A 115,343-nucleotide genomic window follows, 5' to 3' on the forward strand; every position below is an offset into this window, starting at 1 on the left:
GCAGTTCGCTAACGGGCTACAGGCCGGTGACGTTGCGCGGCGTGACGGCTGTATCGTCTATGACGCCGCCCGCCGCCTTGGGCCCGGCGCGGCCGGCCGCGCCCGCAACATCGTCGAGCGACGCGGCCGCCAGCTTTGCAAGCGCGGCCACGTCGTCCAGCAATGCTACCAATCCACCCGCCATGCGATCCCCCTTACGAATTGGTCAGGCGCTAGCGCGGACACGGGCGCTGCGCATGTGAAAAGCGGCCTTGTGTCCGCAGACGCTCAGCTTTCCGGCGCGACCTCATCCGCGACCGTCGCTCCGCGGGCGCCGAGCGGCTTGGGGTGGCCGGTGGTCGTATCGGCTTCGACCTGACGCTCCGTCTCCGCATTGATCGATGCGCCGAGCAGGATGGCGTACGCCGACACGTAGAGCCACATCAGCAGCACGACCACGGCGCCGAGCGAACCATAGGTCGCGTTATAATTGCCGATCGTGGCGGCGTAGGCGCCGAAGCCAAGCGTCGCCAGCAACCACAAAAAGGTCGCCAGCACCGATCCGAGCGAGATCCAGCGCCATTGCGCATCGTGCCGATCAGGGGCGTAGCGATAGGCGGCACCGATCGCGACGCAGGCAAGCGCGGCGGCGATCAGCCAGGTGGCGGCGCCGATAGTGATCGTGGTCACATCCCCCAGCCGGTTCGCCCATTTGCCGAGCAAAGCGAGCACCGAGGCGGCGAGCAGCCCGACCACCGCGACCGCGATCGCCGCGAGGATCATGACGAAGGAGATGAAGGTCGTCTTGACCAAGGATCGGCGCTCGCGCTGTTCGTACACGACGTTCAACGCCATCATGATCGCGCCGCTGGCACGGGTCGCGCCGTAGATCGAAATCAGCAGGGCAACGAGCAGGCCCAGCCCCTTCTTGCCGGTGGAGGCGGTGACCAGGCTGACGATCTGGTCGAGGATCAGCTTGGCCGCGTCCTTGGGAACCAGGCGAATGATCGCCCGCATGTGATCGGCGATGGTCGAGGGATCGGCGATCAGCCCGTAGGTCATGATCAAGGCGGCCAGCAGCGGCACGAACGCCAGGAAGGCGTAAAAGGCCACGCCCGCCGCCATCAGGCTGATATTGTCGTCGCCAGTCTTGACCCACACCCGTCCCAGCACCTCGCGCCAGGCGCGGCGCGGGAAGGAGAGCGGGCTTGCCGCCTCCCGCCCATGGGGATCGTCCGCCGGCCCCGCCATCTGCGCGGTGCTCGCCATGTCCATAACTCCCTGTCTTGCCTGTCGAACGCACGAGTGGCCGTGCCGATGCGTGGCCGCTATGATTTGGCGGTGTCGGCCGAGAATGACTTCATCGCCTTGCTCAGACCGCTGGCGCGCGACCCCGCCGCGCGTGGGCTGATGGATGACGCCGCGGTCCTGACAATCGCCGGCACCGCACTGGTGATGACCCACGATATGCTGGTGGAAGGCGTGCATTTCCTTCCCGACGATCCGATCGCCGACGTCGCCTGGAAGCTGGTGGCGGTGAACCTGTCCGACCTCGCTGCCAAGGGTGCACGTCCGATCGGAGTGCTCCTCGGCTACGCTTTGGGCGCCCGTGATGACGATGCGGAATTTGCCGCGGGGCTGCAGGCGGCGCTGACAGCGTTCGACGTTGCCCTGCTCGGCGGCGATACGGTGCGCATGCCACCGGGGGCGCCGCGCGCCTTCGGGCTGACCGCCATTGGGGAGGCAGGCCCGGGCGGCGCCCCCTCGCGCGCCGGAGCGCAAGCCGGCGATCTGCTCTACGTTACCGGTCGGATCGGCGCCGCCGGGCTGGGGCTGGCAATGGCGCAGGGCCATCTTACGGGACCGCCCGAGTGGCTCGCAGCCTACCGCCGGCCGCAGCCGCGCTTGGCAGAGGGCCGCGCCCTCGCCCCGCTGGTCCATGCGATGGCCGACATGTCCGACGGCCTGTTGATCGACGGCATGCGGATGGCGGCGGCGAGTGGCCTGGCGCTGGAGATCGATCTCAACACAGTGCCGGTCGCCGGCGGCACGGATCGCACCGCGCGTCTCGCGGCCGGGACGGCCGGGGACGATTATGAACTGCTGTTCGCGGCGCCGCCGGGCCTCCGCCTGGCGCAAGCAGGCCTCGCTGCCATTACGCCGGTCGGGCGATTCTCAAACGGCGCGGGGCTGACGCTTCGCGATGGCGACGCCCTGGTGCCGCTGCCGGAACGGCTGGGCTATGAACATGGCGCTGGCTGAAAGAAAAGCCCGCCAGATCGGATAAATAGCAGCCCACCCAGCCGTCTTGCCGATGACACCAAGTGGTCCTAACCTCCCCCCAAACCCGGCCACACAATGATGTGGTGATAATATAGGGGAATTAGGACGATGCTGCTGATTGTCGAACTTGCCATCCTCTTTGGCGTTCTCGCCGTACTCTATGGAATCATTACCGCAATGCAGGTGTTGCGCGCGCCGGCGGGCAACCAGCGGATGCAGGATATCGCCGCCGCGATTCAGGAAGGCGCAGGCGCGTATCTGACCAAACAATATAGCACGATCGCCATTGTCGGCGTGGTGGTGGCACTTCTGGTCTATTGGTTCCTTGGGACCGTACCCGCGATCGGCTTTGCGATCGGCGCGATCCTGTCCGGCGTCACCGGCTTCATCGGCATGAACATTTCGGTACGGGCGAACGTCCGCACGGCCGAAGCGGCCCGCCACGGCCTGCAGGGTGGCCTGACCATGGCGTTCCGCTCCGGTGCGGTGACCGGAATGCTCGTTGCAGGTTTGGCGCTGCTGGCCATTGCCGGCTATTTCTTCGCGCTCGTTCATAGCGGGATGAACCCCACCAGCCGGCCGGTGATCAACGCGCTCGTCGCGCTCTCCTTCGGCGCATCGCTCATTTCCATCTTCGCGCGGCTGGGTGGCGGCATCTTTACCAAGGCGGCCGACGTCGGCGCCGACATGGTCGGCAAGAACGAGCTTGGCTTCGACGAGGATGACGACCGCAATCCCGGCGTGATCGCGGACAATGTCGGTGACAATGTCGGCGATTGCGCCGGCATGGCGGCGGACTTGTTCGAAACCTATGTCGTCACAATCGGCGCGACCATGGTTCTGATCGCGTTGCTTGTTGCCGGCACAGATGCCGCCCGGTTGATGGCGTTGCCACTGCTCGCCGGCGGTGTCTGCATCGTGACCTCCATCATCGGAACCTTCTTCGTGCGCCTCGGCAAAGGCTCGATCATGGGTGCGCTCTACAAGGGGTTTGTGGTGACCGCGCTGCTGTCGATCCCGGCCTTGTGGTGGGCGACGCACCTGATCTTTCCGGACATGAATGCGATCATCGGCGGCGCGGCGGAGGCGACCAGCGTCGACGTCGCGCCGGCGGTCGCCGCGCATACCGCCTTCACCGCGATGGACCTGTTCTGGTGCATGCTCGTCGGCCTCGGCGTGACCGGGCTGATCGTGTGGATCACCGAATATTATACCGGCACCAATTACCGCCCGGTTCAATCGATCGCCAAGGCATCGGATTCCGGCCACGGTACCAATGTTATCCAGGGCCTGGCGGTATCGATGGAATCCACCGCGCTGCCGACGCTGGTGATCGTCGTCGGGATCGTCGCAAGCTACCAGCTGGCGGGCTTGATCGGCATTGCTTTCGCGGCCACTGCCATGCTGGCGCTGGCGGGGATGGTGGTCGCGCTCGACGCCTATGGCCCGGTTACCGACAATGCCGGCGGCATCGCCGAGATGGCGGGACTTGAGGGCGAAGTGCGCGAGCGGACCGATGCGCTCGATGCGGTCGGCAACACGACCAAGGCGGTGACCAAAGGCTATGCGATCGGCTCGGCCGGCCTCGCTGCCCTGGTGCTGTTCGCCACCTATACCGAGGATCTGTCGCAATTCTTCGGCACGGTCGCGGTCAACTTCTCGCTCTCCAACCCCTATGTCGTCATCGGCCTGCTGCTGGGGGCGCTCTTACCCTATCTGTTCGGCGGCATGGCGATGACCGCGGTGGGGCGCACGGCGCAAGCCGTAGCGCAGGATATACGTGCGCAGTTCAAGGCCAATCCCGGCATCGCCGATCGCAGTGTGCGCCCCAATTATGCGCGTACGGTCGGCCTCGTCACCGCGGGCGCGATCCGTGAGATGATCGTGCCGTCGCTGCTGCCGGTGCTGGCGCCGGTGATCGTCTATTTCGCGGTCACGGCCGTGGCGGGTCAGGGCAACGGCTTCGCCGCGCTTGGCGCCCTGCTGATGGGCGTGATCATCTCCGGCCTGTTCGTCGCCATCTCCATGACGTCAGGCGGTGGCGCTTGGGACAATGCCAAGAAGGTGATCGAGGTAGGCGCTTATGGCGGCAAGGGCTCGCCCGCGCACCAGGCGGCCGTGACCGGCGACACCGTGGGCGATCCGTATAAGGACACCGCTGGTCCTGCCGTAAACCCGATGATCAAGATCACCAACATCGTCGCCCTGCTGCTGCTGGCGGCACTCGCCGGGCACGGCGGCTGATCGATCCGCAGGCGGGGTTCCATTCATCGCGCGCCCCGCTTGCGATCCGGCCATGTCTGCGGCACTTTCCCTGCGGGGGAATTGATATGCTGAAGGGGACGGCTGCCAAGGGCTATGTCCGATTCCTATGCTCGGCTGCGGCCATCACGATAGCGATCGCCCCGCATATAGCGCGTGCTGCTGACGCGCGGCCGCTTCCGCCGCCTGAGGCTTTCCTAAAGAAGCAGAGCTTTTCAGATCCCCTGATATCACCTGACGGCAAAACCCTGGTTGGCCGCTTCGACGGCGGGACGATGTTGTGCGTAATAGATACTGCCGATCTTCCCGGCGGCTGCCGCAAGTTGATCAAGGGTATCGGCACATCTCCGCTCAGCTGGCTAGGCGAAGATCGTCTGCTGACCAGCTGGCCGAGCATGGCGGTGATCGATTCGTGGATCATACGTGTACCGATTCCCATCACGATCGATCTGAAAACTGCGAAAATAGATACGCTGCTGCCGCCTAAAGCCCCCTATAAAGTCGCCGATGTGATCTGGAGGGCACCGGATGGCCGGGGCATGCTTCTCAGTGCGATCCGCAAATCGCAAAGCTTCCCGGAAGTAATCCGGCTGGACATGCCGTCCCGGACAATCACGCCCGTGCAGCCGAGCCAGCAGCCGGTACGGCGATGGTTTGCCGATGGTAACGGCATTGTCCGCGCAGGCGTAGGATCCGAGCGCGGTCGTGCCGTTGTGCTCTATCGCACCGCGGCGGTGGACCCTCTACGCCGCGCCGCCTCCCCTGCGAAGTCAGGCGAAGACGGCGAGGATATTATTGAGTCGATCCGCTTCAATGGCCCGGGCGGCGCCGGTCTTGCGACGAGCAACCGCCAGACCGGGCGATTTGCGGTTTACGAATATGATCCGGGCACGGGTACGTTGGGAAAGCCCGTGTTCGAGCATCCCAAGGTCGATATCGACCGACTGGTCTTGGAGACCGATAGTCGCACAGTGACGGGTATCGCCTACGAGGATGACCGGCCCCGTATCAAATGGCTTGATGCGGACCAGGCCAAACTCCAGTCGCAGATCGACCGAACATTCCCCAACACGGTCAACACCATGACGAGCCGCAGCCGGGACGGGAACCTGGTCGTAGTCCAAACCCGCGGGCCGGACAGTGCCGGCATGTCGTACCTGTTCGACCGCAAGGCACGAACCATGAAAGGTTTGCTTCCCGCGTTTGAGGATCGCGGCGCCCTGCCGCTCTCGCCCGTACGATCCTTCGTATATAACGCCCGTGACGGCCTTGAGATTCCGGGCTTTCTTACGCTGCCGTCCACGAAGTCCGCGCAAGCACTGCCACTGATCGTAATGCCGCACGGCGGACCCTTCGCGCGCGATCACTGGGATTATGATCCCTATGTCCAGTTCCTCGCCAGCCGCGGCTATGCCGTGCTTCAACCCCAATTCCGTGGCTCGACCGGATATGGCCGTGCTTTCGTCGAAAAAGGCTATGGCCAATGGGGCGCAGCGATGCAGAATGATCTGCTTGACGGCATCGCCGCCCTCGCACGCCAGAACATGATTGATCCCAAGCGCGTCTGCATAATGGGCATATCCTATGGCGGCTATGCGGCGGAGTGGGCGTCGGTCCGGGATAGCGCGCATTATCGGTGCGCCATTAGCCTTGCCGGGGTCAGCGATCTTCGGGCGCAGCTACGGTATGACCGATCGCAATTCTACGCGAAGCGCTATGCCGTCGCCTGGGAGAAAAAGGTGCAGGGGGAGGAAGGCCGCGATCTCGCCGCTTTCTCACCGCTCCAGCAGCAAGCGTCCATCACCATCCCAATCCTGATCGCGCACGGCGAGGCCGACGACAATGTCCCCGCCGTCCAGTCGCATCGACTGGTCAACGCGCTGAAGAAGCGGCAGGCGGTCGTCGAGAGCTATTTCTACAAGGGCGAAGGGCACGGCCTTGCCGACGAAAAGAATAATGCGGACTTCCTGTCCCACGTGGAGGCGTTCCTCGCCAAATATAATCCTGCGTGACCGTCACCGCTGCGCACTGGCCTCGTTGACGCGACCGTGTATCGTCGCGCGTCCATCGAGGGGAAGTAAGCGCGCATGACCGGTCATTTGCTCAGCTTGGTGGGCATCGTCCTTATATTGGCGGTGGCGTTCGCGCTGTCTTCCAACCGTCGCTGGATCCGCCCGCGCGTGGTCGGCGCGGCGTTCGCGCTGCAGGTCGGCATTGCCGTGCTGGTCCTCTACGTCCCCGCGGGCCAGCGCGTGATCGCAGCGATGGCGGAAGGCGTGGGCGCCCTGCTCGGCTATGCTGGGGAGGGCACGGCGTTCCTGTTTGGGCCGTTCGCCGCCTCGCCCCTCGGCCAGAACTTCGCCTTGCAGGCGCTGCCGGTGATCATCTTCTTCGCCAGCCTGGTGTCGATCCTCTACCATCTTGGCATCATGCAGCGGATCGTGCGCTGGCTGGGCGGGGCGATCGAGGCGGTGGTCGGCATCAGCAAGGTCGAGAGCCTGTGCGCCGCGGCCAACATCTTCGTCGGCCAATCGGAATCGCCGTTGGTGATCCGCCCCTATCTGGCGGCGTTGCGCCCGAGCCAATTGTTCCAGGTGATGACGAGCGGAATGGCTGGCGTGGCCGGCACCATCCTGGCCGCCTACGCCTCGATGGGAATCCGTATCGAATATCTGCTCGCCGCCAGCTTCATGTCAGCGCCGGGCGCGATCCTGATGGCCAAGATGATGATGCCGGACGATCCCCGCGAGCTGGCCTTGCCGATCAACGAAATGGTCGACACCAGCCGCGGCGATGAGGACGAGAAGCCCGCCAATGTCATCATGGCCGCCGCCCAGGGCGCACAGCTGGGCGTACGGCTGGCGGTGATGGTCGGCGCCATGGTGTTCGCCTTCGTCGGCCTGGTAGCATTGGCGAACGGGTTGCTGGCGGGGGCGGGCCACTGGTTCGGCATCGCCGATCTGACCTTCCAGCGCATCCTGGGCTATATCTTCGCGCCGGTCATGTATCTGATCAGCGTGCCGTGGGATCAGGCCGGGGCCGCGGGCGGCCTGTTCGGCGAGAAGATCGTGCTGAACGAGTTTGTCGCTTATATCCATCTCGGCAAGATCGGGGCCGGGCTGAGCGCGCACAGCCAGGCGGTCGTCACGTTCGCATTGTGCGGCTTCGCCAATTTCAGTTCGATCGCGATTCAGATGGCCGTTACCGGCGGGCTGGCCCCCAATCAGCGGCCGATGATCGCCAAGCTCGGATTGAAAGCGCTGCTCGCCGGCAGCCTGGCCAACCTGATGTCGGCGGCGCTGGCCGGGATCCTCATCGCCTGAACCAATGGGCGAAGCTGAACCAGGCGGTGATGGCGCCTGCAATAACGACGCAGAAGCCGACCACGCCCCAAAAGGCCCAGGGTTCATGTGCGCCCGGAATGCCCTCCACATTCATGCCCAACAAGCCGGTCAGGAAGGTCAGCGGCAGGAAGATCAGGGCGACGATCGACAATAACAAGGCGCGGTTTTCGATCTGCTCGGAGCGTAGATCGGTCAGCTGCTCGTGGATCAGCGCGGATCGCTCACGCACAGCCTCCAGCTCCTCCGCCATGCGGGCGAACCGATCCGCGGCTTCCCGCAGATGCAAGCGATCATCTTCCTCCAGCCAGGGCGCGTCCAGCTCGGCCAATCGGGACAGCGCTTCGCGCTGCGGCGCCACGAACCGGCGATAGACGATCGCATCCGAGCGGGCTTCGGCAATCTTGCGGCGCGTCTCGTAGGCATGTTCGGGCGCAAGCGCCAATTCGCAATCGTCGACCAGATCGCCCAGATCCGCGATCACCGGATCGACCCGTTTGGTGATAATCATCGCCAGGTGTGAGATCAGGTCGCCGGGATCCTTGATGCTTCCGGCGATCATCTGATCCCGCAGCACATCCAGGCCATCGATCGGGTGGAAGCTGACCGATATAGCGCGACCATGTTCCACCCAGGCCCGTATCGACACCAGTCGATCCTGCTGCTGATCGCCGGGCAACGATGGCCCGCGCAGGTTGATCAGGGCGCCATGCTCGATCGCCTCGCTGCGAGGACGGGTTTCGGTGGCGGTCAGCGCGTAGATCACCGTGGTTGGCATACCGCCATGATCGTTCAGCCAGCGCAGTGTTTCTTGCTCGCGTCCGTCCAGATGGATCCACACGAAGGACGGCGGCGGTGCGCGACGCGCACAGGCTTCGGCCGCATCGACCTCATGCCCCTTGCCGTCCGACTGCAGTTCCAGCGCCCAGCGATTCATTACGGCTCCCAGATCAGCTGAACCGTAACGCCCGGCAGCGGAGATGCAGGCGGATCACCGAGAATCCGTTCGGCATCGGCGCGGGCGCGATCCAGGATCGCGTTTGGCACATCGATGGTGTGAAAGACACGATCCGCCAGGCCCAGCAGCCGCGCATCCCTGAGGGTCAGCGTTTCGGGATCAGCGGACGTGAGACGAACCGAATAGGAACGATCCTCGCCAGGCGAGGCGCGCGTGATGGCAGCCGCGGGATCGGTATGATCGATCAGCGGATCGAGCGGACCACCGGCCGCAAGCAGCGCCCCAATCGCGCGGCGGCGCTGATCGACCGTCGGGAAACGCGCGCGCAGCGATGCGCGTGCGGCCTGCAGCGCCTGTGCCAGCCGTCCCAATCCTGGCGGGAGCAAGGCTTCGAGCCGCTGACGCAGCGCCGCGGCCAGACCGGCCGAGACACCGCCGGTGCCGATCGCGATCAAGACCGGCTCCCGATCGATGATCGCCGGCAGGGTGAAGTCGCACAGATCTGGTCGATCGACCGCGTTGACGAGGATGCCGCGCCCCTTGAGCCGGGCGACGACAGCCTCATCATCTGCCGCGACAATCGCCAGCGCGGCCTGCGCATCCTCTCCGACTGGAATGGCGCCGGCACGCTCCAGCAACCGTGCCTTCGCATCTGCCATCGGGCCGTCACCGATCAGGATGACCGGGCGGCCCTGCAGGCGCACGAAGATTGGAAGGCTGTGCGTGACGGCCTCGTCTTAGATCGTTCGCACGTAGGCGCGGATCGTGTCGGCGATATCGGCCCGTTCCAGGGCAAGCGCGATATTGGCGACGATGAAGCCGGCCTTCTCGCCGCAATCGTGGCGAACGCCATCGAACGTCTGGGCGTGGAACGGCTGCTTGCCGATCAGATCGGCCATGGCATCGGTCAACTGGATCTCACCGCCGGCGCCCTTCTTGCCCTCCGTCAGGATGTCGAGGACATCCGGCTGCAGGATGTAGCGGCCTACGGCCGCGAGCCGCGACGGGGCCGTGCCGGCCTTGGGCTTCTCGACCAGGCTCTTCACTTCGGTCACGGCGCCGTCGGATTCGCCCGGAGAGACGATGCCGTAGCGATCGGTATGCTCTTCCGGCACCTCGACCACGGCGATGACGTTGCCTCCCTTCGCCTCATAGGTTTCGCGCATCTGCGAGAGGCAGGGCCGATCCGGGTTCCACAGCAGTTCGTCGGGCAGCAGCACGGCGAAGGGCTCATCGCCGATCAGCTGGCGCGCGCACCATACGGCATGGCCAAGCCCCGCCATCTGCTGCTGGCGGACGAAGGCGGCCTGACCCGGATCCAGCCGGGTCGGACGCATCGCTTCCAATATGGCATGCTTGGCCTTGGCGTTGAGATCATGCTCGATCTCGAACGCGCTATCGAAATAATCCTCGATCGCATGTTTGCCGCGACCGGTGACGAAGATCATCTGCTCGATCCCCGCCGCGCGGGCCTCGTCGATCGCATATTGAATGAGCGGGCGATCGACGACGGGGAGCAATTCCTTCGGAACGGCCTTCGTTGCGGGAAGGAAACGCGTGCCGAAGCCCGCAACCGGAAACACTGCCTTGCGTACAGGCTTGATCGTCATGCTGTCCTCAGAGCCAGGGTGGAAGACGGTCGGCCGCTATCAGTGCTTCGATCGGCTGACGATCGCGAACGATCGCCCACCGATCTTCAGACACCATCGCTTCGGGCACAAGCCCTCGCGAATTATAGGTGTTGGCCATCGTCGCCCCATAGGCACCCGCGGTCATGAAGGCGACCAGATCGCCGGCAACAACCTGATCCATTTCGCGGGTACGTGCGAACGTGTCGCCCGTCTCGCAAATCGGCCCGACAATGTTGGCGCGGAAACGCTCGCCCTTCGGCGCGACCGGCTGGATGTCGTGCCAGGCATCATAGAGGCTGGGGCGCAGCAGATCGTTCATTCCGGCGTCAACGACCACGAACGGATCATTCTTGCCCTCTTTCACACGAATTACGCGCGTCAGCAGGACGCCGGCATTGCCGACAATCACGCGGCCGGGCTCGAAGATCAGGCGCACGTCCCAGCCGGCCGTCACCTCGCGCACCATCGCGCCATAAGCGGCTGGCGTCGGTGGCGCCGGTACCGCCGGGTTGTAGGGAACGCCCAGGCCGCCGCCGAGATCGGCGGTCCGGATGGTGTGACCCGCCGCCCGCAGGTCCGCGATCAGAGCGCCGACGCGGGTGAAGGCGGCGCGGCTCGGCGCGAGATCCGTCAACTGGCTGCCGATATGGACGGCGACGCCGATCGGATCGAGGCCGGGCAGCGTCGCCACGCGCGCATAAGCATCGAGCGCGCGATCATAAGCGATGCCGAATTTATCGTCGGCGCGGCCGGTCGAGATCTTGCTGTGTGTACCGGCGTCGACATCCGGGTTGACGCGGAAGGCGACCCGCGCCGTCAGCCCGCGGGCGCTGGCGACCTGCGACAATGTTTCCGCTTCCTCGAGCGATTCGAGGTTGAACTGGCCGATGCCTTCCTCCAGCCCCAGCGCCATCTCTTCCGCGGTTTTCCCGACGCCGGAGAAGACGATCTTTTCTGCCGGAACGCCAGCGGCCAGCGCGCGCCGCAACTCGCCGCCCGACACCACGTCCGCGCCCAGGCCGAGCCGCGCCAGCGTCGCGAGCACCGCCGCATTCGGATTGGATTTGACCGCGAAGGCGATCAGCGGATCGTCGACACCTTCCAGAGCCTCACGAAAGACGCGGGCGTGCCGCTCGATCGTGGCCGCGGAATAGACGTAGATCGGCGTACCGGCCTCCGCCGCGATCTGCGACAGCGGCACGTCTTCGGCGTGGAGCTCGCCATTCTTAAGGTCGAAATGGTTCATCTATTTGGGCGGCAGATCGAAAGGGTCCTCGGCGCGCGGCTGCGATTTGGTCAGCAGTTCGTCGCTGCGCATCGGCCGTTCGGAGGGGGGTTGTTTCAACAGGTCCGCGGGCGTTGGCGGCGTCGGCGCCGTTGCCGGCTTCGGCGGCAGGGAGGCTCCTTCGGGGGGATGCAGGGTCTGCTCGTTACCGCAGGCCGCCAGCATCAGGAGGCTGCCCAGCAAAAGGATCCGCTTCATGACGATGCCCTCGCCTCTGCAATACGGGCGCGCACCTGATCCGGCGCGGTGCCGCCATGGCTGGTCCGGCTCGCGACCGACGCATCGACGGTCAGCACGCCAAACACGCGCGCATCGATGCGCGGATCGATCGCCTGCAGCGCTTCCAGCGGCAGCGCCGCCAAGGCGATGCCTTCGCTTTCGGCCAGCTTCACCGCGCGGCCGGTAATATGATGCGCCTCGCGGAACGGGATATTGCCTTCGCGCACCAACCAGTCGGCAAAGTCGGTCGCGGTCGAAAAGCCGGCCTCGGCCGCCGCCCGCATCCGTTCCGGCACGAAACGCGTCGTCTCCACCATACCGGTCATCGCCGCTATCGATAGCGCCAGCAGATCGTGCGCCTCGAATACGGGCGGCTTATCGTCCTGCATGTCCTTGGAATAAGCGAGCGGCAGGCCCTTCATCGTCATCGTCAGCGCGACCATGCAGCCGGCGATCCGTCCGGAATGGCCGCGCACCAGCTCGGCCGCATCCGGATTGCGCTTCTGCGGCATGATCGACGAGCCGGTGGAATAAGCATCCGGAAGGCTGATGAAGCCGAACGGCTGGCTTGCCCAAATCACGAATTCTTCCGCCATGCGGGACAGATGCAGCGAACACTGCGTCGCCGCCATCAGGTAATCGAGCGCGAAATCGCGATCGGATACCGAATCGAGCGAATTGGCCGTGGGCCCATCGAAGCCGAGCGCAGACGCCGTCGCGTGGCGATCGATCGCGAAGCCGGTCCCGGCCAGCGCGGCGCTGCCGAGCGGCGATCGATTGAGCCGTGCCCGGGCATCGGCGAAGCGCGAGCGGTCACGCCCGATCATCGCATGCCACGCCATCAGATGATGACCGAGCGTCACCGGCTGCGCCACCTGCAGGTGGGTGAAACCAGGCATGATCGTGCCAGCATGTTCTTCGGCACGGGCCAGCAAGGCGGCCTGGAAGGCGGCCAGCCCCGCGCCGACCGCGTCGATCGCGTCGCGCACCCACAAGCGGAAGTCAGTCGCCACCTGATCGTTGCGTGAGCGCGCCGTGTGGAGGCGGCCAGCGGCAGGGCCGATCAGCTCCGCCAGCCGGCTTTCGACCGTCATGTGAATATCTTCGAGCGTCAGATCCTCGGGCGGCCCGTTCGTTTCATAATCCGACGCGATCTGCGCCAGCCCCTGGTCGATCGCCGCAACGTCGGCGGCATCGACGATCCCCTGCGCGCCCAGCATCGCGACATGCGCCCGACTGGCGGCGATATCCTGGCGCCACAGGCGCTTGTCGAATGGGATAGAGGCGTTGATTTCGCGCATGATGGCGCTAGGCCCATCGGCGAACCGTCCGCCCCACATAGTATTGGAGTCCGACATGCGGCGTAAAGCCCTCGCTTCCTTCACGCTGCTGGCCGCGCTCGGCGGCTGCCATAAGCAAGCCGCTCCCGCGCCGCAAGCACAGGAGATACCGGCCGCGCCAGCCGCTGCGCCGGCACATAGCGGCCCGGACCTGTCGCAAAAGGGAAAATCGATCCCCGACGTCGAGATCAAGAATGCTGAGGGGGCGCCGGCGAAGCTGTCCGACCTCAAGGGCAAGCCGCTGCTGGTCAATCTGTGGGCAACCTGGTGCGTGCCCTGCATCAAGGAATTGCCGACGCTGGATGCGCTCGCCGCCCGCGACGGCGCGAAGCTTCAGGTGGTGGTGGTCAATGAGGATCTGGAAGGCCCCCGCGTCGTCGGACCGTTCCTGCAGAAGCGCCCGCTGAAGACGCTGAAGCCGTGGATGGACACGAACAATGCGCTCATGATCCCGTTCAAGACGGCATCGCTGCCGACCACCATCCTGTTCGACGCGAACGGGAAGGAAGTGTGGCGCGTGTCGCGCGATATGGATTGGACCAGCAAGGAAGCGGCGGCACTGCTGGCCCAGGCGGGATAAACCCATCTACCGGCCGCTTCTTATCGCCATTGCGAGCGCAGCGAAGCAATCCAGGCCATAGGCTTTGAAGGGCTTGATTCACCCACCAGTGGATCAGGCTCTAGCCAACAATTTCAGCAAAAAGATCGAGCCAAAGCGGATTAACGGCTTCGCTGAGCGCCAGCTTCTTTTTGCGCGAGCCGCCCTTGCTATGCTTCTCGCGCAATACAGCCTGCTCCATGCTGCCATGCAGCTCGAACCAGACGAGTGACTTGCATCCGTGGCGTGCGGCGAAGCCTTCGGTGGTCCCCTCACGATGCTGCCAGACACGTCTCGGCAGGTCGGACGTCACGCCGACGTAGAGCGTGCCGTTGCGCCTGCTGGCCATGATATACACCGCAGGTGGCCGCTCGCGCATCGGCCTGGATTGCTTCGTCGCTGCGCTCCTCGCAATGACAATATTCGCTGCCTCAGGTTACCGGTCCGGCAGCTTGATCTCGAACAAAGTCGGCCAATTCTTGCCGGTGACGAACAGCCTGCCCGCCTTCTTGTCATAGGCAATGCCGTTGGGAACCGCCCCCTCATCGGCAACCTTCACACGGTTCCACAGGGCGGCAAGGTCGATCCAGCCCTTCACCTTGCCGGTCGCCGGGTCGATGCGCGCGATCAACGCCGTCTGCCAGACGTTGGCGAGGATTTCGCCGCGGACATATTCCAGTTCGTTCAGCTGCGAGACCGGCTGCCCGTCTGCCGTCACGGTCAGGCGGCGGACGACCTTCATCGTCCCCGGCTCAAGGAAGCGTAGGACAGGCGTGCCGTCCGACATGATGATCCGGCGATCGTCATGGGTCATGCCCCAACCCTCGCCGGTATAGCGCCATGTTCCGGCGGACTTCAGCTCTGGCAGCGTCCAGATGAACCCTTTGCCGCCATGCCAGACGAAGGAATAGAGCCGATCGTCCCAATCGACGATGCCTTCGCCGAACAGGCTCGTCGGGATGGCGATGCTGCGGATCGTCCGCCCGGTCGCAAGCTCCTTCTGCCGAATGAAACTGCGCCCTTCCCAGCCGGTGCTTTCGTAAAGCCAGCCGTCGCGGATCAGCAGCCCTTCGGTGAAGGCGCTCGTATCATGCGGATAGGTTCGCACCACCTGCGCCGGCGCAACCGGGAGGGCTGCCTGGACCGATGCCGGCAACAGCAGCAGGAGAAGAACCAGAATGCGTTGCATCGTCCGAGACCTACCAGCCGGCGATCAGTCGCGCAGCAGTTCGTTGATGCCGGTCTTCGATCGCGTCTGCGCATCGACGCGCTTCACGATCACCGCGCAATAAAGGCCGGGGCCGCCATCCTTGCCGGGCAGCGTGCCGGGGACCACCACCGCAAAAGGCGGCACGCGCCCGACGAAGATCTCACCCGTGGCGCGATCGATGATCTTGGTCGACGCCCCGAGATAGACGCCCATCGAGAGCACCGCGCCCTCGCCCACATAACCACCCTCCGCCACTTCGGAGCGGGCGCCGATGAAGCAATTGTCCTCGATCACGACCGGACCGGCCTGAATCGGCTCGAGCACGCCGCCAATGCCGACGCCGCCCGAGATATGGACGTTGCGTCCGATCTGCGCGCAGCTGCCGACGGTCGCCCAGGTATCGACCATCGTGCCCTCGCCGACATAGGCACCGATATTGACGAAGCTCGGCATCAGCACCGCGCCCTTGCCGATGAAGGCGCCATGGCGGACGACGCAGCCGGGCACCGCACGGAAGCCGGCGGCGCGGAAATGCTCCTCATCCCAATGGGCGAATTTGGTCGGCACCTTGTCGAAGGCCGGACCACCGGCAGCGCCGCCCACCATGCGCACATTGTCGTTCAGGCGGAACGACAGCAGCACCGCTTTCTTCAGCCATTGGTTGACCCGCCACGCATCGCCCACCTTCTCGGCGACACGATACGTACCGGCATCGAGACCCGCGAGCGCGGCATCGACCGCCTCCCGCTCCGGCCCCACCGTGGCGGTCGACAGCGTGTCGCGCGCCTCCCAGGCGGAGTCGATCGTGGCTTCAAGCGTCATGCGTCCCCCAATATTTCGTGCAACCAAAGGCCCAGATCCGCGGTCCGGTAATCGATCCCATCCGCTTTGTCGTCTCCGACCTGTTCCGATCCGTTGTCGATCCACAAGGTCGTGATCCCCAGCATCTTGGCCGGTGCGAGATTGCGCGCGAGATCGTCGGCGAAGAGCGCGCGCGTCGGATCGACGCCGAACGCCTCGACCATCGATTGATAAGCGCGCGGATGCGGCTTGGGCTGGTACGCCATGGCGTGGATGTCATGGATCGCCTCGAACGTGCGTGACAGACCGACGCGGGCCAGCACGCGTTCGGCATACGGCGTATCGCCATTGGTGAAGATCAGCTTGCGCCCCGGCAGCCGCGCGATCGCATCCACCAGCCGCCGATCCTCGCGCAGCACATCCATCTCGATCGCGTGAACGTCCTCCAGAAATTCATGCGGGTCGACGCCATGTTCCGCCATCAGGCCGGACAAGGTCGTGCCATGCTGACGGAAATAGCTTTTCTGCAGCGCATAGGCGTCGTCATGCGGCAGGCCAGTCAACCGCGCGACATAGGCGGTCATCCGCTTGTCGATCAGCCCGAACAGGTCCGACGCGGCGGGGTAGAGCGTATTGTCCAGATCGAAGATCCAGGCGTCGATATGGGCGAGAGCGGGGAGCATAAGGCGGCTGGTAGGCGGCGGTTCGATCAGGTTCAACCTTGCGCACGGCAGGTTTGGAGCGGCGGGCGCCCCCCGACATATCGGCGCGCGTTACGATGGATGCTGAAACAAGTTCAGCATGACGGTTGGTTTTTGGAGGGGCCGCCGCGCCTGTTCTACTTCGTCACCCCGAACGTGTTTCAGGGTCCAACGCGACGCGAGCGCCGCGTCCAGGGGAGGGCCAGCGCCGAAGCCATCCTTTCGATCCTACAAATAGCTGGCCAGATCGGCAGGCTCGATCAGCACCTCACGCCGGCCGACATGGTCGGGCGTCGAGATGATGCCCTGCTTCTCCATCCGCTCGATCAGGCGGGCCGCGCTGTTATAGCCGACGCGGAGCTGGCGCTGCAGCCACGACGTCGACGCTTTGCGGTTCTCCACCACCAGCTGCACCGCCTTGCGGTAGGTTGCGGTCTCGGGATCGTCGGGACCCGTCGGCGCGCCCTCGATCTCGTAGCTCCCCTCCAGCGGCTCTTCGGTGACGGCGGAGATATATTCCGGCGGACGCTGCGCCTTCCAGTGATCGGCGACGCCGCGCACCTCGTCGTCCGACACGAATGGGCCGTGGACGCGGACGATCTGCTTGCCGCCCGCGACGTAGAGCATGTCGCCCTTGCCCAGCAATTGCTCCGCACCCTGTTCGTTGAGGATGGTACGCGAATCGATCTTGGACGCGACCTGGAAGCTGATCCGCGTCGGCAAATTGGCCTTGATCACGCCCGTGATGACGTCGACCGACGGGCGCTGCGTCGCCATGATCAGGTGGATGCCGGCCGCGCGCGCCTTTTGCGCCAATCGCTGGATCAGGAATTCGACTTCCTTGCCGGCGGTCATCATCAGGTCGGCCAGCTCGTCGACCACCACCACGATCATCGGCAGCGGTTCATATTCCAGCTTCTCTTCTTCGTAGATGGGCTGGCCGCTATCGGCGTCATACCCCGTCTGCACCCGCCGCCCGAGCGGCTGGCCCTTGGCCTTGGCGGCCTTCACCTTCTCGTTGAACGACGCAAGGCTGCGCACCTGGATCGTCGCCATCATGCGATAGCGCTCCTCCATCTGCTCGACCGTCCACTTCAGCGCACGGATCGCCTTGGCGGGTTCCGTCACGACCGGCGACAGCAGGTGCGGGATATCGTCATAGACGCTGAGTTCCAGCATCTTGGGATCGATCATGATCATGCGGCACTGGTCCGGCGTCAGCCGATAGAGCAGCGACAGGATCATCGCATTCAAGCCGACCGACTTACCCGAGCCGGTGGTGCCGGCGACGAGCAGATGCGGCATCGGGGACAAATCGGCGATCACCGGATCGCCCGCGATATTCTTGCCCAGGATCAGCGCCAAATTTCCGGGCCCCTGATTCTCGAACTGATCGCTGGCGACCAGTTCGGACAATACCACGCTCTCGCGCTTCTGGTTCGGCAGCTCGATGCCGATCACGGTGCGGCCTGGAATGGTCGCGACGCGGGCGGAGAGTGCAGACATGTTGCGCGCGATATCGTCGGCCAGGGCGACGACGCGGCTGGCCTTGATGCCGGCGGCCGGCTCCAGCTCATACATCGTCACGACCGGGCCCGGGCGGACCTCGGTAATGTGGCCGCGGACGTGGAAATCCTCCAGCACCGTTTCCAGCAAGCGGGCGTTGCGCTCCAGCGCGGCCTTGTCGAGCTGTCCCGTCACGGGCGGCGGCGGCGGAGACAGCAGGTCCAGTGTCGGCAGCACCCAGGTGTCGCCAAGATCGAGCTTGGCCTGACGCTCGCGCTGGCCACGATCGCTTGCCGGCGCCTGCCGGACGGGAGTGTTGATCGTAGGACGCGGCGGCTCGACCTCCTCCACCTCGGGTTCGGGCGTCGTGGCGCGCACCTTGGCCGGCGTCTGCCGCAGCGGCCGCGTGACTGAAACGCGCTCTTCGCGGGCCGCGCGTTCGCGCCGCTTGAACAAGGCGGCCCGCTCTTCCGCGTCCAGCCCGAGCGACCACAGAGCGATCGTCACGCCGACAATGCCAAGGATGAGCACTGCCGCGATGCGGATGCCCATCGCCCAGCCGGGCTGCACCATCGCGAGGCCACTATCGATCGCGCTGGCGCCGACCAGGCCGATGCCGCCGCCCGGCCCTGCGGGCAGCACGCCCAACAGGCCGATATGCACCAGCGCCAAAGCGATATCGCATAAGAGCATGGCAAGGATGGTCAGCGGCAAGGCCCGCTTCCATTCGCCCGGATGCACCCCGCGCCACAGGCGCAGCGCCACCACCACGAGCGGTGGGATCAGCAGCACGGCGGGAAGACCGAACAAGGTCAGGAGAAGATCGGCGCTCCACGCGCCGGCCGGGCCCAATATATTGCGGACCGGACCGCCCGCGGCCGTCATCATCGCGGGATCGGTCGGCGAATAGCTGGCCAGCGCAAAGGCGAGCAACATGGCGAAGGCGAGCACCGCCAGCGCGCTCAGCATCGCGCCGCCGCGCTGGCCGATCCGCAGCGCCTGGCCGCGCCAATTGCTCCCGTCCGCGATCCGCGTCGCCATTAGACTGCTATCCCCGTCGAATTGCCTGAATTGTGCCTGAAATGTTCCGGGCGTGCAAACCCGGGCGCGCAGCCGCCGACACGGCTGCGGGGCAGATCACCGCGAAGCCGGCTGTCCCGACCGAGATCAGGGCGTCTTTAGTGGCGGAAGTGACGCATGCCGGTGAACACCATCGCCAGGCCGGCTTCATCGGCGGCCGCGATGACTTCACTGTCGCGCATCGATCCGCCTGGCTGGATCACGGCCGTCGCCCCTGCTTCCACCGCCGCCAGCAGCCCGTCGGCGAAGGGGAAGAAGGCATCGGAGGCAACCGCCGATCCGATCGTGCGCGGTTCCGACCAGCCGGCCTTGTCCGCCGCATCCTTGGCTTTCCAGGCTGCGATACGCGCGCTTTCCAGACGGTTCATCTGGCCGGCGCCGACACCGGCGGTGGCGCCATCCTTGGCGTAGACGATGGCGTTGGACTTCACGTGCTTGGCCACCGTCCAGGCAAAGCGGCAATCGGCCAGTTCCTGGTCGGTCGGCGCGCGCTTTGTGACGACCTTCAGGTCTTCCGCACCGATTGCGCCATTGTCGCGCGTCTGGACGAGCAGGCCGCCCGCGATCGACTTCAGCTGCAATCCGGGACGGCGTGGATCGGGCAGCTCGCCGGTAATGAGCAGGCGCAGATTCTTCTTCTTCGCGAAAACCGCACGCGCCGCATCGTCCGCCGCAGGCGCCGCCACGACTTCGGTGAAGATGCCCGAAATCGCCTCGGCTGTCGGACCGTCGAGCGGACGGTTGACGGCGATGATGCCGCCGAAGGCCGAAACGCTGTCGCACGCAAGCGCGGCCTTATAGGCATCGATCAGCGTGTCCGCCGTAGCGACGCCGCACGGATTGGCATGCTTCACGATGACGACGGTGGGTGGACCATCGCGGAACTCGCTCACCAGCTCCAGCGCGGCATCGGCGTCGTTATAATTATTGTAGCTGAGCTCCTTGCCTTGGAGCTGTTCGGCCTGTGCGATGCCGCGTGCGGACGGGCCAAGCGGCAGATAGAGCGCCGCCTGCTGGTGCGGATTCTCGCCGTAACGCAGCGCGTCCGCCTTGCGGACCGGGATCGACATGGCGTCGGGGAAGGCTTGGCCCTGATCGGCCGCCGCAAACCAGGATGAGATCATCGCATCATAGGTGGCCGTCGCGGCGAAAGCCTTCGCCGCGAACAGCTTGCGCTGATCGAGGTTGGTCGTGCCTTCAGCGACTATGCCATAGTCGGCCGGATCGGTGACGATCGCGACATACGCATGGTTCTTGGCTGCGGAGCGAACCATCGACGGGCCACCGATATCGATATTTTCGATAATCTCGTCCCGCGCCGCGCCCTTGGCCACGGTCTGCGCAAATGGGTAGAGATTGACCACGACCAGATCGATCGCGCCGATCTCATGCGCCGCCATCGCGGCTGCATGTTCGGCATCGTCGCGCACCGCGAGCAGCCCGCCATGGACCTTGGGGTGGAGCGTCTTGACCCGCCCGTCCATCATCTCGGGAAAGCCAGTCAGTTCCGACACGTCCATCACGGTAAGGCCCGCATCGCGCAGTGCCTTGGCGGTCCCGCCGGTCGATACCAGCTCCACGCCCTTTGCAGCCAGGGCCTGTCCCAGCTCGACCAGCCCGGTCTTGTCGGAAACTGAAAGGAGCGCACGCTTGATAATGATATCGGTCATGCGCGCGCCTTTAGCGGACAGTCGCCCGAAGGCCAGCCCCAAAGGCCGTTGGAGTCGGTTTTTGCATGCGGTTCCGGTAGAGCTGGCCTACCCGCAGCATCGATGACGACGCCCACACACCCCGCCAAAGCCCTGCAGGCTTTTCTGCGCAGCGAGACGTCCGGAGGCATCCTTCTGATTGCTGCCGCCGCGCTTGCCCTGCTGGTCGCCAATAGCGGGCTCGCCCCGAGCTATCAGCATGCGCTGCATGTCGAGATTGCCGGCATGTCTGTACTCCACTGGATCAATGACGGGCTGATGGCGCTCTTTTTCCTGCTCGTCGGGCTGGAAATCAAACGCGAATTCCTCGTCGGGCATCTGGCAAGCTGGTCGGATCGGATCCTGCCGGGATTGGCCGCCCTCGGTGGGATGATCGTCCCGGCGCTTCTCTACATGCTGATCGCCGGCCGCACCGAGGGCCTCGCTCGCGGCTGGGCGATCCCCTGCGCCACCGATATCGCCTTTGCGCTGGGCGTGATCGCCATGCTCGGCAAGCGTGTGCCGGTGTCGCTCAAAGTGTTTCTGACCACGGTGGCGATCGTCGATGACATGGGCGCGGTAGCGATCATCGCGCTGGTCTACACGGCCGGGATTAAGCTCGTACCGCTACTGGCCGCGCTGGCGGTGATCGCGGTTATGGCGTTGCTCAATCGGAGTGGCGTGATGCGGCTTTGGCCTTACCTTATCTGCGCCGTCTTGCTGTGGGCGGCCGTCCTGAGCTCGGGCGTGCATGCAACCGTTGCAGGCGTCATTGCGGCAATGATGATTCCGGTCTGCGCGGAGGAGGAAAGCTGTCCGCTGCGTCAGCTGGAACATGCGCTGCATCCCTGGAGCGCCTTCCTGATCGTGCCATTGTTCGGCTTTGCCAATGCCGGCGTGTCCTTCACCGGCATGACCTGGGCGGATATCGTCTCGCCGCTGCCGCTGGCGGTCGCAGCGGGCCTCTTCATCGGCAAGCAGATCGGCGTGCTGGGATCGGTCTGGCTGGCGGTCAGATCGCCCTTGGCAACCAAGCCGGAAGGCGCAAGCTGGCCGCAAATCTATGGCGTGGCGCTGCTGTGCGGCGTCGGCTTTACGATGAGCCTGTTCATTGGCGGGCTGGCGTTCGACCAGCCGCTGCTGATCGACGAAGTGAAGATTGGCGTCCTCGCCGGCTCGCTCATTTCCGCTTTGGCCGGCTACGGGCTGCTGAGAATGACCACCAGCCGCCCATAAGCCTATCCATCGGCAATATGCGCCAGCCGACGCTGGGCATCCTCCATCAACCACACCCGGATCGCACTGGCGAGGTTGACCGGATCGGCGCGTCCGATCCGATCCGCGTCAATCCGCGCCACCAAAGCACTGACAGGCAGCTTGTCCCGATCGGCAGCCCGCTTCAACGCGTCCCAGAAAATCGGCTCGAGACTGACCGAGGTCGCATGACCCGCGATCATCACGGAACGTTTGACAGGCCCCGCCATCCGGCAGGCCTTAATACATGTGCTGGCCGCCGTTGATCGACAGGGTCGATCCCGTGACGAAGGCGCCTTCTTCGGAGCAGAGGAAGGTCACGCCGCGGGCAATTTCATGCGCTTGGCCAAGCCGGCCGACAGGAATCTTGGCGACGATCTTCTGCAGCACCTCCGACGGAACCGCAGCGACCATATCGGTATCGATATAGCCCGGCGCGATTGCGTTCACGGTGATCCCGAAACGCGCGCCCTCCTGCGCCAGCGCCTTGGTGAAGCCGTGAATGCCGGATTTCGCAGCGGCATAGTTGACCTGGCCATATTGGCCAGCCTGGCCGTTGATCGAACCGATATTGACGAAGCGACCGAACTTACGCTCCTTCATCCCGGCGAAGGTCGCCTTGGCCATGTTGAAGCATCCGCCCAGATTGGTGTCGATCACCGCTTTCCAATCGTCATAGCTCATCTTCAGCAACGTGCCGTCGCGGGTAATTCCGGCATTGTTGACGACGATATCGATCGGCCCAAGCACGCGTTCCACCTCGGCCACACCCGCAATGCAGGCTTCGTGGCTCGATACGTCCCATTTGAAGACGGCGATGCCGGTGCGGTCGCTGAACGCATTGGCGCGCTCGTCATTGCCTGCATAATTGGCGGCGACGGTCACACCTTCCGCCTGAAGCGCAAGGCTGATCGCCTCACCGATGCCACGGGTTCCGCCAGTCACGATCGCAACGCGCGCCATCAGTCTCTCCTCTATGTTCGGTGATAGCCTAGGAAGGCGTGGTCCAGCCCGCAAGTTCCCGCCGCAGCAAAAGTTGCAGCATGGCGAGGCCGGGCTCACTGTCGTTCAGGCAGGGCAGGTAAGCGAAGTCGGTGCCGCCGGCGGCGAGGAAGGTTTCCCGGCCACGGATCGCCAGCTCTTCCAGCGTCTCCAGGCAATCGGCGGCAAAGCCTGGCGAGACGATCGCGATCTTGCGAACGCCCTTATCCGGCAGCGCCGCGAGGGTGACGTCGGTGGCAGGCTCCAGCCATTTGGCGCGGCCAAACCTGCTTTGAAAGGTGACAGTCAGCTCGCGCCCCAGCGCCTCGCTGAGCAATCGTCCGGTCTTGCGGCAGTGGCAATGATAGGGGTCGCCCAGTTCCAGCGTCCGTTGCGGCATGCCGTGGAAGCTGGCCAGAATAGCGTCCGGCTCGAACGGCAGGGCGGCAAGGGAGGCCTCGACGCTGGTCTTGAGCGCGCCGATGTAAGCGGGATCGTCATAATAAGGCGGCAGCGTGCGCAAGGCCGGCTGCCAGCGCATCGCGGCCAGAGCGGCGAACGCGACATCGTTCGCGGTCGCGGTCGTGGCCGCGCAATATTGCGGATATAGCGGCGCGACGAGGATGCGCTCGCAGCCCGCCGCTTTCATCGCGCGCAGCTTATCGCCGATCGCAGGCCGGCCATAGCGCATGGCATGTTCCACCATCACGTTATCGCCAAAAGCGGTCCGCAAGGCCGCCGCCTGCAAGGCGGTAATGGCCGCGAGCGGCGAGCCGTCTTCCCGCCACACCTGGGCATAAGCATGCGCGGACTTCTTGGGCCGCGTGCGCAGGATGATCCCGCGCAGGATCGGCTGCCACAAGATCTGCGGTATCTCCACCACCCGCCGATCGGACAGGAATTCGGCCAGATAGCGCCGCACGGCCGGCGCGTCGGCGGCATCCGGCGTCCCCAAATTGGTGATCAGCACGCCGATCTTGGGCGTGGGAATCGGGGGATGATCGGGCGGGGGCGTCATGCGATGTGCAGCGGCAGCGCCCGCAACCGCTTGCCCGTCGCCGAGAAAATGGCATTGGCGATGGCGGGGGCGGCGACCGGCACACCAAGCTCCGCAACCCCGCCGGGCGCTTCGTTGGACGCGATGAGTTCAACCTGCACTTCCGGCATATCCTTCAGCCGCGGCAATGCGAGCGCATCGAAGTTGGTCTGTTCCGACAGGCCACGCGCATAGGTTACCCGATCGCCGAGCACCGATGCGAGCCCCCAGACCAGGCCGCTTTCGATCTGCTGGCGCACGATATCGGGATTGATCAGCCGTCCCGCATCCACCGCGGCCACCATCCGGGCGACCTTGATGCGGCTGCCTTCCAGCGACGCCTGCACAAACAGGGCGATATGGCTGCCGAAGGCGGAATGACAGGCCAGCCCCTCGCCCGATTTCGCCTTTCCCGTCCAGCCACCCGCCGCGGCGGCCTGCGCAAGGCAACGGCCCAGCCTTGGCGCGCTGCCCAGTTGTCGGCTGCGAAAGGTCAAAGGATCCTGCCCAGCGCGCGCGGCCAGTTCATCCATGAAGGATTCGGTGAAGAAGGCGCTGTAGGCGTGGGCACCCGAACGCCAGATGCCGGACGGCAGCGCGGTGTCCGCGACCGACTGCTCAATTCGCACGGCAGGAATCACATAAGGCGGGACCGCCCCTTCGACAGCGGCAGCATCGGTTCCCGCAGCACCATGTCCCGTCAGACGCCGCACGGCGTCACCGGCCGCGGCTACGGTCGCAAGATGGGCGCGCCAGCCGAGTATCTGCCCCTGCCCTCCCAGTTTCGCGGTTAGCCGCGCCCGCGCGGGCGCGCCGTGGCGGCCGCGCCGCAATTCTTCGGTCCGGCTCCACATCACTTGCACCGGGCGCTTGGCCTGGACGGCCAGCACCGCCGCTTGAATCGCGGCATCATGTTCCAACTTGCGGCCGAAGCCGCCGCCGACCAGCGCGGGATAGATGACAACATTCTCGATGCCGGTCGCCGCGCTGATGGCGGCGCGGGCAAGGCCGGGGGCCTGCGTCGGCATCCATATCTCCAGCCGCTCGCGATCGGCCCGCGCAGTTGCCACCAGCGGCTCGATCGTCGCATGGGCCTGCACCGGCACATCATAGACGGCTTCGATCAATCCAGAGCCGGCGAGTATTTCGTCCGGATTGCCCGCCTTGGCGACCGTTTTTCCGCCAGCGCCCAGAGCAGCATCGAGCGCGCGTCCAATCGCGCCACTGTCGATCAGCGCCCCCTCGCTTTCGAAGCGAGGATGCATCGCGTCGATCGCGCGATCCGCAGCCCACCAATTGTTGGCCAGGGCCGCGATCCATCCCTCACCCCGTACCACGCCGGTGACGCCCCACACTTTGTCGGCCGCGGCCATGTCTTGCGCGACAAGGCGGCTCCCGTCGATCGGGCCATGGCGAACGCTCGCATAAAGCATGTTGGGCAGTCGCACGTCCCCGGCGAAGCGGGCCGTTCCATCCACCTTCGCCGGCAGATCCACGCGCGGCATCGACTTGCCGGAAATATTGCCCTCGCCAGGCCGCCGCAACGGCGCCTTGACGGGCGGCTTGAATGTCGCGGCCTCCGCCGCCAGCTCGCCAAAGCGAAAACGATCGTCGCCGCGCACGACGAAGCCGGCTTCGGTATCGCACGCCTGCCAATCGACGCCCAGCCGCTTGCCGGCCGCCATCGACAGCAACGCCCGCGCAAGCGCGCCCGCTTCGCGAAATGATGGCTCGAACGCGCGCACAGATGTGGACCCTGCCGTGATCATCAGCGCGTGGCGGGTGGCCCATTCCCGCGCCGCCCAACTTCCGATCCCCCGCAAGAAGTGGGGGACATGGGCGGCACCATAGTCTCCCGCGATCAGACGATTGGCGTAAAGGGGGCTGATCGGCGCTGGCTCGACCGCAATCTGCCGCCAATCCGCTCCCAGTTCGTCCGCAAGGGCCTGCGGTAAGGCCGTCCAGATACCCTGCCCCATCTCCGCCTGCGGCACGATTACCGTCACGCGCCCGGCGGTATCGATCTTGAGGAACGCGCCCAACACGGTCTCACCGGGCAGCGCCGCGACATTGGGCGAATATTCGCGCGGCCATAACTCCCAGCCCAGGAGAAGGCCGACGCCCAGCCCCCCGCCAATCAGCAGGGTGCGCCGATCGAAACCCGCATCTTTCATGTCCGGCGCAACCATCCCGGCCCTGATAGGGTGCGGGCCGGGGCCCGTCACCCTCTTCCTAAGTCGTATCGTCCGACACCCCGCTTGAGGTCCTGCAGGCGCCTCAACGGGCGGAGGGCGGCTCCACCGGATCCATCAGTTTGCGCGTGAAATAGGTCATTTCCAGCGCGATCGCGCGCGCCGCCTGTTTCAGGTTGGCGCCGGCCGCGTGCCCGCCTTCGGTATTCTCCCAATACAGATAAGGCAGGCCATATTCCTTCATGCGGGCGGCGAATTTGCGCGCCTGCACCGGGCCGACGCGATCGTCCTTGGTCGTGGTCCAGATGAAGGGTTCGGGATATTTCCCGTCGCGGCGCAGCGCCTGATAGGGCGACGTCTTTTCCCAGAAAGCGCGTTCGGCCGGTACACTCATGCTGCCATATTCGCCGACCCAGGATGATCCTGCCGACAATTGTTCGTAGCGCAGCATATCGAGCAGCGGGATTTCGATCGCGACCGCATTCCACAGATCGGGCCGCTGCGTCATCTCGACTCCCATCAGCAGGCCGCCGTTGGACCCGCCGTAAATGCCCAGCCGCCGCGGCGAGGTGATACGACGCTTGATCAGATCCTCCGCCACGCTGGCGAAATCGTCATAGATGACCTGACGCTTCGTCTTCAGCCCGGCCTCATGCCAGGCGGGGCCAAACTCGCCGCCGCCGCGGATATTGGCGAGGACATAGGCGCCGCCTTTCTCGAGCCACAGCTTGCCGCGTGTACTCTGGTACACCGGTGTCTCGGAGACCTGGAAGCCGCCATAGGCATTGAGCAGGGTCGGCGTGCTGCCGTCATATTTGATGTCCGCCCGATGGACGATGAAGTATGGGATTTTCGTGCCGTCCTTGGATGTCGCCTCGAACTGCTCCGTCACCAGGCCGGCGGCGTTGAAGCGCCCCGGCATCGCCTTGATCTCGCGCGCGCTCGCCTGCGCGGCATCGGCCAGCCACAAGGTGGTGGGCACGGTGAAGCTCTGCACGTTCAGATAGGCATCCTCGCTCAGGCGATCGGTACTGACGATGCCGATCGACGCATTGTCCGGCAGCGGGATGCGCTTGGCCGTCCAGCCGGAAGCACCAGGCGCGAAGCTCAAGGCCTGACCACGAACATTGTCATAAATCACCGCCAGCACATGGCCGCGCGTTGTCGAGACCTCGTCGATCGACTGGCGCGGCCCCGGCGCGAAGATCAGCTGCTGTTCGGCCACCTTGCCATTCGCGATCCGGTAGCCGACGAGCGAGCCGGCCTTCAGGCCCTTCCAGTCCTGATCGATGCGCAGCAGCAATTGGTTGGCGGCAAAGCCCTGCAGCCGGAACTTGGTCGGCAGATCGAGCTTGGTCGTCTTCGCGCCGTCGACCGCGAACAGTTCAGATTCGAAGAAGGTGACCCCGCGTTCGATCACGGTCAGACGATTGCCCTGACCATCGACGAAGCTGTTGGGATCCGCGCTGACGTCGGTCGACTTGCCGCGGAAGATTTCGACGGCCTGCTCCAGCGGCTGGCCGCGGCGCAGCCGCTTGACCACGAAGGGATAGCTGGATGCGGTCATCGTGCCCGGGCCCCAGTCGCGCGCGACGAGCAGGCTATCCGCACTCTCCCACGTCAGGTTCTGCTTGGAGGTCGGCAGGGTGAACCCATTCGGCACCATCGCCGCAGAACCGAGATCGAATTCCCGCTGCGTGGTCGCGTCCTCGCCGCCGTTGGAAAGGTTGAGCAGGCAGAGCCGCTCGCCGACCGGTTCGCAATTGGCGCCCTTCCATACCCAACCCGTCTTCTCCGCGGTGCTGAGCGCATCCAGATCCAGCAAGGTGCGCCATTGCGGCGTGGCGGAGGCATAGCTGGCCGGCGTCGTCGTCCGCCAAATGCCGTGCACATGATTCGCGTCCTGCCAGAAATTGGTGATCTGGTCGCCGATCTGGTTCGGCATCGGAATACGATCGGTCGCTTCGGCAATCTTGACCGCATCCGCATAGAGGCCGGCATAGCGAGGATCCGTTTCCAGCACGGCGAGCGACCGGCTGTTCTCCTTCTCCACCCACTGCAGCGACTCGGGCGAGGAGATCTGCTCGAGCCAGATGTAAGGATCGTTCTGGGGAGGGGCAGCGACGCTCATCGCGGGGAGCGACGAGAGGAGGAAAGCAAGCAACAATCCGCGACGAGACGAAGCCATCTGAAATCCTTTTGAAACATGGCTCGTTCCTCGCGCGCGCGCAAAGCGCGGTCAATGGCAGTCCAGCCGTTTGCCGCTGCGCTTGGCCTCAGCTAGAGCGCGCCCATGAGCCTTCTTGTTCTGGCCGCCGCACAAGCGGGCCATCTTTCTTTCGCCGACCTGCATCTGTCGCCGGTGGCCGTCGACCTCGGCATCTTCAAGATCCGGTGGTACAGCCTGGCCTATATCGCCGGCATCCTGGTTGGCTGGTGGTACCTGACCCGGCTGGTTCAACAGCCAGGCGCGCCGATGACGCGCGAGCATGCCGACGATTTCGTCTTCTACGCGACGCTGGGCATCATCCTGGGCGGACGGATCATCTACGTCATCTTCTACGATCCATGGATGCTGGCCACGCCGCTGCAGGTCTTCAAATTATGGGACGGCGGCATGTCCTTCCACGGCGGCGCCCTGGGCGTTGTCATCGCCATCTGGTGGCTGGCGCGGCGCAACGGCCTGTCGATGATCCGCGTCCTGGATTATGTCGCCTGCTGCAGCCCGTTCGGGCTCTTCTTCGGGCGTATCGCCAATTTCGTGAATGGGGAATTGTGGGGCCGGGTCACCGACGTGTCCTGGGCCATCATATTCCCGAGCGCGGATGCAGGCCCCTATCCGCGTCATCCCAGCCAGCTGTATGAGGCCGGCCTGGAGGGGATCGTGCTGTTCGCAATCCTGGCCTACCTCTTCTGGCGGACGCAGGCGCGCTACAAGCCCGGCCTGCTGCTGGGCGTCTTCCTGGTCGGCTATGGGGCTGCGCGCTTCTTCGTGGAGTTCTTCCGGGAACCCGACGTGCAACTGGGCATCCTTTCCTGGGGTCTTTCGATGGGCCAGACCCTGTCTGCGCCGATGATCATCGTGGGTGCCTGGTTCATCGTGACCGCGGAAAAGCGGCGCGTGCGCGTGGAGCCCATTGCCGGCGATGCCAGCGTCTCCTGATCTGGCCGGAAGGCTGGCCGCGCTGATCGAGGCAGAGGGCCCGATCTCGATCGAGCGGTTCATGGCGGCCGCCAACGCGCATTACTACGCCACCCGCCCGGCGATCGGCGCCGCCGGGGATTTCATTACCGCGCCCGAGATAAGCCAGATGTTCGGCGAGATGATCGGACTTGCCCTGGCCGACCTGTGGCAGCGTGCCGGCCGCCCCGCGGAGACCGTGCTGGTCGAGCTCGGCCCCGGCCGGGGCACGCTGGCCGCCGACATGCTGCGGGCGATGAAGGTGGCCGGGCTGGTGCCGCAGCTTCACCTGGTTGAGACCAGCCCCCTGCTGCGAGCGATGCAGGCGGAACGGCTGCCCGATGCGGTCTGGCACGACGGGATCGAGACGCTGCCCTGCGGCAAACCGCTGCTGATCGTCGCCAATGAATTTTTCGACGCACTGCCGATCCGCCAGTTCATCAGGGCCGGTAGCGGGTGGCATGAGCGCCTGGTCCAGCTGCGCGGTACCAATTTCGAACCGGTCGTGGGGCCGCTCGCCACGTCGGCCTCGCCGCCGGTCGGTACGTCCGAAGCGACGGACGGCACCATCCTTGAGAGCAATCCCAGCGCGCGTGGGCTGATCGCGGCACTGACCCGTCGGCTCGCCGAGCAAGGCGGTGCGTTGCTGGCGATCGACTATGGCTATCATGACGGCGCCTTCGGCGACACGCTGCAGGCGGTGCAGGACCATCGCTTTGCCGACCCGTTCCAGGAGCCCGGCACGCGGGACCTGACCGCCCATGTCGACTTTTCCGCGCTCGCACGATCGGCGCGGGAGGCAGGGGGAACCGTCTGGGGGCCGGCCGAGCAGGGGCAGTGGCTGATCGCGCTGGGCCTGAGCAATCGCGCGGCGATGCTGGCGCGACGCGCGCCCGATCAGGCCGATGCCATCGGCCAAGCCTATCGCCGCCTCACCCATCCCGATGCGATGGGCGAGCTGTTCAAGGTGATGGCGGTCACTGCCCCGAACTGGCCAGAGCCCGGAGGATTCTGAGATGATACGTCCTTATCAGGCGCACGCGCTGGCCGCCGTGCCGCACGGCTTCCTGGGACGACAAGGCGGCGTGTCGCAGGGCATCTTCGCGGGGTTGAACGTGGGCCTCGGCTCCAGCGACGATCCCGCAGCGGTTCAGGAGAATCGCCGACGCGCCACCGCCGCCGTGCTGCCGGGTGCCACGCTCGCCACCGTCCATCAGGTCCATTCCGCCACGGCGGTCATCGCGACCGGATCAATGGAGGCGGATGCGCGACCGCAGGCGGATGCGCTCGTCACCGACCGGCCTGGCCTGCTGCTGGGGATCCTGACCGCCGATTGCGTGCCGGTGCTGCTGGCGGATACCGAGGCTGGCGTCGTCGGCGCGGCGCATGCCGGCTGGAAAGGCGCGTTGGCTGGCGTGACCGACGCGACGATCGCGGCGATGGAAGGTCTGGGCGCGCGTCGGAACGCCATTGCCGCCGCGATCGGGCCGTGCATCGCCCGCGCTTCCTATGAGGTGGACGATGGCTTCGCCGCACGTTTCGAGCAGGCGGATCCCGCCAACGAACGCTTCTTCACCCCGGGCCGCGCCGGCCATCAGCAGTTCGACATCGAAGCCTATGTGCTGGCACGGCTCGCCGCCGCCGGCATCGGCCGGATCGAGGCGCTGGGCTTGGACACCTATGCCGACGAACAGGCCTTCTTTAGCTATCGCCGCGCGACCCATCATGGCGAAGCGGATTATGGCCGCGAGATTTCGCTCATCGGTTTGCCGGTCTGAGCCATCGCGCCCGCCGTCTATTGACGCAATGTTCCTGTTATGATCCACTTGATGCCAGACGGACGGTGGGCCGGCTGAGTCGACGGAGGCGATGATGAAATTGGCCTTGCTCGTGATGGCGATGATGGCAGCGACATCGCTCCATGCGGGACGGCCGATTGCCCATACGCAATATCGTTGGGAATCGGCCGGTGGAGGGGCGGATCCACGGCTGATCGAAGTGCCAGACAGCCAGATGATCGGCGAATATCAGGATTGGGAGGTTCTGAAGAGCAGCAGCCTTATATCGGCGCTGACCCGCAACGACGCGGGCTCCCTGTTCGGGCGGATGTGCGACGGGGAGAGCTGCACCTATTATCTCAATGCCACCGCCGAGTGCGACGCTGGGCAGGTCTATCCCGGCCTGATCAATGGATCGAACGGTGCCATGGGGCTGACGCTGCGCTGTGCCCACATCAAGGAAGCCGGCGAACCTTATGCAATCCTGCTGATCGATGAGGATCTGTCCGACGAGCTGGCGGACACGGACGAGATCAGCATCACCATCCCGTTGGCGAACGGCGGCGTCGCGACATCGCGCTTCTCCATGGCGGGCGCCGCGGACGCCCAGCAGGATATGCTGGACAATGCGGGCGAGGATCGCCTGCCCGCAGCGGAGACGATCTGACCGCGCGACGCCCTACGGCGCCACCGCCGCCTTAGAAAGGCAGCCAGCTGCCCTTCTCGCGAAACCGCATATAGCCGACATTGGCGCCCAGGCGCACGCCCACACCCAGCCGGATCGGAACCACGACGATGTGGCCGCGGCGCAGATAGGAGGCGGTGAACCCGCCCACGACGTAGACATTGCCCTCGGCCGCGGGGAAGCGGTGGTACAGATCCTGCGTGTCGTCCAGATTATAGACCAGCACGAAGGTCTTGGCGGCGTTGGCGCCCAGATCGAAGCCGATCGACGGGCCTGTCCAGAAAACCGGGCGCTGGCCCTCAATCTTGTGGAACAGGGTGCCGGAGCCGTATCGCAGGCCAACCGCGACCGCGCCGCCGGCTTCGCTGCCGGCGATATAGGCGTTCGGCCGCCCCTGCTCCTTGAAGATCTTTTCGATCAGGCCGGCGAGCCCGGCCGCACCCTTGCCGAACACGCCTTCCGCGGCGCCGAGCACGTCGCCCTGCTCATAGGTGCCCCCGGCGGAGGCATCGCGCGCCGAATGTTCCGCGCGCGAGGGCGGTTGCGCGGGCTGGCCATCGGCGGGAGGCACTTGGCGCTGATCCTCCGGACGCGGCGAATCGGCCGGGGACGCCGGCTCGTCCTCCATCGGCGGCGGCGGCGGTGCGGGCGGATCGGCCACCGGCGCGGCCGGCGCCGGAGCGGCCATGGTACCCGCATTGTTGGGATCGACCGTGCGGACCTGCGCGACCGCTGTCGAGGCCATCAGCGCCGTCGCCAGGATCATGCTTGTGGTTCTACCGATCATATCATCCCCTTCAAATCCACCCCATGATAGCGGCCCCGGCGCTTTCCCTGCAATGAACAGTGATCCGAGCGTTGATTGGCGCGAAACGTCTCGCTATAGCCCGCGGCCTGCCAGCATCCGGAGACGTGGGTGAGCGGCTGAAACCAACGCTTTGCTAAAGCGTCATACGGGAAACCGTATCGAGGGTTCGAATCCCTCCGTCTCCGCCAAAACCTGCTGATTTTCCATGACAATCTAAAAAATCAGCAGATTTTGCCCACTTCTATGCCCAATTTTGACTTGGCTTGCCGCGAACGTTTCTGAACTTCGCGTGCACTTGGCGGGGGACTTGCTCCCACCTTACTATGCCTGCGATAGCGTCATCGATTCCGCGGCCCGAAACGCGCAAACCTGGCTAGCTGACCCTAAGTGAGGCAGATCGGAGCTGTTAAAGTGAAATCGCTGCTCTTGCGTATCGGTAAGTTCTGCGCGGTTGGAGGTTGGGTGTGACGGCGGAAGTTGAAGCAGACGAACCGCTCGACTGGAGTCTGTTGATCTCGGCCATGGAGGCTGTCCTCCTGCTGGAATCCCGGTTCGGTGGCATCACCGGCGCCAAGGCGGAACTCGCTGATAGAATGCGAGATGGAATTCTGCAGGTCTATGCCCGCAAAGCCTGGGACTCCTGCGAGCGCGATGTCGCTGCCGCATGGGAAGAGGATCCAGACGAGGGCATTGCGTCTTACGCAATAGAATTTGAGCTAACGGTCCTCCCTGGCGCGTGGAGGCGAAGCAAGCAGTGGCTTGTTGATATATCGGAATGGCGTTGGCCTAGCGGCCGATTTTCCACAGTTCAGCGTCGCGCTCCCATGCTCCGCTACATGTTCGAAGCCATCCATTTCCAGCGCGCGGAAATCGAGGCTCTCCGCGATGGCACCACGCACTCAGCAAATCATGGACATGAGCGTCTATTAAAAAGCGCAGCGGCTGAGGATGAAACCGCCGGCAAGTCTGCGGGCGGGAAGTCAGCTAAAATTGACCTAGGTGGCCGGCCAAAAGACGAAGATCGTTGGATAAACTTTTGGCACTGCGTGATCAAGTTTGCAAAAGATGGGCTGTTGACTGACACCCACTTCCCCACGAAGGCGGCGCTAAATCGTGGTATACGTGACGAGATGACGACCCCGTTCTCCGAAAATGCGATTAAACGCAAAGTCGCTCAGGTATACAAAATATTTATCGATCCTCGTACGACGCTGGACGACTAGGTTTTTGCCCGGTTAGTGTCCGGTTCGTAGACGGTTCGTGGCCTGACGGCCCGTCCGCTGACGTTCAATTGGTTCGCTCCGCCGAGCACGATGCTCGGAGGCATCGGAGTGAACCCAATGCAATATACTATCTCGGTGAAGGGGGCGTGCGAATCGCTCGACCTCGGTCGGACTACGCTGTTCGCCCTTTTGAAATCGAATCAACTTACCGCCATACGCGTGGGCCGCCGCACGCTCGTTCTTACGTCCAGCATCCGCGACTTTGTCGCTCGCAAAGAAGCGGAGCAGCGGTGATGCTTGATACTAAGAAAATTGAAGGCTTTAAAAAGTGGGCCTTGCGCCTTCGCGCAGAGGTCAAGCAGCGCGAGCAGAGTCCAAAAAATTCTGCCTCTGATACTCCCGCCACCTCGCACCATGGCCACCTCATGATTACAATTTATGAGGCGTTCTGTCAAAAGGTCGCTGACAATGAAACCGATCGCATCAAGGCGGTCGCAAACAGTTTCGGTCAGAGCGCCGCAGGGACAAAGGCGGAAAATCCGGCTGAGTTGCTGTTGCTCGCGTACTTTGCTGCAGTTGGTCCCGTCGACGCTTCGATGCGGTCTAAGTCTAAGCGGTTGGGGCTCATGCTTCTTTATGCGCAGCAGCAAAATATAAAGAAAAAGCGGTTGATCGGACGATTGTACGAGGACGGCGGCTTCAAGCGCATCAACAAGCTAATGAGGGCGTCAAATCCCGACCTTTTCGCGCGACGAAAGCGTCGAAAAAGAGGGCTCACGCAGGCGCAGCTACTACGCGAAAAGCGCGCAAACGAGGGGCAATGGCGTCAAGAAGCGCTGAAAGCGCCGGTGGACGCGGATCTGTAGAACGCCGTGGCGGTTGATTTTTCAATCAACCGTCACCCAGCGCATCAGCTGAATAGCGCCCGCATATTGTAAAATGCTGGGTGGGCTATGCGCTTACTCCACCACCCCCTGAATCCACCAATCCACGGCTCCACGATGATGATCCTGAGGGCTGTGATGGGATTCTTCATTTTAAAATAATTCACCGAGGGTCGAACATGACGATGGATGCTGACGCGCTGTGGCGCAAATATGCGCGTGAATATGCCCCCTACGCAAAGCAAAAGCGGGCAGAGGCGCGAGCTCGACAATCGCCGAACAAGCAGCGCGAGTCCGTGCGTAGACGCCGTGCGCACGCAATAAAGCTTACTGACGCGGAGATGGCAAAAAAAGCTGCGTTCGGCGTGTGCGCGAAGGCCCGGACGCCCAAGAAAGCCTGGCTGCTGTCTCACATTACCGGCGATATTACACGTGAGCGCGAAGCCCGCGCGCTGTCCCAGTTTACCCTTGATAAACGCCTAGCGGATTGGTTCGACGCCAACCTTGGCTTCCGGCGTAATGCTGATGTTATGACCGCTGCGCATAAGGGAATGCGTGCGCAGTCCGCTTTCGTCATGGCAAAAAAGCTGCGGAAATTTTATCGAAAAAATAAACATCGATTCAATTTCTTCTTCGTAACGATGATCCATGACGGATGGCGCACGCTCGACCGAGACACGCATATCGATCTGAAAGACATAAAGACGCGTGTTCGAAACATTTTTAACCAGCGAAAACGTAAAGAGGGCGCCGTCAATTACGTCGGCGTGATCGAGTTCGACTCCGTGTTGAACTACCCGCAGAAGGGCGAGGGCATTTGCATCATGCCGCACGTCCACATGATCGTCTGGTGTAGCCCAGATATAACGCGAGACGGGCTGGAAACGCAGCTGCAGGCGACGACGCGCCTTGTTTCGGGCTGGGGAGCGCCGACTGTCGATGTCGGTTCGCGGCTTACCGACGAAAGTATCGTGCACACCGCTTATTACATGTTCGAGCAGCCCTACCGAGCCAAGATGCTGCGTATTAATCCCGAGACCGCCGAACATAAGCTTCGATCGGTTCAAAAATGTGTCCCGCCGCATCTAACGCTTCGGCTATCAGAAATCCTCGCACGTTGCTCGATCAAGGAGCTGATCCTTGCCAGCGGCCATGGGATGAATTTGAAGGGCGGGGTACTGAAAGCTCTCAAAAAATTTCAACGCGAAGCTGGCTTCAAAATGAAGTCGTTGGATATCACAGCGGCAGAGGCCTTTCGGCAGCTTCGTGCTACCTCCACGAGAGGTCTGGAGCGCAAAGCCATCTCGATCCGGCGATAACGGCCTCCGTTCTGATGATGGTAAACGAATGGTGGATGAGCGTGCCTGTTGATTGCGGGCGCTTTGGCAACGCCTCGATAGCGGTCGATATCGCCTTCTCAAGCAGCTTTCAACGCGCGCCGCCTCGGACAACATTGTAAGAAGGTATCCCGCCGGATCGCCCTTCATCGAATATCGGCTCTGAATACCGATTGGTCACGAGCTATAAGCAGCAGGGAAAGTAATCACGTGTCCTCTATAAGATCACAGAAGCAGGTCACGTCGCCCCCCCCCTGAATGAGCTTCGGCATGCCCACTGGTTAAGTTCTAGCCCTTCTTGCCGGCCGCGACTGCACCTCGGCAATGTTCCTGACACGGCCGCCCCTCGCGAGTTTCACCGCAGTGGCGAGCGGGTCGCTACCTTGTTGCGCTTCTATGCCGGCGACCTTGCTGTCCAAGTGTCGAACGTGGGCTCGGACTTTAACATCGCCGGCATCACCACGGCCAGTCAACGAGTAACGGCACTTCTTCTTCCAGGCACGGGACCGTAGCTCCGCGTTAGTGAACCTTCGACGCGATTAATCCAATGCAGCGAGAATCACTACGCCTCGTTGCGACAATGTAATCAACCGACTGCGCAACATCGCCGCCTTTGATAACGCGATAATAAGGCTGCATCACCCATATCATGCTGATTTTGCACTTCAGATCGTCATTCGACATAAGACCGGAGGAGCCCTCGATAGTCATGTTAAGCGAAGGACAGGATATCGCAGCTGTGCAGCCGGCATCTAAAGAGGAAGAACCTACCGACTCACTGCCGGGGCTGGGCATCGCGATCACGATAGTGCCGAAGCCGTTATAATCTATACGGATCCTCCTCCCATCGCCCGTGTTGCTGGTGGAAAAGCTGGGCGTCACAACCCGATGCACCTCTGGCTGAGGAATGATGCTACCAGCCTCCAAACACAAATTCTGTGAGCAGAAAGTCGGGGCATGCGGCGGCGGGGTTGCACTCGACACATCCAGCATGGAACTTACAATCATAAATAACACAAATCTAGAAAAGAATTTCAAGTTCATTGTGGGCACCCCGCATAATCTGGAACCGCCTGGCAGACATATTTATTAGCGCGATCGTCGGCCTTTATCGCACCCGAACGGATCTCATCGATAGTAGGCTGCGTATAATCTGTGCCGTTCCGGCGGGTCATGATATCGGAAGGTGATTTCGTTTCCTTTGCAACTGTGCGTTCCCCGTTGGGCCCTGGCTCACCATCCTCATAGCCATCCTTGGCATTTCCATTATGGGAAATCTCATGCGCGCCGACGTCCTGCACGTCTGACAAAGAAGTATCTATGTAAGACGTTTTGCCGTTTCTTTGTCCGCACGAAGTATCGCGATCGCAAGGGTTTCCTCTGTAGCCCTCCCTATTTAGATTAGCTGTATTCACGCCCTTCATGCCAATCGAAGCTGCCGGCGCAACGATCACCTCGACTCTTTCTCCGTTGGGAGTGGCAATATTACTCAATCTACCTACGATAGCGCTCCGAGCGCTCGAATTTCCCGAATCGGGACCACTAAACGCCACAATATACTGTATTGTGACACTTCCCTGTTTATCTTGCACCCAAATCGCTCTCTGGCCAGTCGGGTCCCTCGCGTTAATCGGGTCATTTGCGACATAGGAATAAAGATTTACTTGATCGCCATAACCAACGGGATCGGTCTGCAGAAACCTGCCCAGTGTTGGTGAATATGTACGCGCCTTGTAATGGTACATGCCCAGCTCGGAGACCCACTGCTGACCTGTATAGCGAAACCTACCGGCATAGCTCTCGTTCGACGACAGAGGTATGCCATATTCATCATAGGAATTTACTGCGAGTGTTGAGCCGCTATTGTCTGTCACAAGAACAATGGATCCTTGACCATCTGCACTAAGCCAGCGCTTGTCGTTGTTGCCGTCTCCCTCATACCAGAGTAGCGGCTCATCCAGGTCAGCGCCAAACACGTAGCGACGCTGCAGCATGCCGTTTGAAGCATATTCCGCTGCAACCGCGTTTCCGTCGTAGACGAGCCGTATTCCGGTTTGCGTGCTGTTGATGAGACGATGGCGAGGATCATAGTAGAAGCGGTAACCACCATGAGTAGCCAGTTCATTCTCTGCACTATAGGAGTATATCTGCCCGCCAGCCTGCGTGAGATTGCCTTTCTGATCGTATGTAGGATTGGGGATGCCGGTTATAGCGTTATATTGATTAAGGCCGTTTGAGCTATAACTACGGCTAACCGGCGACGCCCCGCTCCACACAAAAACGTCATTGGATATCTTGCGCTGCTTGATCTGGCTTGCGGGAGTATAACTAAATTCATATCGATTCACGATGGCTTCGCCCGCTTTCAACTTGAGCTCGCTTAGTCGTGACATTGGATCATAGTCATATCGGGTGGATGTTCCGTTCGCGCGTATCAGCGTCTGCCGCCTTCCTAGACTATCATAGTCAATATGAATCAAATTCGTTACGCCGCTTTCGTCGATGTCGGTCATCCGGTTGAGCCCGTCGTAATTGTACGTAACGAATGACAAGCCGTCCCAGGTAATTCGCTTCCTGTTGCCGTCTGGGTCATAGAGGCTGGACACAGTGTGATTTACACCGTTCAGCGTCTCTGTCTCCGATAACATATTACCAAAGCCGTCATAGGTGTATGTAATAGCAGTGGAATATATCAACGGATTCTTCGTACCGCTCATAGATAGAAGATGCCCGACCAAGTCATAGGCGTATGTTGTATCGAGGTTATTGTCGCCGGAGGGCAATGTTTTGGCCGTCATCCGGTTGAGCGCATCATACGAGTAAATTATCTGACTTCCGTCCCGGATAGTTCGTGTTTTCATATTGCCATTACCGTCATAGGTATAGGCTTCGTATCCATCGGCGGTATTTACGGACCCCGGCGGCCCGGCTGCAGATGGGAAGTACCATGCGCGCTTTCGATCGAAGCCGTCATACGCCTGTTGCGCCCGATTCCCATTGGCGTCAGTCACAAACTCCTGCTTTCCATCGGCGGTGTAGGTATACGCGACATATACTTGTTCAAGGTTTGTTCCCACGGCTCGCCGAACCTCGGTTAGCCGACTAAGAGCATCATAGGCGTTCTTGACGACGCGGTCGGGGCCGTTAGGCCCGGTTGTCTGCGGCACACATGGATCTGACTGTCCCAACCATTGGCCCGGATCCATCCGCTCCGCGGTGCACCGAAGTCGATCAAAGGCGTCATACGAATATTGTGTCACCGCGCCGATAACGTCATCGGATCCTGCAATGACTTCCCCGATCTTGTTCCCGGCGGAGTCGTAGGCGAAGGTCTTTGTCCCGCCTACCGTAAAGCCGGACCACGCTGACGGAGCTATCGTATCCGGTTGCCAAGCGGCAAGAACGCCTGTTTCCACCTTCCAAAGGCGGCCATTCCCGTCATAGCTGTTGCGCACGGCAATGAAGCCCGCAGTGCCCCCCGGCGACGATTTGATCGTACCCGTAAGCAACCCGCCAACCGTGTACCGGTAAGCGGTTAGGTACGCCGCCGCGGCTGATTGTGCCCTCGCGACAGAGGCCATTCCCAATGCTGTCGTTGCAAAGGCACAACTCAGCGCCAACGAGCGACCAATCTTTCTCATTCGCAGAATCCCCGCTTGGCTCGTCCAACCGTTCAACACGGCTGTGAGATCAAAAGGCCGGACAACTAGATGCGTTTGCATTGGCTGAGACCTCCCAGATCTTGTTGCCCATTCGATCATGACCAAAGCAAACTCGGTGTGCTTGCCCATGGGCGGTCACGACCTGCCCACGCAGCATAAGATTGTTGGGACCGGAATTTGGCCCATAATCATAGGAAGTGACCACCTCATCGTCGGCGAGAGCGCATCCTGCGCCTGCAGCGGCACCAGATCGACAGTAGCTCTCGGTTGCAATCAACCAGATTGGGGATGGGTCTTGGGTCATCGCGCCCGAAGAATTTAGGTATGAAGCGGATCGCTGCACAAAGGTGTAGCGCCGTTGTGGCCGGACCTCACCGCCCGTCGCCGGGCTATACACGGCTGGATCGGTTCTGCTCCGCATACCTCCATGCGCGTCGTCATACACGTAATCTGTCCGATTCCCATTCGCGTCTGTCACATAATCCGGCTTATTACACGAGTAAATGTTACCGCAGCTGGATGTGTAATGCGCATTAACGACTATCGTATCCGATGTTCCACTATTCGTGTTGGGTGTCTCAGTAGATCTTAAAAGATTGTAACGTGGTATACGTCCGTTGATGCTTTCGGTATCGTAATCATACGTTAGACCTCCACCCAGTGGCCTGATAATCGCCTTTGGTGGATTTGGGCGGCTATTCTCAAACGTGATACTACTGCCATCATAGCCGGTAATAAAACTAATGGGGCCAATCACGTTCTCTAGACCGGGCGTACTGCCTCCCGTCGCAAACCTCGATTTGCCCAATGGGTTAGAAACATAGTGCGTCCACGTGGAGACCCTTCGGACGTCCCCGCCAAAACCGACGGCGTGCGCGTAGCTCCAAGTCTGCCCCCCCTTTTGCACCGTCTGCACATCGTCAAAGAAGATGGGGGGAATGGATCGGAGATAATCGTTTGAGCTTGCGGAATTCCATACCGGATATGGACAATACAAGAGGTTATAGCCTCCCTGGGCCGCCGTGGTGTTAGCTATCGTACAGTGCTTGTAAAAGTACTGCGCCGAGGTGGCGCTAGGGGGCCGGTAGGATATTATCCTCGAATATGAATCTGTCTCAAATATATGCCTTTTATCATTTTGATCTTTTATTGTTAAAATGAAATGGTTTCGCGGATTGTAGCTGACGCTATAAGCAAAGTACGGATCACCCGGCGCGGCAATTTGGTAGTCATCCCATGTAATGGTGGCCGTTGGCCAAGCATATGTTAAATTACATGAGACCGACGAAGGATCACAAGTTTCAAAAACGCGATTTATGGCGATCACACTTGACTCGGCGCCGATCGCCGGAGTGGACGTATATATATATTTAAGTAAGTAACCCGTGTTAGATGCGATTGAAATGATTGGCGTATTGCTGGCAGGGGATATCGATCCCAACCCATAATAATGATATGTAAGAGTACGGCCGTCGGGATATACTATGCTTGAAACCGTGTCTCCCAGGCACAAAGACGTTTGCGCATCATGATAACCATTAAATATGACTTTTGTACCGTCTTTCTTTGTCCAGGTACAATGAACCCCATCCGAATTTTCGGAAAACAACGATCCATCAAGAGACGCCGGTATATATAATCCAGAGCTCGCGTTTCGGGAGAATGTAGCACGCTGCTGGCCCAGTATTACCTGCAGGGTCTGTCCTGAACCACTTCCGCTGCACTGTGTGGAGCCAATATAAATTTGGTTTGTATAATCACCGCAGTAAATTATTTTCCCGTAGTTCTCGTCAGATATAGCATTTTTTGCAAAGTGAGGGCCGTTGAAGGAGAATGGCGTGAACGAAACGTCGCCAAGTGCCAACGCCGGGACCCGCATTTCCAATTTCCCCGAGAACAAATTTACGTAATTCTCATCTAATGACTCAATCTTAGGAGGAACAATTACCACTGACGCTTCTACGGTCTGAGGCCAAACGGCGGAACCGTTAATATTTAGCAGAGTTATGACAGTAACAGCAAGAATGACGCAATATCGAAAGCTGTTAGTGGGCACACAACATGTTTCTCGCGAGGCGCAAAATGTTGATACGCTAGATGAACGAGCAACAAATGAGCTCAACGTGCGAAAAAAACTGCGAGCACCCATGAAGCTATGCCATTTATTTGTCACTTCCCGCTCCTTTTTACCCCTGGCTACCGGCATAAACTCGCTAGACTCAGCACTGCGGTACAGCACCACTAATCATTTCCTGTAGGATGTGCTTAGGATCGAGTTCATCTCGGTAGAATCCGATGCGCTACCGGAAACACTAACCGACTCCGCCATCCTATTACTACTTACATTGACGCATCCTTCAAAGCTGCTGATGACCACAGGCAAACCAATTGATCTGGCTATTACGATTTTCGCAACCATGTCTCGGCTATTAGTCGCATCCTTGCGGGCCAGCGCCCAGCGCCGCCCCTCTCCGCAGGCAGGCTGCGTCGGGCTCGGTCGGCTTGCGACGAAATTCCATTCCCCATTAGCGGTCGTAACGTCGTCAATTAGCACCTTGATCGGAGAATCCGCGCTTGGCATGCCACCACCTTCGATGAGGGTCTGCCCCGACGCGGAAGTGATTTGAAGGGCAACAAACGCAGCTATTGATTTCGTGATGGCCCTCATTGGATCCCCCGCGCTATCTATTTCTTAAGAAATTAAATAAATCGCATTAATACAAAACAATTTATTAAAGCAGGCGTTTACCCCCCCCTCCTAAGTGGAGGGGGGGCTTTAACCTTCCAGTTGCCGACCGGTCCCGATAGCCGCCCGATTAGGCACCGCTTTAAATCGCACGAACATCGCCATGCGAATATTGAGGATATTTTGCAACGGAAGAGCCATTGTCAAGCGGGAAACTACAACGGCGGAGACATGACCGAAGCCTCTATGCAAACTGGGAAGCATCCAAAATGAACTAAATCGTGGAGCGATATCCAACACGATAATCACTTATTTTCCGTTCTACTACCCAGCAGCGATTTTTAAGAGTAGTCATTGACTTGCTAACGATGGCATTGGGAATATCCGTTCATTGTTCATCGTGTCCTATGCCGTTAACGGCTATAGATTTCGTCCGCTGGCAAAGTATCGAGCCGGTGTTGGCTAACATTGTTCGTCAGCCGCATCCACCGATACGACAGGTTCAATCCTTGTCGAACGCACCCACGCTAATCGGCGTTCTCCTCAAACGGGCGGTCCTTTCCCTGCTGTCCCAACGTAACACCGGTCCCCGGCAAATTCCCTAGTTCGCGCGATGCGAGCCATTGAGCGAAGCATCGGCAACTGCGATTGACGATACGGGTAAGGTAGTAGACGGAGCCGCGCAGGCGGGAGCGATATGAGGCGAATCTCTTCCGACTAGATGCCGTAGAACACGCGTTAGATCCGGCAAATTCGTCGCTCGTGAGCCCCAGGGCGCGCCCGCGGGCATTCGGGGCCTCGGAGGTAGGCTGGCAGTGTATTCGACGGCAGCAGGCTTCATGAGGGAGCTTCTTTAGCTAGGAGCCGGCAGAGGAGGCTGGAGCAATTCTGTTTCTGGCGGCGCTTTCCGCTAAAGGCCGAGATCGCCCGACGACTACTTCACGCGGGACATGTTACCACGTTTACGACACCGAAACTGTGTCCGGAATGGATTTGAACTGTTATCGATTGGGGGGAAGGACTGTATGATGTTAGAACCAAACTCATCCGCGATTGTCATGGCTATCGCTTGGTTGGAAGGCATTTTGGTTGGATCGGCGGCTACCGCGTTGGCGACAATTGCAATTGCCGGAATCGGTGTTCTGCTTTTGACAGGACGGATCGATCTCCAGCATGGCGTGCGTATCGTCTTGGGCTGTTTTATCGTGTTTGGTTCGACATCGATAGCGCACGGCTTCATGGATGCAGTTCGGGGGAGCGTATCTGTGACATGGGAGGCGGCTGCGGCGCCACCGCTGCCGGCCATGGCCACGGCTCCGCTGCCAACACAGCCGCTCGTGGTGCCGTACGACCCTTATGCGGGAGCGGCCCTACCGTCCAACTAGCGAAAGTGCAAAATATGTGCCGTCTCGCCTGTTGCAACCGATTACAACCTTTGGGGTATAATCTGGCTTGGCAGTTCGATAGGCGATATCTTGGCAGTTCGATAGGCGATATGCAGTCTGAGACTCGGGGCTGAGTCAGTAGGGGGACGTTAAAATGAAACTGGGCCGAGCGGCGTTTGGGCTTATTATTGCCGTGTTCGCCAGCGCACGTGCGGCTGCGCAGGATAGCTATGGTGATCCTGCGGGGTCGGGTGTTTTCATTTCGGCAGTCAATTGGCTGCAAGGCACGCTGTTGGGAACGGTCGCAACGGTTGCCGCCGTAATCGCAGTTGCTGCTGTCGGTTTCATGATGCTGACGGGACGCATTAACTGGCGTTATGGCGCCACCGTTATCCTAGGTTGCTTTATATTGTTCGGCGCGGCCAGCATTGTTGCAGGGATCCGAACAACAGCCTCGCTTGGGCAATAATCGATGGCCATGATCGAGCGTGATACGCTCTTTGTTGCGCTGACACGACCCCAAATGTTTGCCGGTGTGACATATAGTTTTTTTGTCACTAATGTAATTGTGACTACCGAACTGTATCTTATCTTCCGGTCAGTTTGGATCTTAGCGGTCGCGCTGATAGTGCATCTTTGCGGTGTCTTATTGTGCCTGCGGGAGCCTCGCTTTTTCGATCTGTGGCTGGCCCGAATTTCTAATTGTCCCCGCATTCGTAATTATCGGCTATGGCAATGCAACTCCTACCAAGCCTGACCAGCGACCTGAAAGTCGTTGCGCGAGAGCAGTCGGCAGGCAAGCACTTGCCCTATGTGCGCCACGTCGATGATTTCACGCTGGAGACGCGCGACGGCCTGATCTTGCAATCCATTCAATTGCGTGGATTTCTCTTCGAAACCGCCGATACCGAGGAACTCAATTATCGTAAGCGTCTGCGCGAAGGAATGCTTCAGGCAATTGGATCGTCGCGATTCGCCATTTATCATCACATCGTTCGACGTGAAGTGGACGTAGAATTACCAGGTGCTTTTCCTGATACCTTCTCGAGCCGGCTTGATGCCGCATGGCGGAAAAAGCTGAGCGGTCGGCGGCTGTTCATAAACGAACTTTTCCTGACCCTGGTTCGGCGTCCGATTCAGGGAAAAGTTGGCGCTTTGGACAAGGTCCGCCGTATCTTCGGAATTGGCGCGGAGGCTGCGGAAACCACGCGCTACGAGCTACAGCAGCTAAACCAAGCGCGCGATGCTCTCATGGCAGCTCTCACGGCGTACGATCCGCGCGTCCTTAGCGTTTACCCGACGGGCCACGGTCCCTGTTCAGAGCCGCTGGAGTTTCTCTCCTACCTATTCAACGGAGAGATGCGGCCAGTTGGACTGCCCGCGCAGGACCTAGGCAACTATCTCCCCTATCGCCGGATAAGCTTCGGGCAGGATACGATCGAACTCGGCCGTGCGGGGACGACGGCGAAGTCCTTTCTGGGTATCGTCTCGATAAAGGACTATCCCAGTCAAACAGGTCCTGGGATGTTTGATGATCTTCTGCGCCTCCCATATGAAATCACGATAGCCCAGTCTTTCGGCTTCGTAGACCGTCCGGCAGCGCTCTCTAAAATGAACATGGCGCTTCGGCGCATGCGCTCTGCGGAGGATGAGGCAATCAGCCTTCGTGCGGAATTGTCCGATGCAAAGGACGAGGTTGCGGCGGGACGATCGGGATTTGGTGAGCATCATCTCACTGTGGCCGTGCGCGGAAACTCGCCCGAAATCGTGGATGCTGGTGTCGCCGAGGTACAGGCAGCCCTTGCGGACCTCGGCATATTATCAGTGCGGGACGACATCGCACTTGAACCTGCTTTCTGGGCGCAGTTTCCCGGTAACTTTAAATATATCGCACGGCGAGGGCTGATTTCGACGGCAAACTTCGGCAGTCTTGCCAGCTGCCATAATTTCTCGCTCGGGCAAGCTAGCGCCAATCACTGGGGGGAAGCGGTCACGCTCCTGGAGACGACCGCCGCGGGGCCATATTTCTTCAATTTTCATCAAGGCGATCTGGGAAATTTCACAATCATCGGGCCCTCGGGTTCCGGAAAAACCGTTATTCTCAATTTTCTGCTCGCACAGGCTCGCAAGTTCCGTCCGCGGATCGTATTCTTCGATAAAGATCGTGGCTCTGAGCTATTCATACGCGCGATAGGCGGCCGATATGATGTATTGCGGCCGGGTGCTGGGGCGGGCCTGAACCCCTTGCAGCTCGTCGAGACACCGGCAAACCGGCAATTCCTCGTTAATTGGCTCAGCATGCTTGCTGGCGGAACCGATGGCGAGGAGTTGGCCAACATCAAAGATGCCATAGACGCCAACTTTGCTCAGCCCGTTGAGCATCGGCGATTGAGATATATCGTAGAGCTTTTCAGGGGCGGGAGACGGCCGCAGGGGGCGGATTTGTGGTCGCGTCTCAGACCTTGGTGGGGAGACGGCGAGCGTGCGTGGCTATTCGACAATGCGCGCGATTTGATTGATGTTGAGGCGGAAGCTGTCGGCTTCGACATGACCCAGATACTGGACGATCCGCTCAGCCGGACACCAGCCATGATGTACTTGTTCCATCGCGTCGAAGAACGTCTGGATGGGACGCCGTCGATCATCGTCGTGGACGAGGGATGGAAGGCGCTGGACGACGATGCTTTCGTTGCCAAGATCAAGGACTGGGAAAAGACGATCCGCAAGCGCAACGGCATCGTCGGCTTCGCGACCCAAAGTGCGCAGGATGCACTCGAAAGCCGTATCGCCAGCGCCGTCATCGAACAGTCTGCTACGCAAATCTTTCTCGCCAATCCCAAGGCGCGCCGCGACGACTACGTCACAGGATTTGGTCTTTCGCAGCACGAGTATGAGCTGGTGCGCACGCTGCCCGACGGCGCGCACTGCTTCCTCATAAAGCATGGCACGGACAGCGTCGTGGTCAGGCTCGACCTCAGCGGGGAAAAGGAAATCCTAACAATACTGTCTGGCCGCGAGCGCACCGTGAGACTGCTAGATGAGATCCGTGCCGAGACCGGAGATGATCCTGCTGATTGGCTCTCTCGCCTGCTTGAGGCCGCATGACTAGCGCATGTGTAACGCCGCCCGAAAGCACGGGATACATCGGTTCGGTCAGCCGCTTCGTCGACTGTCGGCTGGAGATATTCGACACCAGCGCCTTCTCCGCCCTTACTGCGCCCGGATCAACGCTATCGATACTGCTAACTGGGTTGTTAACTATATTCGTTGCCTTGATAGGCTATAATCTTCTGATCGGGCGGGGCCTTGGCCTTCGAGGCAGTACACTGGCAATCGTTAAGGTCGGAGTGGTGCTGACGCTTGCTATGAATTGGGCCGCTTATCGCACGCTCATCTACGATGTCGTCATTGAAGCCCCTGGCCAGGTTTTTTCGGAGATCGGCCGACCGAGCGGCCTACAGGGGAGCGACGGGACGCTGCTCCAGCGCCTTGATTTTGCTGATCAGGGTTTGCAGCAGTTGGCCATCATCGGTGCGGGGCAGCCGAATTTTGCCCAGGCACAAAATCTACCGCCGCCGCCGATCGTCGGGTTTAACGCGCTTGCCTTGGGCGGCTCTAGAATCTTGTTCCTGATCACGGCGCTCATCGGTATCATAGGTGTTAGGGTCGTCGCAGGACTGATGCTGGCAATCGGACCTTTCTTGATCACGTCGCTGCTGTTCGAAAACACGCGCAGCCTCTTCGAAGGCTGGATCAGGATCCTGGCGGGCGCCTTACTCGCTGCAATCGGTGTTTCAGTGACGCTCGGGCTGGAGTTAACGATGCTCGAACCGTGGCTTAGTGATGTACTGGCGCGGCGCGCAATCGGTGAGAGCCTTCCATCCGCTCCTACCGAATTGTTCGTAACGGCCATCTTCTTTTCGCTTATTGTGATGGGCTCAGCCCATGCATCCATGAAGCTGGCCGCGGCATTCCGTCTTGCTCGCTTCCGTCCCATTAGGGAGCAACGCCGGCTGGAAACCCCACGCGCTGAGGCCTCCCTGGCTGCCAGTCAAGGTCTCCGAGACCAACCCCAAATCGCAAACCTCAGCCGGGCCGTGCTGACCGCAAATGTGATCGCTTCGATGCAGCAGCGTGAAACAGCCGGAAGTCACTCGATCGCAGACAGTCGAATGCCCTCAAGGTCTTATAGCCGCCCGGACACGGAGGCAGCTTCAAAACCGCACGGCGCGGCGTCGACGGGGCGGGCGTTTCCGAGGCGCGCCAAGATGCATCCGACGGCGAGCTCGGGTCGCCGGGATAGGATTGCATGAACGATCATAACCGCGAGATGCTCGATGCCTATTATAAGGACGCGGCAAGCTGGAATACAGATCGATTAAAGGAGCTGCGATCGTCGCGGAGGATCGCCTGGCGGGTCGCCCTCGCGGCCACCTGCGTCGCGATATTGGAGGCGGGCGCGCTGTTTTTGCTCATCCCCCTCAAGACGGTAGAACCTTATACGCTGCTCGTGGATAAGACGACGGGCTACGTTCAGGCCCTACGACCGCTTAGCCCCAGCCGGGTGGCCCCAGACGCCGCTTTGACACAGTCATTCCTCGTCCAATATGTCATCGCGCGCGAAAGCTTCGACCTGACTCAAATGCGAGCGAATTATCGCAAAGTGGCCCTCCTTTCAGCCGAGGGGGCCAGGACGATGTATCTGGCCCAGATGCAGCCAACCAATTCGCTCAGCCCGCTAGCCACCTATCCGAGAGGCACGATCGTCGAAACCCGCGTTAAAAGCATATCGCCTATTGGGGATAATGCCGTGCTCGTACGGTTCGACACGATACGTACGGACGCAAACTCGCGCCCGCGGCCGCCCTTGCCGTGGGTGTCCGTCGTACGCTTCCGCTATTCGGGTCAGCAGATGAAGCTCGAAGATCGCTTCGTAAATCCCCTTGGGTTTCAGGTCGTTCAGTATCGCCGGGATCCGGAGGCTTTGCCGCTCGAGCCAGTTAATGGCGGGCCAGCAGGCACAAGGATAACGGGTGCGGGCGGGATGATGGCGCCCCCGCCTGCGCGCGTAAATATCGGCGCAGCCACATCGGCACCTAGGCTGGCGCCATCGCAATGAGACTTTGGAGCAGTGCACATATAGCTTTGATGCTAGTCGCAGCAGCGTCGGTGCGCGCGCAGGTCCGACCACATCCTGGAGCGGGCGATCCGCGGTTACAGACGGTTGTCTATGACCCCGGCCAGATCGTGCAGCTACATGGTGTTCCGGGTTACCAGCTGACGGTGGAACTCTCCACAGACGAGCAAATCCAAAACGTGGCGTTGGGCGATTCCAATGCGTGGCAGGTCAGCGTCAATAAAGCCGGCGATCATCTCTTCCTCAAGCCGACACAGGGCGGCGTTGCGACAAACATGACCGTAATCACGAACGTACGTGTCTATAATTTTGATCTGGTGCCGGTGGCCGAAGCGGGCCCAGACGTGGCCTACACTGTGCAGTTTAAATATCCTGCGGCACCTTCCGTTTCCCTGAGTGGGAATATTGGGGCCTCGGCAGAGACGCATCCCGTCAGCCGCTACAAATTGGCGGGTGACCGTACGCTACGCCCGAGCGAGATTTCGGACGATGGCACACGAACCTATGTGCGCTGGCCCGCTGACCGCGCGATCCCGGCCACCTTTCAGATCGATGACGATGGAACGGAGAAGCTGGTCAATGGGACCATGCGCGGCGATCGCTTCGTGACCGACGGCATTGCTAAGAAGCTCATTTTCCGCATTGATCAGCGGGTAGCTTCCGCCTCCAGGCTTCGCCCCAGGAAATCGCGCTGATGTGGAAGCGTAAGGTGCCCAAGCAGGAGCAGGAAGTTCCCGAGGGGGTAACTCCTCCTGGCGAGGATATCCGGCCGATCGTACGCCTGCCCCGCCGGGGATTATCGAGCGGAGCGCTCATATTAGGTGGGGCTCTCGCTGCAGTCCTGCTCTTTTCCACGCTCAATGCTCGGCGCCGCGGGACTGAGGAGCCGTCGATCTGGTCCGGCCTCTCCTCTGTTGGTCCGGCCATAGCGGATCCTCCGCCGCTCCAGACATCACCTATCGCTCCAGCGTTCGTTCCGGCGGCCCTTGCCAACGCGCCGCCGCCGAGCAGCACCCCGCCGACCCCGCCGTCCCGAGAGGCCATCCGCGCGTATTATGATCGAGCGCCCCCCGTGTCGCCACCGCCGCAATATTATCCACCGCCAGCCCAGCCTACCCCCGCAGTCAGTCAGGCTCCGCGGAATTCTGCCGGCGCCGCGCTCGTTATCGATAACACCATATCGAACGCTGGCGGTGATACAGCCGCGGTTAGTGGCGGTAGCCAGGCCAGTTTAAGTTCCTCCGCTAGCGGGCCGGCTCGCGTGCGTTCCAGCATGTTGGCAAATAAGGCCGCGACTGTGCCGCAAGGAACGCTCATCCCAGCCGTTCTCGAAACCGCCTTCGATTCGACGCGGCCGGGCTTCGCGCGTGCGATCGTATCGCGAGATGTGCGCGGGTTTGATGGTTCAAAGGTTCTAATTTCGCGGGGCAGCAGCCTAGTTGGCCAATATCAGTCTGATGTGGCTCCCGGGCAGAAGCGGGCCATCATTAGTTGGACGAGGCTGCTGCGCCCGGACGGAGTTACGATAGAATTAGACTCGCCAGCTGTGGATCCCGTGGGGCGAGGTGGCGTGCGAGCAAGCGTGAACAACCACATCCCCCAACGGATCCTGAGTGCGGTATTGCAGTCCAGTTTTGAGATCGGGACGTTGCTCGCGACGCGGGCTGTCTCTGGATCAGTGATCCTCGCCTTGCCGACCTCCCTTCAAGGATCGATGGCGGCCTCACCGCAAGCAACCCAGATAATGCCGACACTGAAGGTGCCCGCTGGGACAAGCATCAGCATTTTCGTCGCCCGCGATCTCGAATTCGGCTCGGAAACACAGGAATGAGCACACAGGCTGACGATGTTGCGGAACAAGGTGTCTACCTTCGAGCTTGCCTGGCGCCTTTCGCGCAATATCTGTCGCGATCGGATGTCACCGACATCTATGTCAATCAGCCCAAAGAGGTCTGGCTGGAACTCATCGGTGGCAAAATAGAGCAACATTTGGTTCCAGGTCTAGACGAGGTGACGCTAGGCAGGCTTGCCAAGCAACTCGCCGCGCTCACGCATCAAGGCATTAGCCGTGAGCACCCCTTATTGTCGGCGACATTGCCAAATGGCTCACGCATTCAGATCGTTGCACCGCCGGCTACGCGACATCATCTTGTCCTAGCTATTCGTAAGCAAGTGGCGCAGCGGCTAAACCTAAAGGATTATGTCCGAATTGGCGCATTTTCTCAGACGCAACGTCGAATGCTTGGGCGAGGCGACGATACTGCAGCCTCACCAGAAAATACAACGGGCGAGCCCGACCTCGCGCTGGATCTTGCGAACGCTGTGGTGGCTCGAAAAAACATTCTTATATCTGGCGGAACGTCGACGGGTAAAACGACTTTCTTAAACGCGCTTCTACGTGAGGTTCCTCACGCAGAGCGTCTAATTCTTATCGAAGATACGCCCGAAGTCTCGGTCGAGCATCCCAATCACATCGGATTGCTCGCCGTTCGGGGGCAGCTTGGCGAAGCTTACGTGACGGCGAACGATCTGGTGACAGCCTCACTGCGCTTGCGGCCAGATCGCTTAATTCTGGGCGAGCTGAGGGGGACGGAAGCATTCGCGTTTTTGCGGGCCATCAATTCGGGTCACCCCGGTTCGATGACAACTATACACGCCGACAGCCCAGAGGCGGCTGTCGAGCAGCTGGTACTACTCGTCCTGCAGGCTGGAACGGGGCTAAGTCGGCAAGATGTCCGTCATTATGTTACCCAGACCATTGATCTGTTCGTGCAGCTGCGGCGGGGGGCACAGGGGCGCTATATCGAGCATGTGGCCTCGCGTGCAGATTGGAGATAATGGCATTATAATATTTCATATAGCCATCGCCCGAACCTATGCAAGTAATATATTAATTCCGCGCCGTTTTTAAAACAAAATCATATTATCCATTCCGGTAATATCAGATATTGACCGTAATATTGCAAATAATAACGTGCCAATCAACGGGGAATCAGTGAACCTCTAGTGTGAAAGCGAGATTCCCGCTGTGGCCCTGCTTTAACTGATTTTCTTGGGGGGCAATAAATGTCATATGACGGACGTGTGTCGCGCTCGCTGTGCGGCAGGGGCTTTCGGGCGGGGCGAATAGTGGCGGCGCAGTTGCTGTCGCGGTCTTCATACCTCGCTATCTTGGCGGCCTTGGGGGCAGTTGGCATCGCGCCAGCGCGCGCAGAAGAAACTATCAACTACACTTACGATGCGCTGGGCCGACTTGTGCAGGTCGGGCATAGCGGATCGGTGGCCGATGGCGTGGTCGCGACCTATGGCTTCGACGCTGCCGGCAATCGAAGCAACGTTACGGTGACCGCTCCGGTGGGCAGTGCGCCGAGCTTTTCGATCAGTGACGCCACGATCGGCGAAGGTGGCGCGCTCACGTTCACCGTGACCAAGACGGGAGGTGCAAGCGGCAGTTTCTCGGTTAACTATGCAACCGCAGACAGCACGGCCGTATCCGGCTCCGACTACACCGCGGCTTCCGGCACGCTAACATTCGCCGCAGGCGAAACAACCAAAACCATCACGATCTCGACCGTCAACGACACGGCCGTCGAAAATGCCGAGACGATGTACGTCAATCTGTCCGCGCCAAGCGGCGGCGCGACGATAAGCCGCGCACAAGGTGTCGGCACTATAACTGATGCCGGTCCTCCAGGTGCAGGTGTCAGCTTTTCCATTGGTGACGCGATCATAAGCGAAGGAGGCGTGCTAACTTTTACGGTCACTAAAACCGGCGCTGCGACTGGTGCGCTGACCTTGAGCTACGCAACGGCTAACAACACCGCCCTGTCCGGATCCGACTACGCACCGGCCTCAGGCAATTTGATATTTTCAGTAGGTGAAACAACAAAAACGATCACGGTCTCGACGATAAATAATAGTACGTTCGAGAGCACTGAGACAATGTACCTCAATATTTCAGCAGCAACCGGCGGGGCAACGATTAGTAGAGCTCAGGGGTTAGGAACTATTATAGATGATGACCCGCAAAATGGTGGCGTAAATTTTGTTATTTACGATCCTACAGTGGGAGAAGGCGGTGTTCTCACTTTTAACGTGGAAAAAACTGGAACCGCAGTTGGAAGTATCTCGCTTAACTATAACACCGTAAATATATCGGCCTTGGCGGGATCAGATTATATTGCGAAGTCCGGTGTGCTTACATTCGGAAAAGACGAGAAGCTTAAAACAATTTTCATTCAAACGGTGGATGATACCATTGTTGAACCGGAAGAACGAATGTATGTTAACTTGTCAAACGCAACCGGCGGCGCCGCGATCAGTAGGCCACAGGCTTGGGGCACGATCACCGACAACGATGCTGCCGGAAACGGAATCAGTTTTGCTATTTCAGATGCGACCGCAACCGAGGGCGGCGATCTGATATTTACGGTTACTAAGACGGGGACGACACTCTCTTCATACACTCTGAAGTATGACATCGTGAACGGCACAGCAAACCCTCCGGCTGTCGCCCCGTTGGATTATTATGGACAGGCCGGAACGTTAACGTTCGGCCCGAATGATACTGCCAAGACCATTACCGTTTTCACGACCGTGGATCAGCTCGCAGAGACGTCGGAAAATCTTTACGTTAATCTATCTGCGCCGAGCGGAGGGTCAGTTATATCAAGATCGCAGGGCGAGGGCACGATACTCGACAACGGACTTGCGCCTATCGAGAAGACCTTGAATTTGAGCGCTGGCGGCCCTGTTAACCTACGAAACCTTGCGGATGGTTCAGGTTACCAGGGCAACTCTAACGTCATCTATCATTTTATCCTACCTGCCGGGGCTGTGATCACCGGAAACCCGGGAGGGGTTGCCCCGCTCGGCGGGGGCGGAGCGGGGATCGATACTGGTGCCTGGCCTAGTGGTGCAACCCTAACTTTAGTGGTGAATGGAACGGTGAGAGGTGGTGGAGGCACAGGCGGCAAAGGCGGTAACGGGTCGAGCCGTGGGGAGAATGCGCAGGTTGGGGGCGAGGCAATTCGTTGCAATGCGCCTGTTGCCATCACGATTAACAGCGGCGGCTCCTTAAAGGGCGGTGGCGGTGGCGGCGGCGGGAGTGTCTCTGGCTTGCCAGGTGGAGGAGGTGGCGGTGGTGCACCCAATGGCGCTGCCGGCGCGGCGGGGGGCACCGGCGCTGCCGCAGGCGGCGCGGGTACCGCTACCCGTGGCGGCACTGCAGGTCAGGGCGCCTCCGCCTCGAACAAGGGAGGGGCAGGCGGCAATTATGGCGTAGCCGGCGCTGCTGGCCAGGGGCAAGGGTCAATGGGGGGCGGCAACGGTGCTCCCGCAGGCAGCGCCGTGCTGTACGGAGATTTAAATGGGTGCACTATCACCAACAATGGATCCGTTTCGGGATCTTAGCGGTTGAACCCGGGACTGAAACGGCCAGAAGCGCGATTTTCTTCTGGCCGCCCGGGCGCCGGCCGCCAATTCGGCTCGCGCTTTTTCTGCCGCGTCTATCAAGCGATCAGCCTAATAATAGAGCAGCAAGCAGGCAAATCCACGCTATGAGGTGCAAACTCAATCAGGACCCGATGAGAGAATACAACCTCTCAGTTGAAGCCCTAGAAGTCGCCAAGCCGCGTACGGCCCAAATTTAGCCGCTCTCGAGCTGGCCGCGCACGCTCTTCTATGTTGCATGGTGTCCACCAAAGCACGCTGTCTTAACTTGTAAGTTTTGAGTCACCCCGCCTGGCTACCCCACGCATGCACCAAAAGATACTTGATCGCTATATGACCCATGGCTCATAAAGTTGCAGTAACTTTTGAGGCGGGCCATCTATGAGCCGCATTGCTTATTACCGAGTATCAACCGAGGGCCAGTCTATCGAAGCGCAGCGCCATTTGCTGGGCGATGGGTTTGATAAAGAATTTTTGGACGAGGGCGTGAGCGGGGCTATATTGGCTGCGCAGCGACCGGGCTTCTCCAAGGCGCTCGCTTACATTCGAGAAGGTGACACCCTCTGCGTAGCGGCTTTGGACCGCCTCGGACGTGACGCATTGGACGTCCAGGCGACGGTACGCCGATTGCTAGAAGCGGGAGTTACGCTGGACGTGCGGGGGCTTGGGCCGATTGGGCGTGGGGTAGGAGAGCTGATCGTCGCGGTTCTTGCGCAGATTGCTGACATGGAGCGCGGCCGCATCAAGGAACGCTGTGACGCCGGCCGCGATGCGGCGAAGGCCGCCCTAGCGGCAACTGGTCGTACGCATCGTGGAAAGCATGGGCTGGGTAGGCCAACTGCTGCAAACGCCTCCGCGGTGGCATCCTGGCGGAAGGAAAATGCCGCTAGCATCAGTCAGACGATGGCACACTTCCGCATCTCGAAGGCAACCGTATCACGGTATTGCAGAGGCTAAGTCCCAACGAGTGCAGGTGACAACGAAAGCGCGCCACCACTCCTTCCACCACGGTCGCGGCCATGGAAGGGCAGACGTTCGATCCCGGTTCCTCTTCATTCCCGTAACGACGATGTCGTGGAATGGGGGTACGGAACGGCCACTTTTTCTCGGTTAGGGAGCGTAAACGGAGGTTCGTTCAGCTAGGTGTGACGGCGTTAGGCGCCTAATTTCCGCCGTTCAGCGTGTTCACGCGGGAATCTGAAAGCGCGAATGCGTTGGTAAACGGCGGTGGTAAAGGGCAGCGTCGAACACCACGTCAACTATGCCTGGATAGTTGGTAGCGGTACTATCTAAGACTCGATTGTGCCATCAATCCAGCGAGGGTCAGGCTTTCCGTCACCTGCGTATCTGCGATCAGAATGTAGTACCAAGGCTTGCCATCGCCCTCAGCCGCGAACTCATTTGCGTTAGCAACCCACGCACGCGCAGCGCGGGTCTTTTCTAGCACCACTGGATCGTCAAGCTCACGCTCGGCCTTCACCTCGACGATCAGCTTGCGGTCGTCGCACTCCACTACAAAATCCGGCTCGTAGCGGCGGCCGCGGTCATATTCGATATCGAATTGGCCGGTCGCGGGCCGAAGCCATTTCAGAACGCGCGGCATCCGGTCGCTGTCGATGATCGCCGCGAAGCGGCGCTCTGGATCGCTATCAAACTTCTGGAACTGATACGGGCATTTCTTCGACCCGTAGAACAGGTAGCTTGACGTCGATGCTAGAGGATTGGCGGCCTCGGTAAGCGGAAGCCGCTTGGTCAGGCTCACGCCAAGCTGCTGAGACTTCAGCGCCTTGAACGAGCGCACGCGCCGCGCCCGATACTCCACCGGCGTTTCTCGGTAATGATCGCGCATCTGATCAAAGATGAAACGGGCAAGCGCCTTGCCCTGTTCGAGCGCGACGGCTTCCACCTCTTCCTCGGTGGGCAGATAGGCGCGCAGCCGCTCCACCATCTGCCCAGCCAGCTTGTAGAGGAGATCGGCCTGACTGTCGTAATCCACTTCGGGGAAGTCGATCAGGTGGCGGATCACATAGTTCTCCACGCGCTTTTCGCGTGGGCCGTCCTGCGATCGGGCAAGCTCGCGCTGCACGTCCGTCCGCAGATTGCGGATCAGGATCGTATCGGAGCTGGCGCGGAAACGGATCGTGTCGAGATTGCAGAGGTCGAAGTCGTCAAACCAGAAGTTCACCTCCCGGCTAGGCAGCACGACAATCTCGGGGATTTCAATACTGTTGTCGGCAATGGACGCCGCGATCTGCGCGACCAATTGCTCCACGTCCGCCTGCGGGAGAACGGTGTCGAAGCTTCCCTGCGCCGCTTGTGTCGCCTGCCGAACGTCACGCGCGATTTGCGCCTGAACCTCAGGATTGCGAAGATCGGCGAGGCCGCCGGTTAGCGTCCGCTCATATTTGTCGCGGATGAACTCCATCGTCGTGTTCGCATAGGCCACCTGTTCTGGCGTTGGCGGCACATAGGCCGCGCGCTCATCGTTCACGCGCGCCGGAGTGTCGCCCAGTAAATCGAGCTGCCAGCCTGTGAAGATCGCCTCAGCAACGGTCGGCACGGAAATGACCTCCCGATGCTCGGTCGTGATGTCGCCACCTTTGCCGATGGTGAGCGTTTTCATGGCGATGACCGAGTTGGGCTTGCGCGCCTCTTGGATCACCTCGTCGAAGCGATCATGCGCGATGACGGTTAGCGTATCGACCATCTCGTTGCCCGTTCGCGCGCCATAGGGCAGGCGAAGGCCGCGCCCGAGGGTCTGCTCGGTCAGGATTTCCGATGCGGACGCGCGTAGCGGAACGATGGTATAGAGGTTGGTGACGTCCCAACCCTCCTTCAGCTTGTTCACATGGATCACGATATCGGTCTGGGCGTCGTGTTCCAGACTGACGAGCCGGGCCATCGCCTCGTTGCTTTCCTCACCGGTCTGGTTCGAGTGAACCTCGATCACGCGACCGCGATAGCTGCCCTGAAAGAAGTCGTCGCTTTCGAGAAAACCGTGGAGGTCTTTGGCGTGGTTGGTGTCGCGTGCGACGACCAACATGAACGGGTGGACCGAAGGGCGCCCCGATTGCCGCGCGTATAGCTCCAGCTCCACCTTCACCTGTTCGTGATAGGTGATGCCGTCCTCCAGCATGATCCGCTCAAGCTGCGCTTCGTCGTAGTCGGCACGCCGGAAATTCTCGCGCGTGGCGACTGCCGGCTCCTTCACATAGCCATCGGCCATCGCTTGCCCGAGGCCATAGTGATAGATCACGTTGCGGAAGTCCTTGGGGCTTGCGCCCACGGTCTTCGGCGTCGCGGTCAGTTCCAGACCCAACTTCGGCTTGAGGTCATAAACGGCGTTTGCGGCGGCCTTGGCGCGATAACGATGCGCCTCGTCCATCAGCATCACCAGATCGTCGAGGCCGGCGAGGTAATCGAAATAGCTCTCGCCCAGCGTCTCGCGGAAGCTGCGGATGCGGCCCTTCTCCTTGTTGATCTTGTCGACGTTGAAGATGTTGATGATCGCATCGCCGATAAGCTGGGTTCCGCGAATGCCGCGTCCCTCGTCCCATGTGTCGCCGGTGACGATGATGGGCGGCGTCTGCGCGAACTCGGCGATGCCCCGGAAGACGTATTTCGGCGAGGACTGGCGCGAGAAATCCTCGACCAGCTTGTCATAGATCGTCGTGTTGGGGGCGAGCAGGAAGAAGTTCTTCGACCGCCCGGTGAGATAGAGATAAGCGATGAACGCACCCATGAGCCGCGTCTTCCCGACGCCCGTCGCCAGCGAGAAGCACAGCGACGGAAAGTTGAGCTTTTCGAAGCTTTCCACCGATGGATAGGCGGCCGCAATTTCAGCGAGCAACGTCTCCGTATCGACCTCACCGCTCCAGTCGATCCGGTCGGCAATGTCCGCGAGGATCGTCAGCGCCTCCTCCTGCGGCTTCCGCAAGGAAAGGCGCTGCGCGACCTGACGGCGAACGCGCTGGTTAGGCGTCAGCGTAATAGGATCGGCCTCAGCCATTGGCTTGGCCCTCCACGGCATCAAAGAGCGGCCCGGCGCTATCCTCCGGTTCCGGTTCTGCCTCTGGCAACGCCGCAACGTTCAGCGAATAATCGTCGCGCCCCCATTCGCATTTGGTGAGGATCGAAGATGGTATTTTGCGGCACGTCAGGTTGGCAAACGCGTCCAGATTGCCGCTGAACGCCTTGGCGCAAATCATCAGCGTCCGACGCGGACCTACCTCTTCCGAGAGCAAGCGCAGGGCCTCGTGCGTCAGGCTCTGCGTGGTGACGTAAAGGAAGTCTGTCTCGCTCGATTGGCCGTGCCGCCAATATTCCGCCTCGTCCTGTGACGGCGCATAGGTGAAGCCGAGATGCTTGCACATGGCCTCCGCCAGCATCGGCCCGTTATATTCGCTGGAGATGACCCAATTTCCCCAGCGGTCCTTTTCCAGCAGCGAGGGTGCGAGCGTGTAGTAACGGAAGCCGCCGCCGCCTTTCCAGGCGACAGCCTTAGTGATGCCACCCTGATCCACGCCATCGACAACCTTCTGCAGACGTGGCGCGACATGAGTGTCAGCATGATCGCCAATTTCAACCATGATCCAGCGTCTGCCCATCTTGTGCGCGACAGCGCCGGTGGTCCCAGACCCGGCAAAGCTGTCGAGCACAAGTTCGCCCTTCGCACTCGCCAAATCGAAGCAGCGTTTTATCAGGGCTTCCGGCTTCTTCCCCTTTGGAAATTCAACCCCGCCTTCTTGATGGAGGTTATTGGAAAGTATGTCGTCCCAAATCGTTGTTAACGGTTCTCCCGCAACATACTGTCCGTCGACCAACTTCAGCTTATCGGAATAAAATAGCAAACGCTGACCTCCTACCAGATAAAGATCGGCATGGTCAGCGCGCTCAAGGCAAAATATCTCTTTAGGAGATGCCATAGACTTGTCGATCATGGCACGCGCAGCGGCACTCACGGAATTATAATCTGGACGAGCCGGCTGAATGACACTCTCGGCATTCTCGACAACAAACGCCTCTAGCTGTGGCTCCAGATCGTCGCCGAGGCGCTTCTTCAACTCCTTCTGCGGTATGCCTACATGACGGCTGAATGCGTCTGAAAGGGTCGTGAACCTCCACCGGCTATAGTGATCGGCCCGATTTACGATGAACCGCCCATACCGCTTGTCGCGTGACGCGCGCGCAGAAAAGACGCGATTTGGTTTCCAAAGGGATTTATCTTTGGCGTAAATCAGTATGAAATTAGATGTTGTCACGACACCCGGATTAATGGACTTATGCCCAGTCGCAGACCCCTGCTTAAACGTAATAACATTGATGCGGTTTGATCGTCCGAATATCTCGTCGCATACCACCATCAGGTAGGCTAATTCATTGTCATCGATGTGGACAAACATTGTCCCATCCGCACTTAGCAGGTTGCGGAGGTGCTTAAGGCGTTCCCGCATTAGCGAGAGCCATAGCGAGTGCTCCATTCCGTCATCGTAGTTTGGGAAGGCCTGCTTCGTATTGAAGGGAGGATCAATGTAAACACACTTCACCTTGCCCGCGTAATCCGCTTCCAGCGCCTTGAGCGCGAGCAAATTGTCGCCCTTAATGAGCAGGTTGTCGAACAGGTCGCCCTCGCGCCGGGTCGCTGCGTGATAGCTCTTGTCGGGGTGCTCGATCAGGATGCGCGGCTCCAGCTTCGGGCGCTCCTCCTTGCCGGGCCAGGTCAGTTCAAGTTTGGTTTTCTTCATCGTCATGGCGCGATCGTTAGCCCGTTCTCCAGAGTGTGTCGCGCGGATAGCTCCGCTTGTGATTGCATCGGCAAACCGAGACGCTTTGCCTTGCCGATGACGGCATTGCGGCTGACGCCGCCAAGCTGTTTCCCGATGTCAGCCGCCGAGGCACCCTGCGTCCAAAGTTTCTGAAGCAGCGCGACGCGCTCCGCAGGCCAAGCTCCCGAGGGAGTTGCCTCAAGATCGGTGTGCGAAAGCTCCACACTCTGCGGAGAGGCTTCCACCAGCGATGCGGTCGAGCCGTCCAGCGAGGCGATGCGGCGAAGCAAGTCGGCCCGTTGCTCCTGATATCGCCGGAACTTGGGCGAGCCGGAAAAGAACCTCTGCCCCTTCGCATCCAGCGCCGCCAGCATATCCATCAGCATGTCGCGCTCTGCCACGATCTTTCCGTTGGTCGGCGGCGACGGTTCGATGATTGGGGGTGGCGCGGACTGTGTGAAAGTCTCGCTCGGTTCTGGCGTGGGGTGCGTCGCTGGCGCAGCGAGCTTTTGCAGAACGGGTGACGCCTTGGGCAGGTCGTTGCGGCTGCTATTCTGAGAGGCAGATTCTTCCGAAGCGAGCGCGAGCTGCTCCCGTTCCTTCTGGGCGGCGGCCTCGGCTTCCGCCTTCTTCCGCGCCTGCTCGACAAGTCGCGCACGCTCGCGCGCCTCTTTCGCCCGGCGCTCTTCATGCAGGCGCAATTCCCTACCTTGGACGCGGCGCAGGCTCGCGCCGCCAGCACCGTGTTCAGGCGCAAGCGGATTACGCGGGCGGATCGCCCCAACGCCATGCCAGCGCACCACGAAGATCGGCTCCACCTCGATTATGACTTCCTCCCGCCGCCACAACGCTTCTTCCGACCTCGTCGCGTTCGACCGGATTTGCGCCACCTCCGCTCGGCTGTCCTCGAAAATGGCATCGCTCTCCGCGTCCAGATCGGCGATAAGCTTGTCGAAAATCGAGCGGGCCTCGATGGTCAGCTCGGGGAAACGCCGACGGCGGCGCAGGTCGTTTATCTGGCGCATCAGCCGATCGGTCGCCATCCGCGCCCGCGCTTCCACGGCGGCAACACGCTCGTCGGTGGCGATCAGGTGGCGTTGCAGGGCCGAGTTCGTCTCGCGCTGCCAGCGCGCATAAACCTGACCTTCTTCCTCGCAGAGAAGTTCATCGAGTAGCTCGGGCGGATGCTCGAAACAGGGGCCGAGATCGGACCATGAACATTTGAGCAAATTCGCCGCCTGAAAGGCGGGAATGGGATTTTCCCATTCGTCACACGCCGCGACGATCACGGTGCGATAGATTTCCGTGGCGCTTTCGAGGGTGGCTTCCGCCCCGAGAAGCCAACCGTTCTCACCGCGAAACCGCACGACATGCGACCAGTGCCCCTCATAGGTATCGAGGTCCAGTTCCATGCAAAGCGGTGCTTGGCGGAACTCCTCCAGCATGGATCACGCTACTGACCAGCGCAGCGTGAACAGCTCCTCGACGCGGGGCTGACGGTCCAGCAAGTCGGAGAACTCGTCGAGCCGCTCGTTGATTTCCTTGCCGATCTTCTTCTTCGCCTCGAACTGGCTCATCTTTAGCTCGTCGCGTGCTGCCTCCTTTTTGCGGATATCGCGCATGACAGCGACCTTCTCCTCCATGCCGAGATGCGGAGAGAGCTTCTGCCGGTTCAAATCCTTCAATTCATCATCGACCGTGGCGATCTGCGCTTCGATTTCGATTTCCATGTCGCGGGCGTAGCGACCGAGGCGCTCTTCCTCCTCGATCAGCCAAGCATAGTTTTCCTGCTTCATCCGTTCGGAGAAGTGGCCGAACTCGAAATCTTGAAGCTGCGTCAGCCGGTCGTGCGGGACGCCTTCTTCCATGCGGCCATCCGACTGCGCCGGCGCCATCATCATCTTGTCGCAGACTGCCGGCGTGACGAGTTCACCGCCGTCCGTTTCGCCGACGACGATGATTTCCTCTCGTTCAGCACCGGGGGTTGGCATGATGGCTCTAAAGGCGCGCATCCAGCCGGATTGGCCCGCCAGTTCAACGACGCCGCCTAGCTGGCCCGCATAGGGATAGTTAGCCGGATCGAAGCGCACAACTTCCGCACCATCGTTCGACGCGCGAGCCTTGGCGCGCTCGATCAGATCGCTGCCGAGCCCCTCGTTGACGCGGAAGAACTGCCAATCATTCTCATCGGCTAGCGGCCACTTCGTCGTCCACTGCTTACCGTCCCAGCCGAAGCTTTCGCTGTCCGGCGCGGGGAAATCGGCGTCAGGCAGCTCGGCCTTCGCAACCATGAGCAGGCGCTGTTTGAACTCGGGCAATATCTGCGCCAGCGCCTCGTTGCGGCGATGGAGCTTGGCGACGACATCGGCGTCCATGTTCTCCAGAACCTTAGCGCGGGCCACGGCGAGGTCCGCGTCGATGCTGTCCTGAATGCGTGCGGTCAGTTCGTCGAACTCGCGGTCGGCCTCGTCGGCGCTGCGGCAGCTCTGAACGATCCGCAGCACTTCCTTTTCGAAATCAATGCCGTCCGTCAGGATGCCGAGCACTTCGTCGCTAGACCCGAAGACGCCCTCGAACAGATGAAGCTTCTGCTCCAGAAGCTCATGGATGCGCGCTTCGGCGCGGTTCTTCATGTTGAGCATGTTGACGACGGTGACGTCGACCAACTGGCCGTAACGATGGCAGCGGCCAATCCGCTGCTCGACGCGCTGCGGGTTCCACGGCAGGTCGTAGTTGATGAGGAGCGAGCAGAACTGGAGGTTGATGCCCTCGGCTCCGCTTTCCGTGGCGATCAGGATTGCCTTGTCGTCGCTCCTGAACGCCTCGACGATTGCCGCCTTCATATCGGCGGTCTTCGATCCCGAGATGCGGTCAGTGCCCGCATGGCGCTCTTTCCACGCCGCGTAAATTTCCTTGCTGTCGTCGTCGTTATTCGAGCCGTTCATCAGCACGATCTGCCCCGCATAGTCATTGGCCGTGAGCAAATCGCGGAGGTAATTTTGCGTGCGGACGCTCTCGGTGAAGATCACCGCCTTGCGCTTGCCGCCCTTGTCGCGGATTTGATCCAGCACGTCGGGCAGGTTCTGGACCAGCTTCTCTCCCTTGGCGTTCGAACCGATCCGAACCGCGAGGTCGCGCATGGCTTCGACGTGAGCGATTTCCGCGGCGAGCTTTGCCGGATCAATCGGCTCCTCGTCGAACTCTTCTTCATCGTCCAACGTCTCGCGATCTTCCTCGAACGCGTCCTCGAGGTCATCGGTCATGTCCGGGGTGGCGCGCTGTTTGCTGCGAAGCCGCTCCAGCAGCGTTTCCAGATAGCGGGCAACGGCACGGGTCGATGACCCGAGCATCTTTCTGGCCTGCAACACAACGAGGGCGTTGTTGCGGCCGCCATAGGCAATGGTGCCGGTATCTTGGAGATATTCCGACAGCATCTCGTAAAGCGTCGTCTCCTCGTCATAGGGCTCGAACTGAAAGGTAACCGCATGGCGCTGCCGGAAGTTGATATGGCCGGCTTCCTGAACCTGACGGCGCAGCGTCCGATTGCAGATCGGCTTTAACCGCTCGCGGAGGATTTCCTGTGAGGCCGGCGTCGCGGCGGCTCCGGCATATTGCGCGCGAAACGCATTTTCCCCGCCGAAGTGGGTATCGTCGATCATCGAGACGATGCCGAACAGCTCCATCAGCGAATTCTGGAGCGGCGTCGCGGTAAGCAGTATCTTGAAGAAGCCTTCCGTGGCCTGCTTCAAAGCCTTCGCGCCCTTCGCCGTATTCTTCCGATGGACGTTGCGGAGGCGATGGGCCTCGTCAAAGATCACCAGATCCCACTTTGGTCTGCGGATATCGTCCGCCTTCCGGGCCGCGAACTCATAGGAGCAAATCACGACACCGCCGCCTACTTCGAAAGGCCGGTGCTGACCGCCCTTCTTCATGTCGTTGTAGGTTTTGGCTTCGAGGATGTGGCTTTTGATCGAGAACTTCTCGAACAGCTCCTGTTGCCACTGTTTGCGGAGCGATGCCGGCACGACGAGCAGGATGCGCTGTTTGTGCTCGGCCCATTTCTGCGAGATCACCAAGCCTGCCTCGATAGTTTTGCCGAGGCCCACTTCGTCCGCCAGCAATACGCCTTTGGCATAGGGCGACTTCAATGCGAAAAGCGCGGCGTCCACCTGATGCGGGTTCATCTCCACGCGAGCTGAGGTCAGCGATCGGGTGAAGGCATCTTCGGCAGTTCCGGCGACGGTCAGCCGATGCGCGTGATAGTGCGCCTGGATTGGCAGGTATTCAGACATTCTCCCCCCGGTTCACTTTTTGACTGCTATCCACCTCCGCCTCGCCTCAGCGGGTCGGTACATTGCAGTCATATTCGCCGAGTATGCCCAAGGATAGAGGAGTTTCGCGTAAGTTGATTGCTAGGAGAAGCGGGTTTATTTGATCCATCATCCGGGGCTCTGATGCAAATTGAACTGCTCGTTGAGCAGCACGAAGGTAGACCGGTCGCCGGCGCCATCAAACGTCGCAATCTCTCGGTCGTCGCTCTTCGCGGATTGAAGAAATAGCCGCTTCCTATCTGGTGCGGTCGCAAACTCCAGGGTGAGTCTTTTCAAACCTCGCCAGCTGCCGCGAGGCGCTTTGACTTCTACTGTCGCGGTCCCGTCCTCGGAGGGGAGGAGGATCGCCAAAGCCCCCTGCTCCTGGAAGCGGTCCATGATATCGCGAAGACTCAGGCAGCAGTAGGTAGCTCCCCCCTGCTGGATCAGTATCCGCTTGCGCAGATTTTGCTGCTGTAGCTCGCCATAATAGTCTTCGTCATCACCGACGATTTCGGCGTCGCCAGCCTCATTGTCATCCACTGAATTGGCGACGGTCTCTCGCGTTGGATGCGGCACTGGAGGCGCATTCGCTGGGCCTATACTCTTCGAAGCATCCCTCGCTCTAATTAAATCCTCCATAATGCCGACGAGAAACTGGTCACTGGCAAATGCGCCCTGCTCTTCGCCATCGACGGTGAAATCGGACGGGATAATGCTGTCCGGGCCGCATCCTTTTTCATCGGGTAGCTTACCGTCGGTTGGGTTCAGGACAAACGTTAAAACGTGGGTCTCGCCGTTTGCGGAGTTCCTTTTGCTGGCATGCAGAATGAACGCATGCTCGGGGCTCCTTGACCACGACACCGCGAAACCATGACTCTTGAATCCCTCCAAGAGCGTCGCAAGTGGCCCGCCGATGGCTCCGCTGGAAGGCAACCGGAAACAGCGATTCACAAAGCTGGCTGACGGCGCGTTTAGGTAATTGCAGCCCCCAAGCATCATGGGGGCGAGCATCATCAGCGCGCGAATTGATTTGCGCATAAATATCCCTGGAACGAGAGGTGGGAGGCGATTGCACCCGATGTCCGGGCGCTACGCATGATCAGAGCCGTTTGAGCAGCGCGGCCTTCTGTTCGCCGAACTCTTGATCAGTAAGCGCTCCGGCTTGATGGAGCTTGGACAGGCGCTCGATCTGCGTGAGGGGGTCGCCTTGACCGAGCTTCGATACGAATGCCGTCGCGCGAGCACCCACATCAGAGGCTGATGCGTCGGTTGTGACGACGCTTGGCGGAGCGCCGAAGCGATTAATACCTGCGTCCCCGCGTAAGCAGACCTGGAAGAGCAAGAAGCCGCTTATGCAAAGCACGCCGGCCAAGCATACAAACCCTAGCGCGGTGTAGACTGTCTCCATAGGCCTGAACGCGGCCTGGGCCTTCAGGTGCACCAACATGGCGTTGATCCCGTTGAAGATCCAAAGAACGCCTAGCCACCAGCCGGAATAACCGCGATCGTGGAGCCGGCGGGCCGTCACGGAATAGGCGGGGATAACAAATACCAGCATCACCAAGATAGTTAGCGTGGGATAGCTGGCGTCCGCCGCGATATCGAACGTAAGCGCGATCGCAACCAGTACAGCCATTAGTGCTATAAACTGCCAATATTCTGCGCGCCCAGAGCGACCGGAAAACTCGAACGCACGGCGAAACGCCCTCGTAATAGGCATGTAACTGTCCCCTGATTGGAAAGCGGCCGCACGCATGAATGCATGCACTGGCAGCCGAAACATTGTTGAACGGGAGAGGGGATCGCCGCAGCCTAAGGCGCGCGGCATGGCATTGGCGTTTGGTGGCAAACGGCCGAGCATGATTCCCCCACGGTCACCGCGCCCCGCCCCGAAAAGCCGGGTCGGTTAGTCGCGCGTGACCGTAGGAAACGCGCCCCGCGTATTCCCCGAAGGTATTATATTTCGCAGGCCGCCCGACCTTACGGTCGAGAGCCTACGGTCACCGCCTCACGCGGATCGCTCCTCACGACTAAGATCGGAGCGACTGGGATGGTGTACGTTGGTCAGCCAGCGTTGTCCACGCGGTCGGTTAGACCTCGAAAACGATCCCCGCCGAACTGCGCCACGTGAGCTTGTGGCGTCCTTTATGGCGCGGGTGACGCAAGCCTATTGAGCGGATGTTTACCCATTGAAGACCGCCACTATCAAACAGCAACAATTTCGACGGGGTGTAGCCGGCCACGACGGTCCAATGGTTATACACCCCCCAGAGGAGCGTTAGCACCGGCGCACCCGCATCAATGGTTTTGAATAGGCCTGCCAGCGCACTGTCCACGCAGTCGGGACGCCCCCTTGGGTAGATCGACACCGCCTTGGACTGCGCGCCGCCAATCGGACCAAGCGTGGTGAGCAAATGATCGCGTAGGTGCATCCATAAACGTTCATTCATTCCGTCCAGGCTCGCCAGTTCCAAACGGCGGCGGCGGCCCAAGAAACGAATGCCTTCATCGAACAGCAGTCGGCGCTGCCGGGGCTGGAGGGGCTGGAGGGGATACGCAGCCAGCGCGACTGCGTTGATGATGCAATAAAGGCCGCATAGTCGATCCAGCGCCCCCTGCTGCAACGGCTTCAGCGCGCCATACCCGGGGACGCTAATTTCCCTCTGCTGTGCCATGCTTAGTACTCACTTGCGAGCATGATGGTGAGCACGCGGGCTGTTACGTCAGGGTCGGCAGCGTCGGGGGAACCGCACGTCAACGTCTTGTCGTAATAGTCAATTTTCCAGAAAATCCTGTGGCGCCCGACGTCCACCGCACCGAAATCCCGTTCGCCGTAGGGGTCATTATCCGCGGCGAAGTTCCGGAAAGCCGCGACCGCCTCAAGGACCCGTTGAAGCAATATGGGGCCTAGCGACCGGACGCCGCTGGTTATCACCATCCGGCCGCCGCGCATTTCCGTCCGGAGCGCATCATTCAGTCGGCGAATGTGCGCCTTGCGCTGATCAAGCTGGGACGCGCGCAATCTGTTTTGAGCATAGCTTTCCTGTTCGCTGCGAGGCATCGCTGCGGCCTTTCTGAACATGATTGTTAGTGGGAGCTGGTCAGCTCAAGCCGAGCGTACCGTGGTCGGGACGGAGCTACGGCCACGTTGACGCAAAGCCGCGCGAGGCAGCCTCGGGCCGGTTGCCCGAATGCGTTTTGCTGGGGTTGAAGCGCTTGCGGCATGCAGCTGCCAGCAAAAGTGGTATAGCAAAAATGCCACGCTAGAGCAATAACGTTTTTATTTGAGATAGTTAGCGCAGTTAAGGCCACCAGTAATCGGGGTAATCGCTATGTGAACAGCTCGCAATTGGGGAAATAGCTGTCGCTGCCAAACGACCACGGCAGCTTACCCAAGGAGCGTTTCATTTCCCAAATACCCCGCCCAATCATTCATCAAGGCCCGTCGTCTTTCTACAGCAGTTCCGCGTCGATAGGCGCGCTCAGCTTTGTTTTGGATAGTGTGCGCCAATGCGGACTCAATTATCTCCCGAGGGTGCGTAGTGACATCACCGGCCCAGTCTCGGAACGTCGATCGGAATCCATGAACGGTTATGTTGCTGTATCCCATGCGCTTGAGCAGCATGCTCATCGCCATGTTGCTTCGGATAGCGCCATTCACAGCGAATATTCGTCCTTTGGGGTGCTGCTGATCCCCACGCAAATCAGTCAAAACCTGAAGTGCCGCATCCGAGAGCGGAACTACGTGCTCAACGCCCGCCTTCATGCGCTCAGCAGGAACCGTCCATCTTTTATCTGAAAAATCGATTTCTTCCCAGGCTGCCGCAAGCGCCTCTCCACTGCGCGCAGCGGTCAGGATCGTGAACTCTAAACACCTGGCTGACAGGGCGGTCCTGCCCCGCAATTCCGATATAAATTGGGGTGCCGCCCGGAATGGAAGCGCTGCGTGGTGACCTCGGCTAAGCTTGGACTGTTTCGGCAGGAGCACATCGAGGTGGCCGCGCAACTGCGCTGGGTTGGTGGCATCTTTAGGACGAAGGCCACGCGCTTTGGCGGCCGCCAGGATCCGCTCAATACGCCCCCTTACACGGTTGGCAGTTTCAGGGAGGCGCAGCCAGATGGGTTGCAGCACCCCAAGCACATCATCTGTGCTGATTTGCGCGACGGGTGTGTCGAGCATCGCCTTTGCGTGGTCGCGCAGGCTGGTACGCCACTGCTTGCGATGCGTCGGATTTTTCCAACCGGCTTCAATTGCGCTGATAAATGTCTCGGCAAAATCGCCGAAAGTGACCACCGTCTCCGGCGCCTTGGCAGCCATAACGATCTTCGGGTCGCTGCCCGTGGCGATGGCTTCACGCATATCAGCAGAAATCTTGCGCGCAGCCGCAAGGCTGACAGATGTCGCCGGCCCAAGTCCAATTTCAACGCGTTTGCCGGCGGCAGTGGCCATAAACACCCAGGATCGCCCTCCCCCCTGGGTGATCCGGAGATACAAGCCGCCCCCGTCGGAGTGCCGCCCAGGCAACTTCAGTGCGCGAACCTCACGAGCCGTCAGTTTGTTGATCGCGCGCGACATGAAAGCTCCGAAGCATGATTAGCGCTTACTCATGCCCACTTTTATGCCCACTTTCAACTTGGCTCTTGGCGACCTTCAGCGCTGCACGGCGGACACCCAGTTTACCCGATATCAAGTAATTCAGTGCTTTAAGGTCTCCGGCGGTCAATGGCGAACGGATGGTTATAATCCCTCCGTCTCCGCCACTGGGTCATTTCCCAAAATCCGAAAAGATCCGTAAAAACGCTGGAAAACAGCGGTTTTTCGGGTGATTCGGCTCCCTCTTTGTCCCACCGCACCCCACCTCGTCCGATTTGAAATGTGGGAAGCAGTGTGGGAGAATTTGAGGATGACCGTGCATGGTTTCCGATCCTCGTTCCGGGACTGGGTCAGCGAGATGACAGAGGTCCAAGGCGAGGTCGCGGAAGCGGCGCTTGGCTGCCTCATCTGCCACAAATGAGCGCCACCGCCCCGCATCAGCGGGACCATAGTTCGCGCGGCCTTGCGGACAGTCTGCGCGCCGCCGAGCCGATCTACATTCTTCCGAAGGACGACGCGGCCGTACGCGCCTCGCGCCCGTCATCCAGCGCGCGCACCTGCTCGTCCTTTGGCGTGAAGCGATCGGCATAGCAGACGGTCGTGCCCTTCTCGCCCTTGCGCACCCCACCGCCTACCGCCTGCGCCTGTCGGAACGTGAGCCAACGCTGCGAACGATAGCCGCCTGCTACCACCGCCGCCCACAGGATCAGAATGTTGATCCCGCTATAGGCCCTGCCCGTCCCCGCATTATGCGGCATGGTGCAGTCACACGCCGTCTCCTCCCACGGCTGCACCCAGGGCAAACGCCCCTGCTCCAGCTGCGCGATCACCCGCGCTGTCACCTCGGCATAGAGGCTGGTCCGTACGTTCTCTTGGCTGATCCCGACCATGGTCCTGGCTCCTTCAAAACCACACCACGGCCCGGCCGGACTGGCGGGGTGGGCGGCAGGAGCGCGCCGGCAGTCCGGCTCAAGCGGCAGGCAACACCTGAAAGGCCGCAACGACAGTGGAGGAGCTGCGCATCGCGCAGCTTGCGCCCGCCGCGGCGTGCCTAACGGAAAGCGACGCCCACCCCGCCACACCGTGCCGGGCACGGCAACGCCACCGCGCGTCCGCGCGGTGACCGCAGCCCCGCAGCGCGATCGCGCTGCCGCAAAGGCTCCGCCCGGAGCCTCATCAGGATCGCACCCTCGCAAGCGGCCCGGCCGGCGTGGCGGCGTGCGCGCGCGCCTGGGGGTCAGCCGCCGCCGTGTCCTCCGGGCCGCGCGCGTGTGCCCACGCGGCTAACCAAGACGCGGCGCACTCTGATGGCGTCGTCAGACGTCCGGAAGTGTGCGCGCCGCAGACCGCGTTCCGTTTGACCGCGCGCGCGCCTGCAGCGTCAGGAAGACTCAAGTCGTGGGCCAGACCTCAGCGCTGCAAAAGAGCCCGGATAGCTATCGCCCGGTCGATCGCTCCTGCGCTCCCCACACTCGGAGAAAAAAACGATCAACGGCGTAAGGGGCAAGATCGCTCGACGTGATCCACTGTGGCGTAAATTGCATCCATTTTGAATGTTCAAAAGCGCAGTTGCTGCATCTAAGCTAAATGCGCGTCGGGGGATTGATGATGCCAGACACAAAGAACGTGTTGATCAAATATGGGATGTGCCTCTCGCTCTGCGAAATGGCCATCAACAGTCAATTCATCGCGGCATGGCGCATATGGCTCAAGGCTAAATCGCTCAATAATAACATCAGAATTGATCACAAAAGTGGAGGCGAGGCCTATGTGCTGACGGCGACGCTCGGGCCGCCCAGCATATCCCTGACCGGCGGGCGCGAAGGTCATGCCGACCTCAAAGTGAAACTGCCCATCGCCTCCGGCGCGATTGTCACCACCCCGGGCGGCCAGAAGCTCAAACTGGACGGCGCGAGTTTAACCTTTCCGGTAGATCTCAAGAAGCAGCGTGCCTCGATCGAGCAACTCGCAAAAGTCGATCCCGACATTGCCGAGCGCGCAGAAGAGATGATCACGGCAGCGCGCCGCAACGACGGCATCACGTACGACAAGATCTCGATCGAGGCTTTGTTGCTCGATCTCTCGAACCCCGCAGCGATCGAACGCGGCATGGACATCCGCAACGCCAAGGACGAGCCCTTCCCTGCCGATCAGGCCCGCATCATCTCCGAATGTTTCGGCCAGCTTCTCCGGGAAGGGGCGAAGCGCGACTGCATCCTCGGTACGCTGGTGCACGTAAAACCGCAGGCGCAGCGGCGATCGACCCTGACGCCAACCCGTTTCACCCACGACATCTTCACCCACCCGACCGACAATCGGGTGAGTTCCCTCAATTATCTCGGCACTTTCGCCGACCCCTCTTTGCCGTCCGAGGAAGAGGGGCGTGCCGGCATCTTTGGTCCCTGGGTCGATGAGGGGAAGATTGTCAGCGGCGGGATGACCGCGGGCATCATGGCCATACGCGGCGAGGACTTCAGCGGAGTGATCATCAATGCGCTGCGCGACGCCTTGAACCCGCAGCAGTTTTTCCGCGGTCAGCATTCGGCCAACTTCTTTACCCACCGGCACGACCTCCGGATCTATGAGGGAGGCGTGCTCGAATATGACAGTGAGGTGCGCCAGGATGTCATCTGGCAGATGGATCTGGAGCGCCAACCCGACAATGCCGGCTATGACATCGATCTGCGGGTCGAGGTCTTCGTCGCCCTGGCCTTGCGCCACAGTCTTCTTTCCGATTTCCGCGGTCTCTGGTCGAGCAAGGCACGCTCGCGTCTGACGCTGACGTTTGAGGAAAAGAATGACGACGAACTGGGCTTCTCGCTCTTGCCGAGGCTCTTTCCGCCCCGGCCGCAGTTCGACCGGGAGAAAGTACGGTTCGAGGAAATCGAGCATAGCTGGACCCGCGATGTCGATCGCGCGATCGGCAAGGTGCTGGGCCAGAATGCGCCCGAGGAGATGTGCGAGCGCGAGACCGAGCAGATGACCGATCACATCAGCAGGGTGCTTGCCGATGCATTCTCCGCGCTCGAGATGCGGCTCGCCCACTTCGAATTCATTCCGCCGGGCGACCAGGACTTCCTCTTTACCACGCCGCGCTTTTCACCAAGAGGCGACCTGTTGCTGGACGTGAAATATCGGTCGCCCGTCATCATTGCTTGATCGCCGTTTCATTGGGTGCGGCCTCTGTGTCGCGAAGCTTTTCGACAGGGGAACCGCACATGAGAAACTCGGCACAGCCGGACTTCGCCCGCTTTTCGACGCAGGATCGTGGCGGCCGTAAGTTCCACTTCACCGCCTCGACCGACATCATCGACTATTTCGAGCCGGCGCGCGCCTTCGGCAGGAGCGATCTTGCCAGCGAAGATGGTGCCGGACGATTCCAGCCGCGCGTGGTGGCGGTGCCGGACCGCCGCGCCGGAGCCACCGCCCCGATGCTGTTCACGCTCGGCAGTGCGCAGTCGCTTCACCTCGTCCGCACAACCGCGGACGCGAGCGCCGGTTGGGAGCGGATCGATCTGCATTCCGCGTTTCGCAACGATCTGCGGCCGGAGCCCAAGGTCGCCGCGTTCCACGTCGACTGGAGCGATGACGACCGCATGACGCTGATCGTCGCCATTCGCGAGACCGCAGATACAAAGGCCTGCCGGATCATGGTCGCGGACGGCCTCAGCAGCTGCGACACGGACTGGAACGCGATCGGCTGGACCGACTGGGGCGTGCGTGACGTTGCCGTTCAGGGCATCAAGCTGTCGCGACGCGCCGAGGGGTCTTGGCTCGCCGTCCTCTGTGGCGCCGAAGGGCCGCGCGGGAAGGCCTATCTGCTGCAAAGCGGCCAGGACACCAAGAGCTTCGCTGCGGGGATCGAATTCGACACCGGCATCACATTGCGCGAGATTTTGGCCTTCGAGGTCGGGCCCATGTCCGACGGGTTGGAAGCGATCCACTGCCTTGGCGTCGACGGTCAGGGTGCCCGTGGCCTGCAGTCGCGCAGCATCCCACAATTCGACAGTCGCGGCCGCGCCCGAACAAGCCCGCCGGTTCAGGTTTGGCGCTGCCCCGCGGCCGCCAATGTGCTGGCCATCGGCCGTCCGGGTCCCGACGGCGCGGATCTCTATATCGCCGGAGACGGCGTGCATTGCATCGCTGCCGAAAGCTTTGATTATGGTGCGAGGGCGACACGCAGAGAGGTGATCTCGCCCTTGCTGGTCAAGGGCACCAGCCGTCTGGTCGTGGCGGAGACGCCGGAAGGCAACGCCGAAATATGGACGATCGACGCGCTGGGCCAGCTCTGGAGCGCGCGACGGGAGGGCACCGACGGCAACTGGAGCGCACCGCTGCTGCTGCGCGAAGACATTGCGGAAGTGGCGCCGGTCCCCGGCGGTGACCATGTCGCAGCCACGCTGCTGCTCGTCTACCGCGGCGGCAGCGCCGCACATCTTTGGCGGGACGCGCAGGCGCAGGGAAGCTGGCACGAGGCCGAGATCAACCTCGCCGATCCGGAAGGGGGGGCCAAGACCACCTGCCTCGGCACCAACTTCCGCGTGCTGTCCCACAACCGCACGCCGCTGGCTGGGCGCCGCGTGACACTAACTGCCTCGGTTCCCTGCAATCTCGTCGTGAACGGGCGCAGTGTCTTCGTCGGACCGGGGCTCGCGACAATTGTAGAGACGCGCGAGGACGGATCGATCGGCATCTTCAATCGTGCCAAGAGCTTCGGCCCGGCGACCTACCGCCTCGCGGTCGATGGGCTCGAACAGGCAATCGATCTTTCCCCAGGAACGGTGATCCTGAAGCGCCTCGGTGCGATCAATGCGGACACGCTGCGCGCGGCGACGGTCAACGACAACGAGGCGCTGCTTCCCGAAGACTTGCGCAGTGGTGCCGACCGGGACAAGGTCGAGGGGCTGGCGCGGGCGCTACGCGAAGCTGCACAGCTCGCGCCTGCCGGTAATAGCGGCGTGCCCGGCATCAGCTTCGTGGATCCCGACGCCGCCTTCAACAACCAGATCGATCCCGATGCCTTGCCGGACAATTACGCTCTTTCGGTAAAGGCTGGCGCCGACGGGCTTGAGGTGACGACGCAGGCGGCGCCGCCACGAGCACAAGGCGGCGGCTGGATCGAGGGCGTCGGCGACACGCTTGCCGACCTGCTGGAAAGCGGCCTGGGCGCCCTCCAGCGTGGGGCCAGCTACATCATCGCCAAGGTCGAGGACGGCTACCACTTCCTGTGCGAGATCGCCGGCAAGGTGAAGGCGTTCGTCCTCAGCACGATCGAGGAAATCGGCAATTTCTTCGAGAAGTTGTGGGAGTCCGCCAAAGTTGCGGCGGAGAAAGCCTGGGACTATCTGAAATTCCTGTTCGAATGGGAGGACATGCTCCTCGTTCGGGACATCATCTCGAACGCGGTGGAGCACCATCTGATCCAGGGCCGGCGGCAGGTGAACCGCGGCAAGCGCGCTGTGTCGGCGGCGATGGAAGGCTTGCGCGACAGCATCCAGACGGCGGCGCATCAGCTCGGCTTGAGCAATTATCAGAAGCTGCCGTCCGCACGCGCGCTCGACGCCGCCAATAAGGTCGCGTCCGACGCGCCACCGGATCACGAGGCCGAGGCGGCACAGAATAACAGCATCACCGCCTGGCTGCGCGATCAGTTCAACGCGATCTTCGATATCATCATCCGGATCGAGCCACCGCAAGTGCCCGCCGATGTCGCCGAGCCCGATCTGCCCGCGGGCACCGTGCTCACGACGATCGAAGCCGGGTGGAACGCAATGAAGGGCGACATCCAGGAGCTGGTCGGCCCGGACTTCGAGCTTGGCGACCTGAGCTTTGACCTGCTTCAGCGGATCGTCGTCACGATCGGGCTTCGCTTCGCCGAGACCGCGGTCGGCACGCTCGAGGTGATCGCCATCAAGCTCCTCGAGCTGATCGACAAAGTGCTCGAGGCGCTCCACACGATCCTGTTCTCAACCGTCCGCTTTCCCTTCATCGAGAAGATGTTCGACTTCTTCGGACTCTCGATCGACACAAGCTTCCGACTGATGGACATGTTCGCCCTGATCGTCGCGGTCCCGACCACTCTGGTCTACAAGGTGGTGACGGGCGAACGTCCGCCCGCGGCGATGCGCCATTGGAAGTTCGACGACACCAACATGGCGGTCGCGCAGGACCAGAGCAAAGATCCTGCAACCTTTGCCGAGGTCTGGCGGGATGTGGCAGGAATCGCCGGCCCGCTCGCGAACATGGCATATTGCGCCTACTGCGTTTATTCCGAGAACAAGTTCGCCAAGATCGACAATATCGATGTCATCCCTGGCGGAAGCTATGGCCGATTGAATATCGGCAAGGATGCAGGATCGACCGGACTGCTGTTCCTGACCAATGTCGTGTTCGAGATCCCCTATTTCTCGAAGCCGGAAACCGACGAGGTCGAGACCCTGCAATATCTGCTGATGCTGAGCGGGCTGCTCCAGGTCGCCGTCAAAGGGGTATCGATGGCGAAACGCCATGCCGAATTCCAATATGCGATGGCAACCGGCGGGCTCCGCCGCTCATCCGAGCAGGTTTACAAGGATCATATCGCTGGGGCGGCGTTCGACCTCTTCTTCGGACTGCTCAATCTGATCCTGAAGATCCTGGTGTTCATCAAATCATCCGTCAGCGGCTGGACCGGATGGACCAAGTTCGGCTCGGGCGTCATGAAATCGTTAGGCCAGATCCTGATCTACTTCGGCACCTGGCGCAAACACCCGTACGTGATCATCGCCGGCGGCGTCGCCGCCGCCATCTCCTGTACGCTCGCGATCGTGAACGCGCGATTGGTCAGCTCCGCTGCCAGCAAGAAGGACGAGGGCAAAGAGCAGAAAACCGGCGACCTGTCGCTGCGACCAACCTGACTCAGGAGGGAAGCCCTGGCCAGGTGCCACCGCCGGGGCCAGGCACCGGCAATGTATCGGCAAGCAAGACCCTGAGGATGGCTTCGGCATCGTCCTCAGGATGGCGTGACATGAGCGCGGCCAGCCGACCTGCGACCGTGGCAGCGGCGCCGCTGGTTCCGCCTGGTGGTCCGGGCTTCGCAAGCAAAGTCGGCAGACTGCCTCCGCCTTCGTCCGAACGAAGCCATTGGCTGTAGCGCGCAGCTTCGCCCGTTCCAGGATCAAGCGCGCCGACACTCACCGCTTCGGGCAGGATGGCCGGCCACGGCAGGCCCGGCCCAGCGCGCGTCTCGGCCCAATTGCCAGCGGGCACCACCGTCAGCACGCCCCTCGCGCGTAGCGCGAGGACGGCCTGCCGCATGTCCGTGGCGCGATACGCCTCGTCGGAATGATTGTGCGTCAGGTCTGCCACCGCAACCACGGCGATCCTGATCCCCAGGCGCTGACGATGCGCCATGATCCACGCGAAGACCCGATCGAGCGCCGCCAGCTGTCGTAACGTCCCGTCGGCGTCGAGCAGGCGAACGGCGACGATAGCGGCGTCGGGATGGTTCGCGATCAACGTCCGGCAGAGCGCATCCGCGTGCGTCGCCCGTCGGTCGCGCCAGTCGGCTACGTCGCCCACACCGGAAAAGTTGACGCCCTCGATCACATGCGCCGCCGGCACGTCGTCCGAGACACCGGTATCAACCACGCAGATCGCAGCTGGAAGCGTGCCGCTCAATGTGGCGATGCCCTCCGGCGCTGCAGCGGTTGGCGGCGGCTCCCGTTCTTCTCACCCTTCACGTTGAGGCCGTCTCCTGAGAAGAGCGCATACCCACACGCGCGCTCAGTTGAAGGCAAGGAAAAGCTTACCAGCCGCAGTGCTCAGCAGAGGGCATCCGACGGTAAAAATCCCGGCCTGCACAAGGTCGGGTCCTTCGGTGGCCCCGTCAAACGTCAACCGCGTCTTTCGCACATTGGCCCGCGAGGTGCGCGCATCTGATCTTGTCGGCACACCGCCCACACGACCTGAAGCGGTGCGGGTGTGGTGCGCAGGACGCGCGTCCACCGCTCGCCGAACACACATGACGGGTGGGCGCAGCATCGCGTCACGCGGAGCGCGTCATCGATTGTCAGGCCTATTCCGGCGCGGCGGTCCAGATCGACTGCACAGCGCTCGGACGGCCGGTCGGAGCGGCTTCGGCCGGTCCTTCGACCGCCCCCATCAGACCGTGCGTCGCGCTTTGCGGCGCCGGACCATTGAGGAAGGCGTAGAGCAAGGTACGTTCGCCAACGGTCATGTCGCGCGTGACCGGCATGAAGCGGAAATTCTCGAAGTTGGCAGGGTCGGTAAGCTTCTTCAGCATTGGGCCGAACGCATAGACCTGCTTCGGATCGTCGAGCATCAGCCAATTGTCCATGCACGGCGCCATCGCGTTCCAGTTGGCCAGCACATAATTGTAGACGTTGTTCCAGCTCGGCTCGAGCGTGTTCATCCAGCTGTTGGCAGGCAGCGAGCGCACATAGCAATAAGGTGTCACTAGCGGCGTGATCGTGACCGGCTGCGGCTGGCTGCCGATGATCGGCAGATAGCCGATCACTTCGCCCTGTCCCGCGGTGAACGAAAGCGTCACAAGACCGCTTGCATCCGCCGTCAGCTCGGTCGGGTCGCCGATGATGTTGCCGTTGAAGTCGAGCGGATAGACCGCGACCGCCGTACCGGCACCACCCGGCACACCCCGATCGTAGATCTGGAACACGACGTCGACCGCGTCTCCCTGATTGGCATAGATGTTCGGGGCAACCGGAATTGGCGTGAGCGCCGTCTCCTGCAGCATGACATTGCCTTGCGCGACCAGCATCAGATCGCGGTTCGCGGCCGCGCTGATCTGTTCGGCGGTCAGCGGGATGGTCAGGATCCCCGAACCCTCTTCGTAGGCCGACTGATCATATTGGCTATAGGCGATCGTCGCGAGATTCTGCGGCTCTCCCGCCTCATCCACATAATTGAGAGCAAGTGACCCCCAATCCTGCTTGGTGAGGTCGAGCCCGGTCTCCGGCGTCGAATTGCTGAGGTCGAGCGCGATCGAGTCCGTACCTAGCCGCGCATAGGCGGTACCCAGCGTCGGAAGGCCAGGATGCGCGGGAAAGGAACAGGTCACCAGCGACCTGTCACCCGGCTCGTTCAGCGGCTCGCCCTCGCGCCACAAACCCATCACACCGACGAACTTGCTGCGCGCCGGATTGGGCTGGAACCCGCCCGCCTCGAGTTTGGCCACCAGTTCGGCCGCCTTCACGCCGTAAAGGCTGGGGTCCGTCGCCAGCTCCGGCGTGTCGTAATAGACGGTCCGGTAGGCGATGAAGCGCATCGTCAGCCCGATCACACCGGGCTCGCCAAGCGCCTGCTGGAGCGCCGCAAGCGCCGGCGAGTCGAAGGCATCGATCGTGAGATCGCTCGTGCGGAAAGAGGTCTGCCAAATGACCGAGGCGCACCCGGCGGTGGTGAAGACAGGGTTGCGGTAGAAATTGATATAGCGCGCGATCATCCGCGTCTGGCGCCGCGCAAGGATGCGGCAGCCGCCCTCGATGCCGAGCGAGAAGGTGTCGAAGAACAATTGCGAGGACTGGGAGCCATAAGGCTCCAGATCGACCAGCATCGCGTTCAATTGCGCCGACGCGCCGACGAAAGGATCCTCGGCCATGCAGCCCTGGCCCAGATCGACGCCGGACACCTCGGACGCCGTGATCAGCGAATTGGGACAGGAGGGGTCAGGCGTATCCAGATCATAGAAGGTGGCGCGATGCGTACCGTGCGGATTCCAGTTGCCGCTCGGTCCGCGCGGCGAGTTGATCTTGGCGAGGACATCGCCGATCGCTTCCTGGCGAAAGGCCTGCACCGTCGACAATATCTGCGTCTGTGCCAGCCCCTCATCATATAATGGCTGGTAATTGTTGGTCACGATCGGGTCCCAGGCGACGTTGCCGCGGAACAGGATGCGCGGGGTTTCGAGAACGCTCATGCGGCCTCCTATCAGCCGATGTAGAGGAAAGCCGGGCCGGCAACCGACCCGCTGTTGAGGGGCGTCTGGAGCGCGATCAGCGCCGCCTTGCGCAGATCGAACATTGCCCTGACGGCGATCCCCATCTGACCGACCCCGCCCTTGAACGTGGCCTGCAGCGCATCGACCAAAGCGGTGAAGGCGAGGTTACAGGCCTTCTGCGCATCCTGCGCCGCCTGCGGCTCGCCCGAAAAGTCATGTTGGCCGGGATTGGGGATCGCGGCGTAGACCTGCGTGTAATCGACGCCGAAGCTGTCGGGACCCCATTGGAAACTGCTCCCCGACCTGGTCAGCACCAGGTTGCGGTTCATCTCCTCGAACCGGTAATAATGGGCAGGCTGGTTCTGGAAATCGAGCGGGGACGCGTCGGTCCCCTCTTCCGTGCCCTCCCCTTCCGACACGATCTGCGTGATGGCACGATGCGCGTCGGCATAATTGGTCACCGCGAACAATTGCCCCGGGAAGAATTGCTCATCGACGATCTGGACGCTTTGGGCCTGCCAGGCATTGTCGGGCAAGGTTGCGAGGAAGGCGTCGAGCTTCGCGTAGAATTGCCCGATCGTCTCGGTCTGGCTGTCCGCCAGCGCGGCCATGACCACCGGGAATATCAAGGGGTTTTCCGGCTGCTCGATTGCCATCCCCTGCGCGGTTGCGTCGGGGGAAAATGGCAGCAGGCTGATCGTCAGCGGCGCGCCGCCCGGGGGACCGATATCCCCCGGCAACGGACCGGGGAAAACCGGCGGAAACGGTGGCGAGGCTTCCGGCTGCACCAGTTGCGGGGTTCCGCCGAGTGCGCTCATGATATTGCAGGCGAGACACATGTGAATCATTTCCTGCATGACGATGTCGCCAAGATATTGGGCGGCGGCGGCGTTCGTGTCGGGCAGGATTGAGAATTTGGCGTAAAGATATGGCGGCAGCGTCGAGAATTCGAGTTCCACTGCCATCTGCAGCCGGTCGATCGCGTCCGCGACAGTGCTGAGCGGCTTTGCCTGCAGTTGAATCATGCGAGTCGGCCCCCTCCCCTTCAATGGCGACAGGATGCACGATTCAACGAAGACACCTCACAGTTTTACATCCAATTCCGTCGTATCTGGTACTTTACTAATATTTGCTCTTGGCCTTCCTCTTGTGCGTTCCAACTGGACGAGGGGGATGTCACCATGGAAAGATCCTTGGCGTTGTTCGCGCCGCTCTTGGTCACGGCTGTGCCGGTTCAATGTCTCGCGCAAGCGGCGCCGCCTGCTGGAAAGCCGGAGCCTGTCTACTCGACCTATGGCGTGCATAATCCGGCTGAGGACAGCCCCTGCACCAACCCGCAATGCACCTACCCCAAGCAACCCGGCCGGCCGACGGATCCCGTCTACCCCGTCTACTGGCATTCCAAGTGGACGATGTACCAAGTGTTTGAATATGGCGCGAAGCTGCCGGCGGCATCGCTGCCGCCCTACAAGGGACCGCCCCCCGGCCTGCGGCCGGGCAAGGATTATCGCATCTCGCAGGGCGCCACTTACTACGATTCGACCTGGCGCGGCGGCAGCGGCGAGGGTGCGATGATGGAATATTATGAGGATCGCTGCCTGCCGATCTTCCCCGGCATCGAGAACAACTTCACCTGCGCCTTCATCTCGCTCGGCGACATTGCCTTCTTCCTGACCTATGACAAGGATCGTCCGAAGGGCATGCCCCCGATCTGCCTGTTCTCGCCGCTCAACCATCCACCGCGCCGGGATTTCATCAAGCATCTGCCCTACAGCGCCCAGGACAGCGCCAGGCTCGGCGGCGGGGCGCAGGCCTATTCCTTCTGGGTCGGACCTGACGGCAAGCCGGTCCAGGTCGGCGTCGCGCCCGATCGCACCAACGCGGACCCCAGCAAAGGTGCCATCTTGTTTGGCTACGCGTTCGCGCCCGTAGACGGGCAGATGCAACCGCAATCCTTCTTCTTCTCCGGTATCCCGACCGACCCGCCTAAGGCGCCGTTCGTAGCCCAGGTCTATTCCGGCTTCGAGGCGACGCAGCCCGATCCCGCCAAGACCTGGGCCTTGGTGGCAGGCCTCAATCCGGACACGCTTCCCAAGTGCACGGTCATGGATGGTCCGCCGCCCCCGCCCACCAAAGGCCTGGCTGCGGCGGCGCCACGCCCGCTGACCTGGTTCGATCTCGGGAGGAAGCGGCCACAGGCGCATTGAAAGGGCGCGTGCCGACCAGCTCAGTCGAAGCCTGCGCGGAACGCGAACCGGACGAGCTGCCGCTTGGCGGGGAATCCAACCGCGTCCTCGTAATGCGTGCCGGTGAGGTTGCGCGCCGTGACGGAGGCGACCACGACCCTGTTGATGCGGTAGCGCACCCCCAGATCGAGCTCTCCATGGCCGGCTACCGTGACCATGCCGGTCGGGACCGAGCTGTCGAACAAGGACGAATTGGCGCGCACGATGGCATCGATCTCGAGGCGGGGGCCGGCTTGCCAGGTGGCATGGACATTCCCCTGCCAGCGTGGCCGCCCCCGCAGCGGCTCGGCGGAGGCCAGTCGAGTGTGAGTCAGGGCGGCCGATACCGCGAGGATGGGCAATGGCATATATTTCGCCTCGACCTCGAAGCCCCGTGCGCGCACCCGATCGCGATTGACCAAGCCGAAGGTGGCCGCATCGAAATCGATCAGGTCGCGATAGCGATTGTTGAAATAAGCGGCCCGCAATGAGCCCTGCCGCAGCGGCTGCTCGATGGCCGCTTCCTTGCTGACACTGCGTTCGGGCCGCAGGATCGGATTGCCGACCAGCGGATGCGACAGGGCGTAGAAGCTCGGCAATTTGTACCCCTGCCCGACCCGCCCCGAAAGCCATGGCCCGTCGGCGACCGGACGAACGGCAGCGCCGCCGAAACCGGTCGTCGAGGAGGTTCCATGCTCGACCATATCGTGGCGGCCGCCCCCGTCGAACCGCAGCCAGGAGGCAGGCTCGAGCCGCGCTTCGCCGAACAGGCTCCACGTGGCGCGCTGCTGCGTGAACGCGACCGGGAGCGGGAAACCGATCATCAGGGTGCCCGCGCTGCGCCCGTGCTCGTCGCGAAGCGCGCCGCCGACATCGGCTTCCAAGGGACCCGCGTGCACATTCATATCGGCCGTGACTTCCAGGCGGCGGAAATGACTGTCGTCCCGAAGCGCTGGCGTGCCGTCGAGCACGCCGGGCGCGATGGCCGGCATATTCGAGGTGTCCCGCTGGTCGCTATATGACACGGCAAGGCCCGGACGGAGCGGCGCGCCGATCGTTCGACGCAGCGTGAAGCCTGCTGCAGCAAGACGCTGCGTGCCATGCTCAAGCGCGCGCGAGACGGCGAGGCGGGGACCGCCGCTATCCTCCGGGAAGCGCTCGAATTGGCTGTGGCCGAACAGTCCGACGCCGCGCAGGGCAAAGCTTCCCAGCTGCTGGGTTACATGGGCGAGCGCCTGGCTGCGCTCGATCCGCGCGCCATCGCTCAGATTATCGTCCGAAAGGTGGCTGGCGTCGACGAACAGCCCGCCGCTGTGCCAGCCCGTGTCCAGAGAGGCGCCGCCCGAGACAGCACCCTGCGTGTCGGCGAAGCCGCGCGGCGCCAGGGCAAAGCCTTGTCGCTGGGAGATCCGCAGTCGCAGGTCGATCACGCCTGCAAGCGCATCCGAACCATGGATGGCCGACGCCGCACTTCGAAAGATCTCGACGTGATCGATCGCCTGCGGGTCAATCGTCAGGAAATCGAACGCGCCGCCGCGGCTGTTCGTCGGGTTGTTGAGGCGAAGCCCCTCGATCAGCACCAGCGTGAAGTTCGGCTCGCCGCCGCGAACCGAAACGAAGCTCCCGCCCGCGTCGCCACCGGTCGTGAAGGCGCGCACACCCGCCACATCGTTCAGCGCAGCCTCGAGCGAAACCGGTTGCCTGAGCTCAATGTCACGCAGTGACAGCGCCGGGGGCTCGATCGGCCCAGTGAGGCGCGACCCGGTGATGACGATCAAATCATCTTGTGGCGCGACAGGCGCCGCTTGCACGGCCAGCGCAAGTATAAGACCGATATGCATCGAATATCCCCCTCCGCCAAAATTGTCAGAAGCATCCGGCGCCGCAAACCGCTTTGCGTCCATTTGGGATCTATCATCAAAATACTTGGATGGCGGGCGGAAGAAGCCTGTATTCATGGCGGAGAGGAAAACAGCGCCGCCCGTTAATCGAGGGAGGGCGACGCTTGAGGGGAGCAGAACGCGATGCAAACGAGGTCAGTGCCGGGCACCGGGCATCCGGCTCCCTTGAACCGGACCGCGCGCGCTCCGTCCGCGCTCAAAGGTCGGCTCACCTTCGCGGCGCTCCTCCTTCTGCTGATATTGGGGCCCTTCTTCCTGTTCGGTCAGGACATCGAGCAATGGGCGCAGGCATGGCTTCGCCACGGCCGATGGATCGCGCCGTTCGTCATCGTCCTGCTGGCCTTGGACCCGCTCCTCCCGATCCCCTCGAGCCTGATATCGATTGGCGGCGCGGCGCACCTTGGTCTTCAAGGTGGCTTTGCATGCATCTGGATCGGGCTGCTGCTTGGAAGCGCGATCAGCTATGGGCTTGGCGCGGCCCTCGCGCGCAATGCCACCGCGCGACCCGCACCGCTGGATCGCCTCCCACGCCGCAGCTCGTGGCGAGACGTGTGGACACTCGCGCTGAGCCGACCGGTTCCCGTCGTGGCGGAGATGAGCAGCATCATGCTGGCGCGCAGCGGCATGCCGGTCGGCGTCTATATGGCGGTCAGCACTGCCGCCAATGCGGTGCTCGCGGCCTGCTATGCGGCGGCCGGCGCCCTGCTCGTCAACCAGACTTCGCTTCCGACGATTCTCATCGTCCTTGTTGGTCTTACGGGTGTGCCCTGGCTGATCTCGCTCCAGCTGCGCAAAAGGAAGCAGACTGCGCTCGAGCCGACGCACTGAGGCCACAGTCTCGGCATCGCCGGCGAACATCCTTGGCGAGGTCCAAAGCTCAGGCCTGGCGCTCGAGATCGCCCAAGAGGCTCCGCAACGCTGTCGAAGCGAGGGGGAGCAGCCGCACGGTGCGACCACGTCCATCGATCGGGTTCGGGCGGACAGCAACATAGCCGACCTGTTCGAGCGCCTTGATCCAGCGCAAGGCCGTCGTGGCAGGCACGGCCGAGGCGATGCAAAGGCTGCTGATCGAGACGGTCTGACCGGCCTCTTCGGCAACCAGCAAATCCAGCAGCATGTCCCACGCCGGATCCGCGAAGAGCCCGGCGCCCAGCAGCGCTTCGCGCTTGCGCCGGAATTTCAGGATGCGCTTGGCGATGGCGACCGCGTTGGGCGGTGCCGTTTGTCTGAGACGCACGTCCGGGCATGGCTGACACGCCGCGCCCAGGCGATTGGCGCCGTCACGGCTCGCAAGACTGCCGGCGATCATAGCCGAACATCCGCCCAATCTGCCCTGCCGCACCCGCGACCCGCTTTTCGGCGACCGAAGCAGTGCCGCTGCGCAAGCGGTGGCGCAGGGTGCCGACCGCGAGCAGGGCGAGCTGGGGGTAGCACCAGAGTTGCACCGTATCCTGATAATAGACCGGGAACGGCACCGGCTTGAAGATCCGCGCCAGATGGCACAGCACCATGACCGCCTGCATCGCCGCGAGCCACAGCGGCCAATATCTGTCCGCCCGCAGCGCCAGCCACACGAAGGCGACCAGCATGAGGCTGTCGACCATCGCAACCCCATATTCCGGACCCGCGAAGCGGTGCGTATTGGGTGCCATGATGATGAGGGTCAGAACGAGCCCGACCGCCATGATTCCGGCGGTCGTCCGCTCCGGCGCACCCCCTCGCCCCAGCGCATATGCTGTGACGAGGAGGAACGCGGTCAGGTAGAGCGTGATGCGCAACAACATGATCATCGTGTCGGCCGACCACATCGGGTGTGCGGCCGTCAAGGATCGGGCCGCCCGACATTATGCCGCCTGCTCCGCCGAGGTGACCGAAGCGAGGCTGGCGGTCGCCTGGCAGATGTCGCCATAGGCGATGACCGGCAGTCCCATGTCAGCACCGAGACTTGCAACCTCCTGATGGGCGGTAACACTGTTGCCACGCAGGGCGATCGCATCGCTCAGAATGCCGCCGACCCGCACCAGCGTGGCATGCCCCTGCGAGGCGGGCAGGCGGCGCGCCTGCCGCGCATCCAGCATCGTCGATATCAGGTCGGCAGACGCCCGGATCGTCGCGTCGCTTGCCGCTTCCAGTGCACGCAGGCGGCGGGCGACGGCGATGTCGGCGGCATTGAATCGTTCGGACATAGTCTCTCCTCTCGCGGCCGAGGCCACGCTGCGGTTGAATAGCTCTTGAGGTCAGGCCCGGCCGTATACCGACAGCAGGACGACCGTCGCCGCCACGAGGATCGCGATCCGGACACACAGCATGCTGATCCGCGTAAGGACATCATGCTGGTTCCGACGCCCCGGCAGGGGCACTGGCTGCTCTGGTACGAGAGTTTGAACGAAGACATCGCCCTCCGGTTGGAGGCCAATATCCCCCCGAGCCGCCAGCCCTTCCCCGTGACTGACCGGCTCAGATGATCGTGAAAACAGGTTGCCCGGAAGGGTATTTTCCAGGGGGGTAGGTTTTATACCCGGAACCCACCCTTTCGCTTCAGCCACGATCAGCGCCGCTGTTCTACGGTCCACGCCGCCAAGAACGCTTCTTGCCTCATAGATACGGTTGGCGACGGTCTGCTCGGCAATCCCCTCGAGCTTCGCGATCTCCCACGTCTTGCGACCCAGGAAGACGTGGTGCAGCAGCTCGATCTGACGCTTCGTCAGGCGCTCGACGCGCGGGTCCATTCCTGTCGTCCCTCCTGCCTCAGCTGGGCGGGGCCACGCTAGCAGCGACCCATGACGAAAGTCCAAGCCCGACAAGGTCGTAGAGCGGCATCGTCTGCAGGGCCGCCTCGTTCGTCAGCGATGCGCAACGACCCGCCGGCCGAAGGCTCCCAACGCGATCTGGCCTCCCGTTGCGACCACGACCTGCCCCACCTCGCCATTCGCCTCGAACGGATAGGTCGCATGCTGCCCATCCTGGCTTACCACGCCCTCGCCGATGGACGCCGCATTCAGCACCGCCTGCGCTCGGCTGACGAATTGACCGAACAGGGCGGACAGCTCCCTCCCCGTCTCCCCCTTATAGCGTCCGTCGGCGACGAACTGCTGCATGACCAGGGATGCGCGGACGAAGCCGAATTGCCGGCCCATCAGCAGCCAGTGCCGGACGGCGCCCTCTACTTCCCACGGCGCGACCAAGCCCTCGACCACCGGCCCATCGAGCGCGCCGAACGTCTCCATCTGAAGCGCCGCGATAGCCTGTTCTATGGCAGCCGCACGGACGTCCGGCTTCGTATCCGCCAGAGTGAGCGCGCTCGTGCAACCAAGGTAAAGCCGCAGATAGTCGACAAATTCCGCGATACCATTTGCCAGCGCCAGCGCGGCATGAGCCGCTTCGACCGTCAGGGGCGCAGCCGCGTCAACCTCGCGCTGCAGTTGCACCAGGGTGATGAGATCGGCCAGCGTGCGCGTCTGGAACACGAGCGCACCCTCTACCCCGAGCTGCGCGAGAAACGCCGGAAGCCGCGTGAGGTCTGCTTCGGTGACGAGATCGTGACGGCGCACCAGCTCCTCGACCGCGGAGGCGGGCTGATCTGGCCGGATCAGGTGGCGCAGGCCCTCCGCACCCAGGCTCATGAGCTTGATGGGGCTGACCAGCAGGCCGATCGTGTCCAGCAGAAGCAGAGACGTGCCATGCAGCGTCGACTGCAGCCCCGACAGCAGCTCTGCCCCGTCACGAAAATGATAATGATGGCCGGGATCCTTCGACGCCCAGTCCAGCCAGGCCGCCCCGCCGTCGATCAAAGCCAGGATGAGCCGTTCAAGCTCGGAAAGATTGTTCGGCCGATACAGCCTGTTCGCGATTGAGATCGTCATGCCCCGCTCCCCTTCTGCTCAATATCCGAGGCCGCTGTTGCGGCTAACCCGCGTCAACGCAAGCCGCCGACCCTTCCCCGTTGCTGGAGCGATGCAGGCGCGCCGGCACGCCCAGCAGAATACCGGTCTGGGGCGGCGATTTCGTGACGACCGCGCCCGCGCCGACCACGATGTCGTCCGGCAGTCTCACACCGGCGAGGATGCTCGCCTTGGCACCGATCCACACATTCACCCCGATCGTGACCGGAGCGCCGACCATGCCCGCCAGATTGTAGGGCTTGGTATGGCGGGCGTGATGGCGATCCCGGATCGTCACTCCTTCCGCGATCAGCGCATCGGGGCCGATCTCGATTCGCTCACCCGCTACGATGGTCGCCTGACGGTTGACGATCGACCTTGGTCCAATCGTCACGACGCCACCGCGCGCCTCGATCAAGCTTCCGGCATGGATATCGCAGCCGGCACCGATGACCACCCGCCCGCCGTCGAACGTCCGGATGTGCGCTCCGGCGCTGACATAGACGCGATCGCCGAACTGGACATCATAGCTGATGCGGATCAGCACCTTCCTGAGCCGGCCGGTTAGGCGGCGGAGCAGATAGTCGAAGTTCATTGAGCCCTTCGCCCCATATCGATCGCGCAGCCCCTGTCTTGCTGCAAGGCCCTGGCGACATGCAAGCGCGACCGCGCTACGCCACGCCTCTGGATGGGGCAGGTCAATCTGAGGTAGGCGGAACCATGGCCCGGCATCCGCTCCTGACGTGACCATTCTGCGTCGCAAGCTCGCGACCGCATGGGCGCTCCCGCGGTTCGTACGCCTGTGGCTCGGACCTGTCTGGCTGCTCATCGGACTGGCAGCCGTCGCGATCCGCTTGCTGCCCTTCCGACGGATTGCAGCCCTGCTCGGCACCGATCTTGGCGCATCCGGTTTCATTCCGCTCGCCGACGCCGTGCAATCGCGCCGCGCGTTGCAGATCCGTGCGACAATCGCGCTTGCGATCAAATATGCTCCGTTCCGTGCCGACTGCCTGCCCCAGGCGATTGCGGGCGCGCTGCTGTGCCGCGTCTACCAGGTGCCCTACGCACTTCACTTCGGTGCCAGAATGCGACCTCCCACCGACCATGCTAGCGCGATGGACGCGCATGCCTGGCTGGTAACGGATCGCATCGCCGTGACCGGCGGATGGGCCAGCTTCGACCATTATGCCCTGCTGCTCTGCTTGGTGTTCCCTGCGCTTCCCGTCGACCGCCAGGTCAGCGCCGACGCGCCCACGCCGTGGCCGCGACATCCCGAACGAGCCGATTGAGCAGCAACGGCAGCCGCGCGACCAGATGCACCGCAAGCGGCGCGCCTACGCCCACCTGACGGGCATCACATTCGCGCGGGAGCCATAGCCGCTTCGCCAGCGGCAGAAGGCCCCGCCACCCGGCATCGTCGGAGCGTGTTTCCCGGATCGTCCAGAGGAAGGACATCGGCCGTCTGACCACATGGTCATGATCGGGATCGATGCGGAGGCGGGTCTCCGCCCATCCGACCAGGCGCGCAACGTTTCGCATCATGGTGCCCGACGGCGCGGGCAACGCCGGGGCGTCGATACCCAGCAGGCGCTCGGCGAGGAGCGACCCGGCACGCACGCTCCGTTCCGCCCCCCAAGCGCGTGAAGTCGAGACGACCGCCTGGCCGTCACAGGTCGCAGTCAGGAGGCCCGCGAGATCGACCAGCCAGTTCAAGCGAAACCAGAAATGCCGCGCGCCATGCCAGGCGACATAGACGAGCAGGTCGGGCCCGGTGAGCACCGGAACGGCGTAGCCCGCAATCGCGACGCGGTGGGGCGCACTGACCGTATCGATGCGCGGCGCGAACATATCGCCATGCCCCAGTCGCGTGTGGATCTCTAGCGGTGGCAGGCCTGGCTTGGCCGGCGCAAGCTCCAAATCATATTTGCCGCTCAGTTGCGCGAGGCGCTGCCAATCATCGGCAATCGTCCATCCAAGCCGCCGTGCAACCTCGACCGCAGGCACGAGATCATGCGGATCGACCAGGATGTCCAGGTCGCGTGCCGTGCGCGGCGTCACGTCATGATATAATTGGTGCGCCAAGGCGGGGCCCTTGAGCGCGAGCCACTTTACGCCTGCCTCGTCGAGGCCACGGGCCAGCCGCGCCAGCGCCGCCGCGGTCGCGAGCGCGCGGCCATGTTCCTGCCGGGCAGCCGCCACAATCAGGTCCGGTACTGGCCCGGCCTCGCCGCGCGCTGCCAGGTCGCGCCACCCGCGCTCCATCAGCAGAATGACCCGGTGGCGTTGCGCCAGACCAAGCAGGGTCGCCGGATCAGGATCAGGGTCCGCAAGCGGCAACGGGCGGCCGAGGCCAGCTCCGCGGGCGACCAAGCGGGCCAGTGCGGCAAAGGCCTGCACCTGCGTCATGACATTTCCAGCTGGCGTAGCAGATCCGACGCGCACGCCTGGACCTCTGCCCAGGAACCCGCCGCTTTGGCCATGCCGTCTTCCATCACGATGACGTGATCGGCCGCGCGCACGGTCGTCCAGCGATGCGCGATGACGACGATCGCCATGCGGCTGCGAAGCGGGAGCAGCGCCTCGAGAATGAGCCGCTCGTTTGCGACATCAAGCGCGCTGGTGGGCTCATCGAGCAGCAACAGGCGTGGCTCGCGCAACAAGGCACGCGCGAGCGACACACGCTGTCGCTGGCCCCCGGACAGGCGGATGCCGCGATCGCCGACGATCGTGTCCAGTCCCGCCGGCAGTCCGGCAATGAAATCGGCCACAGCCGCACTCTCGAGCACCTGCCACAGCCTGGCCTCTCCCACCTCGCGGCCAAGGCTGAGATTGGCGCGGATCGTATCGTGGAAGAGAAATCCGTCTTGCGGCACATAGCCGACCGCTCCGCGCCAAGCCGCGCGCCGCTCCGCATCGATCGGTTCTGAATCGACCGTCATACGCCCCTCATAAGGCGCCACCAACCCGAGAAGGACGCCAGCCAAGGTCGACTTGCCGGCGCCCGATGGGCCGATCACAGCGGTGAGGCGACCAAAGGGAATGGCAAGGTCGACGCCACCGAGGGCGGTGCGAGCGGTCTCCGGATAGCGAACCCGCGCGCCTTCGAGCCGCAGTAGCTGCGTGAAGGCCGGAACCGCGCCAGGACGAGCCTCCTCCTTCGCCGCGCGGCACAGCGTCAGCAGGTCGCTTGCGGCCGTATAACCCGGCACCTGCTGGAGCAGACGCTGCCACGCATCCTGCAGCGCCAAGATGGCGATCAGCAGCCGCGCGTAGACAAGCGCGAGCACCAACGCGCCGGTCACCGTCATGCCCATGATGCGGACAGCCACCACGAGCAAGAGCGCGACACCGATCGCGCCCAGGGCCTGGAACGTGGCGCGCCTGCGCGCCTCGTCCGCAACCGTTGCAACCTGGCGCTCGCCCAGGTCGGCAACGAGCTCGGCAAAGCCGCGTCGCCGCTCGGTTTGCGCGCCGAACGCCTTCAGGATCATCAGACCCGCCAGCCCATCGGTAATCCAGGCGTTCAGCGATCGGCCGCTCCTCCCGACCTCGCGACCGAGCGCCAAGCCGCCCGGACCGATCCGGCCGGCGAGACCCAGCCCGACGATGGCGCTGAGCGCCGCCGCGAGGCCGATCAGCGGCGACATCCACAGCGCCACCGCCAGCATCGCCAGCGTGACGACGGCGCTCGAGACGAGCAGCGCGAGCTGCTCCATGGCGGCGCCCGCGCGCGCGGCCTCGCCGATCTGGACATGCGCCAGATCCGCCGTGCGCAGTCGCAGCACGCTCAGCCAGTCCATCTCCAGGATCGCGGCATGGATCTGCTCCCGGATCCGGTTGACGAACGACAGCCGGATCCGTGCCGCTGCCACCGCGCGGGCGCGGCTCATCCAGGCGGCAGCGACCACGACCAGCACATAGATCAGCAAGGCCGGCTCGAGCTTGCCCAGCCAAGAAGGTCCGGCGGCGACGCCTGCCCCGCCGCCCACATCGAGCAGCTTGAACAGGGGCAGGAGCAGAAGCAGTCCAGCCGCCTGCGCCAGCGCGCCCGCAGTCGAGAGACATGCCAGCCCGAGGAAAGGGCGCGTCTCCGTGCGGACCACGTCACGGACGAAGCGACGGATCTCACGGCGCTCGTCCTGCCGTTGGGGCCGAGCGTCCGTCATGCCAGATATCGCACGCCGGTGCGGCGCGGGATCCACTCGATCACGTCCCCTGCCGGCAGGAGCGGCTTCGCGACGCGATTGCGCGTCGCCAGGATGAGCCTCAGAAAGGCGCGGAGGCTGCGCGGACTGACGCTGGCCCAACTCAACCAGATCAGCGCGTGCAGGGTGGCGCGGTCGGGCCGGAGGCGCGCGCGGCGGATCATCCTGGCGAAGACACCCGGCCGACGCCCGCTCCACAACAAGGTCGACCCATAAGACAGGAAGGCGAGCGGATGGACCTTGCCGGCACTTTTCCGAGCCGGAAGGTGGATCGGGTCACCCCCTGCGGCGAACAGGGCGCTGGCACCAAACATCTGGTCGACGGCAAATTCGAAGCGTTCCGGCGCGCCGCGCAACTTGGTGCTAATGCGCGAGTGACGCACCGTGGTCAGCACCTCGCCGATCACGCCGATCCGCCCCGTCGCGGCGATCCGATAATAGAGGTCGAGGTCTTCCCAATATTCCGCTGCCTCACGATAGCCGCCGACCGCCTCGAACGCCGCGCGGCGGACCATGATCGACGAGTGGGAGAAAGGCGCGAAGCGCGATTGCTGCAGGAGCCGCCAGAAATCGCCCGGGCGAATTCTCCTGCCCGCCTCGTCCATCCCGTCCCATAAGGTCCCCACCAGCGCCAGCGAACGATCGTTCGACAGCGCCGCAACCTGTCGGGCGAAGCGTTGCGGGTAAGCGCGATCGTCCGCATGGATCACCGCGATCAGCGCGGCTCGCGCCTGTCTTGCCAGCCAGTTGGCGCTGCCAGCAAGTCCAAGCGGCTGCTCGGCGCGGAAGAGCCGGATGCGCGCATCCGCCGACGCATAATGCTGCGCCACGTGCCAACTCCCGTCGCGCGACCCGTTGTCGCCGATCAGGAATTCGAAATCGCCCCAGGTCTGGGCGAGCACGCTTTCGATGCTGTCCCGCAAATAGGGCATGCCATCATGAACGGGAAGGATCACGCTTAGCGCCGGCGTCACCGCAAACTTACCCCCTTCATGCGCAGAGGTTTAGGCACGCCATACCGAGCCCGCAACATGGCGCCCGGTTGCCGCCTCTCATCACCGGCCGTAGGGCGCCAGGAGCAGGAGGGCGGAACGCAATGGCAATTCTCGTGACGGGCGTGGCAGGCTTTATCGGCAGCCATGTTGCCCACAGACTGCTGGCCCGGGGCGACACCGTGATCGGCATCGACAATCTCAACGATTATTATGCCGTCAGCCTGAAGCGGGACCGGCTGGCCACCCTCGACCAGGCCCATCCTGGCGCCTTCCGCTTCCTCCACTGCGACTTCACCGACGCTGGCGACCTGGCGGCACAGCTGGCCGGCCAGCCGATCGAGACCATCATCCACCTCGGCGCTCAGGCCGGCGTCCGCTATAGTATCGAGAACCCGGCCGCTTATGTTCATACGAACCTGGTCGGACACGCCAATATGCTCGAACTCGCGCGCGCACGCGCTGTCCGCCACATGGTCTATGCCTCCTCCTCCTCGGTCTACGGCGGCAACACGAAACTCCCCTTCTCGGTCGAGGATCGCGTGGATCATCCGCTTTCGCTCTACGCCGCGACGAAAAAGGCGGATGAGCTGATCAGCGAAGCATATTCGCACCTTTTCCGCTTGCCGCAGACGGGGCTGCGCTTCTTCACCGTCTACGGCCCCTGGGGACGGCCCGACATGGCGATGTGGATCTTCACCAAGGCGATCCTCGCCGGACGCCCCATCCAGCTTTTCAACCAGGGCAAGATGCGGCGCGACTTCACCTATATTGACGATATCGTCACCGGCGTCATCGCGTCGCACGATCATCCCCCCGTCGACGACGGCGAGATCAAAGCCGGCGGCAGCCTCGCCCCCCACCGCGTCTACAATATCGGTAACCATCGGTCCGAGGAGCTGACCAAGGTCGTGGAGCTGATCGAGGCGGCCTGCGGACGCCCGGCGCAGATCGAGTTGGCGCCGATACAGGCCGGAGATGTTGCCGAGACCTTCGCCGATATCTCAGCGATCCAGCAGGAGCTCGGCTTCGCACCGACGACGGCGATCGATGTCGGCGTTCCTAACTTCGTGCGCTGGTACATGGCATACCACGCCAGCTGATCTGCCTCAGAGCGACCATCGGCCGATCTCCGGCCGCAGCGTGACGTCGCGCCAAAGCCCCTTCAGATCGGCCACCATCCCCTGCTCGGCCACCATCGCCTCGATCTGGGCCGCCGCAAGATGCTGATAGTCCTCATGCGCGACCGCGGCGATAATGAGATCATGCCGGGCCGCGTCAAGCGACGGGAGCAGCGCAATCCCGTAATGTTCCTTGGCCTCGACCGGATCGGCGCGCGGATCGTGGCAGCGTACCTCGTGCCCGAGCACCTCGAGGCGGCGGATCAGGCCGATGACGCGGCTGTTGCGCAGATCGGGGACATTCTCCTTGAACGTCAGGCCGAGGACGAGGATCCGGCCGATGCGACCGTCGAGCGCTGCATGGAGCCGATCGGCAACCCATGCGCCCATCCCGTCGTTGATCGCGCGGCCGGCGAGGATGACCTCCGGCTGATGCCCTAATTGCTGGGCGCGGAAGCTCAGATAATAAGGATCGACGCCAATGCAGTGACCGCCGACCAGTCCGGGCTGGAACGGCAGAAAATTCCATTTGGTCCGCGCGGCATCGAGGACATCCCAGATCGAGATATCGAGCTGCGCGAAGATCTGCGTGACCTCATTCATGAAGGCGATGTTGATATCGCGCTGCGCATTCTCGATGACCTTGGCGGCCTCCGCCACCCGGATCGAAGCAGCACGAAACACGCCGCCCTGGGTGACACTGGAATAGAGATCCGCCAATCGGTCGGTCACGTCTGGGGTTTGTCCCGCGACCACCTTGGTAATGCGTTCGATCGTGTGGGTGCGGTCGCCGGGATTGATCCGCTCGGGGCTGTAGCCCAGGAAGAAATCGCGTCCGGCAACCAGCCCGGATTCTTCGGCGAGGATCGGTGCACAGACATCCTCGGTGACGCCCGGATAGACCGTGCTCTCATAAACGATGATCGGGCGACGCGCGGCAACGAGCAGCCGCCCGACGGTGCGCGAGGCGGCGATCAGGGCACTAAGATCGGGCCGATTGTCCGCATCCACAGGCGTCGGGACGGTGACGATATAGACATCGGCACCCGCTGCCTCGGCCGGATCCGACGCATAGGCAAGCGCCGAGGCGGCCAATGCATCCGGCGCCACCTCGCCAGTGCGATCCCGTCCGGATCGCAGCTCGGCGATCCGCCGGTCGTCGATATCGAGGCCGAGCACGCTGAAGCTGCGCGCCAGCGCAACCGCGAGCGGTAGGCCAACATAGCCGAGCCCCACCACGACGATCCGCCCGTCACTGTTCGGTCCGCTGTTCAAGCCGCTCCCCCCTGCCGGCCATGCCCGCAGCGCCCGTGCCGCTGCGAATCCCTGGCGCCCCGGTCTCGTTTCCTTGCACCTCGACCGTCGCGAAGCTAGCCGCCAGCGTTGGACAGGCTAAATCGGTCTGACGTTAAGCGGGAGGCACTCCGACAGCCATGGGCAAGCCTGCGGTCCTCTACATCAGCTATGATGGCATGCTGGAGCCGCTCGGCCAGAGCCAGGTGATCGCCTATCTCGACAAGCTGTCGCCTTGCTTCGCCTTCGATCTCGTCAGCTTCGAAAAGGCACATGACTGGCGCGACCGGGTCCGCCGCAAGGCGATGGCGGAGCGGCTGCGTGCGGCCGGGATACGCTGGCATCCGCTGCGCTACCACAAGGCGCCGACCGTGCCGGCCACCGCCTATGACGTCGCGCGCGGCACCGCGCTTGCAATCGCGATCGCGCTCCGACGACGGACCCGGATCGTCCATGCCCGTAGCTATCTTCCCGCTTTGATCGGGCTGCAGGTCAAGCGGCTGACCGGCGCCAAGCTGCTGTTCGACATGCGCGGCTTCTGGGGCGACGAACGCGTCGATGCCGGCCTGTGGGATGCGAGCGGCAGGATCTACCGGCAGGTGAAAGCCCTGGAGCAGCGTCTGCTGCTCGCGTCGGACGCGATCGTGACGCTGACGCACGCGTCTGTCGCGGTGATACGAAGCTTCCCCTATCTCGCCGGGCGCTCGCTCCGGTTGCGCGTCATACCGACGTGCGCGGATCTGGACCGGTTTGCGCCCCGGCCTGAGGCGCTGCCGGAGCCACTCACGCTCGGCTATGTCGGCTCGGTCGGCACCTGGTATCTGTTCGATGAGGTCCTCGAATGTTTCCGGCTGCTGCAGGCGCGCCGCCCGGACGCACGATTGCTGATCGTCAACCGGGACGAACATGGCTTCATTCGCGAGAGGCTCGCGGCGCATGGTGCCACCTCGTCCAGCATCGAGCTGATTGCCGCAGGTCATGGCGAGATGCCGGGGATCATCGCCCGCATGTCCGCCGGCGCCGCGATCATCGCCCCTTTCTACTCGAAGATCGCCAGCGCACCGACCAAGCTTGCCGAATATCTCGGCTGCGGCATTCCCTGCCTCGGCAATGTCGGCGTCGGTGACATGGCGCAGATCCTGGAAGGCGAAGCGGTCGGCGCGGCCTTGCAGGACTATACCCCCGCCGCCCGGAGCGAAGCGGTCGATCGGCTGCTCGCGCTGCTCGCGGACCCAGCGACGCCCGCCCGATGCCGCGCCACCGCCGAGCGCCTGTTCTCGCTCGAAGGCGGAGCAGCGGAATATCGGGCGGCATATGAGGAGCTGCTGGCGTGACGGATCGACGGCGGATGCTGGTGCTCTGCCCGTTCCCGCAGGGCGTCGCGGCCGGACAGCGGCTCAAATATGAACAATATCTCGACGACTGGCGCTCTGCCGGCTGGGAGGTTGTCGTCTCGCCTTTCCTCGATCTGCAGACCTGGCAAATTCTGTACGAGAAGGGTCATATCCTGGCCAAGGTCACGGGTGTTGCGCGCGGCCATGCCCGTCGCTTGCGGGATCTGGCGCGTATCCGCAGCTTCGACCTCGTCTACGTCTTCATGTGGGTCACGCCCTTTGGAACCACCGCGCTCGAGCGCGCGGTGCGGCGCCTCGCGCCGAAACTCGTCTATGATGCGGAGGATAATATCCTCCTGCCGGTCCACCCTGCTGGCGACGATCCGCCCAATCCGATAACCCGCTTCCTCAAGCGCCCGGCGAAACCCCGCTACCTCATCCGACATGCGGACCATGTCATCGTGGCCTCGCCGCTGCTTGAAGCGCGCTACCGCGCGCTCAATGCGCACCATGCCTGCAGCTGCATACCGCCCTCGATCGACGCGGCCAAGTTCGTTCCTTCCGAACGAGCACGCCGGTCGGTCCCCGTCATCGGCTGGACCGGAACCTTCAGCTCGCGGCCCTATCTCGATCTGCTGCGCGACGTCTTCACCCGATTGGCGCAGCGCCGGCGCTTCCGCCTCCGCGTGATCGGCAATTTCGACTATGCGCTGCCCGGAATCGACCTGGAGGTCGTACGATGGACGGCCGCACGCGAGGTCGAGGATCTGCAGGCGATCGATATCGGCATCTATCCCTTGCCGGATAACGAATGGTCAGCAGGAAAGGCCAATCTGAAGCCGATCCAATATATGGGCGTCGGGCTGCCGACCGTGGCAAGCGCAGCGGGCGCGACCGCGCGGGTCGTGCGCGATGGCATCACCGGGCTGCTGGTCGCGTCCGACGACGAGTGGGTCAGCGCGCTGGAGCGGCTGATCGACGACGTGCCCTTGCGTGCCCGCCTCGGCGCACAGGCGCGTGCCGACGTGGTCGCGCATTATTCCACAGCCGCGATCGCGGCACGATATCGCGCCATCCTGGCATCGGTAGCAGCAGGCTAACGATCCCGGTTCGGCCACCGCGCCGCCTGATCGTGCTGCCACGCCTGCAGCATCAGTACAGGCCATAGTCGCTCGCTGGCGTCAGTGCGGCGAGCAAGATGATCGGCCCAGCTTTTCCGGATCGGGACCGGGTCGATCATGGGTGGCAGCGTGCGCAGCAGCTCCTCGGTCCAGTCGCGCAGATCGGTCCGCAACCAGTCGCCGAGCGGCATCGCGAAACCCGCCTTCGGCCGCTCGAACAAGGCCGGCGCGATCATCGTCGACAGAAGGTCCCGCAGGATGCGCTTGCCGCCGCCCGCGCCGATCTTGGCGGCAAGCGGCAGACGCGTCGCGATCCGTGCGACCTCATGATCGAGAAAGGGCATCCGCCCCTCCAACCCGACCGCCATCGTCGCGCGATCGACCTTCACCAAAATGTCGTCGGGCAGATAGGACAAGGTGTCGGCCGCCATCAGGCGGGTTTCGAGCGGAAGATTTGGAGAAAGCAGCGCCGGCGCCGGGCCGACAGCGTCCGCGATCGGATGTTGGGCGCCCGTCCAGCGATCGAGGAAGCGCTGCACGAACCGCTCGAAATCGTCGCTCTGGCGCGCCGCCTGCAGCAGATGACGGACTTTGTCGCCCAGGAAATCGGGGCGCTTGCGTCCCGAGGAAATTCGTCCCGCGAGGTTCCACACGCTGCCCGGGATGGTCGCAAGGGGCCGCAGCGCCGGTCGGAGCGAAGGCGGCAGAGCGCTCAGGCGGCGCCACGTACGGGGAAGCGCCCGATGCCGGTTATAGCCGCCAAACAGTTCGTCGCCCCCATCGCCCGACAGTGCGACCGTCACTGCCCCGCGCGCAAAGCGGCTGAGGAGACAGGTGGGGATCTGGGAATGATCGCCAAACGGCTCGTCATAATGAAGCGGCAGGCCGGGGATGACCTCCCGCGCGTCGGCCGCCGTCACGTAGAGCTCATGATGATCGGTGCCGAGCGCCGCCGCCACCGCGCGCGCATAGGGCGCCTCATCAAAGCCTTGTTCGGCAAAGCCGATGGAAAAGGTCTGGACCGGCGCCGAAGAGGCGCGCGCGGCAAGTGCGGTGATGAGCGACGAATCGATCCCGCCAGAGAGGAAGGTGCCGATCGGGACGTCCGCCACAAGCTGCCCGGCGACCGCCTCGGACAGGCTTGGCTCCAGCTGCGACAATCCTGCGCGATAGTCCGTAATCGGATCGGCAGCGCCCGCCGCCGCCTCCGCGGCAAAATCATAATAGCAGGTCTCGACCGGCGCGCCTGCGCGGTCGAGCGTGAGGATCGTGCCCGGCCGCAGCTTCGACACGCCCGCATAGATGCTGAGCGGCGCCGGGATATAGCCGAGGCTGAGAAGCTGGCCGACGGCTCTGAGGTCCGCGTCGGCCCGGAAGCCGGGCAGCGTGCGCAGCGCCCCAAGCTGCGACGCAAAGGCAAAGCCGCCGTCGATGAAGCCGTAATAGAGCGGCTTCTCACCGAAGCGGTCGCGGGCGAGTTGCAGTCGCTGCGTGCGCTGATCCCATAAAGCGAGTGCCCACATGCCGCGTGCTCGGCGCAGCGTCGCCTCCAGCCCCCAGGCCGTGATGGCGGCAAGCAGGGTTTCGGTGTCCGAATGTCCGCGCCAGGCAGGCGCCTCTCCTTGCCGGGCAAGTTCGGCGCGCAACGCCGCATGGTTATAAATCTCGCCATTGAAGGCGAGAACGAAACGCGCATCCGCGCTCGTCATCGGCTGGTGTCCAGCCGCGGTGAGATCGAGGATGGCGAGCCTGGTGTGGCCGATCAACGTCATCCGATCGCCGGACAGCCAGTGCCCCTGATCGTCCGGTCCCCGGTGCCGGAGGGCCGCGATCGCCCCTGCGAGCATGCCTTCCGCGAGCGGCGCAGTCGACAGGAGGCCGACGAGTCCGCACATCAGCGGTCTCCCCCAGCCTGGCGGAGGAGCTGGTCCCAGCGGGCTGCACTTGCCGCGATGTCGTAACAGGCGGCGACATGGGCCGCGCCGCGCCGCGCTACGGTACGGCTGGCCTGAGGGTCGGCATGGATGGCCGCGAGGGCGTCGGCGATCGCGCGCGGCTCAGCGGGTGGCACGAGAAACGCACCATCGCTGTCGCCCACGAGCTCGAGAAATCCGTCGACCGCCGTCAACACGGTCGGCACGCGCATCGCCAATGCCTCGGCCGCAGCCAGGCCAAAGCCTTCGCGCAACGAGAGAAGCGCAACCGCGTCGGCCGCGGCCATCAGCGGGAAGAGGCGCTGCTGGGCGAGGTTGCCGGTGAATGTCACCGACTGCTCCAGTCCGAGCATCCGCGTTCGGGCCTCCAGATCCGCTCGATCGGGACCGTCGCCGCAGCAGATCACACGGACCGGGCAGGGCAGTTCGCGTGCCAGGATGGCCGTCGCCGCGAGCAGGTCCACATGGCGTTTGAGCGGCACCAGTCGCGCCGGGTTCACGATCAGGAAGGCGTGCTCCTCGACGTCCCAGGCACGGCGCAGCGCAGGAGCTGCGGTGTGCGCGGAGAGTGTCTCGATATGCGCCAGGTCGATGCCATTATGCGCGACCTCGATAGTCTTCCAGCCATGGCGCCCTGCCCATTGGTGCGCGGCACCATGCGACACTGCGACCTTCATGCTCGCTCCGGCGAGCAGGTGGCGTTCCAGCGCGACGGAGACTTTATCCTTGAGCCTGCTCGGCGCGTCGCCGCGCCCCTGATTGTGCAGGGTGATGACACTCGCTGCGCCGCGGATGGCAAGCTGCACCAGCCGCGCATGGAGATTGCCCATCCATAGATGGCCCCAGAAGAGGTTGAACCGGCCGCTGCGGGCGAGCGCGTAGACACGACGAACACTGTCCACGCTGATGCTCTGACCCGGCGCATGGAGGAGATGAAGCGGCACGCCCGCCTCGCGAAACGGAGATTGCAGGTCATCCGGCCAGTCGAACAAGGCCGCGATCTCGACGTCCACGCCGCGCCGTCGCATCATGGGGAGGAGAGACGCCAGAAACTGTTCGGCGCCACCGCCCGACCCCACCGTGTCGATGAGGCAAAGCGTGCGGGCAGTGGTCATAAAGAGGAGTTAGTCTATATCGGACGGCATGGGGAAGGGATCGAATCGTGCCGGTGGGGACATGCTGCACAGCGACCCCGACACAGGGTCTCGATCAACCGACAATCAACAAACCTATTCGCGCGACGATGTCGTCGATCATTATGTCCGCGCCAGTGAACTCATGCCGGCCGAGCGCTATCTTTTCCCGAAATATGTACAGGCCGGTCTTGCGGTCCTCGATGTGGGGGTCGGAGGCGGGCGGACCACCCCCTATCTGGCGCCGCAAGCAAGCCGCTATCTCGGGATCGACTATGCCGCGGCCATGGTAGAGGCCTGCCGCCGCAGATTTCCCGATCTGGAATTTGCGGTCGGAGACGCGACGCACCTGGAGGGTCTGGCCGACGCGCAGTTCGATATCGCCATCTTCTCGTTCAACGGGATCGATTCCATCGCAACCGACGAGGCGCGGATAGCCGCGCTCGCCGAGCTCAAACGTGTCGTGCGCCCAAGCGGACACATCATCATCTCGTCCCACAATGCGCGTCTGCTCGCGCCCTTTCCGAACTTCGAAGGCGCAACCCCGGCGCGCAAGATCTGGCGCATCGCACGCGCTTTTGCGCGTACCATGGTGATAGCCCCCCGCGCGCTCATGAGCGGCACCTTCCGGAAAGGGCATGGCTATATCAGCGATCGCCGTCACGGCGGCCTGCGCAACCATGTCTCGAGCCCCGCGTCGGTGGCTCGCGACGCGCAGGCGGCCGGCCTGCGCATCGTGGAGCGCGTCGGCGGCCTGCATCCGCGTCGCCTGCCCGCGATCATGAACCCCTGGGACACCTATGTCCTCGCGCGACGCTGACGACGCTGTCCCGCCGGACAGGTATCAATCGATCTTCTTCTCGCCCAAGTGGCAGCATGTCCGATATCTCGGCTGGCGGCCTGCACGTACGGAAACCAAGCGTGTCGCCATTCTCGAACGGCACAATGGGCCGCTCGTCCGTCGGCTGCTCCTGTCCGAGGCAAACGACCCGGCGGAGCTCGCAGCCGTTCTCGTGGGAGATGGCGGGCTGCTGCGCGAGACGATTGTTCACGACTTCACCGGCGCGGACAGCGTCGGCGCGCTCCTGCTGCAGCGCGGGTATCATGAACTCGGGTCCGACGAGCGTCTCCTAAACATCGCCACGTTCGTGATCGATTTGCGGCAGGACGAAGATGCACTGCATCGCGCGCTCTCCACCGAGGCCAGGCGAATGATCCGGCGCGCGCAGCAGGCCGGCCTGCTCTTCGAAGACGCGGGCGAGGCAGCGCTCGGCGGCTTTCACCAGGCGCATGAGGCGCTGGCGACAGAGCGGAACCTACGCCGTCTCGACCAGGGACTGGTGCGAACCATGGTGCGTGATGGCGCGGCGCGGCTCTTTACCGTACGCACAGGCAGTTCGTGTGTCGCTTTCGCGCTGATCTATCTGGCGGATCGCAGCGCCTTCTACCTGCACGGCGCAGCAACCAGCCGGCGTGACGGCATCGGCTATTTCCTGCAGTGGCACAGCATGCTCGCGCTCCGACGCGATGGCATCGCCTGGTATGACCTGGGGGGCGTGCCGACGCTCGATCGCGGCAATGGCATCCACCATTTCAAGCGTGAGTTTGGCGGCCAGCTGGTGCTGCTCGGCCGGGAATATGGCAAGAGCAGCGGGCTTTTCCGCATCGCGCGCCGTGTCAAAGGCACGGCGCGATGACCGCGAAGCGCCTCCTCTTCCGCCTGCTTGAAGCAAGCGGCATCAACCGTTTGATGCGCGCCCGGCATGCGGGCCAGATCCGTGTCTTGCTCTATCACAATGTGACGCCTGGCCGGCGGCATTTCTCTAACGCGCTAGCGCCTGAGGAATTCGAGCAACATGTCGCCTGGCTCCGCCGGCATTGCAATATCGCGTGGATCGACCAGACCGGCAACTGGCACAATCTGGCCACGGACCGGCTGAACGTGCTGCTCACCTTCGACGACGGGTTCGTCAACAATGTCACGCACGTTCTGCCGATCCTCACGCGCGCCGGCACCCGCGCGACCTTTTTTCTCATCGGCTCGCTGCTGGCGGAGGGCGGACGCCCGTGGTTTGCAGACCGGCCGGACCTGGATCCAGCCGAGGACGAACCGCTCCGCTCCGTCACGGCAGAGGCCGCGCGATCGCTGATCGACGCCGGTATGACGATCGGCAATCACAGCTTGGCGCATGACGACTACCGCACCTTCTCGGTCGACGAGGCCTGGGCCGACGCAACGCGCGCAGGCACGCTGATCGAGCAGCAGATTGGCGTCAGAACGCAGCTCTTCGCCTTTCCGTGGGGCTTCCATCGGCCCGGTCAGGCCCGCGCAATCGGGCGTAGCCATCGGCGCATATTCTTCACAGACTGCGGCTTCGCCACTCCGGACGATCGCTTCATAGCGCGCAATGCCGTTGCTGACCTTGACCATCTGAAGGTCATCGTCTCGGGAACGCTCGATGCCATGCTCGCGCGGCGCGATCGAACCGCGGCGGCGCCTTTACGAAAACGGGCGCGATGAGCGCGCAACCTTCGCTTCTGCGGCAGCTTTGCCAGGCCTTCCTGTCGCTCGGTGCTCTCAATCTGCTGGGCGCGGCGCTGACCTTCGCCGTCGGCATCTTGCTCGCCCGCAATCTCGGACCCACCGGCTATGGCAGCTACGCGTTGGCGCTTTCCCTCGCGACCCTGGCGGGGCTTGGCGCCGAACTGGGGCTGAACGTCCTCACGCTGCGCGAGTTCGCCGCCGCGCGGGGTACCGGCTCCTTCGCCGCGGCGCGTGGTCTCCGGGCTTGGTCGACCGCCGTGATCCTGATCCTATCCGCCTTGATCTATGGGCTGTTCCTCGCACTTGTGCCACTGCTCGAGAGGCTGTGCAGCCCGGCCTTGATCGAGACTTTGCGCTGGGGGCTGCTCCTCATCCCGTTCCTCGGGATCGGCAAAGTGCATGCGGCGGCCTTGCTGTCGCTCGGACGCGCGATCGCCGGCCAGGGCCCGATCCTGATCCTTCGGCCGGCCGTGTTCGCGGCCCTCCTGTTGACGGCGTCGTTGGTGCAGCCACAGCTGACCGCGACACAGGCAATGGGGTTGCAACTGGCCGCGACCGCAGCCGCAACGCTCACCAGCCTTGGCTTCTATCGCAGCCTGAGCGCGGTGGTGCGGTCCGAGCCGCCGATGTTCCGCACAGCGGCGTGGTTGCGGGCATGCCTGCCGATGGCGCTGTCGGAAGGTCTGCGGCTGGTGCAGTCGCAACTTGGCATGCTGGCCGTGGGCGCTTTCTCCACGATTACCGCGGCTGGCTTGTACCGCGTCGCGGACGCGTCGGCGGCGGTTTGCCTGCTGCCACTCTCGATCGTCGCGCTCGCCATCTCGCCGGCTATTTCGCGCGCGCACGCCCAGGGCGACCGGACGCAATTGCAAGCTGTGCTCAATATCGTCGCCGCCGGTCAATTGATCGTGGTGGGAGTGGCCGCATTGCCTTTGCTTGTGTTCGGCGAGCCGCTCCTGGCCTGGGCGTTCGGACCGCAGTTCGGCCAGGCGCATCGCGCCCTCTCGCTGCTCCTGCTGGGCGCCATCATGGCCGCGCTGCTTGGCCCGGCGCCGTCAATCGGCAATATGATGGGTCATGAGCGCGCGGTAACAGCCGGCACGGCGATCGCCGTGATCGTGCAGCTGATGCTCAGTGGCCTCCTGGTACCGTCATTGGGGGCGGCGGGCGCCGCTGTCGCGCTGGGGGTGGGGCAATGCGTCTGGAGCGGGTATATCGCGATCATCATCCGGCTGAGGACCGGGCTCGATACGACCATTTTCGCGGTCCGGCCCGCCGGGCTGCGGCAGGCTGTCGCGCTGCTTGCGGCCCCGGCATCGCCCCGGCAGCAGCAGGCCTGAGCCGATGTTGATCTACTGGTTGCTGCTCGCTTTTCCCGCCGCCGCCGCGGTGATCGCGTTACGCTCGGAAGACACCGACACACGCCCTTATCTCCTGGCGCTTGCCGGCTTCTGGCTGGTCTACAATCTCCTCTCCGGCCTGCGGTTCGAGATTGGCGGCGATTGGTCGAACTATAGCGACATGATCGAGGCGATCCGTCACGAGCCGCTCGAATTCGCGCTCGGTTACGGTGACTTCGCCTTCAACCTCATGGCCTGGGTGTCGACACGGATCGGTCTTGATCTCTACGGCATAAACGCGCTCTGCTCGATGATCCTGTCGGCAGGGGTCATCACGATCGCCAGGCGCACGCCCGCGCCGTGGCTCGCGCTGACGGCAGCGGTCCCCTACCTGCTGATCGTGGTCGGCATGGGCTATATCCGCCAGGCCGCCGCAATTGGTTTCATGCTGATGGCGATCGCCGCCTTCTGTGATCGGCGGACGCTGATCGGGATGGCGTGTCTGGTGCTTGGCACGCTGTTCCATGTCGCCACATTGCTGATCCTGCCGCTGATCGGGCTCGCTTTGATCCGACGCAACACCGCCGCGACCGTGCTCGTCGCGCTCGTGGGCGCGGTGATTACCAATTATGCGCTGGCGGAAGGCCGGGTCGAGGCGTTCCAGGCCGGATATCTCGATACCGGCTATAGCTCGTCCGGAACGCTGGTACGCATCCTCATCAACCTTGTGCCTGCCTTGATCTATCTGCTCAGACGGAAGGCGCTCAATCTCGACCCGATCGAGGACATGATCTGGTCGCTCGTCGCCGTCGCCTGCATCCTGTGCGTCCCGGCTTTCCTGCTCAGCCCGTCCTCCACCGCCGTGGACCGGGTCGGCCTATTCTTCTCGCCCATCCAGGTGTTCGTGTTTGGCTATCTGCTGCGTGCGTTGCAGGACCGCGGCCCTGTTGCGGTACTCGTGGCGCTGGGCGTGATCGCCTATTGCGCCGCCATCCAGTTCGTATGGCTCGGCTGGGCCGACAATTCGGAATATTGGGTTCCCTATCGCAGCATTCTTGATCGCACAGCGATCCGATGAACCTACGCCCGGTCGTCTTGCTGTCCGCGAACGAGCCCTGGAACCTGATCAACTTCCGCAAGCCCGTCATCCGCGCCTTGCAGCAACGCGGCGTCGCCATCGCAGCGGCGGCAGCGCTGCAGAGCGCGCGCGACCATCAGGCGGTCGCCCAGCTCGAGCAGTTAGGCTGTAGCTTTCACCCCATCCCGATCGCGCCGATGGGCACCCGCCTGCGCGACGACGTCGCTACCCTTATTGCCTATGTCCGGCTCATGCGCCGGATCCGGCCGTCGGCCTATCTCGGCTGGACGATCAAGCCCAACATCTATGGCGCGCTTGCCGCGCGCTTCTGCGACGTGCCCGCGATCCTCAACATCTCCGGGCTCGGCACAGCATTTCTTGAAACATCGACGGTCGCACGCGTCGCGCAGGGCCTGTACCGGGTCAGCCTACGCAAGGCCCATGCCGTGCTGTTCCAGAACGAGGCGGATCGCGCCGAATTCGTCACCCGCAAGCTGGTGCGGTCGGCGCAGGCCTGCCTCGTCAATGGCTCGGGCATCGACCTCGAGCATTTTCGGCCTCGGCCGCCGGAGCGCGGGGCAGGCACAAGCTTCCTTATGATCGCCCGCCTGATCGGCGACAAGGGCGTGCGCGAATATGTCGCGGCGGCACGGGCTCTGAAGGCGGAAGACCCATCCCTGTGCTTCCGGCTGCTCGGCTTCCTCGACGTGGAGAACCGCTCCGCAATCTCGCGCAGGGAGCTCACCAGTTGGATCGACGAGGGCGTCATCGACTTCCATCCGGCGGTTGAGGACGTCCGCCCCCATATCGCCGCTGCCGCCTATGTCGTCCTGCCAAGCTATCGGGAAGGCACATCCCGCGTGTTGCTGGAAGCGGCCGCGATGGCGCGGCCGATTGTCACCTGCGACGTGCCGGGCTGCCGGGACGTGGTCGAGGACGGAGTAAACGGCTTCCTGTGCCAGCCACGCGACCCGCTCAGCCTCACCGCGGCGATGCGCCGGGCCTGCCACGCGAGCGAGGACGATCGCGTCCACATGGGCGAGGCGGGCCGTGCCATCGCCGTTGCCCGTTATTCCGAGGAGGCCGTCGCGCAGGCCTATGCGGAACTGTTGGCGTCCGCGACGACGCCAGGCGCAGCGACGCGATAGACGAGCAGGCCCAAGCATAAGGCCGCGACCGAGCCGATCGCAGCCGTCCGCAGCGGATAGTCCGCCAGTTCATGCGCGGCGATCAGCGTGAGCGCCACCGCCGCCGCGAGAGTCTCGGCGGGAAGGTGGGCGCGATCGCGTAGCATCGATTTCACGCGCAGCGCGATCCAGGCCGCAAAGGCCGCCAGCACAAGGGGTGCCGCGATGCCGGCCTCCAGGAGGAATTCCGCATAATCATTGTGCGCATGGTTGATGAAGAAGCGCGTGACCGCGCCGGGATCCTCGTGGCCCGCATAGAGCGCGCGGAAGGTGCCGAACCCGCTGCCCGCCGGAAACGTCTCGCCGACGAGCCGCCACGTCCGTTCCAGGTAGAGCAGCCGGTCGGCGGGATCGGTCAATCCGCCGAGGATCCGAAACCCGCCCGTACGCCAGGCGATGCCGACCGCAGCGACGCCGACCAACGCAGCACCGGCCGCGATCACGACCCGCACCGCAGGCGGCACGCGCCTCAGCCAGGACCGGACATAGGGCTGTCGCGCTGCCCAGAATGCGAGCGCAGGCGCCGCCAGCAACAATCCGGCGAGCGAGCGGTTGAGCAAGAGGCCGAGCCCGAAGAGCAGGACACCGCCCGCCCGAAGCGCCAATATCTCTCGGCCGACACGCCGCCGCGCGGGCAGGTAGGGCGCGTCTGCGCTCAGCACGAGGGCGACGAGGAGCAGCGTCGCGAGATGGTTGCCGTTGGCGAAGAAGCCGACCGACGTATTGAAGTTCGTGATCTGGTAGAAATAAAGCCCGCTGCCGGCGCCTTGGATGAGTTGCACGACGCCGATCAGAACCGAGATGAGCGCCACGGCCAAGATCACGTGCATCGCCGCGCGGCGCCCGTCGCGGCCCGCGACCAGGGTCAGCAGCAAGGTCGCCAGCGGCGGCAGGAGGCCGGCCGCGACGCCCAGCGTCCGTCCCGGCTGGAGCGAGAGCGGACGCGAGCCGTCGAGACCGAACAGCAGATCGAGCCGCGCCACGCTCGCCCGTCCTGGCAGGCGCTCCCACAGAGCATGCGGCAGCGGCAGAAGCTGCACCAGGGGAAGCAGGCAGAAAGCGACCGCGAGTAAGAGGGCTCCTCGCACTCCGGCTGGCGGGGCGTGCCACAATGCGGGAGTGAGGACCAAGCCTATGATGATGGCCGCTGCCGCGAGCTGAAGCGCCAGATTGGCGGCAGCGCCTGCCGCAGAGGCGCCACCCAGCAGAAGGGCGGCGCCCACATAGAGGGGCAGCACCCAATTGACCGAGCGCTGCATCATGGCCAGCGCGTCCTGATCGTCAGCCGCCTGAAGCGCGCCTGTGCGGTGTCGTCCGGCAACGCGGCGGCACCGGACACGACCAGTCTCTGGACGGTACAGGCCGGCTCAAGCGTGAATGCCACCCGTACGCGTCCAGCGCGATCCAGAGCGGGGCTTTCTGCGACCGCGTCATCGCCGTCGGCGCAGCTCAGACGCCACTCGAACGTTCCCCCGCTGACGCGTTGCGCCTCGATCTCGAGCAGGTAGCGACCAGCGGGCAGGAGCAGGACCTGCTGGGCCGCTGCCACCGGCAGCGTGCCGGTTATGGCGACCGCGAGGCCGCTACCGCCCTCGCCGATCGTGGCGGTGGCATTCGAATCGCGCAGCGCGGTCCAACCGAAGGGCTCGGGCGCGGCGCGCACGGTGAAGTCGTCGACGAGGTGATCCGGCGCCTGTGTCCTTCCGGTCCACAGGCGATACGCCAAACGATAATTTCCGCGCGCGGCGATCGCAGTAATGGCAGCGAAACGATCGCGTTGCGTGACCGGCAGCGAAAGCAGGCCGGCGGTGAGTTGCTCCTGGCCGGGCATCGCGCTCGCGCGCGCCAGCAATCTGGCGGCAATCTCCGGCTGGCGACGGCTTGCCTCGACCAGGGCTTCGCGCCCATGCGGTTCAAGCGCGACGCGAAGGAGTGCAGGCATGACGGGCCCCTCAAGGTCGTCGCGCAATCGCAGCAAGGCAAAGGTCTGGGCGAGCGCTCCGGCCCCGTCGCCGCTCCGGATCAACGTCTCGATCAAACCGACCCGGCCAGCAGTGGCGCGCGGATCCATCGCGCGCGCGCGCATGAAGTTGGATCGCGCGGACGCAAGGTCGCCGCGCAGCAGCGCGGCTTGGCCGCGCAGCAGGAAGGGCGCATCGTTTAACGGATCGAGCGTGCGGGCCGCCCGCGCGGCGAGCAGCAGTCGGGCGGGGTCTGCCCGCACCGCAAGCGCGTTGCGCAGGACCAAGCGCGCATCCGCGGGCGGTGGTATCGAGGCCTGTCCGCTAGCGCCGATCGCAAGAGCCAGCGCGAAGCTGCGGATTGCGGCGTAGGCGGCGATGCACGCGAACAGTAGCGCCGCGCCACGCAGGACCGTCGCGCTGCGTGGCAAAAGCGTCAATCGCCCGCCCGCGCGCCGATGAAGATGAGCCGCTTCTCGTCGTCCGGCTTGGTGGTCTTGCCGGCGCCGCCATAGCCCGTGTCGTAATGACCCGTGCCATAGGCGTAGCCATATTGGTCGTTCTTGCGATGAAATTTTGTAATCACGCCGCCGATGATGTTGGCGCCCGCCGCACGTAGCTTGCGGACGGACGATTGGGCGAACGGCGTGCGATTGCGCGAGGATTCGAACACCAGCATTGTCGCTTCAGCGAATGACGCCAGCACCGGCGCATCGACATAACCAAGGATGGGCGGCGCGTCGAAGATGACGATGTCATATTGGGCGCTGAGCTCTGCGACGAGCGGCTGAAGCCGCGATCCGGCCAGAAGCTCGGGCGGATTGGGTGGCGTCCTGCCGGCGAAGATATAATCGATCCCATTCTCCCCATGGGTGATCGCGTCGGCGAGCGTGGCGTTGCCGGACAGGATATCCGCCAGGCCCGACCGCTTGGCCCCGCGACGCTCATCGATAAAGCTCGGCCGGCGCATGTCGGCGTCGACCAGCAGAACCGAGCGGCCCATTGCGGAGAGGCTGCGGGCGAGCCCGTAGGACGAGGAGGATTTGCCCTCTCCTTCCGCGGTGCTCGTGAGCACGAGCGTGCGCGGGACGCCATGATCGGTCGCGAAGCGCAAGGTGTTGGCGATCGCATAATAGGCTTCCGTAACCGGGGAGCGGGGATCGTTGAGCGCAGCCGAAAGGCTGCCATGTCCCTCCTCGACCGGAACCGCTCCGAGCGGTTCGAGCCCAAGCCGATCCTCAAGGTCGTGCGGCGCGGTGACGACGTCGCGCAGCATGTCATAGCCATATGCCACAACCGCTCCGAGGAAGAGGCCGATGATCCCGCCAAGTGCGAGGTTGAACCACAGGACCGGCTTGATCGGGCTGCCCGGCACCGTTGCCGGATCAACAATCGTGACCTGCGTTGACCCCACGCCGCTCTCGACGCCGACCTCGCGATAGCGTTGCAGCAGCGCATTGTAGAGTGCGCGCGTCGTATCGACCTCGCGCGCCAGGATCATGTACTGGACGCTGCGCGAACGCTCGTCGAGCACCGCGTTGCGCAGATTGTTGAGCCGCGCGTTCAGCGCACGCTCCTCGCCGCGCGCGGCGCGGAAGTCCGACAGAAGCGACGTGAGGCCGGATCCGCCTGCGCGGCCGACCGCCTGCTCCAAGGCGCCGATGCGACCCTCCACCGCCTTCACGTCCGGATGGTCGTCGCGATAGAGGACCCTGAGGTCGGCGAGCCGCGCACGCTGCTGCGCAAGTTCTGTCTCGAGCCCGGCGGTGCTCGCCGCGCCGCGCAACGCGCCGGGCGTTTCCCGCGCGGCGTCGAGCTTCTGCTCCGCCTCGATCCGGCGTTGGGTCGCCTGGCTCAGCGCCGTCGCGACATCGGCCAGTTGCGCGTTATTGATCGATTCCGCCTCGGACACTTGGCCGTCGCTGGCCCGCGGCCGGATCGTCACGCGGCCCTGCGCGCGTTCATAGCCGACGAGGGCACGTTCCGAGCGCTCGAGCGACTGCCGCACTTCGGCGAGCCGCCGGCTGAGGAAGTCGCGCGTGAACGCGCTCTGATTGATGCCTTGCTCGAGGTTGTTCTGGATGAAGTTGCGCGCGATCGCATTGGCAATCTGCGCGGCCCGCTGCGGATCACGATGGCTGTAATAGAGATCTACCAGCCGCGTCTGGCGTTGCTGGACGGCCTCTATGCCGCCGAGCACAGCCCCACGCGCGGCGTTGAAGCGTGCCTCGGGCGAAAGCGTCTGCTTAACGAAAGCCGGATCATTGGCGAGATTTTCCGAGCGGACGACGCGTTCCGCGAGGGAGCGCGCACGCAGGAGGCCGACCGGCGTGAAATCATACATGATATCGCCGGGCGAGCGCCCTGCCGCCTGCCGCCCGCTGCCAAGCGTGATGACCGTGGCGGGCTGGGCTTCGAACTGCAGCCGCACATTGGCGCGATAGGTCGGCGGCGTCAGCCAGGTTACGGCAAGACCTGCAAGCAATCCGAGCAGCAGCGCCGCCAGCACCAGCCGGCGATGCCGGCTCAGCGCGCCGACGAGTTGGACGACGACGACCGACTCGCGTGCGGAGGGACGTGCGCTGCCGGCGATCGGCACGGCGCCATAGGCATTCATTGCCGGCCCACCCTTCTCTCTATGTGATGCTGTGACCATCAAAACGGCCTGAACAGGCCGAGCAGAGGAACTGCCAGAAGGAAGTCGCGCATGTCGCGACGCAGCTCGGAACCATCCACCACCAACGTGTCGCCTGGGTAGACGACCGGATTTTCCATCAATCCTTCCCGTACGCGACGCAGGTCGAACGCCGCCGCCTGGCGTCGACCGTTGATCTGCCGGAAGATGACGACCCGACCCGCATTCGCGAGATCGTCGAGTCCGCCGGCGCGCGCGATCATCTGGAGCAGGTTGCTGGTGCCGGTCACGTTGAGAACGCCCGGTGTACGCACCGAACCCTCGACGGTGACCGCTTGCGGCGTCATCTGGACGATCTGGACCGAGACGTTCGGATCGCGCAGCGGGCCGCGATTATACCGGTCCCGCAGCAGCGCGGCGAGCTCGGCCGAGGTCATTCCGGCCACCTTCACCTGTCCGACGAGCGGGAAGTCTACTGTGCCAGAGGGTTCGACCACATATTCGCGCGAAAGGTCAGGCACGCGATAGATCGTGACCGAGAATCGATCCTGCGCAACCAGCCGATATGGCTCGGTCGCAGCCTCTTTAGCGCCATCAGGGGCCGCGAAGCTTTCAGGATTTACGGGAATTTGCTTGTTGCGAATGCCGACGCAGCCGGCGAGCAGCATGAGCGACGCGACTGCAGCTATGACCTGGGCGGCTTGCTTTGCTGCAAGCACGCCCTTCACCGGGACCCCCAACACCGCCTCCCCAAACCGCGTTATCAAACGGTCTAGGTGGCACGGCGGTTCACATCAACCTGAATTCACTCGGGCCGTACCGCCCAGCGGACCAGTCAGGGGCTGACCGGAGTGACGTTGCTGTCATTGTTGTCGCCGCTGACCGCGATCGCAACCGCACCGATCGCGACGCCAGCCCCGAGGAAGGGGAGGATCGCCGTCAAAGTGCGCGCCGAGAATAACCCGCCGGCGACCGTCTCGTCTGCCTGTGCGAGGACTGGAACAGGCGAGAGCACCAGACCGAGCGCACCCGCTGCGATGGCAAGTCGTGTAAAGCGCATCTTCCGCCTCTCCCTGATCGGACATCCCACCATAGCTGCGAGCGCATAAAAGTCCACTAGGTTCCCCTCGCGGGGCATGATCGATTGGATGGCCGCGATCGCCATGGTAGGTAGTCCCGAAAACGGGGCGGGGACGAGTGGGTGGCGAGCAGTGTCGAAGATCGCCGGCGGGGGCCGTCGGCTGGCTCGGATCGCACGCAGCAGAAGTCGTCGGTCGCACGTCGCCGCTTTGGCGGCCGGGTCCGCACCCCATGGGAGCTGACGCGTATCCAGCTCGGCGGGGCGCTCCTCCTCAGCGCCGCCTCAAGCTGGTTCATCTGCCAATGGCTTTCGCTCATCCCGGCGACGGATACCGGCGTCCAGCACTCGCTCGTCGCCAGCCTTGCGGCGCTCGGACTGGGCTATGCCGCCTTCCGGAAGACATCGGCCTATCCCGGCGTCAGCGCCTCCTTTCATATCTTGCCCGCTTTGTCGGCGACCTACGGCGCAACGTTCGCCGCGCTCCTGTTCCTGCGCCTCGATTATAGCCGCGCCATCCTGCTCGCGAGCTTCGTGGCGACGACCTGCTGGTTCTATTTCATCTACTTCAAGCTGCAGCGGCTGAGGAGGCTCTCCATCGGCCTCGTGCCGGTCGGCAATATGGCATCGCTCGCGGCGATCAAGGATGTCGACTGGATCACGCTGGATCTGAGCGATGACGACGTCCCACGGCTGGATGCGGTCGTCGCAGATCTTCGCGCCGATCTTGGCGATCGCTGGGAACGCTTCCTGGCCGATCGGGCGGTCGGCGGCACGATCGTGCTCGATCGCAAGCAAATCGAGGAATCGCTCACCGGACGCGTGGCGATCGATCATCTCTCGGAGAACAATCTGGGCTCGCTTGGGCCGGGTGATATGTACGGGCGCGGAAAGCGGCTGATCGACCTGATCGCGGCGATCCTCGCACTGGCCTTGCTTATGCCACTCCTTTTGCTCGTCGCCGCGCTTATCAAGCTGGATTCCCCTGGCCCAGCCTTGTTCGCCCAGAAGCGCATGGGCTATCGCGGGCGAGAATTCACAATGTACAAATTCCGCAGCATGCGGGACGGGGACGTGCCACCCGGAGAAGCGCGTTCGGCGGCGGTTACGCGCGACCGGGACGATCGCATCACGCGGATCGGTCGCTGGATCCGTCGCTACCGGATCGACGAGCTGCCGCAGATCCTCAACATCGTTAAGGGCGAAATGAGCTGGATAGGACCGCGCCCCGAAGCGGTTGCCTTGTCAGACTGGTACGAGAGCGAACTTTCTTTCTATCGCTACCGCCACATCGTTCGCCCAGGGCTCACAGGGTGGGCCCAGGTCAAGCAAGGTCATGTCGCAGATGTCGACGAAGTTCGTTCCAAGCTTCAATATGATTTCTACTATATCAAAAACTTCTCGGTCTGGCTGGACGTGCTGATCATCTTCGGCACGATCCGGGCGGTCGTGACCGGCGCCGGCGCGCGCTAGTCCGGCAGCTCCGCGACGATGAGGGCGCGCTCCTGCAGCTGGCCGAGCAGAGCCAGGACGTCGCGCTCGATGACGTCCTCGGGCGCGTCGTAGCGACCCGCAAGATAGGCGACCAGATCGCGCACGCTCGTCCGATGCTCGAGCCGCTCCCAAATCTCGGTGCCGATCTGATCCAGCCCGAAATAGAGGCCAGCCTCGAGGTCCACCATGACGACCTCGCCATGAATCGCGCTCGCCACCACCTCGGGTGCGCGGTGGACGACGGAGCTGGAATCGAGCGGAGGATAAGTGGCCATAAAATCCTGTGCTTCCAGACCCCGCCTAGCATGTCGGCGCGCTGTTGCGTCAAGTAGCGCCTGCACCGGCGGCTGGTACGCGCCCGCTGGCGCGCGACAGGTCCGGTGATACAGATGGCCGGAACGCGAGAGGTGGGCAATCGGATGAGCAACTGGCACCGCGGCTATGTCGCCGACATCGTCTACATGTCCGGCTTTTACGCCAATCACGCGCCCGCTTACCTCGACTTCGTGTGCGCTCTGGCCGGTCTCGAACCGCAGGCGCCGCAGGACTATTTCACCTGGTGTGAACTGGGCTGCGGAACAGGCTTCACCGCCAACCTGCTCGCTGCAGCGCATCCGCGCGCGCACTTCCACGCCATCGACATGGCCGAGGACCATATACGACTCGCACGAAGCGCCGCGGACGCCGCGTCGCTCGACAACATCCTGTTCCATCACGCGGATTTCGGCGCACTGGAGGCAGAGCTACCGACCTTCGATTATATCGTGGCGCACGGCGTTTACACATGGGTGGAACCCGAGGTTCAGCGATCTTTGGTCGCCTTCCTTGATCGGTATCTGAAGCCCGGCGGCGTCGCTCTGATCAGCTATAACAGCCTGCCCGGCTGGATCGATGCCTTGCCATTGCAGCGCCTGCTTTTGGCGCATGCCCGGTCGGGGGAGGGAGACAGCATCCGCCGCCTGAACAGCGCGATGGCCTTTGCGAAGGACCTGAAGGCGGCTGGCGCGCCAATGCTTCAGGATCTCGATCTCGAAGGCATAGCCACGCCGCCACCCGGGCGTGACCCACGCGATCACGAGGCCTATCTCGCCCACGAATTCCTCAACACGCACTGGAATCCGCTGCTGCATAGCGACGTTGTGCAGGACCTTGCGCCGATCGGGTTGCACTTCGTGGGTCCGGCGACGATCGCCGGCTTGCAGGACGCGCCGCTCAGTGTCGAGCAGAGCGCCTCCGCAGACGCGATTGCAGACCCGGCCTTGCGCGAGACCTATCGTGATTATTGCGCAGGGACCGGCTTTCGCAGCGACGTGTTCGTCCGCGCGGCCGCGCCGTTGGCTCCCCACAATGTAGAGCAATATGTGGGCCGGATCCTGCTGGCGGCGACAGGGGGCCTAAAAATCGCGGATGGCTCGCTGCGCGCGGCAGGTTCGCTGCTGCTGGAGACCGAGTTCCACAGAGCGATCGCCGAGGCGCTCGAGGCGGGCGTCCACAGCGTTGCAGAGTTGCTCGGTCTTGCACCGGCAGGCGGGATGGCGGCCGCTCCGACCGCCGCCGCACTTGCCCGCATGCTGGTCGCGAGCGAGCAGATCATCCCGGTGCGCCGTCGCGAGCCGGGCGAAGCGACCGCGCCTTGCGAGCGCTTCAACCAGACGCAGATCGCGCGAACCGCGGAAGGGCTCAAGGGCAGGCT

At 62.7% G+C, this 115,343-nt stretch carries 93 protein-coding genes, 1 tRNA gene and 1 pseudogene (1 of these 95 running past the window's edge); 41 read left to right on the forward strand and 54 right to left on the reverse strand.

Annotated features, from left to right (window positions below; translation table 11 throughout):
- Positions 1–19: 19 nt before the first annotated feature.
- Positions 20–184, reverse strand: a pseudogene (locus ACOJSI_RS08725) (DUF808 family protein); the annotation flags it as partial.
- An 83-nt stretch (positions 185–267) separates the two neighbouring features.
- The gene (locus ACOJSI_RS08730; RefSeq protein WP_420137885.1) at positions 268–1,248 is read right to left on the reverse strand and encodes a YihY/virulence factor BrkB family protein; all 981 of its coding nucleotides are present in this window, start codon (positions 1,246–1,248) and stop codon (positions 268–270) included.
- Between the two features lie 72 nt (positions 1,249–1,320).
- Here ACOJSI_RS08730 and thiL point away from each other — a divergent pair, with 72 nt between their 5' ends.
- The 4 genes from thiL (at position 1,321) to ACOJSI_RS08750 (ending at position 7,847) form a co-directional block, all read left to right on the forward strand.
- Positions 1,321–2,241, forward strand: coding sequence for a thiamine-phosphate kinase (gene thiL / locus ACOJSI_RS08735; RefSeq protein WP_420137992.1), 921 nt, complete (start codon positions 1,321–1,323; stop codon positions 2,239–2,241).
- Between the two features lie 129 nt (positions 2,242–2,370).
- Positions 2,371–4,506 (forward strand): sodium-translocating pyrophosphatase, encoded by a 2,136-nt coding sequence (locus tag ACOJSI_RS08740; protein ID WP_420137886.1) that lies wholly within the window; start codon positions 2,371–2,373, stop codon positions 4,504–4,506.
- A gap of 293 nt (positions 4,507–4,799) precedes the next feature.
- Entirely contained in the window at positions 4,800–6,536 is a 1,737-nt protein-coding gene (locus ACOJSI_RS08745; RefSeq protein ID WP_420137887.1) for an alpha/beta hydrolase family protein, read from the forward strand.
- A gap of 75 nt (positions 6,537–6,611) precedes the next feature.
- Positions 6,612–7,847, forward strand: a complete 1,236-nt coding sequence (locus ACOJSI_RS08750) for a NupC/NupG family nucleoside CNT transporter (RefSeq protein WP_420137888.1) — start codon at positions 6,612–6,614, stop codon at positions 7,845–7,847.
- Here the strand turns inward: ACOJSI_RS08750 and ACOJSI_RS08755 are convergent.
- The 6 genes from ACOJSI_RS08755 to argH are packed head-to-tail and all read right to left on the reverse strand — an operon-like array spanning position 7,837 to position 13,298.
- Entirely contained in the window at positions 7,837–8,802 is a 966-nt protein-coding gene (locus ACOJSI_RS08755; RefSeq protein WP_420137889.1) for a zinc transporter ZntB, read from the reverse strand. The two genes, ACOJSI_RS08750 and ACOJSI_RS08755, sit on opposite strands and share 11 nt — an antisense overlap.
- Entirely contained in the window at positions 8,802–9,527 is a 726-nt protein-coding gene (locus ACOJSI_RS08760) for an NAD(P)-dependent oxidoreductase (RefSeq protein ID WP_420137890.1), read from the reverse strand. Before ACOJSI_RS08760 ends, ACOJSI_RS08755 begins: the two co-directional genes overlap by 1 nt.
- A 33-nt stretch (positions 9,528–9,560) precedes the next feature.
- Positions 9,561–10,427 carry a UTP--glucose-1-phosphate uridylyltransferase GalU gene (galU, locus tag ACOJSI_RS08765; protein WP_420137993.1) on the reverse strand — a complete coding sequence of 289 codons (867 nt, stop codon included), beginning with the start codon at positions 10,425–10,427 and terminating at the stop codon, positions 9,561–9,563.
- Between the two features lie 13 nt (positions 10,428–10,440).
- Positions 10,441–11,700: a diaminopimelate decarboxylase gene (lysA, locus tag ACOJSI_RS08770; protein WP_420137891.1), complete on the reverse strand. Its 1,260-nt coding sequence runs from the start codon at positions 11,698–11,700 to the stop codon at positions 10,441–10,443.
- A complete protein-coding gene (locus ACOJSI_RS08775; RefSeq protein WP_420137892.1) occupies positions 11,701–11,937 on the reverse strand; it encodes a hypothetical protein in 237 nt (78 codons plus the stop codon).
- Positions 11,934–13,298 carry an argininosuccinate lyase gene (argH, locus tag ACOJSI_RS08780; RefSeq protein WP_420137994.1) on the reverse strand — a complete coding sequence of 455 codons (1,365 nt, stop codon included), beginning with the start codon at positions 13,296–13,298 and terminating at the stop codon, positions 11,934–11,936. The genes ACOJSI_RS08775 and argH overlap by 4 nt, the downstream gene beginning before the upstream one ends.
- A gap of 16 nt (positions 13,299–13,314) precedes the next feature.
- Here argH and ACOJSI_RS08785 point away from each other — a divergent pair, with 16 nt between their 5' ends.
- Positions 13,315–13,878 (forward strand): TlpA family protein disulfide reductase, encoded by a 564-nt coding sequence (locus ACOJSI_RS08785; RefSeq protein ID WP_420137893.1) that lies wholly within the window; start codon positions 13,315–13,317, stop codon positions 13,876–13,878.
- Between the two features lie 100 nt (positions 13,879–13,978).
- On the opposite strand, the gene ACOJSI_RS08790 is transcribed toward ACOJSI_RS08785, so the two are convergent.
- The 6 genes from ACOJSI_RS08790 to purH all read right to left on the reverse strand — a co-directional run bounded on the left by ACOJSI_RS08790 (position 13,979) and on the right by purH (position 20,864).
- Complete coding sequence (locus ACOJSI_RS08790; protein ID WP_420137894.1) at positions 13,979–14,275, reverse strand: GIY-YIG nuclease family protein; 297 nt, start codon at positions 14,273–14,275, stop codon at positions 13,979–13,981.
- A gap of 57 nt (positions 14,276–14,332) precedes the next feature.
- Entirely contained in the window at positions 14,333–15,085 is a 753-nt protein-coding gene (locus ACOJSI_RS08795; protein WP_420137895.1) for a glutaminyl-peptide cyclotransferase, read from the reverse strand.
- 24 nt (positions 15,086–15,109) lie between these two features.
- Positions 15,110–15,928 (reverse strand): 2,3,4,5-tetrahydropyridine-2,6-dicarboxylate N-succinyltransferase, encoded by an 819-nt coding sequence (gene dapD, locus ACOJSI_RS08800; protein ID WP_420137896.1) that lies wholly within the window; start codon positions 15,926–15,928, stop codon positions 15,110–15,112.
- Positions 15,925–16,590, reverse strand: coding sequence for a pyrimidine 5'-nucleotidase (locus ACOJSI_RS08805; protein WP_420137897.1), 666 nt, complete (start codon positions 16,588–16,590; stop codon positions 15,925–15,927). The genes dapD and ACOJSI_RS08805 overlap by 4 nt, the downstream gene beginning before the upstream one ends.
- A 246-nt stretch (positions 16,591–16,836) precedes the next feature.
- On the reverse strand, positions 16,837–19,155 hold the full coding sequence (locus ACOJSI_RS08810; RefSeq protein WP_420137898.1) for a DNA translocase FtsK: 2,319 nt from the start codon (positions 19,153–19,155) through the stop codon (positions 16,837–16,839).
- A gap of 137 nt (positions 19,156–19,292) precedes the next feature.
- Positions 19,293–20,864: a bifunctional phosphoribosylaminoimidazolecarboxamide formyltransferase/IMP cyclohydrolase gene (gene purH / locus ACOJSI_RS08815; RefSeq protein WP_420137899.1), complete on the reverse strand. Its 1,572-nt coding sequence runs from the start codon at positions 20,862–20,864 to the stop codon at positions 19,293–19,295.
- Positions 20,865–20,966: 102 nt separating this feature from the next.
- Here purH and nhaA point away from each other — a divergent pair, with 102 nt between their 5' ends.
- Positions 20,967–22,118: a Na+/H+ antiporter NhaA gene (nhaA, locus tag ACOJSI_RS08820; RefSeq protein WP_420137900.1), complete on the forward strand. Its 1,152-nt coding sequence runs from the start codon at positions 20,967–20,969 to the stop codon at positions 22,116–22,118.
- Positions 22,119–22,120: 2 nt separating this feature from the next.
- On the opposite strand, the gene ACOJSI_RS08825 is transcribed toward nhaA, so the two are convergent.
- The 5 genes from ACOJSI_RS08825 to ACOJSI_RS08845 all read right to left on the reverse strand — a co-directional run bounded on the left by ACOJSI_RS08825 (position 22,121) and on the right by ACOJSI_RS08845 (position 28,533).
- Positions 22,121–22,366 (reverse strand): ribbon-helix-helix domain-containing protein, encoded by a 246-nt coding sequence (locus ACOJSI_RS08825; protein WP_420137901.1) that lies wholly within the window; start codon positions 22,364–22,366, stop codon positions 22,121–22,123.
- Positions 22,367–22,376: 10 nt separating this feature from the next.
- Positions 22,377–23,099, reverse strand: a complete 723-nt coding sequence (gene phbB, locus ACOJSI_RS08830; RefSeq protein WP_420137902.1) for an acetoacetyl-CoA reductase — start codon at positions 23,097–23,099, stop codon at positions 22,377–22,379.
- A 28-nt stretch (positions 23,100–23,127) separates the two neighbouring features.
- Entirely contained in the window at positions 23,128–24,135 is a 1,008-nt protein-coding gene (hemH, locus tag ACOJSI_RS08835; protein WP_420137903.1) for a ferrochelatase, read from the reverse strand.
- Positions 24,132–26,327, reverse strand: coding sequence for a molybdopterin cofactor-binding domain-containing protein (locus ACOJSI_RS08840; RefSeq protein WP_420137904.1), 2,196 nt, complete (start codon positions 26,325–26,327; stop codon positions 24,132–24,134). Before ACOJSI_RS08840 ends, hemH begins: the two co-directional genes overlap by 4 nt.
- A gap of 103 nt (positions 26,328–26,430) precedes the next feature.
- Positions 26,431–28,533 (reverse strand): prolyl oligopeptidase family serine peptidase, encoded by a 2,103-nt coding sequence (locus ACOJSI_RS08845; protein ID WP_420137905.1) that lies wholly within the window; start codon positions 28,531–28,533, stop codon positions 26,431–26,433.
- 105 nt (positions 28,534–28,638) lie between these two features.
- Between ACOJSI_RS08845 and lgt the strand changes: the two genes are divergently transcribed.
- The 4 genes from lgt to ACOJSI_RS08865 all read left to right on the forward strand — a co-directional run bounded on the left by lgt (position 28,639) and on the right by ACOJSI_RS08865 (position 31,971).
- Complete coding sequence (gene lgt, locus ACOJSI_RS08850) at positions 28,639–29,508, forward strand: prolipoprotein diacylglyceryl transferase (RefSeq protein ID WP_420137906.1); 870 nt, start codon at positions 28,639–28,641, stop codon at positions 29,506–29,508.
- Positions 29,492–30,541, forward strand: a complete 1,050-nt coding sequence (locus ACOJSI_RS08855; RefSeq protein WP_420137907.1) for a class I SAM-dependent methyltransferase — start codon at positions 29,492–29,494, stop codon at positions 30,539–30,541. The genes lgt and ACOJSI_RS08855 overlap by 17 nt, the downstream gene beginning before the upstream one ends.
- Position 30,542: 1 nt before the next feature.
- Positions 30,543–31,304, forward strand: coding sequence for a peptidoglycan editing factor PgeF (gene pgeF / locus ACOJSI_RS08860; protein WP_420137908.1), 762 nt, complete (start codon positions 30,543–30,545; stop codon positions 31,302–31,304).
- 94 nt (positions 31,305–31,398) lie between these two features.
- On the forward strand, positions 31,399–31,971 hold the full coding sequence (locus ACOJSI_RS08865; protein WP_420137909.1) for a hypothetical protein: 573 nt from the start codon (positions 31,399–31,401) through the stop codon (positions 31,969–31,971).
- Positions 31,972–32,002: 31 nt separating this feature from the next.
- Here ACOJSI_RS08865 and ACOJSI_RS08870 read toward each other — a convergent pair whose 3' ends face one another.
- Positions 32,003–32,776, reverse strand: a complete 774-nt coding sequence (locus ACOJSI_RS08870; RefSeq protein ID WP_420137910.1) for a DUF1134 domain-containing protein — start codon at positions 32,774–32,776, stop codon at positions 32,003–32,005.
- 119 nt (positions 32,777–32,895) lie between these two features.
- On the opposite strand from ACOJSI_RS08870, the gene ACOJSI_RS08875 reads away from it, so the two are divergent.
- The 4 genes from ACOJSI_RS08875 to ACOJSI_RS08890 all read left to right on the forward strand — a co-directional run bounded on the left by ACOJSI_RS08875 (position 32,896) and on the right by ACOJSI_RS08890 (position 36,223).
- Positions 32,896–32,985 (forward strand) — tRNA-Ser (locus ACOJSI_RS08875).
- 276 nt (positions 32,986–33,261) lie between these two features.
- On the forward strand, positions 33,262–34,020 hold the full coding sequence (locus ACOJSI_RS08880; protein WP_420137911.1) for a hypothetical protein: 759 nt from the start codon (positions 33,262–33,264) through the stop codon (positions 34,018–34,020).
- A 293-nt stretch (positions 34,021–34,313) separates the two neighbouring features.
- A complete protein-coding gene (locus ACOJSI_RS08885) occupies positions 34,314–34,886 on the forward strand; it encodes a hypothetical protein (protein ID WP_420137912.1) in 573 nt (190 codons plus the stop codon).
- A gap of 197 nt (positions 34,887–35,083) precedes the next feature.
- On the forward strand, positions 35,084–36,223 hold the full coding sequence (locus tag ACOJSI_RS08890; RefSeq protein ID WP_420137913.1) for a hypothetical protein: 1,140 nt from the start codon (positions 35,084–35,086) through the stop codon (positions 36,221–36,223).
- Positions 36,224–36,760: 537 nt separating this feature from the next.
- Here ACOJSI_RS08890 and ACOJSI_RS08895 read toward each other — a convergent pair.
- Together ACOJSI_RS08895 and ACOJSI_RS08900 are read right to left on the reverse strand one after the other, a co-directional pair.
- Entirely contained in the window at positions 36,761–37,285 is a 525-nt protein-coding gene (locus ACOJSI_RS08895) for a hypothetical protein (protein ID WP_420137914.1), read from the reverse strand.
- Positions 37,282–39,882, reverse strand: a complete 2,601-nt coding sequence (locus ACOJSI_RS08900; RefSeq protein ID WP_420137915.1) for an RHS repeat-associated core domain-containing protein — start codon at positions 39,880–39,882, stop codon at positions 37,282–37,284. Before ACOJSI_RS08900 ends, ACOJSI_RS08895 begins: the two co-directional genes overlap by 4 nt.
- A gap of 3,732 nt (positions 39,883–43,614) precedes the next feature.
- On the opposite strand from ACOJSI_RS08900, the gene ACOJSI_RS08905 reads away from it, so the two are divergent.
- The 11 genes from ACOJSI_RS08905 to ACOJSI_RS08955 all read left to right on the forward strand — a co-directional run bounded on the left by ACOJSI_RS08905 (position 43,615) and on the right by ACOJSI_RS08955 (position 55,519).
- Positions 43,615–43,974, forward strand: a complete 360-nt coding sequence (locus tag ACOJSI_RS08905) for a TrbC/VirB2 family protein (RefSeq protein ID WP_420137916.1) — start codon at positions 43,615–43,617, stop codon at positions 43,972–43,974.
- Positions 43,975–44,128: 154 nt separating this feature from the next.
- Positions 44,129–44,443, forward strand: a complete 315-nt coding sequence (locus tag ACOJSI_RS08910) for a TrbC/VirB2 family protein (protein WP_420137917.1) — start codon at positions 44,129–44,131, stop codon at positions 44,441–44,443.
- Positions 44,444–44,446: 3 nt separating this feature from the next.
- A complete protein-coding gene (locus tag ACOJSI_RS08915; protein WP_420137918.1) occupies positions 44,447–44,731 on the forward strand; it encodes a type IV secretion system protein VirB3 in 285 nt (94 codons plus the stop codon).
- Complete coding sequence (locus ACOJSI_RS08920) at positions 44,710–47,079, forward strand: VirB4 family type IV secretion/conjugal transfer ATPase (RefSeq protein ID WP_420137995.1); 2,370 nt, start codon at positions 44,710–44,712, stop codon at positions 47,077–47,079. The genes ACOJSI_RS08915 and ACOJSI_RS08920 overlap by 22 nt, the downstream gene beginning before the upstream one ends.
- Positions 47,076–48,287, forward strand: coding sequence for a type IV secretion system protein (locus ACOJSI_RS08925; RefSeq protein WP_420137919.1), 1,212 nt, complete (start codon positions 47,076–47,078; stop codon positions 48,285–48,287). Before ACOJSI_RS08920 ends, ACOJSI_RS08925 begins: the two co-directional genes overlap by 4 nt.
- Complete coding sequence (locus ACOJSI_RS08930) at positions 48,284–49,093, forward strand: virB8 family protein (protein ID WP_420137920.1); 810 nt, start codon at positions 48,284–48,286, stop codon at positions 49,091–49,093. Before ACOJSI_RS08925 ends, ACOJSI_RS08930 begins: the two co-directional genes overlap by 4 nt.
- A 29-nt stretch (positions 49,094–49,122) precedes the next feature.
- The gene (locus ACOJSI_RS08935) at positions 49,123–49,806 is read left to right on the forward strand and encodes a TrbG/VirB9 family P-type conjugative transfer protein (protein ID WP_420137921.1); all 684 of its coding nucleotides are present in this window, start codon (positions 49,123–49,125) and stop codon (positions 49,804–49,806) included.
- Positions 49,807–50,384: 578 nt separating this feature from the next.
- On the forward strand, positions 50,385–50,942 hold the full coding sequence (locus tag ACOJSI_RS08940; RefSeq protein WP_420137922.1) for a TrbI/VirB10 family protein: 558 nt from the start codon (positions 50,385–50,387) through the stop codon (positions 50,940–50,942).
- Positions 50,939–51,949: a P-type DNA transfer ATPase VirB11 gene (gene virB11, locus ACOJSI_RS08945; RefSeq protein ID WP_420137923.1), complete on the forward strand. Its 1,011-nt coding sequence runs from the start codon at positions 50,939–50,941 to the stop codon at positions 51,947–51,949. Before ACOJSI_RS08940 ends, virB11 begins: the two co-directional genes overlap by 4 nt.
- Before the next feature lie 291 nt (positions 51,950–52,240).
- Entirely contained in the window at positions 52,241–54,523 is a 2,283-nt protein-coding gene (locus ACOJSI_RS08950) for a Calx-beta domain-containing protein (RefSeq protein ID WP_420137924.1), read from the forward strand.
- A gap of 420 nt (positions 54,524–54,943) precedes the next feature.
- On the forward strand, positions 54,944–55,519 hold the full coding sequence (locus ACOJSI_RS08955; RefSeq protein ID WP_420137925.1) for a recombinase family protein: 576 nt from the start codon (positions 54,944–54,946) through the stop codon (positions 55,517–55,519).
- A 328-nt stretch (positions 55,520–55,847) separates the two neighbouring features.
- Here the strand turns inward: ACOJSI_RS08955 and ACOJSI_RS08960 are convergent, their stop codons facing one another.
- The 10 genes from ACOJSI_RS08960 to ACOJSI_RS09005 all read right to left on the reverse strand — a co-directional run bounded on the left by ACOJSI_RS08960 (position 55,848) and on the right by ACOJSI_RS09005 (position 70,124).
- Positions 55,848–58,571: a DEAD/DEAH box helicase family protein gene (locus ACOJSI_RS08960; protein ID WP_420137926.1), complete on the reverse strand. Its 2,724-nt coding sequence runs from the start codon at positions 58,569–58,571 to the stop codon at positions 55,848–55,850.
- A complete protein-coding gene (locus ACOJSI_RS08965) occupies positions 58,564–60,306 on the reverse strand; it encodes a site-specific DNA-methyltransferase (protein ID WP_420137996.1) in 1,743 nt (580 codons plus the stop codon). Before ACOJSI_RS08965 ends, ACOJSI_RS08960 begins: the two co-directional genes overlap by 8 nt.
- A 2-nt stretch (positions 60,307–60,308) precedes the next feature.
- The gene (locus ACOJSI_RS08970) at positions 60,309–61,772 is read right to left on the reverse strand and encodes a GcrA family cell cycle regulator (protein ID WP_420137927.1); all 1,464 of its coding nucleotides are present in this window, start codon (positions 61,770–61,772) and stop codon (positions 60,309–60,311) included.
- A gap of 3 nt (positions 61,773–61,775) precedes the next feature.
- A complete protein-coding gene (locus ACOJSI_RS08975) occupies positions 61,776–64,619 on the reverse strand; it encodes an SNF2-related protein (protein ID WP_420137928.1) in 2,844 nt (947 codons plus the stop codon).
- 147 nt (positions 64,620–64,766) lie between these two features.
- Positions 64,767–65,678, reverse strand: a complete 912-nt coding sequence (locus ACOJSI_RS08980) for a hypothetical protein (RefSeq protein WP_420137929.1) — start codon at positions 65,676–65,678, stop codon at positions 64,767–64,769.
- 61 nt (positions 65,679–65,739) lie between these two features.
- Positions 65,740–66,501 (reverse strand): DUF805 domain-containing protein, encoded by a 762-nt coding sequence (locus tag ACOJSI_RS08985; RefSeq protein ID WP_420137930.1) that lies wholly within the window; start codon positions 66,499–66,501, stop codon positions 65,740–65,742.
- Between the two features lie 229 nt (positions 66,502–66,730).
- Positions 66,731–67,315 carry a hypothetical protein gene (locus tag ACOJSI_RS08990; protein WP_420137931.1) on the reverse strand — a complete coding sequence of 195 codons (585 nt, stop codon included), beginning with the start codon at positions 67,313–67,315 and terminating at the stop codon, positions 66,731–66,733.
- A gap of 2 nt (positions 67,316–67,317) precedes the next feature.
- The gene (locus ACOJSI_RS08995; protein WP_420137932.1) at positions 67,318–67,722 is read right to left on the reverse strand and encodes a DUF3768 domain-containing protein; all 405 of its coding nucleotides are present in this window, start codon (positions 67,720–67,722) and stop codon (positions 67,318–67,320) included.
- 306 nt (positions 67,723–68,028) lie between these two features.
- Positions 68,029–69,216: a tyrosine-type recombinase/integrase gene (locus ACOJSI_RS09000; protein WP_420137933.1), complete on the reverse strand. Its 1,188-nt coding sequence runs from the start codon at positions 69,214–69,216 to the stop codon at positions 68,029–68,031.
- 512 nt (positions 69,217–69,728) lie between these two features.
- The gene (locus tag ACOJSI_RS09005) at positions 69,729–70,124 is read right to left on the reverse strand and encodes an ArdC-like ssDNA-binding domain-containing protein (protein WP_420137934.1); all 396 of its coding nucleotides are present in this window, start codon (positions 70,122–70,124) and stop codon (positions 69,729–69,731) included.
- A gap of 718 nt (positions 70,125–70,842) precedes the next feature.
- Here ACOJSI_RS09005 and ACOJSI_RS09010 point away from each other — a divergent pair.
- Both ACOJSI_RS09010 and ACOJSI_RS09015 read left to right on the forward strand, forming a co-directional pair.
- Complete coding sequence (locus ACOJSI_RS09010; protein ID WP_420137935.1) at positions 70,843–72,393, forward strand: hypothetical protein; 1,551 nt, start codon at positions 70,843–70,845, stop codon at positions 72,391–72,393.
- A 59-nt stretch (positions 72,394–72,452) separates the two neighbouring features.
- Positions 72,453–76,130, forward strand: a complete 3,678-nt coding sequence (locus ACOJSI_RS09015) for a hypothetical protein (RefSeq protein WP_420137936.1) — start codon at positions 72,453–72,455, stop codon at positions 76,128–76,130.
- 1 nt (position 76,131) lies between these two features.
- Here ACOJSI_RS09015 and ACOJSI_RS09020 read toward each other — a convergent pair whose 3' ends face one another.
- The 3 genes from ACOJSI_RS09020 to ACOJSI_RS09030 form a co-directional block, all read right to left on the reverse strand.
- Complete coding sequence (locus ACOJSI_RS09020; RefSeq protein ID WP_420137937.1) at positions 76,132–76,893, reverse strand: S8/S53 family peptidase; 762 nt, start codon at positions 76,891–76,893, stop codon at positions 76,132–76,134.
- Between the two features lie 397 nt (positions 76,894–77,290).
- Positions 77,291–79,171 (reverse strand): hypothetical protein, encoded by a 1,881-nt coding sequence (locus ACOJSI_RS09025; RefSeq protein WP_420137938.1) that lies wholly within the window; start codon positions 79,169–79,171, stop codon positions 77,291–77,293.
- An 11-nt stretch (positions 79,172–79,182) separates the two neighbouring features.
- On the reverse strand, positions 79,183–80,217 hold the full coding sequence (locus tag ACOJSI_RS09030; RefSeq protein ID WP_420137939.1) for a ferritin-like domain-containing protein: 1,035 nt from the start codon (positions 80,215–80,217) through the stop codon (positions 79,183–79,185).
- Between the two features lie 156 nt (positions 80,218–80,373).
- Here ACOJSI_RS09030 and ACOJSI_RS09035 point away from each other — a divergent pair, with 156 nt between their 5' ends.
- The gene (locus ACOJSI_RS09035) at positions 80,374–81,399 is read left to right on the forward strand and encodes a hypothetical protein (RefSeq protein WP_420137940.1); all 1,026 of its coding nucleotides are present in this window, start codon (positions 80,374–80,376) and stop codon (positions 81,397–81,399) included.
- 20 nt (positions 81,400–81,419) lie between these two features.
- Here ACOJSI_RS09035 and ACOJSI_RS09040 read toward each other — a convergent pair whose 3' ends face one another.
- A complete protein-coding gene (locus tag ACOJSI_RS09040; RefSeq protein WP_420137941.1) occupies positions 81,420–83,258 on the reverse strand; it encodes a TonB-dependent receptor plug domain-containing protein in 1,839 nt (612 codons plus the stop codon).
- Between the two features lie 183 nt (positions 83,259–83,441).
- On the opposite strand from ACOJSI_RS09040, the gene ACOJSI_RS09045 reads away from it, so the two are divergent.
- Positions 83,442–84,146 (forward strand): TVP38/TMEM64 family protein, encoded by a 705-nt coding sequence (locus ACOJSI_RS09045; RefSeq protein ID WP_420137942.1) that lies wholly within the window; start codon positions 83,442–83,444, stop codon positions 84,144–84,146.
- Positions 84,147–84,195: 49 nt separating this feature from the next.
- Here ACOJSI_RS09045 and ACOJSI_RS09050 read toward each other — a convergent pair whose 3' ends face one another.
- From ACOJSI_RS09050 to ACOJSI_RS09075, 6 genes are all read right to left on the reverse strand, one after another.
- The gene (locus tag ACOJSI_RS09050) at positions 84,196–84,555 is read right to left on the reverse strand and encodes a hypothetical protein (protein WP_420137943.1); all 360 of its coding nucleotides are present in this window, start codon (positions 84,553–84,555) and stop codon (positions 84,196–84,198) included.
- 43 nt (positions 84,556–84,598) lie between these two features.
- Positions 84,599–85,144: a hypothetical protein gene (locus ACOJSI_RS09055; RefSeq protein ID WP_420137944.1), complete on the reverse strand. Its 546-nt coding sequence runs from the start codon at positions 85,142–85,144 to the stop codon at positions 84,599–84,601.
- Positions 85,145–85,162: 18 nt separating this feature from the next.
- The gene (locus ACOJSI_RS09060) at positions 85,163–85,504 is read right to left on the reverse strand and encodes a hypothetical protein (RefSeq protein ID WP_420137945.1); all 342 of its coding nucleotides are present in this window, start codon (positions 85,502–85,504) and stop codon (positions 85,163–85,165) included.
- A gap of 51 nt (positions 85,505–85,555) precedes the next feature.
- Positions 85,556–86,047 carry a hypothetical protein gene (locus tag ACOJSI_RS09065; RefSeq protein ID WP_420137946.1) on the reverse strand — a complete coding sequence of 164 codons (492 nt, stop codon included), beginning with the start codon at positions 86,045–86,047 and terminating at the stop codon, positions 85,556–85,558.
- A gap of 114 nt (positions 86,048–86,161) precedes the next feature.
- Positions 86,162–87,181 carry a hypothetical protein gene (locus ACOJSI_RS09070; protein ID WP_420137947.1) on the reverse strand — a complete coding sequence of 340 codons (1,020 nt, stop codon included), beginning with the start codon at positions 87,179–87,181 and terminating at the stop codon, positions 86,162–86,164.
- A 43-nt stretch (positions 87,182–87,224) separates the two neighbouring features.
- A complete protein-coding gene (locus tag ACOJSI_RS09075; protein ID WP_420137948.1) occupies positions 87,225–87,794 on the reverse strand; it encodes an acyltransferase in 570 nt (189 codons plus the stop codon).
- 148 nt (positions 87,795–87,942) lie between these two features.
- Here ACOJSI_RS09075 and ACOJSI_RS09080 point away from each other — a divergent pair, with 148 nt between their 5' ends.
- A complete protein-coding gene (locus ACOJSI_RS09080; RefSeq protein WP_420137949.1) occupies positions 87,943–88,488 on the forward strand; it encodes a lasso peptide biosynthesis B2 protein in 546 nt (181 codons plus the stop codon).
- On the opposite strand, the gene ACOJSI_RS09085 is transcribed toward ACOJSI_RS09080, so the two are convergent.
- Genes ACOJSI_RS09085 through ACOJSI_RS09095 form a run of 3 tightly spaced genes read right to left on the reverse strand, consistent with a single transcriptional unit; the run spans position 88,436 to position 92,360 of the window.
- Entirely contained in the window at positions 88,436–89,605 is a 1,170-nt protein-coding gene (locus ACOJSI_RS09085) for a nucleotidyltransferase family protein (RefSeq protein WP_420137950.1), read from the reverse strand. The two genes, ACOJSI_RS09080 and ACOJSI_RS09085, sit on opposite strands and share 53 nt — an antisense overlap.
- Positions 89,602–91,365 carry an ABC transporter ATP-binding protein gene (locus tag ACOJSI_RS09090; protein WP_420137951.1) on the reverse strand — a complete coding sequence of 588 codons (1,764 nt, stop codon included), beginning with the start codon at positions 91,363–91,365 and terminating at the stop codon, positions 89,602–89,604. The genes ACOJSI_RS09085 and ACOJSI_RS09090 overlap by 4 nt, the downstream gene beginning before the upstream one ends.
- Positions 91,362–92,360, reverse strand: a complete 999-nt coding sequence (locus tag ACOJSI_RS09095) for a glycosyltransferase family 2 protein (RefSeq protein ID WP_420137952.1) — start codon at positions 92,358–92,360, stop codon at positions 91,362–91,364. Before ACOJSI_RS09095 ends, ACOJSI_RS09090 begins: the two co-directional genes overlap by 4 nt.
- Positions 92,361–92,500: 140 nt before the next feature.
- Here ACOJSI_RS09095 and ACOJSI_RS09100 point away from each other — a divergent pair, with 140 nt between their 5' ends.
- Complete coding sequence (locus tag ACOJSI_RS09100; protein WP_420137953.1) at positions 92,501–93,499, forward strand: NAD-dependent epimerase/dehydratase family protein; 999 nt, start codon at positions 92,501–92,503, stop codon at positions 93,497–93,499.
- Between the two features lie 6 nt (positions 93,500–93,505).
- On the opposite strand, the gene ACOJSI_RS09105 is transcribed toward ACOJSI_RS09100, so the two are convergent.
- Positions 93,506–94,792 (reverse strand): nucleotide sugar dehydrogenase, encoded by a 1,287-nt coding sequence (locus ACOJSI_RS09105; protein WP_420137954.1) that lies wholly within the window; start codon positions 94,790–94,792, stop codon positions 93,506–93,508.
- A 158-nt stretch (positions 94,793–94,950) separates the two neighbouring features.
- On the opposite strand from ACOJSI_RS09105, the gene ACOJSI_RS09110 reads away from it, so the two are divergent.
- Together ACOJSI_RS09110 and ACOJSI_RS09115 are read left to right on the forward strand one after the other, a co-directional pair.
- A complete protein-coding gene (locus tag ACOJSI_RS09110; protein ID WP_420137955.1) occupies positions 94,951–96,144 on the forward strand; it encodes a hypothetical protein in 1,194 nt (397 codons plus the stop codon).
- Positions 96,141–97,244, forward strand: coding sequence for a glycosyltransferase family 4 protein (locus ACOJSI_RS09115; RefSeq protein WP_420137956.1), 1,104 nt, complete (start codon positions 96,141–96,143; stop codon positions 97,242–97,244). The genes ACOJSI_RS09110 and ACOJSI_RS09115 overlap by 4 nt, the downstream gene beginning before the upstream one ends.
- On the opposite strand, the gene asnB is transcribed toward ACOJSI_RS09115, so the two are convergent.
- Positions 97,241–99,160: an asparagine synthase (glutamine-hydrolyzing) gene (gene asnB, locus ACOJSI_RS09120; RefSeq protein ID WP_420137957.1), complete on the reverse strand. Its 1,920-nt coding sequence runs from the start codon at positions 99,158–99,160 to the stop codon at positions 97,241–97,243. The two genes, ACOJSI_RS09115 and asnB, sit on opposite strands and share 4 nt — an antisense overlap.
- Complete coding sequence (locus tag ACOJSI_RS09125; protein WP_420137958.1) at positions 99,160–100,314, reverse strand: glycosyltransferase family 4 protein; 1,155 nt, start codon at positions 100,312–100,314, stop codon at positions 99,160–99,162. The genes asnB and ACOJSI_RS09125 overlap by 1 nt, the downstream gene beginning before the upstream one ends.
- 28 nt (positions 100,315–100,342) lie before the next feature.
- On the opposite strand from ACOJSI_RS09125, the gene ACOJSI_RS09130 reads away from it, so the two are divergent.
- From ACOJSI_RS09130 to ACOJSI_RS09155, 6 genes are read left to right on the forward strand one after another with little or no spacing between them, the layout of a single operon-like run.
- On the forward strand, positions 100,343–101,152 hold the full coding sequence (locus ACOJSI_RS09130) for a class I SAM-dependent methyltransferase (RefSeq protein ID WP_420137959.1): 810 nt from the start codon (positions 100,343–100,345) through the stop codon (positions 101,150–101,152).
- Positions 101,133–102,029 carry a GNAT family N-acetyltransferase gene (locus tag ACOJSI_RS09135; RefSeq protein WP_420137960.1) on the forward strand — a complete coding sequence of 299 codons (897 nt, stop codon included), beginning with the start codon at positions 101,133–101,135 and terminating at the stop codon, positions 102,027–102,029. The genes ACOJSI_RS09130 and ACOJSI_RS09135 overlap by 20 nt, the downstream gene beginning before the upstream one ends.
- A complete protein-coding gene (locus ACOJSI_RS09140; protein ID WP_420137961.1) occupies positions 102,026–102,853 on the forward strand; it encodes a polysaccharide deacetylase family protein in 828 nt (275 codons plus the stop codon). Before ACOJSI_RS09135 ends, ACOJSI_RS09140 begins: the two co-directional genes overlap by 4 nt.
- The gene (locus ACOJSI_RS09145; protein ID WP_420137962.1) at positions 102,850–104,217 is read left to right on the forward strand and encodes a polysaccharide biosynthesis C-terminal domain-containing protein; all 1,368 of its coding nucleotides are present in this window, start codon (positions 102,850–102,852) and stop codon (positions 104,215–104,217) included. The genes ACOJSI_RS09140 and ACOJSI_RS09145 overlap by 4 nt, the downstream gene beginning before the upstream one ends.
- A gap of 4 nt (positions 104,218–104,221) precedes the next feature.
- Positions 104,222–105,295: an EpsG family protein gene (locus ACOJSI_RS09150; protein WP_420137963.1), complete on the forward strand. Its 1,074-nt coding sequence runs from the start codon at positions 104,222–104,224 to the stop codon at positions 105,293–105,295.
- Positions 105,292–106,443 (forward strand): glycosyltransferase family 4 protein, encoded by a 1,152-nt coding sequence (locus tag ACOJSI_RS09155; protein ID WP_420137964.1) that lies wholly within the window; start codon positions 105,292–105,294, stop codon positions 106,441–106,443. The genes ACOJSI_RS09150 and ACOJSI_RS09155 overlap by 4 nt, the downstream gene beginning before the upstream one ends.
- On the opposite strand, the gene ACOJSI_RS09160 is transcribed toward ACOJSI_RS09155, so the two are convergent.
- The 5 genes from ACOJSI_RS09160 to ACOJSI_RS09180 all read right to left on the reverse strand — a co-directional run bounded on the left by ACOJSI_RS09160 (position 106,392) and on the right by ACOJSI_RS09180 (position 112,138).
- Positions 106,392–107,744, reverse strand: coding sequence for an O-antigen ligase family protein (locus ACOJSI_RS09160; protein WP_420137965.1), 1,353 nt, complete (start codon positions 107,742–107,744; stop codon positions 106,392–106,394). The two genes, ACOJSI_RS09155 and ACOJSI_RS09160, sit on opposite strands and share 52 nt — an antisense overlap.
- Positions 107,741–108,883, reverse strand: a complete 1,143-nt coding sequence (locus ACOJSI_RS09165) for a hypothetical protein (RefSeq protein WP_420137966.1) — start codon at positions 108,881–108,883, stop codon at positions 107,741–107,743. The genes ACOJSI_RS09160 and ACOJSI_RS09165 overlap by 4 nt, the downstream gene beginning before the upstream one ends.
- Positions 108,880–111,060, reverse strand: coding sequence for a GumC family protein (locus tag ACOJSI_RS09170; RefSeq protein WP_420137967.1), 2,181 nt, complete (start codon positions 111,058–111,060; stop codon positions 108,880–108,882). The genes ACOJSI_RS09165 and ACOJSI_RS09170 overlap by 4 nt, the downstream gene beginning before the upstream one ends.
- Before the next feature lie 38 nt (positions 111,061–111,098).
- A complete protein-coding gene (locus ACOJSI_RS09175; protein WP_420137968.1) occupies positions 111,099–111,818 on the reverse strand; it encodes a polysaccharide biosynthesis/export family protein in 720 nt (239 codons plus the stop codon).
- Positions 111,819–111,913: 95 nt separating this feature from the next.
- Positions 111,914–112,138: a hypothetical protein gene (locus ACOJSI_RS09180; protein WP_420137969.1), complete on the reverse strand. Its 225-nt coding sequence runs from the start codon at positions 112,136–112,138 to the stop codon at positions 111,914–111,916.
- Between the two features lie 141 nt (positions 112,139–112,279).
- On the opposite strand from ACOJSI_RS09180, the gene ACOJSI_RS09185 reads away from it, so the two are divergent.
- A complete protein-coding gene (locus ACOJSI_RS09185; protein WP_420137970.1) occupies positions 112,280–113,629 on the forward strand; it encodes a sugar transferase in 1,350 nt (449 codons plus the stop codon).
- Here the strand turns inward: ACOJSI_RS09185 and ACOJSI_RS09190 are convergent.
- Positions 113,626–113,925 carry a PqqD family protein gene (locus ACOJSI_RS09190; protein WP_420137971.1) on the reverse strand — a complete coding sequence of 100 codons (300 nt, stop codon included), beginning with the start codon at positions 113,923–113,925 and terminating at the stop codon, positions 113,626–113,628. The two genes, ACOJSI_RS09185 and ACOJSI_RS09190, sit on opposite strands and share 4 nt — an antisense overlap.
- Before the next feature lie 144 nt (positions 113,926–114,069).
- Between ACOJSI_RS09190 and ACOJSI_RS09195 the strand changes: the two genes are divergently transcribed.
- A protein-coding gene (locus ACOJSI_RS09195) for a class I SAM-dependent methyltransferase (protein ID WP_420137972.1) crosses the window boundary here: on the forward strand, positions 114,070–115,343 show its 5' portion. 1,069 nt of this gene lie beyond the right edge of the window; the window shows 1,274 of its 2,343 coding nt (coding positions 1–1,274); its start codon is at positions 114,070–114,072; the stop codon falls past the right edge of the window.

The organism is Sphingomonas sp. (assembly GCF_048595155.1).
Taxonomy (GTDB): Bacteria; Pseudomonadota; Alphaproteobacteria; order Sphingomonadales; family Sphingomonadaceae; genus Sphingomonas_I.

What these genes read in the sequence shown, in the direction of transcription:
- ACOJSI_RS08935 (WP_420137921.1), top strand. Translation starts at nt 49,123, where the DNA reads ATGCTAGTCGCAGCAGCGTCGGTGCGCGCGCAGGTCCGACCACATCCT.
- ACOJSI_RS08855 (WP_420137907.1), top strand. Translation starts at nt 29,492, where the DNA reads ATGCCAGCGTCTCCTGATCTGGCCGGAAGGCTGGCCGCGCTGATCGAG.
- ACOJSI_RS08740 (WP_420137886.1), top strand. Translation starts at nt 2,371, where the DNA reads ATGCTGCTGATTGTCGAACTTGCCATCCTCTTTGGCGTTCTCGCCGTA.
- ACOJSI_RS09075 (WP_420137948.1), bottom strand. Translation starts at nt 87,794, where the DNA reads ATGAACTTCGACTATCTGCTCCGCCGCCTAACCGGCCGGCTCAGGAAG.
- ACOJSI_RS08730 (WP_420137885.1), bottom strand. Translation starts at nt 1,248, where the DNA reads ATGGCGAGCACCGCGCAGATGGCGGGGCCGGCGGACGATCCCCATGGG.
- ACOJSI_RS08980 (WP_420137929.1), bottom strand. Translation starts at nt 65,678, where the DNA reads ATGCGCAAATCAATTCGCGCGCTGATGATGCTCGCCCCCATGATGCTT.
- ACOJSI_RS09170 (WP_420137967.1), bottom strand. Translation starts at nt 111,060, where the DNA reads ATGAATGCCTATGGCGCCGTGCCGATCGCCGGCAGCGCACGTCCCTCC.
- ACOJSI_RS08885 (WP_420137912.1), top strand. Translation starts at nt 34,314, where the DNA reads ATGCTTGATACTAAGAAAATTGAAGGCTTTAAAAAGTGGGCCTTGCGC.
- ACOJSI_RS08825 (WP_420137901.1), bottom strand. Translation starts at nt 22,366, where the DNA reads ATGGCGGGGCCTGTCAAACGTTCCGTGATGATCGCGGGTCATGCGACC.
- virB11 (WP_420137923.1), top strand. Translation starts at nt 50,939, where the DNA reads ATGAGCACACAGGCTGACGATGTTGCGGAACAAGGTGTCTACCTTCGA.
- ACOJSI_RS08990 (WP_420137931.1), bottom strand. Translation starts at nt 67,315, where the DNA reads ATGGCACAGCAGAGGGAAATTAGCGTCCCCGGGTATGGCGCGCTGAAG.
- ACOJSI_RS09190 (WP_420137971.1), bottom strand. Translation starts at nt 113,925, where the DNA reads ATGGCCACTTATCCTCCGCTCGATTCCAGCTCCGTCGTCCACCGCGCA.
- ACOJSI_RS08775 (WP_420137892.1), bottom strand. Translation starts at nt 11,937, where the DNA reads ATGAAGCGGATCCTTTTGCTGGGCAGCCTCCTGATGCTGGCGGCCTGC.
- ACOJSI_RS09135 (WP_420137960.1), top strand. Translation starts at nt 101,133, where the DNA reads ATGTCCTCGCGCGACGCTGACGACGCTGTCCCGCCGGACAGGTATCAA.
- ACOJSI_RS08890 (WP_420137913.1), top strand. Translation starts at nt 35,084, where the DNA reads ATGACGATGGATGCTGACGCGCTGTGGCGCAAATATGCGCGTGAATAT.
- nhaA (WP_420137900.1), top strand. Translation starts at nt 20,967, where the DNA reads ATGACGACGCCCACACACCCCGCCAAAGCCCTGCAGGCTTTTCTGCGC.
- pgeF (WP_420137908.1), top strand. Translation starts at nt 30,543, where the DNA reads ATGATACGTCCTTATCAGGCGCACGCGCTGGCCGCCGTGCCGCACGGC.
- ACOJSI_RS08975 (WP_420137928.1), bottom strand. Translation starts at nt 64,619, where the DNA reads ATGTCTGAATACCTGCCAATCCAGGCGCACTATCACGCGCATCGGCTG.
- asnB (WP_420137957.1), bottom strand. Translation starts at nt 99,160, where the DNA reads ATGTGCGGACTCGTCGGCCTCCTGTCGACTGCGCCGCTCGCGGAAGGC.
- purH (WP_420137899.1), bottom strand. Translation starts at nt 20,864, where the DNA reads ATGACCGATATCATTATCAAGCGTGCGCTCCTTTCAGTTTCCGACAAG.
- ACOJSI_RS08905 (WP_420137916.1), top strand. Translation starts at nt 43,615, where the DNA reads ATGATGTTAGAACCAAACTCATCCGCGATTGTCATGGCTATCGCTTGG.
- ACOJSI_RS09160 (WP_420137965.1), bottom strand. Translation starts at nt 107,744, where the DNA reads ATGATGCAGCGCTCGGTCAATTGGGTGCTGCCCCTCTATGTGGGCGCC.
- ACOJSI_RS08910 (WP_420137917.1), top strand. Translation starts at nt 44,129, where the DNA reads ATGAAACTGGGCCGAGCGGCGTTTGGGCTTATTATTGCCGTGTTCGCC.
- ACOJSI_RS08785 (WP_420137893.1), top strand. Translation starts at nt 13,315, where the DNA reads ATGCGGCGTAAAGCCCTCGCTTCCTTCACGCTGCTGGCCGCGCTCGGC.
- argH (WP_420137994.1), bottom strand. Translation starts at nt 13,298, where the DNA reads ATGTGGGGCGGACGGTTCGCCGATGGGCCTAGCGCCATCATGCGCGAA.
- ACOJSI_RS09155 (WP_420137964.1), top strand. Translation starts at nt 105,292, where the DNA reads ATGAACCTACGCCCGGTCGTCTTGCTGTCCGCGAACGAGCCCTGGAAC.
- ACOJSI_RS09085 (WP_420137950.1), bottom strand. Translation starts at nt 89,605, where the DNA reads ATGACGCAGGTGCAGGCCTTTGCCGCACTGGCCCGCTTGGTCGCCCGC.
- ACOJSI_RS09015 (WP_420137936.1), top strand. Translation starts at nt 72,453, where the DNA reads ATGAGAAACTCGGCACAGCCGGACTTCGCCCGCTTTTCGACGCAGGAT.
- ACOJSI_RS09090 (WP_420137951.1), bottom strand. Translation starts at nt 91,365, where the DNA reads ATGACGGACGCTCGGCCCCAACGGCAGGACGAGCGCCGTGAGATCCGT.
- ACOJSI_RS09010 (WP_420137935.1), top strand. Translation starts at nt 70,843, where the DNA reads ATGCCAGACACAAAGAACGTGTTGATCAAATATGGGATGTGCCTCTCG.
- ACOJSI_RS08755 (WP_420137889.1), bottom strand. Translation starts at nt 8,802, where the DNA reads ATGAATCGCTGGGCGCTGGAACTGCAGTCGGACGGCAAGGGGCATGAG.
- lysA (WP_420137891.1), bottom strand. Translation starts at nt 11,700, where the DNA reads ATGAACCATTTCGACCTTAAGAATGGCGAGCTCCACGCCGAAGACGTG.
- ACOJSI_RS09180 (WP_420137969.1), bottom strand. Translation starts at nt 112,138, where the DNA reads ATGCGCTTTACACGACTTGCCATCGCAGCGGGTGCGCTCGGTCTGGTG.
- ACOJSI_RS09000 (WP_420137933.1), bottom strand. Translation starts at nt 69,216, where the DNA reads ATGTCGCGCGCGATCAACAAACTGACGGCTCGTGAGGTTCGCGCACTG.
- ACOJSI_RS08810 (WP_420137898.1), bottom strand. Translation starts at nt 19,155, where the DNA reads ATGGCGACGCGGATCGCGGACGGGAGCAATTGGCGCGGCCAGGCGCTG.
- ACOJSI_RS09145 (WP_420137962.1), top strand. Translation starts at nt 102,850, where the DNA reads ATGAGCGCGCAACCTTCGCTTCTGCGGCAGCTTTGCCAGGCCTTCCTG.
- ACOJSI_RS08790 (WP_420137894.1), bottom strand. Translation starts at nt 14,275, where the DNA reads ATGCGCGAGCGGCCACCTGCGGTGTATATCATGGCCAGCAGGCGCAAC.
- ACOJSI_RS08805 (WP_420137897.1), bottom strand. Translation starts at nt 16,590, where the DNA reads ATGCTCCCCGCTCTCGCCCATATCGACGCCTGGATCTTCGATCTGGAC.
- ACOJSI_RS08915 (WP_420137918.1), top strand. Translation starts at nt 44,447, where the DNA reads ATGGCCATGATCGAGCGTGATACGCTCTTTGTTGCGCTGACACGACCC.
- ACOJSI_RS09060 (WP_420137945.1), bottom strand. Translation starts at nt 85,504, where the DNA reads ATGTCCGAACGATTCAATGCCGCCGACATCGCCGTCGCCCGCCGCCTG.
- ACOJSI_RS09130 (WP_420137959.1), top strand. Translation starts at nt 100,343, where the DNA reads ATGGGGAAGGGATCGAATCGTGCCGGTGGGGACATGCTGCACAGCGAC.
- ACOJSI_RS09065 (WP_420137946.1), bottom strand. Translation starts at nt 86,047, where the DNA reads ATGGACCCGCGCGTCGAGCGCCTGACGAAGCGTCAGATCGAGCTGCTG.
- ACOJSI_RS08985 (WP_420137930.1), bottom strand. Translation starts at nt 66,501, where the DNA reads ATGCTCGGCCGTTTGCCACCAAACGCCAATGCCATGCCGCGCGCCTTA.
- ACOJSI_RS08920 (WP_420137995.1), top strand. Translation starts at nt 44,710, where the DNA reads ATGCAACTCCTACCAAGCCTGACCAGCGACCTGAAAGTCGTTGCGCGA.
- ACOJSI_RS08960 (WP_420137926.1), bottom strand. Translation starts at nt 58,571, where the DNA reads ATGGCTGAGGCCGATCCTATTACGCTGACGCCTAACCAGCGCGTTCGC.
- ACOJSI_RS08840 (WP_420137904.1), bottom strand. Translation starts at nt 26,327, where the DNA reads ATGAAAGATGCGGGTTTCGATCGGCGCACCCTGCTGATTGGCGGGGGG.
- ACOJSI_RS09125 (WP_420137958.1), bottom strand. Translation starts at nt 100,314, where the DNA reads ATGACCACTGCCCGCACGCTTTGCCTCATCGACACGGTGGGGTCGGGC.
- ACOJSI_RS08955 (WP_420137925.1), top strand. Translation starts at nt 54,944, where the DNA reads ATGAGCCGCATTGCTTATTACCGAGTATCAACCGAGGGCCAGTCTATC.
- ACOJSI_RS08995 (WP_420137932.1), bottom strand. Translation starts at nt 67,722, where the DNA reads ATGTTCAGAAAGGCCGCAGCGATGCCTCGCAGCGAACAGGAAAGCTAT.
- ACOJSI_RS09040 (WP_420137941.1), bottom strand. Translation starts at nt 83,258, where the DNA reads ATGCATATCGGTCTTATACTTGCGCTGGCCGTGCAAGCGGCGCCTGTC.
- ACOJSI_RS08870 (WP_420137910.1), bottom strand. Translation starts at nt 32,776, where the DNA reads ATGATCGGTAGAACCACAAGCATGATCCTGGCGACGGCGCTGATGGCC.
- ACOJSI_RS08930 (WP_420137920.1), top strand. Translation starts at nt 48,284, where the DNA reads ATGAACGATCATAACCGCGAGATGCTCGATGCCTATTATAAGGACGCG.
- ACOJSI_RS09100 (WP_420137953.1), top strand. Translation starts at nt 92,501, where the DNA reads ATGGCAATTCTCGTGACGGGCGTGGCAGGCTTTATCGGCAGCCATGTT.
- ACOJSI_RS08925 (WP_420137919.1), top strand. Translation starts at nt 47,076, where the DNA reads ATGACTAGCGCATGTGTAACGCCGCCCGAAAGCACGGGATACATCGGT.
- ACOJSI_RS08895 (WP_420137914.1), bottom strand. Translation starts at nt 37,285, where the DNA reads ATGAACTTGAAATTCTTTTCTAGATTTGTGTTATTTATGATTGTAAGT.
- hemH (WP_420137903.1), bottom strand. Translation starts at nt 24,135, where the DNA reads ATGACGCCCCCGCCCGATCATCCCCCGATTCCCACGCCCAAGATCGGC.
- ACOJSI_RS09005 (WP_420137934.1), bottom strand. Translation starts at nt 70,124, where the DNA reads ATGGTCGGGATCAGCCAAGAGAACGTACGGACCAGCCTCTATGCCGAG.
- ACOJSI_RS09110 (WP_420137955.1), top strand. Translation starts at nt 94,951, where the DNA reads ATGGGCAAGCCTGCGGTCCTCTACATCAGCTATGATGGCATGCTGGAG.
- ACOJSI_RS09140 (WP_420137961.1), top strand. Translation starts at nt 102,026, where the DNA reads ATGACCGCGAAGCGCCTCCTCTTCCGCCTGCTTGAAGCAAGCGGCATC.
- ACOJSI_RS08970 (WP_420137927.1), bottom strand. Translation starts at nt 61,772, where the DNA reads ATGCTGGAGGAGTTCCGCCAAGCACCGCTTTGCATGGAACTGGACCTC.
- ACOJSI_RS09030 (WP_420137939.1), bottom strand. Translation starts at nt 80,217, where the DNA reads ATGATTCAACTGCAGGCAAAGCCGCTCAGCACTGTCGCGGACGCGATC.
- ACOJSI_RS08865 (WP_420137909.1), top strand. Translation starts at nt 31,399, where the DNA reads ATGAAATTGGCCTTGCTCGTGATGGCGATGATGGCAGCGACATCGCTC.
- ACOJSI_RS08965 (WP_420137996.1), bottom strand. Translation starts at nt 60,306, where the DNA reads ATGAAGAAAACCAAACTTGAACTGACCTGGCCCGGCAAGGAGGAGCGC.
- ACOJSI_RS08900 (WP_420137915.1), bottom strand. Translation starts at nt 39,882, where the DNA reads ATGAGAAAGATTGGTCGCTCGTTGGCGCTGAGTTGTGCCTTTGCAACG.
- ACOJSI_RS09070 (WP_420137947.1), bottom strand. Translation starts at nt 87,181, where the DNA reads ATGACGATCTCAATCGCGAACAGGCTGTATCGGCCGAACAATCTTTCC.
- ACOJSI_RS09035 (WP_420137940.1), top strand. Translation starts at nt 80,374, where the DNA reads ATGGAAAGATCCTTGGCGTTGTTCGCGCCGCTCTTGGTCACGGCTGTG.
- ACOJSI_RS08750 (WP_420137888.1), top strand. Translation starts at nt 6,612, where the DNA reads ATGACCGGTCATTTGCTCAGCTTGGTGGGCATCGTCCTTATATTGGCG.
- ACOJSI_RS08940 (WP_420137922.1), top strand. Translation starts at nt 50,385, where the DNA reads ATGTTGGCAAATAAGGCCGCGACTGTGCCGCAAGGAACGCTCATCCCA.
- ACOJSI_RS09025 (WP_420137938.1), bottom strand. Translation starts at nt 79,171, where the DNA reads ATGAGCGTTCTCGAAACCCCGCGCATCCTGTTCCGCGGCAACGTCGCC.
- ACOJSI_RS09150 (WP_420137963.1), top strand. Translation starts at nt 104,222, where the DNA reads ATGTTGATCTACTGGTTGCTGCTCGCTTTTCCCGCCGCCGCCGCGGTG.
- lgt (WP_420137906.1), top strand. Translation starts at nt 28,639, where the DNA reads ATGAGCCTTCTTGTTCTGGCCGCCGCACAAGCGGGCCATCTTTCTTTC.
- ACOJSI_RS08745 (WP_420137887.1), top strand. Translation starts at nt 4,800, where the DNA reads ATGTTGTGCGTAATAGATACTGCCGATCTTCCCGGCGGCTGCCGCAAG.
- ACOJSI_RS08845 (WP_420137905.1), bottom strand. Translation starts at nt 28,533, where the DNA reads ATGGCTTCGTCTCGTCGCGGATTGTTGCTTGCTTTCCTCCTCTCGTCG.
- ACOJSI_RS08795 (WP_420137895.1), bottom strand. Translation starts at nt 15,085, where the DNA reads ATGCAACGCATTCTGGTTCTTCTCCTGCTGCTGTTGCCGGCATCGGTC.
- ACOJSI_RS09045 (WP_420137942.1), top strand. Translation starts at nt 83,442, where the DNA reads ATGCAAACGAGGTCAGTGCCGGGCACCGGGCATCCGGCTCCCTTGAAC.
- phbB (WP_420137902.1), bottom strand. Translation starts at nt 23,099, where the DNA reads ATGGCGCGCGTTGCGATCGTGACTGGCGGAACCCGTGGCATCGGTGAG.
- dapD (WP_420137896.1), bottom strand. Translation starts at nt 15,928, where the DNA reads ATGACGCTTGAAGCCACGATCGACTCCGCCTGGGAGGCGCGCGACACG.